This is a genomic window from Candidatus Tisiphia endosymbiont of Empis tessellata (genome assembly GCF_964031035.1).
GTDB lineage: Bacteria > Pseudomonadota > Alphaproteobacteria > Rickettsiales > Rickettsiaceae > Tisiphia.
Genome location: NZ_OZ034997.1, coordinates 173,014 through 288,356 on the forward strand (window position 1 = coordinate 173,014; position 115,343 = coordinate 288,356).

108 protein-coding genes, 5 tRNA genes and 2 pseudogenes (2 of these 115 only partly in view) are annotated in these 115,343 nt (G+C 32.5%); 57 read left to right on the forward strand and 58 right to left on the reverse strand.

The window, feature by feature from the left end:
* The 3 genes from petA to AAHM86_RS00950 all read left to right on the forward strand — a co-directional run.
* Window positions 1–230 carry the final stretch of a ubiquinol-cytochrome c reductase iron-sulfur subunit gene (gene petA, locus AAHM86_RS00940; protein ID WP_341752008.1) on the forward strand. The gene continues 298 nt to the left of window position 1, outside the view, so 230 of the gene's 528 nt are visible here — the last part of the coding sequence; its start codon lies off the left edge, out of view; it ends in the stop codon at window positions 228–230.
* 6 nt (window positions 231–236) lie between these two features.
* A complete protein-coding gene (locus AAHM86_RS00945; protein WP_342267955.1) occupies window positions 237–1,433 on the forward strand; it encodes a cytochrome b/b6 in 1,197 nt (398 codons plus the stop codon).
* Between the two features lie 134 nt (window positions 1,434–1,567).
* Window positions 1,568–2,338: a cytochrome c1 gene (locus AAHM86_RS00950; RefSeq protein WP_410521565.1), complete on the forward strand. Its 771-nt coding sequence runs from the start codon at window positions 1,568–1,570 to the stop codon at window positions 2,336–2,338.
* Between the two features lie 93 nt (window positions 2,339–2,431).
* Here AAHM86_RS00950 and AAHM86_RS00955 read toward each other — a convergent pair whose 3' ends face one another.
* From AAHM86_RS00955 to AAHM86_RS00965, 3 genes are all read right to left on the reverse strand, one after another.
* Entirely contained in the window at window positions 2,432–3,358 is a 927-nt protein-coding gene (locus AAHM86_RS00955) for a S49 family peptidase (RefSeq protein ID WP_342267956.1), read from the reverse strand.
* A 3-nt stretch (window positions 3,359–3,361) separates the two neighbouring features.
* Window positions 3,362–4,057, reverse strand: a complete 696-nt coding sequence (locus tag AAHM86_RS00960; RefSeq protein ID WP_341755976.1) for a TlpA disulfide reductase family protein — start codon at window positions 4,055–4,057, stop codon at window positions 3,362–3,364.
* Window positions 4,058–4,240: 183 nt separating this feature from the next.
* Entirely contained in the window at window positions 4,241–4,867 is a 627-nt protein-coding gene (locus AAHM86_RS00965) for a dioxygenase (protein ID WP_342267957.1), read from the reverse strand.
* A 517-nt stretch (window positions 4,868–5,384) separates the two neighbouring features.
* Between AAHM86_RS00965 and AAHM86_RS00970 the strand changes: the two genes are divergently transcribed.
* The 4 genes and pseudogenes from AAHM86_RS00970 to AAHM86_RS07130 all read left to right on the forward strand — a co-directional run.
* Window positions 5,385–5,909, forward strand: a complete 525-nt coding sequence (locus tag AAHM86_RS00970; RefSeq protein ID WP_410521469.1) for a DUF3576 domain-containing protein — start codon at window positions 5,385–5,387, stop codon at window positions 5,907–5,909.
* Window positions 5,910–5,947: 38 nt separating this feature from the next.
* A complete protein-coding gene (gene leuS / locus AAHM86_RS00975; RefSeq protein WP_342267958.1) occupies window positions 5,948–8,509 on the forward strand; it encodes a leucine--tRNA ligase in 2,562 nt (853 codons plus the stop codon).
* A gap of 16 nt (window positions 8,510–8,525) precedes the next feature.
* Window positions 8,526–9,272 (forward strand): DNA (cytosine-5-)-methyltransferase, encoded by a 747-nt coding sequence (locus tag AAHM86_RS00980; RefSeq protein WP_342267959.1) that lies wholly within the window; start codon window positions 8,526–8,528, stop codon window positions 9,270–9,272.
* Between the two features lie 12 nt (window positions 9,273–9,284).
* A pseudogene (locus tag AAHM86_RS07130) lies at window positions 9,285–9,452 on the forward strand (DNA cytosine methyltransferase); the annotation flags it as partial.
* Window positions 9,453–9,619: 167 nt separating this feature from the next.
* Here the strand turns inward: AAHM86_RS07130 and AAHM86_RS00985 are convergent.
* Window positions 9,620–10,816: an IS3 family transposase gene (locus AAHM86_RS00985; protein WP_342267960.1), complete on the reverse strand. Its 1,197-nt coding sequence runs from the start codon at window positions 10,814–10,816 to the stop codon at window positions 9,620–9,622.
* 136 nt (window positions 10,817–10,952) lie between these two features.
* Between AAHM86_RS00985 and AAHM86_RS00990 the strand changes: the two genes are divergently transcribed.
* The 13 genes from AAHM86_RS00990 to AAHM86_RS01045 all read left to right on the forward strand — a co-directional run bounded on the left by AAHM86_RS00990 (window position 10,953) and on the right by AAHM86_RS01045 (window position 24,491).
* Window positions 10,953–11,762 (forward strand): hypothetical protein, encoded by an 810-nt coding sequence (locus tag AAHM86_RS00990; protein ID WP_342267961.1) that lies wholly within the window; start codon window positions 10,953–10,955, stop codon window positions 11,760–11,762.
* Window positions 11,763–11,853: 91 nt separating this feature from the next.
* Window positions 11,854–12,171 carry a hypothetical protein gene (locus AAHM86_RS00995; RefSeq protein ID WP_342267962.1) on the forward strand — a complete coding sequence of 106 codons (318 nt, stop codon included), beginning with the start codon at window positions 11,854–11,856 and terminating at the stop codon, window positions 12,169–12,171.
* 456 nt (window positions 12,172–12,627) lie between these two features.
* The gene (locus AAHM86_RS01000) at window positions 12,628–13,230 is read left to right on the forward strand and encodes an AAA domain-containing protein (RefSeq protein ID WP_342267963.1); all 603 of its coding nucleotides are present in this window, start codon (window positions 12,628–12,630) and stop codon (window positions 13,228–13,230) included.
* A 48-nt stretch (window positions 13,231–13,278) separates the two neighbouring features.
* Window positions 13,279–13,488 (forward strand): AAA domain-containing protein, encoded by a 210-nt coding sequence (locus AAHM86_RS07135; protein WP_410521566.1) that lies wholly within the window; start codon window positions 13,279–13,281, stop codon window positions 13,486–13,488.
* 510 nt (window positions 13,489–13,998) lie between these two features.
* Window positions 13,999–15,912, forward strand: a complete 1,914-nt coding sequence (gene thrS, locus AAHM86_RS01005) for a threonine--tRNA ligase (RefSeq protein ID WP_342267964.1) — start codon at window positions 13,999–14,001, stop codon at window positions 15,910–15,912.
* Between the two features lie 139 nt (window positions 15,913–16,051).
* Window positions 16,052–16,585: a translation initiation factor IF-3 gene (gene infC / locus AAHM86_RS01010; RefSeq protein WP_342268332.1), complete on the forward strand. Its 534-nt coding sequence runs from the start codon at window positions 16,052–16,054 to the stop codon at window positions 16,583–16,585.
* A gap of 8 nt (window positions 16,586–16,593) precedes the next feature.
* On the forward strand, window positions 16,594–17,841 hold the full coding sequence (locus AAHM86_RS01015; RefSeq protein WP_342267965.1) for a pyruvate dehydrogenase complex dihydrolipoamide acetyltransferase: 1,248 nt from the start codon (window positions 16,594–16,596) through the stop codon (window positions 17,839–17,841).
* 57 nt (window positions 17,842–17,898) lie between these two features.
* A complete protein-coding gene (gene prfA, locus AAHM86_RS01020) occupies window positions 17,899–18,966 on the forward strand; it encodes a peptide chain release factor 1 (RefSeq protein WP_342267966.1) in 1,068 nt (355 codons plus the stop codon).
* 735 nt (window positions 18,967–19,701) lie between these two features.
* Window positions 19,702–19,778, forward strand: a tRNA-Ile gene (locus AAHM86_RS01025).
* A 464-nt stretch (window positions 19,779–20,242) separates the two neighbouring features.
* On the forward strand, window positions 20,243–20,977 hold the full coding sequence (locus AAHM86_RS01030; protein ID WP_342267967.1) for a hypothetical protein: 735 nt from the start codon (window positions 20,243–20,245) through the stop codon (window positions 20,975–20,977).
* Window positions 20,978–21,261: 284 nt separating this feature from the next.
* Entirely contained in the window at window positions 21,262–22,761 is a 1,500-nt protein-coding gene (locus AAHM86_RS01035; protein WP_342267968.1) for an AAA family ATPase, read from the forward strand.
* 125 nt (window positions 22,762–22,886) lie between these two features.
* Entirely contained in the window at window positions 22,887–23,108 is a 222-nt protein-coding gene (locus AAHM86_RS01040) for a PD-(D/E)XK nuclease domain-containing protein (protein WP_342267969.1), read from the forward strand.
* A gap of 690 nt (window positions 23,109–23,798) precedes the next feature.
* On the forward strand, window positions 23,799–24,491 hold the full coding sequence (locus AAHM86_RS01045) for a transposase (protein WP_342267970.1): 693 nt from the start codon (window positions 23,799–23,801) through the stop codon (window positions 24,489–24,491).
* Here the strand turns inward: AAHM86_RS01045 and AAHM86_RS01050 are convergent.
* Window positions 24,478–25,241 (reverse strand): IS5 family transposase gene (locus tag AAHM86_RS01050; RefSeq protein ID WP_342268333.1). Its coding sequence is split into 2 segments (ribosomal slippage): window positions 24,478–24,884 and window positions 24,884–25,241, totalling 765 coding nucleotides; the frame shifts between segments, so codons are not numbered across the junction. The genes AAHM86_RS01045 and AAHM86_RS01050 overlap by 14 nt on opposite strands.
* A 103-nt stretch (window positions 25,242–25,344) precedes the next feature.
* On the opposite strand from AAHM86_RS01050, the pseudogene AAHM86_RS01055 reads away from it, so the two are divergent.
* Window positions 25,345–25,848 (forward strand): annotated as a pseudogene (locus AAHM86_RS01055) (IS3 family transposase); the annotation flags it as partial.
* A gap of 103 nt (window positions 25,849–25,951) precedes the next feature.
* Here the strand turns inward: AAHM86_RS01055 and AAHM86_RS01060 are convergent.
* The 4 genes from AAHM86_RS01060 to AAHM86_RS01070 form a co-directional block, all read right to left on the reverse strand.
* Window positions 25,952–26,335, reverse strand: coding sequence for a hypothetical protein (locus tag AAHM86_RS01060; RefSeq protein ID WP_342267971.1), 384 nt, complete (start codon window positions 26,333–26,335; stop codon window positions 25,952–25,954).
* A gap of 172 nt (window positions 26,336–26,507) precedes the next feature.
* Window positions 26,508–26,666, reverse strand: a complete 159-nt coding sequence (locus tag AAHM86_RS01065) for a hypothetical protein (protein ID WP_342267972.1) — start codon at window positions 26,664–26,666, stop codon at window positions 26,508–26,510.
* A complete protein-coding gene (locus tag AAHM86_RS07140; RefSeq protein WP_410521557.1) occupies window positions 26,611–26,790 on the reverse strand; it encodes a hypothetical protein in 180 nt (59 codons plus the stop codon). Before AAHM86_RS07140 ends, AAHM86_RS01065 begins: the two co-directional genes overlap by 56 nt.
* Window positions 26,791–26,986: 196 nt before the next feature.
* Window positions 26,987–27,412, reverse strand: coding sequence for a recombinase family protein (locus tag AAHM86_RS01070; RefSeq protein ID WP_342268334.1), 426 nt, complete (start codon window positions 27,410–27,412; stop codon window positions 26,987–26,989).
* Window positions 27,413–27,637: 225 nt separating this feature from the next.
* Between AAHM86_RS01070 and AAHM86_RS01075 the strand changes: the two genes are divergently transcribed.
* On the forward strand, window positions 27,638–28,834 hold the full coding sequence (locus tag AAHM86_RS01075; RefSeq protein ID WP_342267973.1) for an IS3 family transposase: 1,197 nt from the start codon (window positions 27,638–27,640) through the stop codon (window positions 28,832–28,834).
* 65 nt (window positions 28,835–28,899) lie between these two features.
* Entirely contained in the window at window positions 28,900–29,784 is an 885-nt protein-coding gene (locus AAHM86_RS01080; RefSeq protein ID WP_342267974.1) for an IS4 family transposase, read from the forward strand.
* On the opposite strand, the gene AAHM86_RS01085 is transcribed toward AAHM86_RS01080, so the two are convergent.
* Complete coding sequence (locus AAHM86_RS01085; RefSeq protein WP_342268335.1) at window positions 29,721–30,254, reverse strand: IS630 family transposase; 534 nt, start codon at window positions 30,252–30,254, stop codon at window positions 29,721–29,723. The two genes, AAHM86_RS01080 and AAHM86_RS01085, sit on opposite strands and share 64 nt — an antisense overlap.
* Window positions 30,164–30,556 (reverse strand): IS630 transposase-related protein, encoded by a 393-nt coding sequence (locus tag AAHM86_RS01090; RefSeq protein WP_341747473.1) that lies wholly within the window; start codon window positions 30,554–30,556, stop codon window positions 30,164–30,166. Before AAHM86_RS01090 ends, AAHM86_RS01085 begins: the two co-directional genes overlap by 91 nt.
* 71 nt (window positions 30,557–30,627) lie before the next feature.
* Between AAHM86_RS01090 and AAHM86_RS01095 the strand changes: the two genes are divergently transcribed.
* Window positions 30,628–30,921 (forward strand): PD-(D/E)XK nuclease domain-containing protein, encoded by a 294-nt coding sequence (locus AAHM86_RS01095; RefSeq protein WP_342267975.1) that lies wholly within the window; start codon window positions 30,628–30,630, stop codon window positions 30,919–30,921.
* Window positions 30,922–31,145: 224 nt separating this feature from the next.
* Here the strand turns inward: AAHM86_RS01095 and uvrA are convergent, their stop codons facing one another.
* A complete protein-coding gene (gene uvrA / locus AAHM86_RS01100) occupies window positions 31,146–34,013 on the reverse strand; it encodes an excinuclease ABC subunit UvrA (protein WP_342267976.1) in 2,868 nt (955 codons plus the stop codon).
* 101 nt (window positions 34,014–34,114) lie between these two features.
* On the opposite strand from uvrA, the gene ssb reads away from it, so the two are divergent.
* The 4 genes from ssb to AAHM86_RS01120 are packed head-to-tail and all read left to right on the forward strand — an operon-like array spanning window position 34,115 to window position 36,697.
* Window positions 34,115–34,564, forward strand: coding sequence for a single-stranded DNA-binding protein (gene ssb / locus AAHM86_RS01105; RefSeq protein WP_342267977.1), 450 nt, complete (start codon window positions 34,115–34,117; stop codon window positions 34,562–34,564).
* Window positions 34,545–35,396, forward strand: coding sequence for an alpha/beta hydrolase (locus AAHM86_RS01110; protein ID WP_342267978.1), 852 nt, complete (start codon window positions 34,545–34,547; stop codon window positions 35,394–35,396). Before ssb ends, AAHM86_RS01110 begins: the two co-directional genes overlap by 20 nt.
* A 52-nt stretch (window positions 35,397–35,448) precedes the next feature.
* A complete protein-coding gene (queC, locus tag AAHM86_RS01115; protein ID WP_342267979.1) occupies window positions 35,449–36,156 on the forward strand; it encodes a 7-cyano-7-deazaguanine synthase QueC in 708 nt (235 codons plus the stop codon).
* A complete protein-coding gene (locus AAHM86_RS01120) occupies window positions 36,149–36,697 on the forward strand; it encodes a GNAT family protein (RefSeq protein ID WP_342267980.1) in 549 nt (182 codons plus the stop codon). Before queC ends, AAHM86_RS01120 begins: the two co-directional genes overlap by 8 nt.
* 252 nt (window positions 36,698–36,949) lie before the next feature.
* Here AAHM86_RS01120 and cysQ read toward each other — a convergent pair whose 3' ends face one another.
* The 3 genes from cysQ to AAHM86_RS01135 are packed head-to-tail and all read right to left on the reverse strand — an operon-like array spanning window position 36,950 to window position 39,435.
* Complete coding sequence (gene cysQ / locus AAHM86_RS01125; RefSeq protein ID WP_342267981.1) at window positions 36,950–37,711, reverse strand: 3'(2'),5'-bisphosphate nucleotidase CysQ; 762 nt, start codon at window positions 37,709–37,711, stop codon at window positions 36,950–36,952.
* Window positions 37,712–37,721: 10 nt separating this feature from the next.
* Complete coding sequence (locus AAHM86_RS01130) at window positions 37,722–38,555, reverse strand: DUF2608 domain-containing protein (protein ID WP_342267982.1); 834 nt, start codon at window positions 38,553–38,555, stop codon at window positions 37,722–37,724.
* The gene (locus AAHM86_RS01135; protein WP_342267983.1) at window positions 38,539–39,435 is read right to left on the reverse strand and encodes a DUF2608 domain-containing protein; all 897 of its coding nucleotides are present in this window, start codon (window positions 39,433–39,435) and stop codon (window positions 38,539–38,541) included. The genes AAHM86_RS01130 and AAHM86_RS01135 overlap by 17 nt, the downstream gene beginning before the upstream one ends.
* Window positions 39,436–40,018: 583 nt before the next feature.
* Between AAHM86_RS01135 and AAHM86_RS01140 the strand changes: the two genes are divergently transcribed.
* Window positions 40,019–40,441, forward strand: a complete 423-nt coding sequence (locus AAHM86_RS01140) for a DNA cytosine methyltransferase (RefSeq protein ID WP_342267984.1) — start codon at window positions 40,019–40,021, stop codon at window positions 40,439–40,441.
* Window positions 40,442–40,515: 74 nt separating this feature from the next.
* Here AAHM86_RS01140 and AAHM86_RS01145 read toward each other — a convergent pair whose 3' ends face one another.
* From AAHM86_RS01145 to AAHM86_RS01155, 3 genes are all read right to left on the reverse strand, one after another.
* Complete coding sequence (locus tag AAHM86_RS01145; RefSeq protein ID WP_342267985.1) at window positions 40,516–42,462, reverse strand: hypothetical protein; 1,947 nt, start codon at window positions 42,460–42,462, stop codon at window positions 40,516–40,518.
* A gap of 331 nt (window positions 42,463–42,793) precedes the next feature.
* Entirely contained in the window at window positions 42,794–43,594 is an 801-nt protein-coding gene (locus tag AAHM86_RS01150; RefSeq protein WP_342267986.1) for a DNA polymerase III subunit delta', read from the reverse strand.
* A 469-nt stretch (window positions 43,595–44,063) separates the two neighbouring features.
* Window positions 44,064–44,339 (reverse strand): HU family DNA-binding protein, encoded by a 276-nt coding sequence (locus AAHM86_RS01155; protein WP_341752038.1) that lies wholly within the window; start codon window positions 44,337–44,339, stop codon window positions 44,064–44,066.
* Between the two features lie 445 nt (window positions 44,340–44,784).
* On the opposite strand from AAHM86_RS01155, the gene AAHM86_RS01160 reads away from it, so the two are divergent.
* Complete coding sequence (locus AAHM86_RS01160) at window positions 44,785–45,300, forward strand: hypothetical protein (RefSeq protein WP_342267987.1); 516 nt, start codon at window positions 44,785–44,787, stop codon at window positions 45,298–45,300.
* Here the strand turns inward: AAHM86_RS01160 and ruvC are convergent.
* The 7 genes from ruvC to acnA form a co-directional block, all read right to left on the reverse strand.
* Window positions 45,267–45,752 carry a crossover junction endodeoxyribonuclease RuvC gene (gene ruvC, locus AAHM86_RS01165; RefSeq protein WP_341755016.1) on the reverse strand — a complete coding sequence of 162 codons (486 nt, stop codon included), beginning with the start codon at window positions 45,750–45,752 and terminating at the stop codon, window positions 45,267–45,269. The genes AAHM86_RS01160 and ruvC overlap by 34 nt on opposite strands.
* A 39-nt stretch (window positions 45,753–45,791) precedes the next feature.
* The gene (locus AAHM86_RS01170; RefSeq protein WP_342267988.1) at window positions 45,792–48,851 is read right to left on the reverse strand and encodes an efflux RND transporter permease subunit; all 3,060 of its coding nucleotides are present in this window, start codon (window positions 48,849–48,851) and stop codon (window positions 45,792–45,794) included.
* Window positions 48,852–49,108: 257 nt separating this feature from the next.
* Window positions 49,109–49,768 (reverse strand): amino acid ABC transporter permease, encoded by a 660-nt coding sequence (locus tag AAHM86_RS01175; RefSeq protein WP_342267989.1) that lies wholly within the window; start codon window positions 49,766–49,768, stop codon window positions 49,109–49,111.
* A 49-nt stretch (window positions 49,769–49,817) separates the two neighbouring features.
* Entirely contained in the window at window positions 49,818–50,216 is a 399-nt protein-coding gene (locus AAHM86_RS01180) for a hypothetical protein (RefSeq protein WP_342267990.1), read from the reverse strand.
* A 55-nt stretch (window positions 50,217–50,271) separates the two neighbouring features.
* Window positions 50,272–51,102 (reverse strand): NADPH-dependent 7-cyano-7-deazaguanine reductase QueF, encoded by an 831-nt coding sequence (gene queF / locus AAHM86_RS01185; protein ID WP_342267991.1) that lies wholly within the window; start codon window positions 51,100–51,102, stop codon window positions 50,272–50,274.
* Window positions 51,102–51,458 (reverse strand): hypothetical protein, encoded by a 357-nt coding sequence (locus tag AAHM86_RS01190; protein ID WP_341748473.1) that lies wholly within the window; start codon window positions 51,456–51,458, stop codon window positions 51,102–51,104. Before AAHM86_RS01190 ends, queF begins: the two co-directional genes overlap by 1 nt.
* The gene (gene acnA, locus AAHM86_RS01195; RefSeq protein WP_342268336.1) at window positions 51,451–54,105 is read right to left on the reverse strand and encodes an aconitate hydratase AcnA; all 2,655 of its coding nucleotides are present in this window, start codon (window positions 54,103–54,105) and stop codon (window positions 51,451–51,453) included. The genes AAHM86_RS01190 and acnA overlap by 8 nt, the downstream gene beginning before the upstream one ends.
* 404 nt (window positions 54,106–54,509) lie before the next feature.
* On the opposite strand from acnA, the gene ccmA reads away from it, so the two are divergent.
* Window positions 54,510–55,112: a heme ABC exporter ATP-binding protein CcmA gene (gene ccmA / locus AAHM86_RS01200; RefSeq protein ID WP_341747448.1), complete on the forward strand. Its 603-nt coding sequence runs from the start codon at window positions 54,510–54,512 to the stop codon at window positions 55,110–55,112.
* Here ccmA and AAHM86_RS01205 read toward each other — a convergent pair.
* The gene (locus AAHM86_RS01205; RefSeq protein WP_342267992.1) at window positions 55,093–56,631 is read right to left on the reverse strand and encodes an NTP/NDP exchange transporter; all 1,539 of its coding nucleotides are present in this window, start codon (window positions 56,629–56,631) and stop codon (window positions 55,093–55,095) included. The genes ccmA and AAHM86_RS01205 overlap by 20 nt on opposite strands.
* Before the next feature lie 165 nt (window positions 56,632–56,796).
* On the opposite strand from AAHM86_RS01205, the gene AAHM86_RS01210 reads away from it, so the two are divergent.
* The 3 genes from AAHM86_RS01210 to AAHM86_RS01220 are packed head-to-tail and all read left to right on the forward strand — an operon-like array spanning window position 56,797 to window position 57,993.
* Complete coding sequence (locus AAHM86_RS01210; protein WP_342267993.1) at window positions 56,797–56,940, forward strand: transposase; 144 nt, start codon at window positions 56,797–56,799, stop codon at window positions 56,938–56,940.
* Between the two features lie 18 nt (window positions 56,941–56,958).
* Window positions 56,959–57,705, forward strand: a complete 747-nt coding sequence (locus AAHM86_RS01215) for a DDE-type integrase/transposase/recombinase (RefSeq protein ID WP_342267994.1) — start codon at window positions 56,959–56,961, stop codon at window positions 57,703–57,705.
* Window positions 57,706–57,747: 42 nt separating this feature from the next.
* Entirely contained in the window at window positions 57,748–57,993 is a 246-nt protein-coding gene (locus AAHM86_RS01220; protein WP_342268337.1) for an integrase core domain-containing protein, read from the forward strand.
* A 197-nt stretch (window positions 57,994–58,190) separates the two neighbouring features.
* Here the strand turns inward: AAHM86_RS01220 and AAHM86_RS01225 are convergent, their stop codons facing one another.
* The 6 genes from AAHM86_RS01225 to AAHM86_RS01250 all read right to left on the reverse strand — a co-directional run bounded on the left by AAHM86_RS01225 (window position 58,191) and on the right by AAHM86_RS01250 (window position 69,052).
* The gene (locus AAHM86_RS01225) at window positions 58,191–59,270 is read right to left on the reverse strand and encodes a hypothetical protein (protein WP_342267995.1); all 1,080 of its coding nucleotides are present in this window, start codon (window positions 59,268–59,270) and stop codon (window positions 58,191–58,193) included.
* Between the two features lie 26 nt (window positions 59,271–59,296).
* A complete protein-coding gene (locus tag AAHM86_RS01230; protein WP_342267996.1) occupies window positions 59,297–62,110 on the reverse strand; it encodes a hypothetical protein in 2,814 nt (937 codons plus the stop codon).
* A 273-nt stretch (window positions 62,111–62,383) separates the two neighbouring features.
* Complete coding sequence (locus AAHM86_RS01235) at window positions 62,384–63,982, reverse strand: transporter substrate-binding domain-containing protein (RefSeq protein WP_342267997.1); 1,599 nt, start codon at window positions 63,980–63,982, stop codon at window positions 62,384–62,386.
* 26 nt (window positions 63,983–64,008) lie between these two features.
* Window positions 64,009–65,358 carry an exodeoxyribonuclease VII large subunit gene (xseA, locus tag AAHM86_RS01240; protein WP_342267998.1) on the reverse strand — a complete coding sequence of 450 codons (1,350 nt, stop codon included), beginning with the start codon at window positions 65,356–65,358 and terminating at the stop codon, window positions 64,009–64,011.
* A 271-nt stretch (window positions 65,359–65,629) separates the two neighbouring features.
* Entirely contained in the window at window positions 65,630–68,623 is a 2,994-nt protein-coding gene (locus tag AAHM86_RS01245) for a PD-(D/E)XK nuclease family protein (protein WP_342267999.1), read from the reverse strand.
* Between the two features lie 12 nt (window positions 68,624–68,635).
* Entirely contained in the window at window positions 68,636–69,052 is a 417-nt protein-coding gene (locus AAHM86_RS01250) for a DedA family protein (protein WP_342268000.1), read from the reverse strand.
* Window positions 69,053–69,206: 154 nt separating this feature from the next.
* On the opposite strand from AAHM86_RS01250, the gene AAHM86_RS01255 reads away from it, so the two are divergent.
* Both AAHM86_RS01255 and polA read left to right on the forward strand, forming a co-directional pair.
* Window positions 69,207–70,424 carry an MFS transporter gene (locus AAHM86_RS01255; protein ID WP_342268338.1) on the forward strand — a complete coding sequence of 406 codons (1,218 nt, stop codon included), beginning with the start codon at window positions 69,207–69,209 and terminating at the stop codon, window positions 70,422–70,424.
* Window positions 70,425–70,535: 111 nt separating this feature from the next.
* Window positions 70,536–73,181, forward strand: a complete 2,646-nt coding sequence (gene polA / locus AAHM86_RS01260; protein ID WP_342268001.1) for a DNA polymerase I — start codon at window positions 70,536–70,538, stop codon at window positions 73,179–73,181.
* A 110-nt stretch (window positions 73,182–73,291) separates the two neighbouring features.
* Here the strand turns inward: polA and AAHM86_RS01265 are convergent, their stop codons facing one another.
* From AAHM86_RS01265 to AAHM86_RS01285, 5 genes are all read right to left on the reverse strand, one after another.
* Window positions 73,292–73,840, reverse strand: a complete 549-nt coding sequence (locus tag AAHM86_RS01265) for a DUF4410 domain-containing protein (RefSeq protein ID WP_342268002.1) — start codon at window positions 73,838–73,840, stop codon at window positions 73,292–73,294.
* Between the two features lie 128 nt (window positions 73,841–73,968).
* Window positions 73,969–75,630 carry a peptidoglycan D,D-transpeptidase FtsI family protein gene (locus AAHM86_RS01270; RefSeq protein ID WP_410521567.1) on the reverse strand — a complete coding sequence of 554 codons (1,662 nt, stop codon included), beginning with the start codon at window positions 75,628–75,630 and terminating at the stop codon, window positions 73,969–73,971.
* Window positions 75,631–75,813: 183 nt separating this feature from the next.
* Complete coding sequence (locus tag AAHM86_RS01275; RefSeq protein WP_342268003.1) at window positions 75,814–76,224, reverse strand: hypothetical protein; 411 nt, start codon at window positions 76,222–76,224, stop codon at window positions 75,814–75,816.
* Window positions 76,214–77,167, reverse strand: coding sequence for a 16S rRNA (cytosine(1402)-N(4))-methyltransferase RsmH (rsmH, locus tag AAHM86_RS01280; protein ID WP_342268004.1), 954 nt, complete (start codon window positions 77,165–77,167; stop codon window positions 76,214–76,216). The genes AAHM86_RS01275 and rsmH overlap by 11 nt, the downstream gene beginning before the upstream one ends.
* On the reverse strand, window positions 77,164–77,622 hold the full coding sequence (locus AAHM86_RS01285; RefSeq protein ID WP_342260277.1) for a cell division/cell wall cluster transcriptional repressor MraZ: 459 nt from the start codon (window positions 77,620–77,622) through the stop codon (window positions 77,164–77,166). The genes rsmH and AAHM86_RS01285 overlap by 4 nt, the downstream gene beginning before the upstream one ends.
* Window positions 77,623–78,126: 504 nt before the next feature.
* Between AAHM86_RS01285 and AAHM86_RS01290 the strand changes: the two genes are divergently transcribed.
* The 3 genes from AAHM86_RS01290 to AAHM86_RS01300 all read left to right on the forward strand — a co-directional run bounded on the left by AAHM86_RS01290 (window position 78,127) and on the right by AAHM86_RS01300 (window position 80,428).
* Entirely contained in the window at window positions 78,127–78,420 is a 294-nt protein-coding gene (locus tag AAHM86_RS01290) for a hypothetical protein (RefSeq protein WP_342268005.1), read from the forward strand.
* Between the two features lie 261 nt (window positions 78,421–78,681).
* Window positions 78,682–79,872 (forward strand): fatty acid desaturase, encoded by a 1,191-nt coding sequence (locus AAHM86_RS01295; protein WP_342268006.1) that lies wholly within the window; start codon window positions 78,682–78,684, stop codon window positions 79,870–79,872.
* A 316-nt stretch (window positions 79,873–80,188) separates the two neighbouring features.
* Window positions 80,189–80,428 carry an exodeoxyribonuclease VII small subunit gene (locus AAHM86_RS01300; protein WP_341762343.1) on the forward strand — a complete coding sequence of 80 codons (240 nt, stop codon included), beginning with the start codon at window positions 80,189–80,191 and terminating at the stop codon, window positions 80,426–80,428.
* A gap of 405 nt (window positions 80,429–80,833) precedes the next feature.
* Here the strand turns inward: AAHM86_RS01300 and AAHM86_RS01305 are convergent, their stop codons facing one another.
* The 6 genes from AAHM86_RS01305 to zapE all read right to left on the reverse strand — a co-directional run bounded on the left by AAHM86_RS01305 (window position 80,834) and on the right by zapE (window position 86,224).
* Window positions 80,834–81,133 (reverse strand): hypothetical protein, encoded by a 300-nt coding sequence (locus AAHM86_RS01305; protein ID WP_342268007.1) that lies wholly within the window; start codon window positions 81,131–81,133, stop codon window positions 80,834–80,836.
* Between the two features lie 21 nt (window positions 81,134–81,154).
* The gene (locus AAHM86_RS01310) at window positions 81,155–81,517 is read right to left on the reverse strand and encodes a hypothetical protein (protein WP_342268008.1); all 363 of its coding nucleotides are present in this window, start codon (window positions 81,515–81,517) and stop codon (window positions 81,155–81,157) included.
* An 878-nt stretch (window positions 81,518–82,395) separates the two neighbouring features.
* Entirely contained in the window at window positions 82,396–84,441 is a 2,046-nt protein-coding gene (locus tag AAHM86_RS01315; protein ID WP_342268340.1) for a 3-hydroxyacyl-CoA dehydrogenase/enoyl-CoA hydratase family protein, read from the reverse strand.
* A 13-nt stretch (window positions 84,442–84,454) separates the two neighbouring features.
* Window positions 84,455–84,580 carry a 3-hydroxyacyl-CoA dehydrogenase NAD-binding domain-containing protein gene (locus AAHM86_RS01320; protein WP_342268009.1) on the reverse strand — a complete coding sequence of 42 codons (126 nt, stop codon included), beginning with the start codon at window positions 84,578–84,580 and terminating at the stop codon, window positions 84,455–84,457.
* A 5-nt stretch (window positions 84,581–84,585) separates the two neighbouring features.
* Window positions 84,586–85,203, reverse strand: coding sequence for a dTMP kinase (gene tmk, locus AAHM86_RS01325; protein ID WP_341747428.1), 618 nt, complete (start codon window positions 85,201–85,203; stop codon window positions 84,586–84,588).
* Entirely contained in the window at window positions 85,193–86,224 is a 1,032-nt protein-coding gene (zapE, locus tag AAHM86_RS01330; RefSeq protein WP_342268010.1) for a cell division protein ZapE, read from the reverse strand. Before zapE ends, tmk begins: the two co-directional genes overlap by 11 nt.
* Window positions 86,225–86,753: 529 nt before the next feature.
* On the opposite strand from zapE, the gene AAHM86_RS01335 reads away from it, so the two are divergent.
* Window positions 86,754–87,395, forward strand: coding sequence for an HD domain-containing protein (locus AAHM86_RS01335; RefSeq protein ID WP_342268011.1), 642 nt, complete (start codon window positions 86,754–86,756; stop codon window positions 87,393–87,395).
* On the opposite strand, the gene AAHM86_RS01340 is transcribed toward AAHM86_RS01335, so the two are convergent.
* Entirely contained in the window at window positions 87,382–88,716 is a 1,335-nt protein-coding gene (locus AAHM86_RS01340) for an MFS transporter (protein ID WP_342268012.1), read from the reverse strand. The genes AAHM86_RS01335 and AAHM86_RS01340 overlap by 14 nt on opposite strands.
* A 1,237-nt stretch (window positions 88,717–89,953) precedes the next feature.
* Between AAHM86_RS01340 and AAHM86_RS01350 the strand changes: the two genes are divergently transcribed.
* The 5 genes from AAHM86_RS01350 (at window position 89,954) to yidD (ending at window position 93,316) form a co-directional block, all read left to right on the forward strand.
* Entirely contained in the window at window positions 89,954–90,247 is a 294-nt protein-coding gene (locus AAHM86_RS01350; RefSeq protein WP_342268341.1) for a transposase, read from the forward strand.
* Between the two features lie 177 nt (window positions 90,248–90,424).
* A tRNA-Leu gene (locus AAHM86_RS01355) sits at window positions 90,425–90,509 on the forward strand.
* A gap of 292 nt (window positions 90,510–90,801) precedes the next feature.
* Complete coding sequence (mgtE, locus tag AAHM86_RS01360; RefSeq protein ID WP_342268013.1) at window positions 90,802–92,172, forward strand: magnesium transporter; 1,371 nt, start codon at window positions 90,802–90,804, stop codon at window positions 92,170–92,172.
* Between the two features lie 469 nt (window positions 92,173–92,641).
* Window positions 92,642–92,947: an HU family DNA-binding protein gene (locus AAHM86_RS01365; RefSeq protein WP_341752074.1), complete on the forward strand. Its 306-nt coding sequence runs from the start codon at window positions 92,642–92,644 to the stop codon at window positions 92,945–92,947.
* A 129-nt stretch (window positions 92,948–93,076) separates the two neighbouring features.
* Window positions 93,077–93,316 carry a membrane protein insertion efficiency factor YidD gene (gene yidD / locus AAHM86_RS01370; RefSeq protein ID WP_342268342.1) on the forward strand — a complete coding sequence of 80 codons (240 nt, stop codon included), beginning with the start codon at window positions 93,077–93,079 and terminating at the stop codon, window positions 93,314–93,316.
* Window positions 93,317–93,510: 194 nt separating this feature from the next.
* On the opposite strand, the gene blaOXA is transcribed toward yidD, so the two are convergent.
* The 8 genes from blaOXA to AAHM86_RS01410 all read right to left on the reverse strand — a co-directional run bounded on the left by blaOXA (window position 93,511) and on the right by AAHM86_RS01410 (window position 99,973).
* The gene (gene blaOXA / locus AAHM86_RS01375; protein ID WP_342268014.1) at window positions 93,511–94,299 is read right to left on the reverse strand and encodes a class D beta-lactamase; all 789 of its coding nucleotides are present in this window, start codon (window positions 94,297–94,299) and stop codon (window positions 93,511–93,513) included.
* 8 nt (window positions 94,300–94,307) lie between these two features.
* Window positions 94,308–95,012 carry a cyclase family protein gene (locus AAHM86_RS01380; protein ID WP_342268015.1) on the reverse strand — a complete coding sequence of 235 codons (705 nt, stop codon included), beginning with the start codon at window positions 95,010–95,012 and terminating at the stop codon, window positions 94,308–94,310.
* A gap of 19 nt (window positions 95,013–95,031) precedes the next feature.
* Window positions 95,032–96,927 carry an NADH-quinone oxidoreductase subunit L gene (nuoL, locus tag AAHM86_RS01385; RefSeq protein ID WP_410521568.1) on the reverse strand — a complete coding sequence of 632 codons (1,896 nt, stop codon included), beginning with the start codon at window positions 96,925–96,927 and terminating at the stop codon, window positions 95,032–95,034.
* 35 nt (window positions 96,928–96,962) lie between these two features.
* Window positions 96,963–97,277, reverse strand: coding sequence for an NADH-quinone oxidoreductase subunit NuoK (nuoK, locus tag AAHM86_RS01390; RefSeq protein WP_342268017.1), 315 nt, complete (start codon window positions 97,275–97,277; stop codon window positions 96,963–96,965).
* Window positions 97,270–97,884, reverse strand: coding sequence for an NADH-quinone oxidoreductase subunit J (locus tag AAHM86_RS01395; RefSeq protein ID WP_342268018.1), 615 nt, complete (start codon window positions 97,882–97,884; stop codon window positions 97,270–97,272). Before AAHM86_RS01395 ends, nuoK begins: the two co-directional genes overlap by 8 nt.
* 2 nt (window positions 97,885–97,886) lie before the next feature.
* A complete protein-coding gene (gene nuoI / locus AAHM86_RS01400) occupies window positions 97,887–98,366 on the reverse strand; it encodes an NADH-quinone oxidoreductase subunit NuoI (protein ID WP_341754835.1) in 480 nt (159 codons plus the stop codon).
* 189 nt (window positions 98,367–98,555) lie between these two features.
* Window positions 98,556–99,272, reverse strand: a complete 717-nt coding sequence (locus AAHM86_RS01405; protein ID WP_341747414.1) for a phosphoribosylaminoimidazolesuccinocarboxamide synthase — start codon at window positions 99,270–99,272, stop codon at window positions 98,556–98,558.
* A gap of 59 nt (window positions 99,273–99,331) precedes the next feature.
* Window positions 99,332–99,973 carry an exopolysaccharide biosynthesis protein gene (locus AAHM86_RS01410; protein ID WP_342268019.1) on the reverse strand — a complete coding sequence of 214 codons (642 nt, stop codon included), beginning with the start codon at window positions 99,971–99,973 and terminating at the stop codon, window positions 99,332–99,334.
* A gap of 328 nt (window positions 99,974–100,301) precedes the next feature.
* On the opposite strand from AAHM86_RS01410, the gene AAHM86_RS01415 reads away from it, so the two are divergent.
* Window positions 100,302–101,065 (forward strand): IS5 family transposase gene (locus AAHM86_RS01415; RefSeq protein ID WP_342268343.1). Its coding sequence is split into 2 segments (ribosomal slippage): window positions 100,302–100,659 and window positions 100,659–101,065, totalling 765 coding nucleotides; the frame shifts between segments, so codons are not numbered across the junction.
* Between the two features lie 109 nt (window positions 101,066–101,174).
* Window positions 101,175–102,482: a nitrate/sulfonate/bicarbonate ABC transporter ATP-binding protein gene (locus tag AAHM86_RS01420; protein ID WP_342268020.1), complete on the forward strand. Its 1,308-nt coding sequence runs from the start codon at window positions 101,175–101,177 to the stop codon at window positions 102,480–102,482.
* Between the two features lie 415 nt (window positions 102,483–102,897).
* Here the strand turns inward: AAHM86_RS01420 and AAHM86_RS01425 are convergent.
* Window positions 102,898–102,973, reverse strand: a tRNA-Thr gene (locus tag AAHM86_RS01425).
* 297 nt (window positions 102,974–103,270) lie between these two features.
* On the opposite strand from AAHM86_RS01425, the gene AAHM86_RS01430 reads away from it, so the two are divergent.
* Window positions 103,271–103,474, forward strand: coding sequence for a hypothetical protein (locus AAHM86_RS01430; RefSeq protein WP_342268021.1), 204 nt, complete (start codon window positions 103,271–103,273; stop codon window positions 103,472–103,474).
* Window positions 103,475–103,699: 225 nt separating this feature from the next.
* On the opposite strand, the gene tolB is transcribed toward AAHM86_RS01430, so the two are convergent.
* Entirely contained in the window at window positions 103,700–105,028 is a 1,329-nt protein-coding gene (gene tolB, locus AAHM86_RS01440; RefSeq protein WP_410521558.1) for a Tol-Pal system beta propeller repeat protein TolB, read from the reverse strand.
* Window positions 105,029–105,132: 104 nt separating this feature from the next.
* Window positions 105,133–105,209 (reverse strand) — tRNA-Val (locus AAHM86_RS01445).
* A gap of 278 nt (window positions 105,210–105,487) precedes the next feature.
* Here AAHM86_RS01445 and cmk point away from each other — a divergent pair.
* From cmk to murA, 3 genes are all read left to right on the forward strand, one after another.
* The gene (gene cmk / locus AAHM86_RS01450) at window positions 105,488–106,138 is read left to right on the forward strand and encodes a (d)CMP kinase (protein ID WP_341755056.1); all 651 of its coding nucleotides are present in this window, start codon (window positions 105,488–105,490) and stop codon (window positions 106,136–106,138) included.
* Between the two features lie 171 nt (window positions 106,139–106,309).
* Window positions 106,310–108,040: a 30S ribosomal protein S1 gene (locus tag AAHM86_RS01455; protein ID WP_342268022.1), complete on the forward strand. Its 1,731-nt coding sequence runs from the start codon at window positions 106,310–106,312 to the stop codon at window positions 108,038–108,040.
* Between the two features lie 335 nt (window positions 108,041–108,375).
* Complete coding sequence (murA, locus tag AAHM86_RS01460) at window positions 108,376–109,650, forward strand: UDP-N-acetylglucosamine 1-carboxyvinyltransferase (protein WP_342268023.1); 1,275 nt, start codon at window positions 108,376–108,378, stop codon at window positions 109,648–109,650.
* Window positions 109,651–109,969: 319 nt separating this feature from the next.
* Here the strand turns inward: murA and AAHM86_RS01465 are convergent, their stop codons facing one another.
* Window positions 109,970–110,473, reverse strand: a complete 504-nt coding sequence (locus AAHM86_RS01465; protein ID WP_341747377.1) for a CarD family transcriptional regulator — start codon at window positions 110,471–110,473, stop codon at window positions 109,970–109,972.
* Between the two features lie 399 nt (window positions 110,474–110,872).
* On the opposite strand from AAHM86_RS01465, the gene AAHM86_RS01470 reads away from it, so the two are divergent.
* A tRNA-Cys gene (locus AAHM86_RS01470) sits at window positions 110,873–110,947 on the forward strand.
* 21 nt (window positions 110,948–110,968) lie between these two features.
* Entirely contained in the window at window positions 110,969–111,898 is a 930-nt protein-coding gene (locus AAHM86_RS01475; protein ID WP_342268024.1) for a site-specific tyrosine recombinase XerD, read from the forward strand.
* 268 nt (window positions 111,899–112,166) lie between these two features.
* On the opposite strand, the gene AAHM86_RS01480 is transcribed toward AAHM86_RS01475, so the two are convergent.
* On the reverse strand, window positions 112,167–112,391 hold the full coding sequence (locus tag AAHM86_RS01480) for an ankyrin repeat domain-containing protein (RefSeq protein ID WP_342268025.1): 225 nt from the start codon (window positions 112,389–112,391) through the stop codon (window positions 112,167–112,169).
* A gap of 194 nt (window positions 112,392–112,585) precedes the next feature.
* On the opposite strand from AAHM86_RS01480, the gene AAHM86_RS07145 reads away from it, so the two are divergent.
* From AAHM86_RS07145 to AAHM86_RS01495, 4 genes are all read left to right on the forward strand, one after another.
* Window positions 112,586–112,894, forward strand: a complete 309-nt coding sequence (locus AAHM86_RS07145; RefSeq protein WP_410521559.1) for a bifunctional (p)ppGpp synthetase/guanosine-3',5'-bis(diphosphate) 3'-pyrophosphohydrolase — start codon at window positions 112,586–112,588, stop codon at window positions 112,892–112,894.
* Window positions 112,895–112,956: 62 nt separating this feature from the next.
* Window positions 112,957–113,379: a hypothetical protein gene (locus tag AAHM86_RS07150; RefSeq protein ID WP_410521560.1), complete on the forward strand. Its 423-nt coding sequence runs from the start codon at window positions 112,957–112,959 to the stop codon at window positions 113,377–113,379.
* A 252-nt stretch (window positions 113,380–113,631) separates the two neighbouring features.
* On the forward strand, window positions 113,632–113,775 hold the full coding sequence (locus tag AAHM86_RS01490) for a transposase (RefSeq protein ID WP_342267695.1): 144 nt from the start codon (window positions 113,632–113,634) through the stop codon (window positions 113,773–113,775).
* Between the two features lie 18 nt (window positions 113,776–113,793).
* Window positions 113,794–114,828 carry an IS3 family transposase gene (locus AAHM86_RS01495; protein ID WP_342268026.1) on the forward strand — a complete coding sequence of 345 codons (1,035 nt, stop codon included), beginning with the start codon at window positions 113,794–113,796 and terminating at the stop codon, window positions 114,826–114,828.
* Here AAHM86_RS01495 and AAHM86_RS01500 read toward each other — a convergent pair.
* Window positions 114,807–115,343 carry the 3' portion of an MFS transporter gene (locus AAHM86_RS01500; RefSeq protein WP_342268027.1) on the reverse strand. It continues 612 nt past the right edge of the window, so the window shows 537 of its 1,149 coding nt (coding positions 613–1,149); the start codon falls outside the window, past its right edge; the stop codon is at window positions 114,807–114,809. The genes AAHM86_RS01495 and AAHM86_RS01500 overlap by 22 nt on opposite strands.

The following is a 115,343-nucleotide window of genomic DNA, read 5'->3' on the forward strand; positions in this document are numbered from 1 at the left end:
ATCAAGTACGAGTTAAAGCTGGACATGATAAATGGTTAGTAACTATCGGCATTTGTACACATTTAGGTTGTGTACCACTTGCAAACCAAGGAGATTATGATGGTTGGTTTTGTCCATGCCACGGCTCTCAATACGACTCATCTGGTCGTGTTCGTAAAGGACCAGCTCCTTTAAATTTGGCTGTCCCACCATATGAGTTTATTTCCGATACAAAAATTAAAATCGGATAGTTATTTATGAATGAAACTAATGATCCTAAAAAATCAAATCCCGTTATAGAATGGATAGACTATAGACTACCTGTTTTCTCGTTCCTTAAACATTTAGGCGAATACCAAACACCCAAAAATTTAAGTTACCTATGGAACTTAGGGTCAATAGCTGGTATCGCTTTAGTAATTCAGATAATCACTGGCATTATTTTAGCTATGCATTACACTCCTCATGTCGATTACGCCTTTGAGAGTGTTGAAAAAATTATGCGTAATGTCAATTATGGCTGGTTAATACGTTATATACATTCAGTTGGAGCATCAATGTTTTTTGCTGCAGTTTATCTACATATCTGTAGAGGGTTATATTATGGGTCATACAAAAAACCTAGAGAGTTATTGTGGCATATAGGTATAATAATTTTTCTTACCATGGTGGCTACTGCATTCATGGGATATGTACTACCTTGGGGACAAATGAGCTACTGGGGAGCAACTGTAATCACCAATTTATTTTCAGCTATACCTATTATTGGCAAATCGATAGTTACTTGGCTTTGGGGAGGATTTTCAGTTGATAACCCTACACTTAACAGATTCTTTGCTTTACATTATTTATTGCCGTTTATCATAGTGGCTCTAGTACTACTCCATTTAGTAGCACTACATATTCATGGATCAAATAACCCTAAAGGGATCGATGTTAAGTCATCTAAAGATACTATTCCTTTTCATCCGTATTATACGGTAAAGGACTTCGTTGGATTCGGTGTTTACTTTTTAATATTTGCCTTTTTTGTCTTTTACCAACCAAATTATCTAGGGCATCCTGACAATTACATACCAGCTAACCCTTTAGTTACTCCGGCTCATATAGTTCCAGAATGGTATTTTCTGCCATTTTATGCCATTTTACGGGCAGTACCATCAAAGCTAGGCGGGGTAATATTGATGTTTTCTAGTATTTTGTTATTATTTGTTTTACCTTGGCTTGACAGTTCAAAAGTTAGGAGTAGCAATTATAGACCAATGTTCCGCATAGCTTTTTGGCTGTTCATATTTGACTGCTTGACACTTGGGTATCTTGGGGGACAACCAGCGGAAGAACCTTACATTACCTTAAGCAGGTTCGCTGCTACTTACTATTTCTTTCATTTTCTCATTGCAGTGCCACTAATTAGCAAGTATGAAAAAACTCTGCCATTACCGGATTCTATATGAAAGATCAGAAAATTATGGCTAACCCAATTAACATTACTCCGTCATTGCGAGGAGCTACTTTAGTAGCGATGAAGCAATCCAAAGGAATGATTAGGAATGGATTGCTTCGTTGGCTTATGCCTACTCGCAATGACATTAGTATCAAATTTTTCCTGTGTTTGTTAATTTTGTTAATATCAAATATTGTCACTGCCAATAACGATGCATTACCTACAAAAAAGATTGCTTGGCCATTTGATGGAGTTTTTGCTAGCGTTGATAGGAAAGCTGCACAGCGTGGCTTCCAAGTATATAAAGAAGTATGTAGCGTGTGTCATGGTCTTTATAATTTATATTACCGTAATCTTAAAGAGCTAGGATTTTCAGATGAAGAAATTAAAGAAATAGCCAAAAATTATACTGTACAAGATGGTCCAAATGATACAGGAGAAATGTTTGAAAGACCTGCCCTACCCTCCGATCCATTTGTTCGTCCCTACCCTAATGAACAAGCAGCAAGAGCTGCTAACAATGGAGCAGACCCACCTGATTTATCGTTGATTATCAAAGCAAGACCTGATGGAGCAAATTATTTATATTCTATACTTACTGGTTATAGTGATCCTCCTGAAAATTTTAAACTAATGCCAGGATTAAATTACAACCCATATTTTCCACATAGTCAGATTGCCATGCCAGCTCCTTTGTCAGATGGACAAGTAAAGTATATAGACGGGACAAACTCATCAGTCGAACAAATGGCTATGGATGTTACGATATTTTTACAATGGGCTGCTGAACCTGAAATGGAAAACCGTAAATCCATGGGTTTGAAAGTGACGATGTTCTTAGTAATTTTTATAATTTTCTTCTATATCTCTAAAAATAGAATTTGGAAGAATCTAGAAACAGAAGAGTATAAATAACAAATCTTTAGGTTCTTATATCTTAAAACATGTTATAACTACTTATAACATGTTTTAAGATATAAGAACCTAGTTATCCTGAATTCGCGTAAATTACCGCATATTAAACCTATCATAAGTAATCTTATTCTCTACCGATTCAATCAATGTATCAGAGAATTCTTGCACGAAATCTTGCCTTACCATACCCAACCTCTTCTTAAGCCACGATTGTTTAGCAGATATATATTTAATAGTTACATCACCATATTTCTGTTTTATGAAACTATACATATCATCTATACCATCAATTAAACCAAAATCAACAGCAGTTTCCCCAGACCAAAATGCTCCATTAAATAAAATATCATCTTCTTGCGTTAACTTACCAATACGACGCTCTTTAACATAATCTATAAAATGCCCGTGAATCTGTTTTTGTATATGCTTAATAATTGCAATATCCTCCTCTTGCACTGGTTGAAATGGATCGAGAATAGATTTATTTTTACCTTCTGCATAAACCCTCCTTTCTACTCCAAGCTTATTGATAGCCACAGGAAAACCAAAACCAGCCGAAACCACCCCTATACTACCAATAATTGAACTCTTAGATGCATATATTTGGTCACCAATACAAGCAAGCCAATATCCACCAGATGCTGCTACATCTTCTACAAAACTATAAATTGGTATTTTCTTTTCCCCAGCTAATGATCTTATACGTTTACTAATCAGTTCAGATTGTACAGGTGAACCACCTGGAGAATTGATAGTTAAACACAAAGCTTTAAGATTTTTGATCTCAAAAGCTTTGTCAATTAACTCATGTAGCGATTCTATGCTAAGCCCTGATTTTACTGGGCTTACTTTACCTATAACCCCACTAAGGCGAAGAACAGCAATTACCGGCTTTGATGCCTTAGAACCTATTCTAGGTAGTAATGAAAGTAATTGCTCTAACTTACCTATTTGACGTTTAGCAATTACCTGATCAAATTTTGCCTCAGCAATTAAACTTTTATTATGTTCTATGTACATTAGTTACTCCTTATTATCGTTTTTAGAAGCATTATTTTCCTCATTATTCTGTTGTATTTTTGGTTTTTCATCTTTGTTTTCCTGCTCTTCAGCCTTTAACTGTTTATTAACCGGTTGATTAAGCGTTTGTTCCCGGTAACTATTTTTAGGTTCTGGGTGGTTTCCAGGAATATTTGACAAAATAATATTGCGAATTTCTTCATCATACCAATTAATAGTACCAACAAAACTTACTAACATTTTTCCATCTGGATTAATTAGAATAGCAGTTGGTAGACCAACTATTGAAAAAGCTTTAAATAGTTGATTCTTAAAATCATGGTAAATTGGCAGATATCTTATATCATAATCTTTATAATATTTTTGGATAATTTCTATTCCTTGATAGTCTTGTGATACAGGGATTATTGCAAATGGCAACTTTCTAAAATCTTTTTGCAATACATCTAAATCCGGCATTTCTTTAATACAAGATGCACACCATGTTGCCCAAAATACCAATAATATCGTTTTTCCTTCAAAATTATCAAGAGAATATTTTTCTCCTTTATCATCAAAGAAAACCACCGTATCAGGAACACTAGATAAATCAAGCATTTTAACACCTGATTTGATCTGATCTAATGCAAAACTATTAGTGCTGATCAACAAATATGTTACAATCAAAAAAAATCGTTTACTATATTTTCTAATATGCATATAAATAACAAATATATTTCCAATTAATTTATTGATCATCATGAAAAACAATATTTTTTTACCTCTAATATTATTAAGCTGCTTAATCTTAACTTCTTGTGGATTAAAAAAACCATTAGAAAACCCACCTTCAGAAAATCCAGTTGCAGAAGATTGTTGCGGAGGGTGTGAAAACTCAAAACATTAATATCTTTTGAAAGTTCGTCCCGACATTACTACGTCAAATTCATACGTTTTAATGCCATCTAGTGCAGTAGACAAAGCATGACTAACTTCTCCGCAATTTTCTAAATTAACCCTTGAATTAGATAAATATAGCTTTGTTTGTAGCTGTCCAAGAACTAGGTGGTCAACTCTAATGTTTACATTAGGCGTTTCACGCAAAATTCCACTAGGATATATAGTAATAAAATAAAATTCTCCTTTATTATTAGTAGTAGCAATGCCAGATCCGGTAAAACTTGATTTACTTACAAGGTTTAGCATTTTTTTATTGATACGAGTACGAAGTGGTATGTATGGATATTTTCCGTCACTTCCAACCTGCCATAAATATATTTTTGCATCTGCTACTGGAACGCAATCTTGGTCTAATAATCTACCCTTTACTATAATTTTTGTACCACGATAGACTGCTTGTTGTCCTGTCTTTCTAAGTAAGTTATTGGATAATTGGAATTCTTCCGGTTCGTAATCATTCATTGCACTCTTACTGATCTTACAACAATTAAGCTTATTAGGGTAAAACTTAGATTCACTGGCTATAGCAATAGTGGAATACAAACAGATTAAAAATAACAAATTTTTCATTTTTTACCATTTATGTTTAATAACTTACCCCATTTGGGATAAGAATTAGTTAATTCTTATCCCAAATTCACGTAACTTCTATTAGAAGATGGATATTCTACATTTTCTTATAGAGATTTAAATTATCGTATCCTTTATTCTTTTACAACTATATTAACCTCAGTTTTGGATTAAAATTTTTAATTTTAATCCAAAACTGGCTATAATATCAGAAAAATACATTCTTGAAGCACTTCTATAAATACATTTTAATCTATTATCGCTAATAATCTTATTTTTATACCAATAAAAATAAGATTATTAGCAAATGAAATATTTAACAATCAGGCGTCAAACCGCTTTAAGCCTGATTGTTTACATTCTCATTCCAATTTCGGATTAATTTCATTAATCCGAAATTGAGGTTACATTATATTTATTTTGTTAATTTAAAGAACAGGGCTATCCTTTACATCACGTGGTTCTTATGGTACACTAAAGCTAAACTACTTGAAATAGTAAAAAAATAAAATTATTTATGAAAACACACTTAAAACAAACTATTATTGGCACAATGTTAGCTTTATTTCTTTTTCCAACTGCCACAATTGCAAGGAATGGAGACTATCCCAAAACTGTGCAAGAAAGAAAGATGGATGAAATGGGGTCGATAGTTGGAGGAGAAGGCTTGGTATTTAGACCAAGTAGAATCAAAAATGAATCTACCAAAACTGTAGGCTGTAACGTTAATAAATATTTATGGCAAGCTTCTATAGAAACTTTAAGTTTTGTGCCTCTTGCTTCAACCGATTCAGTCGGTGGAGTCATTATTACTGAATGGTATAGTCCAAAAGGACAAACAAATTTTCGATTTAAAATAAATATTTTTATTAAAGATAACGTTATTAGTCCGGATGCCATCCAAGTAAAAATATTTGAACAAACACTTAAAAATGGTAATTGGCTAGACAATCATACTACTTCGGACCTAGCTAATAGCATAGAAGATAAAATTTTAAGAAAATCTAGAGAATTATATATTAGTGCTGAAAGAAAAGAATGATATACTTGCTACAATAAGGATAGTTTACGATACAAATTATGAGAGATATTGAAAAGAAATGGCAAAGAATTTGGCTTGAGGAAAAAGCTTTTGCTGCAACAAACGATATCGACAAGCCTAAATATTACGTACTTGAAATGTTACCCTACCCTTCTGGAAAGATTCATGTCGGGCATTTACGTAACTATTCTATCGGAGATTGCATAGCTCGTTTTATGAAATCACAAGGCTATAACGTATTACACCCTATGGGTTGGGATGCTTTCGGCTTGCCAGCAGAGAATGCTGCCATCAATAATAACTCTAATCCTAAAGATTGGACTTATTCAAACATCGCAACTATGCGAGATCAGCTAAAATCCATTGGCTTTTCATATGATTGGTCACGAGAAATAACAACTTGTGATCCAGATTATTATAAGCATGAACAAAAATTCTTTTTAGAACTCTATGAGAGAGGTTTAGCCTATCAAAAAAAATCTTTAGTCAATTGGGATCCTGTAGATAATACTGTTTTAGCTAACGAACAAGTAGTAGATGGTCGTGGATGGCGTTCGGGTGCTTTAGTTGAGAAGAAATATTTAAAACAATGGTTTTTAAAAATTACTAATTATGCTGAGGAGCTATTAAATGAAATTTCGAAATTGGATTTTTGGCCTGATTCTGTTAAATCTATGCAGGAAAAATGGATAGGCAAATCGGAAGGAGTAAATTTTAGTTTTAAAATACGCTCCTCCTTATGTCATCCTCGCGAAGGTGAAGAGCTAGATTCCCGCGTAGGCGGGAATGACAGTGTAATAGAAGTGTTTTCTACCCGACCAGAAACTATCTTTGGAGCTAGTTTTGTTGCAATAGCCTATAACCATCCAATAATAGAGCAATTAGTTGATAAAACCAAAGATATGCTATCTTTTATTGAAAAATGTTCACAATTACACACTAATGCTGCAATAGATAAAGCTGAAAAAGAAGGGGTATTTACTGACCTTTTTGCTATTCACCTATTTGATCCTACAATTATTATTCCTGTAGTAATAACAAATTTTGTACTAATGGATTATGGTACTGGAGCGGTTTTTGGATGCCCAGCCCATGATGAAAGAGATCATGCATTAGCAAAGAAAATGGGATTACCAATAAAGCAAGTAGTAATTAATAAGGATGTTCCAATAGACGTACACTCGGAATCTTACACTGGCGATGGTATCATGATCAACTCAGATTTTTTGAATAATCTTGCCATCCAAAATGCTAAACAAAAATCTATAGAAGAACTTGAGAAGCGTGGTTTGGGCAAACGTACTATTAACTATCGCCTGAAAGATTGGGGCGTGTCTAGACAAAGATACTGGGGTTGCCCTATTCCAATAATCTATTGCTCGGATTGTGGAGCTGTGCCAGTAGCTGAAAAAGACTTGCCAATAACTTTACCAAGCGATGTTACATTCTCTGGACATGGCAACCCTCTTGATTGGTATCCTACTTGGAAACATACTAATTGCCCAAAATGCCAAAAACAAGCTATTCGTGAGACCGATACATTAGATACATTCTTTGAATCTTCTTGGTATTTCACCCGTTATTGTAGCGTGGCAGCAAAAGATATTACTGACAAACAAGCTTGTGATTATTGGTTACCTGTTGATCAGTATATTGGTGGAATTGAACATGCAGTAATGCACCTTCTTTATTCTAGGTTTTTTACGAAAGTAATGAACGAACAAGGTTATCTCAGCATTCGTGAACCTTTTACTAATTTACTAACTCAAGGCATGGTTTTACATGCTACCTATAGAGATGCGAATAATAATTGGCTTTATCCAAATGAGGTAATAAAACAATCTGATAAGTGGGTTAATAAGAATAATGGAGAAGAAGTATTTCAAGGGCGAATAGAAAAAATGAGTAAATCCAAAAAGAATGTCGTGGATTTAGAGTCAATATTGACCAACCATAGTGCTGATGCTATTAGGTTATTTGTTCTCTCCGATAGTCCGCCAGAGAAAGATTTTGAATGGTCGGCAAATGGTCTTGAAGGTTGTTCTCGTTTTGTTAGTAAGTTAGAAAATATGGCAGAAATACTAATTAATAGTGAAATAACGGGGGGTGCTAATAATAAACTAACAAAGCTTACTCATCACACTATCAAACATGTTACCAGCGAGATAAGGGAGTTTAAGCTAAATAAAGCCATAGCAAGGATGCGGGAACTATTTAATGCGTTGTCAGATGAAATATCTAAGGGTAAGGAAGCTGATATTGATAGCGTTAAAGAGGGTTTTAGTATCTTGATTAAGTTACTTAACCCATTTATTCCACATATTACAGAGGAAATTTGGCAAGAATTAGGCAATAAGGAAAGATTATATCAAACCCCTTGGCCTTCTTTCAAAGAATCATTCTTAGAACTAGAATCTTATACTATGGCCATTCAAGTTAATGGTAAACTGAGGGCTACGCACGAATTTGCTAATGTAACGAGTAATATTGAGATTCAGAATATGGTAATGCAATTACCCGAGATACAAAAACATTTAAGTGGCAAAGAACCTAAAAAATTTATCATAATACCCTCGAAAATAGTAAATATCGTGGTGTGAATAAGGATGAAAGAAAATGTTAATAAAAGATGCTACTGTTAAAACACCGAAACAAAAAGAATCTGCGTTAGACAGTACGCTTGTTTCGTTATTTGCCGGTGCAGGTGGTATGGATATTGGTTTTGCAAAAGCTGGGTTCAAGATAATTTGGGCAAATGAATATGACAAAACAATTGCTCCTTCTTATCAAAACTACTTTCCTGAATCAAAGTTTGATGGGCGTTCTATTTTGGATATTCCAAATAAAGATATTCCATTTGGTGCAACTGGTGTCATTGGTGGACCGCCATGTCAATCATGGTCAGAAGCTGGGGCTAAGCGTGGAATTGACGATTTAAGAGGTCAATTATTTCATGAATATATAAGGATTATTAGACATGTACAACCAAAGTTTTTTGTTGCAGAAAATGTTCATGGAATAATCCATTCAAGAAATTTTATAATTGGCTATCACAAATCTTTGAACAAAAAATTTGAGTTTCCTAAACCTTTGGGAAACAAAGTTACTTTAAAACAGGTGATAGGTGACCTAGCTGATCTAAAAGTTGGAACAACCAAAAAAGTTAAAAATCATGAGCTAATTAATTCTGGTTATTCCCCAATTTTTATGTCGAGAAATCGAGTGCGAGGTTGGGATGAGCAATCATTTACTATTTTAGCAACAGATAGGCACATTCCATTTCATCCGCAAGCTCCTAAAATGATAAAAGTTGACGGACAAGAGTTGAGAAAGTTCGCTCTTGGTTATGAAAACAAATATTGAAGATTAACCGTTCGAGAATGTGCACGAATTCAGACATTTCCAGATGATTATGAGTTCATTTATACCAATATCAGAAATGGCTATAAAATGGTTGGTAATGCTGTACCAGTAAATTTAGCATATTGGGTAGCCAAATCAATTAGAGAAGATTTGGGGGGTAATGGCTACGCAGACAAATAATGGCAAAGCTTTTGAGTAGGCAGTGGGTTTAGTACTTAAATTACAAACCAATATGCCAATTGCAGAAAATGCCTATTCAGAAATTAATGAGAAAGCATTTTATGAAGATACTGGACTGAAAAATCAAGACAAAAAAATAATAATGTTGTTTCCCATTTTTGCATTTTTCAAGCTGCAATTTGTTCATAATTTTGTATAGAATTTAGATAGACATTCATAGGCTTTTTGTAACCAATACTTGAATGGAATCTTCTATAATTATAGTGATTGATGTAATCATCAATACCACTCTTTAGCTCTTTAACATCTTTAAAATCATTAATAAATATACAATTATATTTTAAAGTTCGGAAAAATCTCTCCATAATTATATTATCAATACTTCTTCCTTTACTATTCATCGAAACTTTAATGTTATGCTCTTGTAAAATTTCAATGTGTTCATGACTAGTATATTGACTGCCCTGATCACTATTAAATATCTGCGGTGCAGGATATTTGTTAAGTGCATCATGCAATACTTCAGTTACCAAACTTACATCCATACTATTTGACAATTTATAACTCAACACAGCTCTACTATGCCAATCTATAATTGCCGCCATGTACATAAATCCCGAATTAGTTCTAACATAAGTGATATCTCTGCTCCAAACCTCGTTAGCGTTAGGTACATCTACAGTTTTACTTGTACCTAGATTAGACCAATATTTATCAAGCAAATAACTATAAATTTTATGCTGTTTATCTTTTCCAGATGTTAACTTTTTCCTCTTTGGATAAATAGCCTCTATGCCAATCATGTTCATATATTTTAGAACCCGATCCTTACCAATAACCAAGCCATCTTCTAATAATTGTCTATGGATATAACGATAACCAAATTCAGGATTATCAGTATATATTTCATCTATTTTATTTAAAATATTTAAGTTATACCCACTAAATGGTTTTGCTTTATAGTACATTGAAGAACGATTAATCTTTAATAATTCATATTTCCTTGTCTTTGGTAACATTGCTAGCTTGGAATCGACAAGTTCTTTTCTATTTGATAAGTCCAAGCTTTGTAGCTTTCCCACAGCCCAATCTCTCTCTACTATTGTTTTTCCAAGAGTTTTCGCTAATTCATCATTTTGTTCTTTCAGCATATTAATTTGTTCCTGATATTTACTTACTAGTTTTGCTGGTTCAAACGCCAATGCCGTATTTGATATAAATTGTTTCTTCCAATTACTAATTGTCTTGGAGTTTATCTCATATTTTGATGCTATCACTGATAATGGACTCTCTTCTTTCAGCACTTCTAATACTATCCTAGTTTTTTCTTCAGCACTAAAAACTCTTGCTTTTTCTTTTGTCATTTTTTCTCCTAATTTTTTCTTATTATTTTATCTTAATTAGGAAACTTTTAACTCTATTTTTTTGTCCATTTTCTTCAGTCCATTATAGTATGGTGACACAAATGTAGAAGCAAAATATGTATCAGGGGAAGCCATTATGGGTGTAATTATTGTAGATCAATATGGCCATCTTATTAAAAACGACAGTTCTGTTAATATTTCAAGTTTTGCATGGGGTGCTCCTCAAGCTTTAAAAGGAAATCTTAAAAACTTAGGTAAATGGTCATCAACTGAAAAAGATACCGAAATAGCTCTTGAAACAATCTTGTGTAAAAGAGATAAAAATGGTCAAAAGCTTCCCTTGAATAAAATAGTAATAGATGAGGCTCTTAATTACCTTACTAATACTTTTGAGATACCAGCAGAAATACTAGTAAATAAACAATTTGCTATCAAAACTTATGAATCAAGTAAAAAAGATACCCCTACTAAAACTTTACTACTTAACAGCTTTTACCTAAATGATCTAATTAAAGCTAGTAGTTTAATTCAAAAGCCAAATGTTCAAACAAACCTCTTGCAGTATTTAGGTGTGAATATCCCATTAAAGCGTTATAATATCCTAGATACTTCTGTTTTACAAAATATTCTTTCTCCCAAAAACATTCCTACAGCAAGATGGCCTGGATTAGGACGATATCCTTTATTATTACTTCAACAGGCTGTAGTTAATTTATCCATGACTGAACTAAAAGACAGTGGAATTCTTGCAATTAGTGGACCACCAGAAACAGGAAAAACAACTTTATTACGTGATATTGTTGCAAAATTAGTTACAGAGCGAGCAGAAGCGTTACTGAAGTTTGCTGATCCTGAAAAAGCTTTTACCGATTCAGGACACAAAATAAAAACGGGACAGAGTTGGTTAAATCTTTATAAATTAGATATAGAGTCTAAAAGGTTTTGAAATATTAATTGCATCCTCTAACAATAAGGCTGTTGAAAATATTAGTGCTGAATTACCTAGTTTAAAAGCTATTGCAAACGATGCGAATGATTTGCGTTATTTTACAGTTCTATCTGATTTAGTATTTGGATGCAAAAGTTGGGGTTTGATTTCAGCAGTACTTGGAAATATTGCTAATTGTAATAATTTTAGTAAAAATTTTTTGTGGAATAATGATCTTGGGCTTTTAACATATTTAGCAGAAGCAAGCGGAATACCACAGATATTTGAAATTACAGATCCAAAAACCGGCAAAATCCTTGAACGTAGAAAACCGAGAATTATTGAAGAAAGTGATCCCACACATAATCACAGTGATGCTTTAAGACGTTGGAGACAAGCTAGTACAGATTTTAAACATGTATTATAAGCAAGCCGAACTAGACTTGCTTAATTATAGGAAATAAAAAATCTAGTTCAAGATTTAGCAAATCTAGAAAGCGGATCAGAACAGGGGCAAACGTTAGAAGAACTTTTATTAGAACATTATAAATCAAAACCACATGTTATTTGGTGTATTCTAAATACTCCTTCATTTCGTGCTTGGCAAAAAGAAGGGCAAAGGATCGCCCATAAAGAAAGCCAAAAGCTTGTTCATTTTGATTATGTAAAAAGAATTGTACCTAGATTTTCTAACAAACTTGGATCTCATTTTATTGATAATAATTTATTTTCAAAATCCCATGAAGAAAGGCATATAGTTTCCCCATGGTGTGACACGCAAACACAATCCTTACGCGATGAGGTATTTATTTCTGCTATAAAGCTGCATAAAGCTTTTATAGATGCAGCAGCAAAACCTTTACGTCACAATCTTGGAGTTCTGATGAGAAATTTTGGTGGCTCTTCTAGTGAAATAGATAAAAAAACCGTGGAACTTTTGCCAGATTTATGGTCATCTTTTTTCCTTGTAGTACCTAGTGTATCAACAACTTTTGCATCTGTAGGAAGAATGTTAAAGGATCTTCCTACAAATTCTCTTTTTGGATGGCTTCTTATTGACGAAGCTGGGCAGGCTTTACCGCAAGCCGCTGTAGGAGCTATAATGAGAACAAAACATGCTATAGTTACAGGTGATCCTTTACAGATAGAACCAGTGGTTACGTTGCCTAACAATTTAACAAAAAGTATCTGTGAACAATTTTTGGTAGACCCAAATCGTTTTAATGCACCAAAAGCATCAGTTCAAACCCTATCAGATACTGTAACTTCATATTTTTCGGAATTTAATACCAAAGACGGAAGTCGTTTAGTCAGTGTACCTTTATTGGTTCATAGGCGTTGTGCAGATTCTATGTTTAGTATTTCCAATGCAATTGCCTACGGAAATTCAATGGTACAAGCAAAGAGTCCCAACAATTCTCCAATACGTAACTGTCTTGGTCCTTCTATGTGGTTTGATATTCAAGGTCAAGCACTAGATACATAGTGTCTAGAAGAAGGAAAAAAGGTAGTTGAACTATTATATAAATTAAAGATTGTACAAGGACGAGAAGCTGAAGCAGTAATTCTAGTATTAGGGGCTCAAGCACCAAACCAAAATAAAACTCGGATATGGGCAGGTAAATCTCCTAATATCTTAAATGTAGCAGTTACACGTGCTAAAGAAGTTATCTATGTTATAGGAAATAAGAGCTTATGGAAAGAAACAGGAGTATTCAGAGAACTAGACTGCAGAATACATTGATGTGTTCAGCCCATCAGCTTCAACTTGTTGCTAATTGATAGTTGTTTTTAACGTTTGACTTTAGATTTTTAGATTTAAATGTTGTATAACTTTATGCAAAATCCGTTTGAAACGGTTCTATATTAATTTATAATAACCTCAAGTATCTATGTAATAAATTAATAGTAGGCTCAAGTAATCACCACCATTAGGGGTGATATCACCCCTGCTTTCGCAGGAAGAGTATCGCGGATTCAAATTTCACCACTCTTATCAGATACTTATCAGGGATTTAGAACATTCTGTGACTCTGCACAAAAACTTTTCTGTTACTTTTCTGTTACTCTTACACCAAAGTTGCCGAAATACGACCACAAAAAAACTATCAATTCTTTAAACAAAAAAATAGGCAAGACGAAATCGATCATTAATATAGAAACCTTCACAACCTAAAAATTAAGTTGAATATAAACTATTAACAAGCTAATATGCAAGGTACTAAAAATTAGATACAATATTAGATAAAATAAAATGATTACTATTACTTTTCCAGATAGAACGCAAAAACAATTTGAAAAAAATATTACGGGATTGGAGATAGCTAGTCAAATTTCTACTTCTCTAGCAAAGAATGCTTTGGTTGTTGAAGTAAATAACGAGCTAAAGGACTTAAGTTTACCTATAGAATCTGATTGTAATTTGAGAATTCTTACCAGCAAAGATTCAGAGTGTTTGGAAATATTACGCCATGATGCTGCTCATATAACGGCAGAAGCAGTTAAAGAATTATTTCCAAATGTCCAAGTGACCATAGGTCCAGCTATCGAAAATGGCTTTTTTTATGATTTTGCTAAAGATAAACCGTTTGCCCCGGAAGATTTAGTGATGATAGAAGCAAAAATGCATGAAATCGTTAAAAGAAATAAGAAAATCACTAGAGAAGTATGGAATCGCGATCAAGCCATAGAATTCTTTAAGTCAATAGGTGAGCATTATAAAGCCGAGATAATTTCAGAGATTCCAGCAAGTGAGGATATTACCTTATACCGCCAAGGTAACTTTGTTGATCTTTGCCGTGGTCCGCATAGCCCGTCAACTGGCTTCATTAAACATTTTAAACTAATGAAAGTGGCAGGGGCATATTGGCGAGGCGATAGCAAGAATCCTATGCTACAAAGAATCTATGGTATCGCTTGGGCAACAAAAGAGCAGTTAGACAGTTATCTTTACATGCTTGAAGAGGCAGAAAAGCGTGATCACAGAAAACTAGGTCGAGAGCTTGGATTATTTCACTTTCAGGAGGAAGCTCAAGGTATGGTATTTTGGCATGATAAGGGCTGGAGTATATATCGTACTATTGAACAATATGTCAGAAATAAAATCAGAAAAATGGGATATATGGAAGTAAAAACTCCTGTGCTTGTTGATAAAAGTCTGTGGGAAGCTTCTGGTCACTGGGAAAAATTTAGGGAGGACATGTTTGCTCTAAATCTTGCTGATGATAAAACATTAGCCATGAAACCAATGAATTGCCCATGTCATGTGCAGATTTTTAAGCAGGGTATCAAAAGTTATCGAGACTTACCACTACGTATGTCTGAATTTGGCTTGTGTCATAGACATGAAGCATCTGGTGCATTGCATGGTTTGATGAGAGTAAGAGCCTTCCAGCAAGATGATGCCCATATTTTCTGCACTGAAGACCAAATTAACAGTGAGACAGTGAAATTTTGTGGTCTCTTAACCGAGATTTATAAAGATTTTGGTTTTTCTAATATTAAAATTAAATTCTCAGATCGTCCTAAAGTACGGGCTGGCAGCGATGAAGTTTGGGATAAAGCAGAAAATGCTCTAAAAAATGCCGTAAAAGAAGCTGGTTATTCTTATATATTAAATCCCGGTGATGGTGCGTTTTATGGACCAAAACTAGATTTTTGTCTTAAAGATTCAATAGGTAGAGAATGGCAATGCGGCACTCTGCAAGTTGATTTTGTCTTACCAGAACGTCTTGATGCTTACTATATTGCAGCGAACGGTGAGAAAAAAAGACCCGTAATGTTGCATAGAGCTGCACTTGGTTCTTTTGAACGGTTTATAGGCATATTAATTGAAGAATATGCTGGACGCTTTCCTTTATGGTTAGCCCCTGTACAAGTAGCTATTGCCACCATTACAAGTGACTTAAATGACTATGCATTGGAAGTACACAAATTGTTGATTAGTGAAGGAATACGGTCAGATGTCGATATTTCGCCTGAAAAGATTAATTATAAAATACGCTATTTTTCTAATAATAAAGTACCTATAATAGCCGTTGTTGGTAAACAAGAAATGCTAAATAATACTGTGACTATAAGACAACTAGGATCAGATCAGCAGGAAATTATTTCTCTACAAAATCTAGTAAAGCTTGTAAAAGATCAGAATATTCGCTATTTAACATAAATACGCGAATTTGGGATAAGAATTTGTCAATTCTTATCCCGGGGGTATAATGGAAGCAACTGTGTCGTACGTGTAAAAAGTACACAAAAACACAACAATAACTAATAATAATTTTTATGGAGAAAATATCATTTCTGGAATTAAGAATAGTAATTTTCCGAAGGCTAATAGGGAAATTAGGGCTAGTCAAGTTCGTTTAGTCGATGAGAATGGTGAGATGCTTGGCATCGTTAGCATCAAGAATGCTCTAGAACAAGCTGAAAAAGCTGGTTTAGATTTGGTAGAAATTTCACCAAATGCCGAACCACCTGTTTGTAAGATTTTGGATTTTGGTAAATTTAAATATGAGAGTAAAAAGCGTGTCCAAGACAGTAGGAAAAAACAAAGGGTTGTTGTCCTTAAAGAAATGAAGTTTAAGCCAAACATTAGTCAAGGTGATTTTAATGTGAAACTTCGCAAGATCAAAGATTTTTTGAAGGAAGGTGACAAAGTAAAAATTTCTCTATGGTTTAAAGGCAGAGAGATTATCCATAACGATATTGGTATGAAGTTATTTGACCGCATATCGTTAGAACTAGAGGGCTTAGCTAAGATTGATTCCGCTCCTAAAATGGAAGGTAAACAGATAATTATGTTAGTCAGCCCTGATCCAAGCAAAATACCAACTAATTAGAACTATTTATGCCAATTAAAATTCTAATGCCTGCTTTATCTCCAACTATGACTGAAGGAAATATTGCAAAATGGCTTAAAAAAGAAGGGGATAAAGTTGTTCCAGGAGATGTTATAGCAGAAATAGAAACAGATAAAGCTACTATGGAAGTGGAAGCTGTAGAAGAGGGAATTTTTGCTAAAATAATTGTGCTGCAAGGTACAGACAATGTGCCGGTGGGTTCGCTTATCGCTGTATTACTTGAAGATGGTGAAGATGCAAACTTATTGGATAGTTTTATAGCAAGTAGTGATAATTCTGCTAAACCATCTACAGAACCAGTAATATCTATAGAAGAAACTAAGCCGGTTAAGTACGATCAGCAACCGCAAACAATGAATGTGAAAGCTTTAGGCAGGATATATGCTTCGCCTTTGGCTAAAAGACTAGCTGCTATTGATAATATCGATCTGTCAAATATTCAAGGTAGTGGACCTCATGGAAGAATAATAAAAAAAGATGTGTTATCATACTTAGTGCTACCCACAAATAGTGGTAAGATTAGGGCGGTGAACAGAAATAAAGAAGAGTACAAGTGCGTCCTCAATAATAATATTCGTAAAATTATTGCTAAACGTTTGCTTGAATCTAAACAAACCATACCGCATTTCTATCTCTCAATAGAATGTAACATGGATAAGTTATTGGATATTAGAGAAGATATAAATAAATCACTTGTAGAAGAGAGTAAAATTAAAATTACAGTTAATGATTTTGTTATTTTAGCAGTGGCAAAAGCTTTAAAAGCTGTACCGGAAGCAAATGTTAGCTGGGATGAGTCTGCTATTCGGTATTATAATAATGTTGATGTATCGGTTGCTGTGGCAATTGATAATGGTCTTATAACGCCTATAGTCAGAAATGCCGATCAAAAAGATATAATTACATTATCGCAAGAATTACAAACTCTTATAAAAAAGGCTCGAGATAATAAACTAACTCCTGAAGAATTTCAGGGTGGAAGTTTTTCTGTCTCTAACTTAGGTATGTACGGTGTTAAGAACTTCAGTGCTATAATAAATCCGCCACAAAGCTGTATCTTAGCAATAGGAGCAAGCTCAAAACGTGCAATAGTTGAAAATAATCAGATAAAAGTCGCTACTATCATGGATGTTACTCTTTCTTCTGATCACAGAGTTGTTGATGGTGCTGTTGGAGCTAAATTTTTAGCTTCATTTAAAAAATTTATCGAGAGTCCTGCGTTAATGCTCATATAACGTTTGATTGACACCCTACCCTCACCATAACTTAAAACTTAAATCATAGAATAAATTATGAGTTTTTCCGATAATCTAGCAAAAATCTTGAATAAACATGAAGAATTATCGAAAAAGTTGGCCACTGGTATAGTCGGAGATGAGTTTATAAAAGCATCGAAGGAATATGCCGAGCTAGAGCCAATTGTTCAAACAATTAATGAATATAATAAATCTGTATCCGAGTTACGCGATATCAAGGAAATGGCACAAGAATCGAATTTAGACCCTGATACACAATCGATGATATATGATGAAATACATCGTTTAGAAGCCCTGATGCCTAAACTAGAAAGGGCAGTAAAACTTTCTTTGTTACCAAAAGACGAAGCTGATACAAAAAATGCTATTATTGAGGTAAGGGCTGGTAGTGGTGGAGAAGAAGCAGCGTTATTTGCTACAACTTTATTTAATATGTATCACAGATACGCCGAATTAAAAAGCTGGCGTTTTGAAATATTATCAATCTCAGATACTGGTATTGGTGGATATAAAGAAGCGTCAGCACTAATTCAAGGACGAGATGTGTTTTCCAAACTTAAATTCGAATCAGGTGTACACCGAGTGCAAAGAGTTCCTGAGACTGAGTCAAGTGGGAGGATACATACTTCTGCGGCTACCGTTGCCGTCTTGGCTGAAGCAGAAGATGTAGATGTTAAGATCGATGACAAAGATTTACGAATTGATACATATCGTGCATCGGGAGCCGGCGGACAACACGTAAATACCACAGAATCAGCGGTAAGGATTACCCATTTACCAACTGGTATTGTCGTTGCATTACAAGATGAAAAATCACAGCATAAAAATAAAGCTAAGGCTATGAAAATTCTTCGTTCTAGAATCTATGAAGCAGAGCGATATAAAAAGGATATGGAAAGAGCCGAGGTACGCAAAGGGCAAGTTGGTTCTGGTGATAGATCAGAAAGAATTCGCACCTATAACTTTCCACAAGGTCGAGTTTCTGACCATAGAATTAATCTAACCCTCTATAAAATAGAGGATATCGTAAAAAACGGGCAATTAGATGACTTTATTGAAGCTTTGATATCGGCTGATGAAGCAAGAAAACTTTCAGAAGTTTAAATTATAGCTTACTCATCATTGCTAGGAGGCGTAAGCCAACTAAGCAATCCAATCTAATAAATAATGGATTGCCACTACACTCACGTGGTCTCGTAATGACGGAGTAATACTAATCGGGTTAGCTATATGTTAACCATTTGAATTTATAAGGGACAAACATACAAATCTTATATTTTTTAAAGGCTACACCATTTTGGGTATACTTATTATTTGGTTACTTAATTTTTAGAGGGATTAGAGCAACTAAGCAAACAGTTATATTGCCATCAAGATTATTTATTGCTCCTGTTATTTTCTTGTTACTTTATATAAAAGGATTTTCTAATAATGTACAAGACTTAATATTATTTTGTATATTGCTAATTATCTCAATTATTATTAATTGGCGATTTTGTGACAAACCTCTTATACAGGTTAATAATTATTCCAGGTTCATGGCAACCTCTTATATTGATACTTATCATTTTTTCAATAAAATATTTTTTTGGATATATGAGAGCTGTAAATCTAGAACTAGCCCCAAAATATAAAATAATGGAATTAATAATATCAAGTTGGGTGCTGGGAATCATGTTTTTTAAAGCAATATATTGTTATAGCTATGCAAACAAAATAAATAATCAGAAAAATTGGACCAAAAAGTCCTAAATTAATTAAAACTTTTTCAAGTGTTATAAAATTTTTACTAGACTTAGAAAGCTAATAATTATATAAACCTTAACGACCATTATAAAAGGGCCTGTAGTTCAGTTGGTTAGAACCCACCGCTCATAACGGTGTTGTCGCAGGTTCAAGTCCTGCCAGGCCCACCATTCTTCGATTTTAGTGCATTTCACGAATGTATCAAATGGTGAACGTAGCATAAAGTCTAGCTTTCCGTCTTTTAATTCTAGGTTACCAAACACTAAATTTATCAATTTACGTTTTCTCTCAATAGTAGCACCTTTGAAGGCTACGAACGCTCCAGAAGCCAGTTCTACTAGGTTAATCAAGAGTTCTGAAAATTTATCATCTTGTCAAAGATTGGATACCATCATCAATTCATTACAATAATCTCCTGCCAAGGCATGATAAAGATGAATATTTTCTAGATCTGGACTTATTATCAAAGTTACAGAAAGTACTTAACTGTAAGCAAATAGGAAGCATACCAGATGCCATAATAATCTTGCAGCAAGCATTAGAGATTTTTGCTGAATATGCTGAACCGGGTAATGTTCAGCTTCAGCATCAGATACAAGAGTATGGTTATTGTTTACAGCAGTAATATGACTATGTGCAATTCTTTTCTGATGTATGTAAAGCTGAATTGCCTGATCATGCAAAGATTGCAGAACTAATAACAGCTTGCTATACTAAAGTAACAGAAAATCTTGAGTACCAAGTTAGTAGTTTGCATATTGATGAAGATAGGCTTGACCAAGTTTATTATCATAAAGCTATAAAGTATCTAGAGGATTATCCGGACTCTCCTGCCTGCAAGAACCTCAAGGCTATAGCCTATAGTTGCTTAGCTAGTATCGCAGAGAAGGATGGTGGTAATGAAGCTGCATCGGTTTATTATGCAAAAGCTATCGAAGCCAATAGCCATTTACCAGAGATATATGAAAAATTGGGACAGCTATTTTTTAACAAGGGAGAATATGCTAAGGCAATTGACTGTTATAAAGTCGTTAATAATGAATTTGAGATAAAGGCATGTTTTAAAGCATGGTTAAAACAAGATAAAAGAAATCCAGATATAATGTTACAGCAGGCTGAGTATCTTGAGTCTATAGGTTTATTTGAGCAAGCCAAGAAATATTATCATCATGCATTCAGCCTCAGTCATGATGAAAATTTTAAGGCTGCGGCTTACAAGAAAATTAGTAAGATTATAGTTAATGCTGCTGCTCAAGGGCAAGATTTTGCCACTAGAGCAGATGAGCATGATTTTTACAATTATGACCTAGTAGATGCAGCATTTACCAGAAAATTACTTGGCGACTCAAGTTCAGAATGTGATTTATAATGCTAAAAGATTGCAAAGCAGTTTTGCTGCAAATATACGTTTTACCAAGTCCGTTGGGTTTTTTAATTAATATCTGTTAAAACCCTAGTTTAAAAAAAGACCTTAATTAGTTATCCAATATTTTTTTTAAATGAACACAATTATGATAATTAGGCGATGTTGTTACGAGATATAATTCTATATTGAATCAAACTGATCTATACTATATCATATTTTTATCGAAACAGCATATTACCGCATTTTATTAAAACTTAATCGGTAAAATATAAATATAATTGAATAATATGATAGTTGAACTTTCAAACACTAACACATATCTCAAGGGAGCTGACACTGTTAAGGAGAGTAATAAGCTGCCTAAAATGCTAGTAGGTACGGATGAATTCTATGACTTAGTAGTTAATAGTGATGTATTTGTTGATAAAAGTCTAATGATCAAAGAATTATTAGAAGATGGCGGTAAGGTTATTCTAATCACTCGACCAAGACGTTGGGGTAAGAGCTTGAACATGGATATGATTAGGAGGTTCTTTGAAATTGAAGTAGATGAAAAAGGCAAGCCTTTACCACTAGAACAAAAGATAAATAACAAACTATTCCTTGGAGGTACAGTAGATTTAGGCTTTGATGAAACTAAAGAGTTAAAGTCCTTAAAAATTGCAGACATAGCAAGTAGCATGAAACGCCAAGGGCAATATCCGATTATTTCTATAAGTTTTAAGGATGTTAAGGGTAGTAATTACCAAGACATTGAGAACGGGATAAAAGAACAGGTTATAAGATTGTTCTCTAACCATCGCTATTTAAAGCATTATATAGCAGAAGATGCAAATTTGTTAGATGATGTACAAAAGGAAAAGCTAAACCGATGTTTCACAGGGAATCTTGATCAAGAAGACATAAAGATTAGTTTACGTTTTTTAAGCGAACTACTGTTTAAACATTTTAACCAAAAAGTCTACATATTGATCGATGAATATGATACTTCTATCAATAGTTCCTATATTAAATTTGGCAAAAAATCAGAAGAATTTGAACAAGTACTTGAACTATTTCGCGGGATGTTTGGCAGCAGCCTAAAAGGTAATAGTTGTGTAGAAAAAGGAGTAATAACTGGCATATTAAGAATTGCTAAAGCTAATTTATTTTCCGATTTGAATAATGTTACTGAATATACCTTACTTGATGATGATTTTTCTAAGTCTTATGGCTTTACCCAAGCAGAAGTTGATGATTTATTGACTAAAGTACCTACAAAAACGAGTCATGAAGAGATTAAAGACTGGTATAATGGTTATACATTTGGTGGAGAGGTAATTTATAATCCATGGTCAATCATGCAATGTTTAGCACACAAAGGTAAGCTCGATCACTATTGGCTAGATAGTGGTGGAACAGCTTTAATAGATAAAATACTGCTATCCGATGAAATGCAAGAAGATTTACAGAGCTTAGCTGCCGGAAGAAGTATTATCTCACCTATTACCAAACAAATAAGTTTTGCTGATATCAATGAACCAATAGGATTACTCAGTTTATTATTGTTCAGCGGTTATTTAAACCCTACTGCCAAAATACCGGAAAAGAATGTTTATGAGCTATCTATCCCTAATTATGAAGTAAAATATATTTATGAAACAAGAGTTCTACAATGGGTAACTGATCAGCTAAAAATTGATAGTTCTAGATATTACTCTTTTATCAGTTTATTGCCAGCAGGTAAAGTAGAGGAATTTAAAGAGCGTTTACAAGAGTTGTTGGTAAATTCTACCAGTTTTTATTAAACAGGGAAGAAAAAGGCAGAATTATTTTATAGTGGCTTTATGCTAGGGCTTGTTAACATGTTAGCCCCTAGTTACATAATAGCAAGCGAACACAAGAGTCAGGTCGTGGTAGAGCTGATATTATCATGATCCCCAAAGCTGGTAGAGAAGATAAAGCAATTATTATTGAGTACAAGATTGCTAAAAATGCAGAAGATTTGCTTTCAGTAGCCAAAATGGGCTTAAAGCAAATTATAGATAAACAATATGACACTAAGATAAGAGAACACAAACACGTTAAAAAGATCATTAAAATCTCTATGACCTTTTGTGGCAAAAAAGTAGTACTAGAATACCAAATTGATTAAGAAAAATATTACATACATAAATTCTTTACCCCTATGATTAAAATTTACTCTTTAGTTAGGTTATTTGGGGCTAACTATAAAAGCCCTGTTAAAGGCAGAGCTTTGTTATAATTAGGCTTTAAAGGGATTTGCAAAAGTTCTAACCTAAAATGGTTAAAAGTTTGCAACGTATACTCTTTTGCTTTGAAGAATTGTTTTTTAAAAATATCAGGAACTCGAGTACTCATGTACTAAATGTACACCTAGTTCGCTCGCCCCTCATTTTTAAATTCAATTCGTAGGATCATTCGAGTATACACCATGTGGCATCCTGTTGTAAAATTAACCCCATGAGAATTGAAAATTAAAACTCTAAAAGCTTATATCTTAATTAGGTTTTAGTGTGACTAGGTTAGGACTCTAGTCACATTACAATTTTTTTCAAAAGGGGTCAAAAGCATATTGCAATCTACACTTTAAAATTATTCAGGCAAGATTCTCCCAAAGATTATTAAATTGATACATCTATAAAAATGTATGATATGGATTGGTTTATAACAATTCTTATGTCACTTTTGGTTCTAAAATCATCCACTAAGCCCCGCCATTTTTGTACAAGTCATCTATAATGGACTGAAGAAAATGGACAAAAAAATAGAGTTAAAAGTTTCCTAATTAAGATAAAATAATAAGAAAAAATTAGGAGAAAAAATGACAAAAGAAAAAGCAAGAGTTTTTAGTGCTGAAGAAAAAACTAGGATAGTATTAGAAGTGCTGAAAGAAGAGAGTCCATTATCAGTGATAGCATCAAAATATGAGATAAACTCCAAGACAATTAGTAATTGGAAGAAACAATTTATATCAAATACGGCATTGGCGTTTGAACCAGCAAAACTAGTAAGTAAATATCAGGAACAAATTAATATGCTGAAAGAACAAAATGATGAATTAGCGAAAACTCTTGGAAAAACAATAGTAGAGAGAGATTGGGCTGTGGGAAAGCTACAAAGCTTGGACTTATCAAATAGAAAAGAACTTGTCGATTCCAAGCTAGCAATGTTACCAAAGACAAGGAAATATGAATTATTAAAGATTAATCGTTCTTCAATGTACTATAAAGCAAAACCATTTAGTGGGTATAACTTAAATATTTTAAATAAAATAGATGAAATATATACTGATAATCCTGAATTTGGTTATCGTTATATCCATAGACAATTATTAGAAGATGGCTTGGTTATTGGTAAGGATCGGGTTCTAAAATATATGAACATGATTGGCATAGAGGCTATTTATCCAAAGAGGAAAAAGTTAACATCTGGAAAAGATAAACAGCATAAAATTTATAGTTATTTGCTTGATAAATATTGGTCTAATCTAGGGTATATCGTCACGAGATTTTAGCCCACATTAGTAATCCCCTTAGACAAAGACCTGCCATGTATAATTTTGTATTTTTAGCATATCTTGTTGCTATACCACGCCATTCTTTAAATTTTTGAAATGTATTTTCAATAATGTGCCTTAACTTATATAAATCCTTATCTATCTCTCTTTGAATCTTTCTGTTTCTTTTTGATGGTATTACAGGAATTATATTTGCTTGCTCAGCAAATTCTACGATGCTATTTGTGTCATAAGCTTTATCTGCTATAAGGTACTCTGCCTCTATATTTTGGGTTAATTCACAAGCTTGAGTACAATCGTTTCTGGAACCTTCTGTAACAATAATTCTGACCGGCATACCATGCGCATCCACGGCCATATGTATCTTTGTATTGAGCCCCCTTTTGTACGGCTAATCGTTTGATTCCCGCCTTTTGCCCCAAGTCCTGCTTTATGAACTTTTACAAATGTTGAATCTATCATTAACCATTCGAAATCAGGAGCATTTATAAAAATATTTAGTACATGCTCCCATACTCCATTATCGCACCATCTACAGAATCTTCTGTGTACATTCTTCCAATTCCTATAATCAGGTGGCAAATCTCTCCAAGGAGCTCCTGTCCTAAATATCCACATTACTGCATTTACAAAGGTTCTATTATCTTTTGCAACCCCTCCCCAACAACCTTCCCTGCCAGGCAAATGCCTTTGTATCTTATTCCAAAGTTCATCATTTATATCATGTCTTCTATGTGCTAGCCCCATAACTATTATCCCTATTACTATAATTAGTATAACCAACTTCACAAATTATTCAACTATAATCTCGTGACGATATGCCCTAGGTACAAGTAAAACTGTAGATGTACCTAACGCTAACGAGGTTTGGAGCGGAGATATCACTTATGTTAGAACTAATTCGGGATTTATGTACATGGCGGCAATTATAGATTGGCATAGTAGAGCTGTGTTGAGTTATAAATTGTCAAATAGTATGGATGTAAGTTTGGTAACTGAAGTATTGCATGATGCACTTAACAAATATCCTGCACCGCAGATATTTAATAGTGATCAGGGCAGTCAATATACTAGTCATGAACACATTGAAATTTTACAAGAGCATAACATTAAAGTTTCGATGAATGGTAAAGGAAGAAGTATTGATAATATAATTATGGAGAAATTTTTCCGAACTTTAAAATATAATTGTATATTTATTAATGATTTTAAAGATGTTAAAGAGCTAAAGAGTGGTATTGATGATTACATCAATCACTATAATTATAGAAGATTCCATTCAAGTATTGGTTACAAAAAGCCTATGAATGTCTATCTAAATTCTATACAAAATTATGAACAAATTGCAGCTTGAAAAATGCAAAAATGGGAAACAAAATTATTATTTTTTTGTCTTGATTTTTCAGTCCAGTATCATCGTTTTTTTTAAAATATCGAAAGGGAAACGTAGAGAGGTCTCAAGTTTTTTGCTCCTGACGTTTAAGGTTCTGAAATACGAAATTTATCATTTTGCGTTTTTGAGAACTTTCAGAACCTTTAAAAGTTTCATAGGCTTCAGATGCTAGAGTTATTAGCGTTGTAGCGGTATCAGTAAATTTATCGTCTGCTTCATCATAAGTTTTCAGTAAACGATCAATTTCATATTGGCGATATTTTAATTGTTGTTTTTTTCTTTGAAATTCTTCTGTGCTAAGTTCTCCATTGAGTCGCAAATCTATTAATGAATTTAATCTATTCTCATTTTCGGTATGTTCTTTCTTTAAAGCAGCTGTTGCTTGGTCATGCTCAGTTTTTTTTAGCTCATTAGTGTTTCTTAGGTATGCAAGGGTCTCTTTTAGCATTTCCGAGTCTCCCCCCTTATACCTATTCTTTTAAAAACCTCTTCTATTTGCTTTAAAACCTCATCTTCCCTTATATATATTTTCTTGTCTAGGTTCTGCGAATCCCAGGTAGCTAAATAAGTCCATTCGTCCACTTTGCCATCTGAATATGTTTTGCTGTGAGTTTCAGCTGTTACAACTTTTTACCAGTTACTGCACAGGTGATTAATCCTCTAAAAAGAAAATCCTTACCACCATATTTAAAAGGCTTCTTCTTCCAACCTAAACGTACATCTTTACATGCCATAAAAGTCTCTCTTGTTATAATAGGTTGATAACCATGTGACCACATACTCTCCTTTTACTCTCATTTCACCATAATAAAATGGTTGTTGTATTAAACGATGTATAACAGTTTTATTTAGGTGACAATTCTTTTTACTTCTTAAACCTAATTCTTTATCCATGTTTACCATAGACCTAAGAGTATAGACCCCGCTCGCATATTCTTCAAATAGTTTTTTGATAATAAAAGCTCTAGACTGATCAAGAATTATTATGCTATTGCCACTTGTGTCCCTGCTATTTAGATAACCAAGGGGGGCTGGACCTATCCATTGTCTTTTACGTAATTTATGATCTAGACTCCTTTTAACGTTATCACTTAAACTATCAACGTAAGATTTGTGCCATTAATACGTTCATACCCCACATTAGCCTTGCATGGGATTGAGAATCTTTATTTATTACATAACCTTCTGTTCTAAAGTGTAATTCTATCTTACCAGCTTTTATTGGTTCTTCTAGTAATGAAATTTCTGAGATTCTCCTTTGAACACGATCTACTTTATCAGCAACTATAGCAATTGTTTCTCTATGGCTTTTAGCAAACTTGATCATCTCTTTAAATTGTTTGCGATCACCTCTGCTGGAAGATTCGATAATTTCAAAAGTTTCGATAACTTCAAGATTTTTACGTTGGCAATATTCCAACAATCTGTGTTTTTGTGCTTCGATAGAGTGTCCTTTTTCTTGTTCTTTTGTTGAAACAGGAAACGTCGATTCGGGATAAGGGATAAGAAAGAATAGTGTAGATATAAGAGTTGCAAGGAGTTAATGCCTGTGATAAATGTTTTTGTAGAAAAAGAAATAAACACAGGCATGAAAAAAGATATCACAGAATTATATAGTTTTATAGACGATTTTTGTAAAATTTACTATGAATACGAAAAAAAGTATAATGGACTGAAGAAAATGGACAAAAAAATAGAGTTAAAAGTTTCCTAATTAAGATAAAATAATAAGAAAAAATTAGGAGAAAAAATGACAAAAGAAAAAGTAAGAGTTTTTAGTGCTGAAGAAAAAACTAGGATAGTATTAGAAGTGCTGAAAGAAGAGAGTCCATTATCAGTGATAGCATCAAAATATGAGATAAACTCCAAGACAATTAGTAATTGGAAAAAACAATTTATATCAAATGCAGCATTGGCTTTTGAACCAGCAAAACTGGTAAGTAAATATCAGGAACAAATTAATATGCTGAAAGAACAAAATGATGAATTAGCGAAAACTCTTGAAAAAACAATAGTAGAGAGAGATTGGGCTGTGGGAAAGCTACAAAGCTTGGACTTATCAAATAGAAAAGAACTTGTCGATTCCAAGCTAGCAATGTTACCAAAGACAAGGAAATATGAATTATTAAAGATTAATCGTTCTTCAATGTACTATAAAGCAAAACCATTTAGTGGGTATAACTTAAATATTTTAAATAAAATAGATGAAATATATACTGATAATCCTGAATTTGGTTATCGTTATATCCATAGACAATTATTAGAAGATGGCTTGGTTATTGGTAAGGATCGGGTTCTAAAATATATGAACATGATTGGCATAGAGGCTATTTATCCAAAGAGGAAAAAGTTAACATCTGGAAAAGATAAACAGCATAAAATTTATAGTTATTTGCTTGATAAATATTGGTCTAATCTAGGTACAAGTAAAACTGTAGATGTACCTAACGCTAACGAGGTTTGGAGCGGAGATATCACTTATGTTAGAACTAATTCGGGATTTATGTACATGGCGGCAATTATAGATTGGCATAGTAGAGCTGTGTTGAGTTATAAATTATCAAATAGTATGGATGTAAGTTTGGTAACTGAAGTATTGCATGATGCACTTAACAAATATCCTGCACCGCAGATATTTAATAGTGATCAGGGCAGTCAATATACTAGTCATGAACACATTGAAATTTTACAAGAGCATAACATTAAAGTTTCGATGAATGGTAAAGGAAGAAGTATTGATAATATAATTATGGAGAGATTTTTCCGAACTTTAAAATATAATTGTATATTTATTAATGATTTTAAAGATGTTAAAGAGCTAAAGAGTGGTATTGATGATTACATCAATCACTATAATTATAGAAGATTCCATTCAAGTATTGGTTACAAAAAGCCTATGAATGTCTATCTAAATTCTATACAAAATTATGAACAAATTGCAGCTTGAAAAATGCAAAAATGGGAAACAAAATTATTATTTTTTTGTCTTGATTTTTCAGTCCAGTATCCACTATGCATATTATACCTAAAGACACTAAAGTTATAACTATTGGTGACAGAGAAGCAGATATCTTTGAACTATTATGGTCGTGTCAAGAAAAGGGTAGTTTGTTTATTGTTCGTAATAGACAAAATAGAAAATTTATTTCTACAGAGGGAAGAAAAACAAATTTGCAAACCCATATAAATCAGATATCAACAAAGAAAGAAATAGTAATTCAAGTTGCAAAAAAGAATAATGAAGCAGCAAGAATGGCAAATATTGAAATAAAATATATGTCTGGTTTAATACCAATTAGAATCCCTTCATTATATGGTTCAAAAAATACTGATCACAAAATCAGTGATAAAGTAGTACTCTATGTTGTAAGAGCTAAAGAAATTGCACCCCCTAAAGGAGTAGAAGCGATTGATTGGCTCTTGCTAACTAATGTTCCTGTTACTAATTTTGAAGATGCGATTGAAAGGATAAATTGGTATAAGTTAAGATGGAAAATTGAAGAATATTTTAGAGTTCTAAAATCTGGATATAAAATAGAAAATTCTCGTTTAGCGACAAAAGAAAGATTAGAAAAATTAATTGCCATAAAAAGCATCATTGCATTTAAAATTTTATATTTATCAAAAGTAGCGATATCTCATCCGCAAGAAGTGTGTACTAAGATTTTAACTTCACAAGAATGGCAAACTCTTTATATTCGAGAGCATAAAACTATTTTTATACCTGAAGAACCTCCAACTATGAAACAAGCTATTATTTGGCTTGGTAAATTAGGAGGATTTATGAATAGAAAAAATGATAAATTACCAGGAACTATGACATTATGGAGGGGCTACGAAAATCTTACAGAAAGTATCGAAATATTATCTATATTTCTTTCCCAAAATTGTGGGTAAAAGTAAGGATTTAAATCAGGGGAATAAGACGGTAAGAATTTTAGTTTACAGCCAGCTTTTTCGATTAATTCTTTAGCCCTTTTGGATTTGTGAAAGCTTGCATTATCAGCAATGATAACCTGTCCAGGCTTTAGCTCCGGCACAAGACAATTTTCTATATAACTTTCAAACACCTTACTATCACAGCTCCCTGTAAAGACTAGTGATGCGATTAAACTATTCCGATTTAACGCACCAATAAAACTTGTTCTTTCACTACGTCTCCCAGATTTACTTCCATTACAACGACTTCCTTTCATTGACCATCCATATTCATATGATTCATTATCATTCATGCCAGCTTCATCAAGATAAACTCGTTTCTCTATCGGCACTTTTTCTAATTCACTGAGAAAATCTTGTCGCTTTCCTTCATCTCTTTCTTTATACGCATATGTCTTTTTTTTCGAGTAATATTGAGTTTCTTTAATGCACGACTGATAGTCATTATACTTACAGTATTATCTAGTTTTTTTGCTATCTCTGTAAGCGTTAAAGAGTTATCTTCTTTTATTAAATTACCAAACGCTAATAAATCAGGGATTTTATGACCATACCCTTTCTGGTATCCTTCTTTTGCCTTTATATCTCCAGTTTGTTTCTTTAATCTAATCCATACATAGAGCATTGACCGACTAATTTTAAAGGTCTCGCATGTAAATGCTATTTTTTTATGTTTTTCATAATGTTCTATAACTCTAGAACGTAAATCATAACTGTATGGTAACGGCATATTTCTATTATATAATTTTTTTATTATCTATTATTATAACTAATATCTAACTATATGTTAACTGCTATAACATGTTATCTTTTGGCTACATCATAACCAGTGAACAAGAGTCCGGCAGTGGACGAGCTGATATTATGATGATCCCAAAAACAGGCAAAGAAAATAATGCCATTATTATTGAGTATAAGATCGCTAAAAATAAAAAAGATTTAGCATCCGTTGCTAAAATAGGATTGAATCAAATTATAGATAAACAATATGACACTAAGATAAAAGAACATTCTCATGTCAAAAAAATCATTAAACTTTCTATAGCTTTTTGCGGTAAGAATATGGAGTTACAATACCAAGTTACAGAGCTTTAGTAATAGACTGTAAGCGTTTGAATAACTAATAATTTTACGTCTATCGTGGTTCTGAAATTGTCCACTACGCCCCACCATTCTCAATTGTAGTGCATTTTACGAATGCGTTAAAACTGACTAGAATATCAAAAAAATGCATTCTTGAAGCGACTGGCACGAATGCATTTTAATCTATTATGGCTAATAATCTTAGCTAATGAAAGTGGCAGCTCATCGTAGATACCTTAACACTGGTCTAGATAATGCTTTAAATATTGTCCAGTATAGCTCTCACTACAAGCAGCGATATCCTTTGGAGTGCCGGTAGCTACTATTCTACCGCCTTTATCTCCACCTTCAGGACCAACATCTATAATATAATCTGCTGTTTTGATAACATCTAGGTTATGCTCAATAACTATAACAGTATTACCCATATCAACTAACTTATGCAGCACTTTAAGCAATTTATTAATATCATCTATGTGCAACCCTGTTGTTGGTTCATCAAGTATATATAAAGTTTTACCGGTTGAGCGTTTTGATAACTCTTTAGCTAACTTTATTCTTTGTGCTTCGCCTCCAGACAAAGTGGTAGCAGATTGTCCAATTTTTATATAACCAAGTCCTACCTCATTTAAAGTAACAAGTTTTTCGTAAATTAGGGGTACTTTAGCAAAGAAACTCATTGCATCCTCAACTGTCATCCTAAGAACATCAGCTATAGATTTATCCTTATATTTAACTTCAAGGGTTTCTCTATTATACCTGTCTCCATTACAAACATCACATTTTACATAAATATCAGGTAAAAAATGCATTTCTATTTTAATCAGACCATCACCTTGGCATAATTCACATCTTCCACCTTTAACATTGAATGAAAACCTACCAACTTTATAACCCCGTGCTTTTGCAGTTGGTAGTTCAGCAAACCAGTCTCTAATATGGGTAAACGCACCAGTATAAGTTGCTGGATTTGATCTTGGTGTGCGACCTATTGGTGATTGGTTTATATCAATAACCTTATCAATATATTCAAGACCTTTAATTGACTTATATTCTCCTGGAGAGTTTTTTGAAGAGGGTTCTAAAAATTTTAAAGCTGCTTTATATAAAGTGTGAATTATTAAACTTGATTTACCGCTACCTGATACCCCTGTTATTGCTGTAAAACTGCTCAGAGGAATTGTAATGTTAACATCCTGTAAATTATTAGAAATAGCCCCAGTTAATGCTATTACCTTACCCGCAGGTGATACTCTAGTATTTGTTGGTACTTCAATAGATTGTTTACCGCTTAAATAGCTACCCGTTATACTATTAGGACATTGTTTAATTTCCTCAATTGTTCCTTGTGCTATTATATGTCCACCGTGAATACCAGCACCTGGTCCGACATCTATGATGTGATCCGATTCGTACATTGTTTCTTCATCATGCTCAACAACAAGCACTGTATTACCAAGGTCTCGAAGATTCTTTAGAGTTTCTATTAATCTAGCATTATCACGTTGATGCAAACCAATTGAGGGTTCATCAAGTACATACAACACACCACTAAGACCTGAACCAATTTGTGATGCCAAGCGAATACGCTGACTTTCTCCACCAGACAGAGTTCCTGATTCTCTAGACAAGGCAAGATAATCAAGACCAACATTCATAAGAAATTGTAATCTTTCTTTGATTTCCTTTAATATACGTTCAGCAATAGTCATTTGTCTTTTATTGAGCTGTTTGTCTAATTGATTAAACCATTTCTGTAGTTGTAAAATACTCATGGTAGATACTTGTCCAATATGCATATCAGCAATTTTAATACAAAGAGACTCCATTTTTAGTCTATAACCTTCACAAGATGTGCATTTGTACTCTGATTTATATTTTAATAATTCTTCTTTTACTAAGGAAGAATCAGCCTTACGCTCCTTTTCTTGTAAACTAGGTATTATTCCAGCAAAAGGTTGCTGTACCACCTGAGATTTAGAACCATCATGATATTGAAATTTTATAACATCGTCACCTGATCCATGGAATAATACTTGCTGTACAATATTTGGTAGTTCTACAAAAGGAGTGTCTAATGAAAATTCGTAATGACTCGCTAAAGCTTTTAATGTTTCTAAAAAAAACTTTGAGGATATTTTCCCCCAAGGTGCTATAGCTCCATCTTTAATACTAATTCTTTTATCTGGAACAATTAATTCTTTATCAAGACACAATTCTGTGCCGATACCCTCACATTTAGGACAAGCACCAAATGGGCTATTAAAGGAAAAAATTCTTGGTTCTATTTCAGTAATTTGAAAACCAGAAACTGGACAAGAATATTTTTCTGAGAAAATGATTTTTGAACCTTTAGTAAGGTTGGTTTCTAATCCATTTGGCAAGTTAACAATTTCAATATATACTATACCATCTGCTAGTTTAAGAGCTATTTCTAAACTATCTGCCAGCCTGTTACCTAAATCATCTTCTAGAGAAATCCTATCAACAATTACTTCAATATTATGTTTTTTATTCTTATCAAATTTTGGAAGATTATCGATCTCATAAATTTCATTGTTAATAAATAATCGCCCAAAACCCTGTTTTTTAAGATCAAGCATTTCACGTCTGAATTCACCTTTCTGCCCTCTTATAATGGGTGCTAAAATGTATAATTTACTTCCCTTAGGAAGGTCACGAATAGCATCTATCATCTCCGATATAGTCTGATTCTTTATTGGTAAACCCGTTGCTGGCGAATATGGCACTCCTACCCGTGCATATAGTAATCTCAAATAATCATAAATCTCAGTTATAGTACCAATTGTAGAGCGTGGATTTTTAGATGTAGTTTTTTGATCAATAGCTATTGCCGGCGACAACCCAGAGACTGACTCAACATCAGGCTTATCCTGAAGATGCAAGAACTGCCTAGCATAGGAAGATAGACTTTCAACATATCTACGTTGTCCTTCAGCATAAATAGTATCAAAAGCTAGTGAAGATTTACCAGAACCACTAAGCCCTGTAATTACTACAAACTTATTTCTTGGAATATCAACATTTACATTTTTTAAATTATGCTCCTTAGCACCACGAACTTTAATATATTCTTGTATCATAATTTGTTATAAATTTTTAAGGAACTTATCAAAAAACTTGTAGCATTATAGGTTGTTTTGAATTACTATTGCAATAGTAATTTTTAAATAGGTAATGATCTGTGGCTGGTAGTTTAAATAAGGCAGTATTAATAGGTAATTTAGGGCGTGATCCAGAAATTAGGCACACGGCTGATGGTAAAGAGATAGCAAATTTCAGTATCGCTACTTCTGAGACATGGAAAGATCGTGCTACTGGAGAAAAGAAAGAAAAAACCGAATGGCATAGAATAGTAGTATTTAACGAAGGTTTGGTATCTGTTGTAAAGAATTATGCCAAGAAAGGCACTAAAGTTTATTTAGAAGGTAATTTACAAACTAGAAAATGGGTGGATAACCTTGGTCAAGAAAAATATACAACAGAAATAGTGCTACAGAATTTTAACTCACAATTTATATTGTTGGATTCTAAAGGGGGTGGGACTAACTCCCTAGATTCTATTGTACCAAAAAGCACAGTTGGTAATAGTAACTTTGACCATAGTGATCTAGATGATGAGATACCTTTTTAAAATTGTTCTACTTTCTATATCCCTGTTGTTTTCTTCGTGTGTTTCATCTATAGATACTAGGATTAAGGAGGCAGATAAGGTAGCCTCAATGAACAAGTTTGAGAAGAAACTTGTTAAGGCTGGTGATTTTGTCATTACAACTTACCAACGTGTTTCAGATAAAGATAGTCCTTATGTATTTTATATCGAGGGGGATGGAAGTATTAGTATAGGATGCTATGCCATTGCAGACAATCCAACTCCTTCCAGGGTTATGTTATTTAAGCTTGCTACCCTTGATACTAGACCTAATATAGTTTATATAGCTCGTGTCCATGCCAAATATACACCAATGGAGCTTAATCCCAACTGTAATCAAGCCTATTGGACAGACAAAAGAATGGCTGAAGACATGATAGAATCAACAAATATAGTAATAAATAGTATAAATAATGGTAATCCAGCTAGTTTGGTTGGTTTTTCTGGTGGTGGTGGGGTTGCTATCTTGGTGGCAGCAAGAAATAAGCATATTAAGGATATAATAACTGTAGCGGGTAATCTTGATATTGAGAATTTCAGTAAACATCATGGAATATATGCATTAAAAAAATCATTAAATCCCATAAATTATGCAATAAAAATTAGCAATATTCCGCAATTACATCTTTCTGGAGCTAAGGATGCAATAGTACCGAGTAAAATTATGCATGGCTATGTAAAAGCTAGTTCTTCAAATTGTGTACAGCAAAAGATTTTCCCCAATATTACTCATACCAAAGGCTGGGATAAGGTGTGGCAGGATGTGTTAAAAATTAATCTTACCTGTGGGTATAACAAGAAAATTGGGACGTAAAATAACAAAGCCAATTCGATATAAGAATTAAGCTTACTCATAGGAGATTTTTATGCAGAAGGCAGTAGTTTTAGTTAGTGGCGGTGCAGATTCAGCTACAGTACTAGCAATGATAGAAAAAATGAATTACGAAATTCATGCCATAAGTTTTAACTATTCTCAACATAATAATATTGAACTTGAGAAAGTTAAAGAGTTAGTTAAGAACTATAATATCAAACAACATAAAATTGTAAATATTGATTTACGTAGCTTTGGCGGATCAGCTCTTACTGATGATGCCATAGAAGTACCAAAATATAAAGATCATAGTGATTTAGGGGATAATATACCAATCACTTATGTACCAGCACGTAATACTATATTTTTAAGTTATGCTTTGGGATTTAGTGAAATAATAGGAGCCTTTGATATTTTTATGGGGGTACACGCAACTGATTATGCTAATTACCCAGATTGCCGTCCAGAGTACCTAGACGCTTTTGAGAAGCTTGCTAATCTTGCAACTGCGGTAGGAGTATTGGGTACACGAATTACCATTCATGCTCCCTTAATAAATATGACAAAAGGGCAAATTATCAAAACTGGTCTAGAATTAGGAGTAGATTACTCTAAAACAATTTCTTGTTATGATCCATTAGATAATTGGTTATCTTGTGGAACATGTCATGCCTGCTTACTTAGACTTAAGGCCTTTGAAGAAAATAATACAATTGACCCGATTAATTATAGAAGTAAATTCGCTTCTACACATGCTTAATAGTTTTATATATCATCAATTTCCTATGTTAGACCTAGACAACATAGTACTGAAAGAATTAACTAGTGATGATTCAGAAGACTATTTTGGTTATATGAATAAATTAGAGATGCGTCCTTTCTTGACAGATAACAATGTTCCATCAACTATTCCACAAGCTGCTGATGAACTAAAATATTGGTCTAGCTTATTTCATCAACAAAGAGGGTTTTACTGGGGTATTTCCCTTAAAGATAATAATAAACTTATAGGTACGGCTGGGTTTAATACTGTTTCTACAATGCACCTCAAAGCAGAAATAAGCTACGATCTTGATCCTGCATTTTGGGGTAAAGGAATTATGCTAAAATCAATCAAAGCTATTTTAAGATTTATAGAATATGCTGGTATTGTTCGAACCCAAGCTACTGTAATAAATGACAATATACGTTCAATTAATGTTTTAGAACGATGTAATTTTGTCAAAGAGGGTTTGCTTAAGAAATATGAAATTGTTCAAGGAGTGCATAGGGATTATTATATTTACGCTAGAGTGCTTTAGATTTCTGTAAAGATTTTCAACCTAAAACAAATCAGTTTGATGTAAGACATCGGTTTAATAGCCTACGGTGTCGTCCTTGCAAGCGTTATGTCATTCCTGCGTAGGGCAGGAATCTAGAAAAATGACCAAGATAGCTTGTGTTGAGTTATTTTAGCCCCCTGCCTACGTAGGGGTGACATCACCCCTAATGGCGATGATTACTTGAGCCTACTATTAATTTATTACATCAATACTTGAGGTTATAAATCAATATCAAAACGAAGTAAAGATAGGGAAATATCGACTATAAGCATAGAAATGAGGATTTTGGAAGTTCTTCTTTTGATAAACTAATTCATTTCCATCTATATCCACAATATTTCCACCACTAGCTTTAATTAATGCATGTCCCGCTGCAATATCCCATTCCATAGTTGGACCAAACTTGGGATAAATATCCGCCTTCCCTTCTGCTACTAAACAGAATTTAATTGAACTTGGTATAGTAGCTATTTCAGTAATTAGATGTTGCTTTAGGAATTTCTTGATATCTAAATTTGACGAACGTGAGCTAACAACAGCCCTATAATGAGTTTTAGGTAGGGCATCAAAGCTTGTTTCTACGCCATTTTGTTCAATTCTTAAAGCATTATTAGCATCTGTATAATATAATTTCTGCACGGATGGTTGATAGATAAAACCAATAATAGGCATACCATTTTTTATCAATGCAATATTTACTGTATACGTATCCTCACCTTTGATATAACTTTTTGTACCATCAATCGGATCAATCAACCAAAATTGATTGCTATTCAAAGCAATTATATCTCTTTCTTCACAAACTACAGGAATATTAGGTGCTAGGTTCTTTAAACCATTATATATAAAGCTACTAATTTCCTTATCAGCATTTGTCACGGGAGAATTATCATCTTTATAAGAAACTATTAACCCTAAATCTCTTCTAATTAGAGCAATCCCACCAGCTTCAGTAATTAAACTTTTTAAAGACTTAATTAAATTAAGCATCATTTATTATTCATCATTTGCTATTTGTTATAAACTGTTTAGCCTCATCATCTTCTAACCACTTTCCTGTTTTTAATAATATTTCCTGTTGAAATTTCACTATATCCTCCTGTGGAGTACCTTGTAATTCTGTAACGGATAAATATTCTACCCCATAACAATCTAGATCAATTGTTCTTAGAAAATTATCTATGTTATCTAATTCACTTTTTTTATTCTCAAAGATTATAATGTTATTAGGTAAAATACTTGTGATACTCATAAACTCACGTAGTGCCTGAGCTTTATTTAGATAGTCAGTAAATATTATACCTTTATAAAAAATTGGTGACCTTTTATCAGTTTCATCAAATTTTAATATTTCTTTATTATTAACTTTATCAGTAAATTTAATGCCGAGTCTACTTAGCTGCTCATATTGCCATTCCTCATAATTTTTAATCAGTCTACATGCAGGGTTAATTTTAGTAAACCCAAAAACTAAAGCCCCTGAACTTTTCAATTTATCGATAAATTTTGGCCAACTAGCTTCTACTAACATAACTTGTCTTTGCAATAGCAACTTAGCAATTATCTCATCCACATTAGGATGATATTTTGCCAAACTTGCCAGCTCTTCAACAAACCCTCTATAAGGATTAGCATAACGAAACATCTTAGACTTAGGCGTAACTATTGTATCATCAATATTGATTAGTACTAAGCTAGATGCATCAATTTTTTCAAGTAAATTTTTTACCGTAACAGAATCTATAGAATAAGTGGGAATAATTATTGCATAAGCTGTATATGGTAACATGATAAAAATTAACAATAATTTTAATAAAAAGTTATTTTTTATTATCATACGGATTTACACTCTCTTGATTCTTAACTGTGATTTTGCCATTGCTTCTCTTTACTGCATTTACCTTATTAACCAATTCATTAAGTGATTTTTTTAAATCACGAGAATTGAATATTGATTCTTTTTGGTCAGATAATTTATAATTATAACCAATAAACATCACATTATCGTCATAATTTCTTAGTTGACTTTCCATTGCAGTCAACTCACTGGAATTTCCATCAACCATTATTAAAACTTTTGGCATAAACTTCACTTCTATTAAAAAATTTAATATCAACTGAAATGAAGCATTATTATTACTACTCAATATACCCTGATAAAACGTCGGATAAGTATTATCAAAAGGCTTCATATTATTAAAAATAAGATAATTATGTTGTGGGAAACTGTTGGACAAATCAATATTAAATTTCTTTAAATACTCAGCCTCCCATATTTCTAGCTTCTTTATATTGTTAAAGTTACCAGTTAAACCATGATCACTCACAATTACTGGGCTACCTTTATCCATTATATTCTTTATAAAATTAGGCAAATTGACATATAATAACTCATTTTTATACTCTGTAAGCAGTATTGTATCAAAATAAGCATCCTTTGAGGGTCTAACTGCTTTGAATATTTCATGTAGCTTAGATAATTCATTTTTATTTAATTGGATAATTGGAGGGAGAAATGATTTGAATATAACTTTTTCTCTACCCAAAACCACTAAGATATCTTTAGGGGAATAATTATTGCATAATTCTTCGTAGTCCTTATTTATTTGGTCTAAACTATTAACATCAATAATCTTGCCATTTGCTATTAAAGGTAATAGTAATATTATGTAAGAGAGGAGTTTATATGTTTTAAATTTAATTCTTCTAATTAGCATAGAAATTGCTCTTATTTTTTGTTTATAACAAAAGTAGTTGGTCTACATCGTTTTATGTCATACGCAGGTCATCTAACTCAATGTCATTCCCGCTTAGGTAGAGGAAATCCATATTATCTAACGACCTTTGCAGGTTATTTTTTGGATTATATCTTGAATATTAGCTCTTTATGGAGTTAATATGGTCAGGAAAGAGTGACACAGTTTAAATTAGATAGGTCCTTAAAGACCGAAGGTATCTTGATGGTCTCCTCCCTTGAATCACAAAGTATGATATACTCTTCTGCTTTGAAGAATTGATTCTGCAAATACTTGCGGGGTATTCGCATACTCACGTACTTCATGTACGTTTCGTTCACTCACCCCTTGTTTGTTGTCCTCATTCTCCAAATCATTTGAGTATACAAACGGTAGCAGAATCTTAGAGATCGAATTTACAATCATGTATCAAAACTTTGCAAAACAACCACTAATTATAGGTAAAGCAAATGACTAAAAAAAGCAAGATATTTATGGGAATAGATGTTTCAAAAAATACGCTTGATATATCTATGAACAATAGATATCTTTGGCAAACTCGCTTATGCTGAGGAATTTAAAGAAACCACGAAATGACCCACAGCGGACAATGATGTACGTGAGAAGCAGAGTACCAGCAGAAGTAGAATTTCAAAAGATATCTATTGAATATATTTGCAATATTGTGGTTAATTGCATTATAATGAGGTTTATGTATAATAACTTTACTTTTATTGACTTATTTGCTGGGATTGGTGGTGTAAGAAGATCATTTGAGTCTGTTGGTGGTAACTGCGTTTACACTAGCGAGATTGATACATCGGCATTAAAAACATATAGAGCTAATTTTAGCTGTGATCATAAAATTGATGGTGATATAACACAAGTACACGAACAAAATGTACCCCCTCACGATATTTTATGTGCAGGATTCCTGTGTCAACCATTTAGTATAGCTGGGGTTTCAAAGCGTTTAATAGTCTTTTAGGCTATTTTTTTTAGATTCCCGCCATTGCTTAGAATGACAGCTCTGTGTAGTAACTACAGTTAGCTATATAGTCTTTAAATTACAAGATTGCTGAAATATTTAACACTTTCTAATAAGGCTGGATTCTCCCCTATTAGACTTGGCTCTTCTCCTAGACCATGACTTTTATAAGTATGACCTAAGTCATAACTTCCATAGTGATGATGATCCCACTGCTTTATAGAAGTTAGTACGGTATCACTAATTTCATGTAATGTACTACTAATATATGATTTAAGTGCAGTCCACATAGCCCATATATTCCAACTAGAAATGTGACTTATAACCATGGAGCTTTCTACTAATTCTGTATTATTAGCTTCTAAAGACTCAATCTCAGATTTAGTGCTATCAATCACTGTAGTAGCTTCCATACTATTTAGATAAGATGCTTCTGTAGCTACATCACAACCTCTATCATTTGGTGATATATCAGATTGATTACTATCAACAGTATGTTGTTCATTTAAAACTGTTACCTCTGTATTATCAAGATTATCGCTTGCTATATTAATAGAGCTAGTTTTTTCTTGTTGATCATTACAATCTTGAAACTCAGTTAGGGATTCTTGCATAGGGCTAGATTGCTGTTCTACATCATGTTGGTCTACCGCTTCTACATCACAACTTAATTGATCAGTAGCTATGTCTATTTGAAACTCTCTTGTTTCAGGATAAGTTATTGTTATATTTTTTAGCTCCACAACATCAGTAATAGACTCTATCTTTTCTTCTTCTATCGTTTCTTCATAATTTTCTACTACATGAAATATCTCAGTAGGCACAGGTTGCTGTTCTATATCATAATCTAGTTGATTTATTGGCTCATCAAGATATGTAATATGGTCTTCATCTTGAGACTCTATTGCTTCAAGGAAAGTTATTGATATATCACTTGACTCATCATTAATATCTATAGAATCCGTATTTTCTTCTTTAATATAAATCCCTTTTTCCTTATTATATGATTCAGTTATTCCTTTAGATATCTTTTCTAACTTTTTAGTAGAAGTATTGACCCATTTACTATACTTCCTAGTAAGATTTGCAGTAAGTTGTACTACAATTTTATCTTTATTGTTCTCTAAATATGTATCATTAAAATCAGCTAATACTGGCAATAATTTAGCTATCAGTTTTTTACTTTGTGTTGTTTTAGTTATTTTTAACTTCTGAATTGATAATAATATTATTTCCATAGAGGTAACAATACTATTCACAGAATCAGCAAATTTATGAATATTCTTTGAAGTGAACTTCTCCTGATCAAAATAACCCCACTCTCCCCCCTTTTTGCCTTGGTTTATTTCTACTGCAAAATGCTTAAGTCCGGTTCTATTAATGACTGTCTTAAAAGATGGAGACACACCATAACCATTTTTTAACATATAAGTTTGCACTTTATCGGGGATTGTTATATATTTCGTAACTTCCGAAGCAATATCTTTTGTACTAAATCTAGCCTCTTCATTCGAGTCTCTTAAAACTATCATACTAACAAGATCATCTTGTAAACGTCCAGTAACAATATCTGCGATTCCTTCATTAGTTGATAATTTTTTAATTACATCTGCTCTATATTGCTCTATTTCCTCTTTAAACTTATTAATTTTTTTTGCACCCTCTGATGTTGTCTCTATTTCATCAAGTCTTTTCTTTATATCTTTTATCGTCATAAATAGACTTAGTGCACCTTTCTGCTCATTATATAATAATGAGTGACACATTATCTGAAAAATATCCTTTGTTATATCAACTTCACCTTGATTGCCAGCTACTGTGCTAAAAAACTCTTTACGTAAATATTTCTCAAAAACATGTAGACTATTTTCCCTCAGCTTACTAATAATATCATCCACTTGTTGTGGCGTTTTAGATACACCTAATTCGCTTGAAGATTCTGTGTTATCTACTTCCTTTGTTAAAGGAAAAGCTTCCTGAACAAGTGTAACTGTATTTACTGTTAAAACATCTTGGGACATGTTCTTATATTTTTCTATAAAATTAAAAAAACTTACCACCGTATCAAACGGATATTACGATTGCGACGGATTATAACATACTCATTCAAACAATGCAAGATAAAAATATATCTTCTGCTTCTCAGGGCAGTTTCAAAGCCACAATCAAGAGTTGGTATATGTAGTAGCATTAACTATTAAAGATGTCATCACCCCCTGCGAAAGTAGCTTACTATAGGCTATTTTTTTAGATTCCTCACCGAAGCGGGAATGACATACTAGTGATCCACGCGGGCAAAACCTTCACGGGAATGACATTGAATAGGAACGGAAGCAAATTTTGACGACAAAATTACCATAACTCTTCTATTAATGCTATGGTATTAGCCCTTAGATCTAGGTCATAATCTATGGTATTATTTATTATTCGTTTGATATTTGCAAATTTTGTTATCAAATAATCAGGGGAATTAGAACGCAATTGATTAAATATTTTATTCTCTAATTCATTGAATTCAATATTGATATTGAGAGATTTTTTAGTAATTCTATTAACTAGATATAGCATGCTACAAGCAAAATCTCCCCATAATTCCTTGTTTTTACTGGTAAACTCTTCGATAAGATATAACTTCACTTTAGGATTTGCATAGTTAGCAATATACGTCGTAAATTTAACATATATATCGCTTCCCACTAAGCGATTTTGTGATTTTATGTTAATTTTAGCACATCTAGATCTTATAGTACTTATTATTCCGGCAGCCCTTGAGGTAATCAAGAAAATAAAACTATCCTTTGGCGTATCTTCTAAAAGTTTAAGACAGGAATTTGCTGCATTGAGATTCATTAGATCTGCTTGATAAATAACAGCTACTCTATATTTAGAGATTGATGATGTTCTATAAAAAAATTGCTGTAAATCTCTAATTTGGTCAATAGATATGTCTTTGACACTGCTCGTCACAGAATTATCCCTAGCTACTAAACGATAATCTGGATGATTTGTTAATTGAATTTTATCTACAATCAAACTGCTTTCTATAAATACAAGCAAATCTTCTAAAGCTTTTGCGGTATCATCAACATCAATCAGCCAACTATTATAAAGCCTAGCCTGTTTGAATCTACATTCAAGATATTCTTTGATCATTCTGCTAATGGCATAATAAAAAATAGGTTTCTAGGCTTTGCCAACATGGGGCAGAAACCACAGCTGTCGAAAGTTAGAAGAGGAAGCGGTTTTAGAAGTCATAATGGCAGTTTAAAAGTTGTAGAAAAATAACCAAGGTCATTGCGAGGAGGTATAAGCCGAAGAAGCAATCCATTTTTGGTTACTTTTATGGATTGCTTCGTCGACCTACGGTCTTCTCGCAATGACGTTGACCATATACAACTTTTAAACTGCCCTGCCTAAAACCTGCTCTACCTTCGAACTTTCGACAGTTGTGGGTCAGAAATGCCAACGTAAGTAATGATACTTGTATGGCAAAAGCGATGGCAATCCCTACGTAGGCAGGGATGACACTAGCTTTGTTGTATTGAACTCAGGTTACTTAAACTTGCACCCTTGGTAAAAACTATAATATTTTACAGAAGCAGGTTCTAAGTAAAATACGAACTTACGAATTATTACAAGCTTCCTTCATTTTCTTACCGGCTCTAAATACTGGTTGTTTATAGGCAGCAATATGCATTTTCTCACCAGTTTTTGGATTACGACCTTCACGTGCAGCTCTACTTTGTATATGGAAAGAACCAAACCCCACTAGGTTAACGTCCTCACCACGACTAAGTGCTTTAAGTACACTGTCTACAACCCAAGTAAGGGCCTTTTCTGCATCACTTTTTGAATGACCTGCTTCAGCCATTAATGCTACTAATTCTCCTTTATTCATATGCTCAACTCTCCAAATAAATTGTTAACATTTCAGACATTAATGTATTTAGTATACTCAAATGATTTAGAGAATTGGATTTGAAAATGAAGGACAAGCGGGGCGTACATAAGATACGTTGTTACGTTCGTCCTTGATATTAAAAAAAACAATTCTTCAAAGCAGAAGAATATATACTAACATACCAGCAAGATTTGTTATATCTCGTTGGCTAGATTATAGCAAACACTAAATTGACTGCAACTGAGACTTCTTTAGAACTTTTGAATATATTATTTTATAATCTAATTTCAATAAAATTGTATCTATTTTACATCAAGTTAGTTTCTTATCCTGTAGTTAGGAGGATAGTATATTATTTTTGCTTAAATGAAATAATTAGTTGAAAATCATAATAGTTTATATATTATAACTTTCTTATTTAATATATAAAAAGGGAACTTTTATGATCACTAGACTATTCTACATATTATTTATTTTAATTTTTAGTTTAAATACTAGTGCTAATCCAGCTCCATTGGGTTTTGAATTAAATAAAGCAAGTATAGCAGATGTAGAGCGAGTATATCAGATTACTAAAAAAGAGAGGAATCATTGGGATGGATATAATTATTATGTTAATGTTAGAGATGTCAAATTAGATGGACTGACTGAATTATTAGTAATATGTAATGATGATAATATTATCCAAGCAATCATCTTAACGATAAATAACGATAAATTTACAGAGTTTTATGAGTTACTTGCAGAAAAATACAAACTCACCCATAGCCAAAACCCTAATTTAGGTAATAAGGAGATTAGATTTGCCGATGGTAGTTGTACTATTATATTAGATTCTCCATTCCTTAGCTTTAGTATGAGTCTTATATACATAACAGATGAGTTTCTGACAAAATTTAAAGGTAAGCAAAAGGTAAAGAATTGCTATAATTCAATTATAGGAGGTTTTGAGGTATAAGCCCAACAAACATAAGCCACTGCAAGGGCATCTGCTTCATCAAAATTACTGATTGCAATTGCTCCTGGTAGTAAAAGTTTAATCATTTGCAGAACCTGATTTTTTTCAGCATGACCATAACCCACTACAGATTTTTTGATAACATTAGGTTTAAATTCTTGAAAAGCAATATCATATCCTCCTATAAGTGACATGACTGCTCCTCTAGCATATCCCAATTTTAAAGATGAAACACTATTCATATTAACAAATGTCTCCTCCATAGCAACAATAGCAGGTTTATATTGTACTATTATCTTTTGCAAGGACGAGCTAATGAAAGCTAGCCTTTTATGCATTGCTTCGCTTGATTTAGTCTTTATGACCCCACTATCTAAATATTTCAGAGGATCGGTATCGATTACCCCCCATCCCATACCAGCTAAAGATGGGTCAATTCCTAGTATAATCAAAATTATTCCCCCACTAATAGATTTTTTGTAAAAAATTATCTAATTCTTCAATTCATTTATTTGAATATATTCCTTTTTAAAACTTTGATATAAAACTGGAATAACAAATATAGTGAAAAGAGTTCCTATACTCATTCCACCAACTATTACTAAACCAATAGAATTTTGAGCGGCTGCTCCTGCTCCAGAACTAATCACTAATGACATTGCCCCAAAAATAGTTGCTAGAGTAGTCATTAGAATAGGTCTAAGTCTTAAGCTAGAGGCTCTAGTTACAGCTTCTCTAACACTTAGTCCTTGGTCTCTTAAGTTATTAGCAAATTCTACTATCATAATAGAATTTTTTATTATCAAACCAATTAAAGTGATCAAACCAATATTACTATACATATTAAGCGTATTACCACATATTAAGAGCATTAATACCCCTCCAGTAATTGAGAATGGTACAGCAATAAGTATTAATATAGGATCAGTAAAACTTTCAAATTGGGCCGAAAGCACTAAATAAATAAACAACAAAGCAAATAAGAAAGTAACAATAAGATTACTTTGTGATTCTGTCATTCTTTTAATCTCTCCAATATATTCTAATATAGTTGTGCTACTATCCAATAATTCATCAGCTATAGTATTTATCGAATTTATGGCATCGGTAATTTTTTGGTTTGGAGCTAAACCTGACGAAATCGTTACCGATCTAGAATTATTATAGTGGTTATAAGACTCAATAGACACTTTCTCAACCATATTAGCAACTACACTTAATGGCAGCAAATTATTAGTTGGTTTATTGGTTGGTATCAGTATCTTACTAAAATGATCGGTACTATTACGGTATTTTAGGTTATATTGCATAGTTATATCATACAGATTATTGCCCATTCTGAAATCACCAATTTTTCTTCCTGCTAGCAAATATTGCAATGTTACCCCTATATTTTCTAAACTCACACCAAACAGATAAGCTTTATCCCGGTTAACAATTACATCAATTGTCGGCATAGAAGAATTTAAATCACTACCTACATTGATAAAAACTGGATATTTCTTCATTCTATTAACAAATTTCTGTGATATTTGATCTAACTCGTCATATTCAAGTGAGGTCTGTAAAGTAAATTCGACAGCATTTCCAGCATCACCACTAACCAATGAAGGTGGATTTTGAACAAAAATCGACATTCCTGCTATTTGTTGAAATTGCTTATTAAGCATATTTTTTATAGCTTCTTGTGACTTTGATCTTTCTTTCCAATCTTTAAGAGGTACGAAAGCGAAAGCACTGTTACTACCTCCAGAGCCAATTATTGTCAAATAACCGGCTATATCTTTATGAGAACTAAGTATTTTTTCAGCTTCCACTACTGTTTTCTCTGATTGTTTAATACTAGAACCTTGAAGACCAGTGAAGAAAACTTGTAAAAACCCATCATCTTCCTGGGGAATAAAAACTTTTTTGACAAAGATCAAACTAACAACTAGTACAACTAAAGATAGTGCAATAATAAGTGAGAATTTCTTTTTATGATCAAGAGCAAGATTTAAATAGTACAAATACTTGCTTTGTACTATTTTAATGAACTGATCAAATTTAACTAAAAACCCTAAAGGAGGTCGATCATTTTTACCAATCATGCGACTTGCCATCATTGGCGTTAAAGTAATCGCCACAAAACCGGAAAATAAAACGCAGAATGCTAAGGTCCAAGCAAATTCAATGAATAACTTACCAATAAATCCATCTATCAAACCTATTGGTAAGAATACTGAAACAAGTGTTATAGTCATCGCTACAATGGCAAAACCAATTTCCTTAGATGCAAGAAAGGCAGCTTCTATAGGAGAATGCCCCATCTCATTGTACCTAAAAATGTTTTCTAACATTACTATTGCATCATCTACTACCAAGCCAATAGCTAATATCATTGCTAAAAGGGTAAATATATTGATAGAAAATCCTAAATAATACATAACAATAAATGTACCAATTAATGATATCGGAACAGTTACAAATGGTATGAGGGTGATTTTTACTGATGCCAAGAACAGATATATTACTACCATAACCAAAACTAATGCTTCCATGATAGTGAAGAATACTGATCTGATTGAAGCCCTAACTGGAATTGATGAATCATGGGCTATATCAATTGTTATACCTTTAGATAGATTTTTTTTTATTTTATCTAGTGAATATCTAACCTCTTTGGATAAATCAAGTATGTTTGCCTTCGATTGTTTTATAAGACCAAGTGCTATCGAGTTTTTTCCGTTATATCTAAAAATTACCTCAGTATCTGGAGGGGCTAAATATATTTTAGCAATATCTCGTAACTTTAATATATTAGCATCTTTCACTTTTAGTATAATTTTTTCAAACTCTTCCGGTTTACTTAAAGAGCCATCTAATCTTACAGTAAAATCACGTACAGCTGTTTTAATAGTTCCTGCTAGATAATAGATATTTTGTTTTTTTACAGCACTCTCCATTTCTAACACTGACATTTTATGCTGATATAATTTTACCGGATCTGGTTCTATACGCATAGAGTACTCTTTAGCACCATATATCTTAACCTGACCTATTGTTTCAAGTTTTTCTAAAATGGTTTTTACGCTATCTTGAACAATTTGGGTTAATTGTAAATCATCATATACATCACTACTGATACTTAAATACAAACTAGGGAAATTATCTGCATCCATCTTAGCAACATAAGGCATGCTCATACCTTGGGGGAATATGGAACTTATATTAGAAATTTTAGACCTAACATCGTTTAAGGCTGTTTCTATATCAGCCGATGATAGAAATATTAAAGTAATATGGCTGCTACCTGTAGAGCTTTGTGAAGTGATAGTATCAAGGTTCTTGACAGTTTTTAGTGCTTTCTCAATACGAGTTGTTATCTCTTTCTCCATATAAAGAGCATCTGCCCCAGGGTAATTTGCATATACTGTTATTACAGGAGAAGAAATATCGGGAATACCCCTAATTTGCAGTTTAGTAAGAAATACCGCCCCTAAAATAACAACCACTAGACTCAACACTGTTGCAAATACTGGACGTTTTATACATATTTCACTTAAGTACATATTATCAATAAATCCTACTTATGCAAATTTGGGATAAGAATTGACAAATTCTTATCCCAAATTCGGTGAAATTATCGAAACAATCAGATTTGAGACGGCTATACATCTGATTGTTAAATTAATATTTTGCTAAAAACATGATTTTAGCTTTAGAAAGGTTTAAAATGCATTCGCGTTAGCCGCTTTAAGAATACATTTTTCCTTATATTAAAGCCAATTCAGGATAAGAATTAGTTAATTCTTATCCCGAATTGGGGTTACTCCACTCCAATTACTAGTCTTTTTTCAATAATTTTAGCTAATTTACTGATAATTATTACCATAACATAGTAACAAAGTCCTGCTATTAACATAGGGGTAAAATAAGTATAACTTTCAAGCGATACTAATTGAGCTCTACGCATTAAATCCATTTCACCGATCATTGATATAATCGATGATTCTTTGATTAAATTAATAAGCTCATTAACCAGTGAAGGTAAAATATTTCTTATAGCTTGAGGCAAGATAATATCTTTCATCATTAATCTCTCGGGTATAGCTAATGCTTTAGCTGCCTCAATCTGTCCTTTATCAACACTATTAATTCCAGCTCTAATTATTTCCGAAACATATGCCCCGGAGTTTAATGAGAAAGCTATGCTACCAGCAACGAAGACACCAAGCTTAATGCCAATTACACTAGGTAAACCAAAATAAATTATGCTAAGTTGTATAAGTAACGGAGTACCACGAAAAACAGATGTATAGAAATTAGCAAACAGTCTTAACACACAACTTTTACCTACCTTACAAATTGCTAGTAAGATACCAATAATCAACCCTAATAACACTGAAACTATACTGTATTTCAGTGTTACTACCATCCCTTGCATAATAAAATATATAGAAGAAAAATCAAGTAATTGCTCAAACATCTAACACTCTTAAATAACCTCAATTTTGGAATTGTTCCAAACTTACTACCTATTCAAATTTTCGTATATTACGAGCAACCTCAATGGAAGAATTCATCATATTAGTACAATATATTTCAAACATTTTCCGCTGTAACAAAGCTAAATCTGGTAATCCCTTACATTTTAACAAATCTTTAGTAAGTACAACATTCTCCTGCATTCCTTTACTCATCGATGATAAGAGTTGATTAAATATATCTTCGGTTACTCTAATACGACTATTAACAACTGCTAAATTTTTAGAAATTGCAGAATTTACTATATCAGTATACTCTTTTGATAATCTCGATAATTGACTAACCAAATTGTCTATTGTTTCAGATTTCATTTCAGAACTATCTGAATTGTCCTTTAATTGAATATCCAGGGGTAGTTTTTTATTTGAGTTTAACTTATTTTTGCCCATATTTTCTCCACTTTAATATAAATATACTCTAAATTGATACTACCACTAAGCATTATTATTGACGAATATGCCTTAAATTGCTAAGCTTTGTAATATCTAAACTACAACTAGACCGTATAGGGTTAATATCTATACCACCACGTCTTGTATATCTTGCATAAACAGTTAATTGATCGGGAGTACAAAACTTATTAATATCACAAAAAATACGCTCAACGCATTGTTCATGAAATTCATTATGATTACGGAATGATACTAAATATTTTAACAAAGAACTATGATCAATTTTCTTGCCTCTATAACTAATTTGTACTGATGCCCAATCTGGATGGTTAGTAACTAAACAATTCGATTTTAGCAAATTAGAATATAGCACCTCATCTACTACTTGCGTATTGTCTTCAGACAATTTTGGCAAATTTTGGCTAGTCTCAAAATTAATAATTGTTACTTCCAACTTATCCAAATTTATGCCTGAAAAGGACTGCAGCTTTGTTCCATCATATGATTCTAAATCTTTTATAGAAACAGTTACAGGTGCTTGAAATACCAAACTTAAGTCCTTTGCAATTAATTCTTTTACTTGGTCTCTATTATCAAACTTAGTATTATTAAAAGAATTTAAATAAAGCTTTAGTGATTTTGATTCTACAATATTAGGCGACTCACAACTTACCATGAACTCCAATATTTTTACTTCAGGTTTACCACTTGGGCTTAGCCAAGAAACTTCATAACAATTCCAAATGTCAAATCCATTAAACGGCAAAGAACCTACTATCTGTAAGCTATCTCTAGCAAATTTACGACTGATTGGGTGTAGTAAACTATTGTCATACAAATCTGCATATTTAGTTTGCTTTCCAAGTACGGTTTCAAGAAACATTATTTTATCCAGTAAGTCATATAGTTTGGATGTCCTGTATCATTCAACAAATATTTGAGACCTATAGCGATTCTTAATATAAACCAAACAAACAAGCATGCGTATAACACCGGACCAATTAGTATTATAGTGGTTATCATAGATATTATAATACCAATAAATCCTATGCAAAAAGTACGTAATATAAAAGTGTAATGGCTAGCTAAAAGTCCATCTTTAATATCCTTATTAATATATGCAAAAACTGCTCCAATAATAGGTAATAACGGTGCAACTACTCCGCACAGAAATAATATATAAATTACTATAAGGTTTGTTTTCCCTGCATTTATATATTTCTTAATCTCCTTATCCATGTTCATCTCTTAAATTTTTAACTACTAGATGCATTATACTACCATGTTTTATATAGTCTATCTCATTATCTGTAAAAACTTGTAATATTACTTTGATAGTCTCAACTATACCACTTTTTCTCTTTATGATACAATTAAGTTGCTCATAAGGCGTTATTTCATTACTCAAGCCGGTAATGGTGACATACTCAGAACCATCAAGTTTTAAGTCATTTACAGTAGAAGAAGCAAGAGCAAGCGGTAAAACACCCATACCCACTAAATTTGATCTATGAATTCTTTCAAAACTTTCAGCAATTACTGCTTTTACTCCAAGTAAACTAGTACCTTTTGCTGCCCAGTCTCTTGATGAACCAGAGCCATATTCTTTACCTGCAAAAATTACTAAAGGCACAGAATGAGCTTTATAATCCATTGCAGCATCATAGATACTCTCTTGATTACCTAGTTGGTTTATAGTTACCCCTCCTTCAATTCCGGGACACATGGCATTTTTTATCCTATTATTGGCAAAAGTACCTCGCATCATTACTTCATGATTGCCACGCCGTGATCCATAAGAATTGAAATCGATAGGTAGAATGCCATGCTCAGTTAAATACTTAGCAGCAGGACTTGTTTTACTAATATTGCCGGCTGGAGATATATGATCAGTCGTAATAGAATTGCCAAAAATAGCTAATATTCTAGCAGATTCTATATTGTGCAAGTTACTAGATATATGTTCAATACCTTCAAAATAAGGAGGATTGTTGATATAAGTACTATCTTTGCTCCAATTATAAGTATCAGTTTTAGTTACTTTAATATCTCGCCACTCTTTATCACCTAAAAATACCTCACTATATTTGTCTTTAAACATTTTAGAGTTAATAGATTGCTCTATTAACTCTTTTATCTCTTGGTGGGTTGGCCAAATATCCTTAAGATATATATCCTTACCATTATGACCTTTACCTATCACGTCAGTTTCAAGATCAATGTTCATAGTACCTGCTAGGGCATAAGCAACGACTAAGGGAGGAGAAGCCAAATAACTAGCTATTGTTAAAGGGTGTACCCTTCCTTCAAAATTCCTGTTACCAGATAACACCGAAGCAACAACAAGATTGTTCCCGGCAATAGTCTCTTCTATTTCCTGCATAAGCGAACCAGAATTGCCTATACAAGTAGTACAACCATAGCCGACAAGATTAAAACCTAAATGATTTAGGTACTGGTCAAGTCCACTTTTTTTCAGATATTCCGTTACTACTTTTGAACCAGGGGCTAACGAAGTTTTAACCCATGGTTTTTTCATCAACCCAAGTTCTACTGCTTTCTTAGCAAGCAAGCCTGCTCCAATCATCACAGTAGGATTCGAAGTATTTGTACAGCTTGTGATTGCAGCTATTACGACATCACCATGCCCTATACTATATTGTTCATCAACAGGGTACTTTTTATCAATATCAACATCACCTCTAGTTAGAGAAGGTAGTTCAGTTTTAAAATTACTAGCAGCATTTTTTAGGTTAACCCTATCTTGCGGACGTCTTGGTCCAGCTAAGGAAGGTTCTAAAGTAGATAAATCCAGTTCTAATATATCAGTATATTCCGGAGTAATTATTGGATCAAACCATAATGACTGTAGCTTAGCATATTGCTCTACTAGCTTTATTCTATTTTGATCTCTAGCTGTAAAATTAAGGTATTTTATAGTCTCATTATCAATTGGGAAGAACCCACAAGTAGCACCATACTCAGGAGCCATATTTGATATAGTCGCCCTATCTGCCAATGTAAGGCAGGAAAGCCCATCTCCATAAAATTCAACAAATTTGCCGACTACATTTTTCTTTCTTAGCATTTGAGTAACTGTTAGCACCAAATCTGTAGCAGTAATCATTCCCTTTAAAGAGCCAGTTAACTTAAAGCCAATTACCTCTGGTAAAATCATTGATAAAGGTTGACCGAGCATTGCCGCCTCAGCCTCAATTCCCCCAACTCCCCAACCAAGAACTGCTAAACCATTAATCATCGTAGTATGACTATCTGTGCCAACTAATGTATCCGGATAAGCGAAAGTTACACCATTTTGTTGTTTGCTCCACACAACATTGGCTAAATATTCCAAATTAACTTGATGACAGATTCCTGTTCCTGGAGGTACTACTCTAAAATTATCAAATGCTTCTTGCCCCCATTTCAAAAATTCATAACGCTCTAGATTCCGTGCTACTTCCATTTTGACATTCTTAGCAAACGCATCACTTGTTCCATAATAATCAACTTGTACAGAATGATCTATGACAAGGTCAACCGGGATCAGAGGATTAATCTTTAATGGATTACCCCCTAGTTTTTTTATAGCATCACGCATAGCAGCCAAATCAACAATAGCAGGAACTCCAGTAAAATCCTGCATTAGTACCCTAGCCGGCATAAACGGTATCTCAGCGTCAGATTTTCTAGCCTTAAGCCATTCTTTAAATAGTAACAAGTTTTCTTTACTACCAGTTAGACGAAGGACATTTTCAAATAATATCCTTAAGCTATAAGGTAGATGCTTTAACTCAAGATTAATATCACTTGCCGCTTTATTTATATCAAAAATTTTATAAAGATTATCTCCTACAGATATTTCTTTAAGATAATCAGGATTCATTCCTGTTCCTCCAATTTTTTTAATCATTAGGGTTTACGCGAATTTGGTATAAGAATTTGTCAATTCTTATACCAAATTCGGTGAAATTATCGAAACAATCAGATTTGAGACGGCTCTGCATCTGATTGTTAAATTAGTATTTTGCTAAAAACATGATTTTAATTTTTTAAAATCATGTTTTTAGCTTTAGAAAGGTTTAAAATGCATTTGCAAAACCACTTTAAGAATGCATTTTTCCTTATATTAAAGGCAATTCGGGATAAGGATTAACTAATTCTTATCCCGAATTGGCATACTTTGAGTATACACTTAAAAATACCTACCACTAAGCCTTTCATTTAACTTAACTTGAAAAAATAAATATTTGAAGTAAATTATATAAAAAATTTCTTAGAATCGTATAAATGCTGTCATTTGAACAACTCACTCTTATTATAGACGAAAAAACTATCTTCACTAATATTAGTATGACTTTTTTACCATCATCTATAGTTTATTTACAGGGAGCAAATGGTTGCGGGAAGACTTCACTACTTAGAATTGTAGCTAATATACAAAATCCAACAAGTGGCAATGTTTTGTATAGATCATTGAACTGTAAATATTTAAAGAAACCTTATTGTAATTATATTGGACATAATCTTGGATTAAAATCCCAAATAACTGTATTAGAGCATCTAAAATTTTGGTCTACAATTTATGATTCCCTTGAAGCTTTAGAATCTTCGATATACTATTTCAAGTTACATAATATTTTGCATGAGAAATGTTACAAGCTGTCTGCTGGTAACCAAAAGAAAGTTGCCTTAGCAAAACTCATTGCTTGCCAGTCAAATTTATGGCTATTAGATGAAGTAGAAGCAAACCTAGATCAAGAAAACAAAGAATTACTATATAACTTGATCATTTTGAAAGCAAATAATGGTGGAGTTATTGTGGCTACCTCCCACTCTAATATAGATATTAAGACAGCACAAATAATCAATTTTAAGGATTATAATTGTTAGACCTTAGTAAGTTTTTGTAATATCGATTTAAGACTTTTACACCCAAAATCCAAGCTACACAAACAACAAGAAAAACAACCATCAAAAAACCAGCTAGATCATTATGTACAGCATTTGGGAAAATACTGAAAGAGACAAATTGAATAATTGCTCCAGAAGATTTTCCTACTTTGTATCCAAGTACATCTACTGCTGCCTTTCCCTTAGTTTTCATTTCATTATCAAGAGGTATATATACCATTTCTTTAGTAGAATCAAACAATGAATATTTTACGCTTTTCCCTAAAACATGCCACAAACCACCTACAAAAACAATTATCATTAATGGAGAAAAATAACTAAGACCAGTCATAATTGCCAATAAAGGTTTTTCTAGTACAACAAAGGTAAAAAACATCATACCTGATAACAGTGTTACGATAGGGGTGATCACTGCTCCCCAAAACCAACCACAAACCCTAACTAAACTACTACCTAGAAAAGCACAAATTAAAGTAAGTACTCCTGTCCAAAAAAACACCTCACCAGTGTAAGATATAAATGCTTGGGTACTAGGGTATAATTGCTTGGTTTTAGACATCCATAATCCTTCAATTAGGTTGATTGTCATGGAATATGAAATCATTAATACACAAATAATTCCTAAATATTTAGATGTAAAAATTATTTTGCTGCTGTCAACTAACCCCAATTTTAGTATATCGGTTCTTTTATTTTTGAATCTAATATTTTTAGTAGTTTCTATAATTTTCAATTCAACAAATCTATGCAAGATTAAACAAATTAGACCGGAAATTATAATGATTAGCATAAACGATTTAAGGAGAATTTCTGTTTTGTCGTTAAGATGGGAAAATAGAGGTAACAAAAAATGTTCACCTTTGGCAAAATATATAATTATACTGCCAGATATTAGTAAGTTAGTTTGACCAAATAAGGAAAAAAACGTATAAAATCTTGGAGCTTCTTCAATACTGGTAATCTTATTAGCAAGTTGCCAGTATAATAGTGTAAATACAATTACTGGCCACAACTCCCCCATTATATAAAATAACACAATACTCCATTTTCCCCAAATGATGATAAACCATTTTAAATGTGGAAGTACGGTAACATAATATTCTATTACTTCAGGATCTGGATGAAGATATTCCCGGTATGGAAACAACACAAAACCAAATAATATGAAGAATCCCAAGAAAAAAGATACTACTATCCTAAACACTTGCTCAGTTGTCATAATATTACAAAGTTTGGAGTAAAGAATGACAAATAAGACACCCATAGGCATCTCACCCCAAAGTTTTATAAAGCTTAAAACTTCCGTACTAATTAATGTCACTACCAAGCTATCTTTGATACTACGTACTAGATTTTGGTTAAGGAGAATACAAAACATTAGTAAAGCCATAGGTATAAACTTTACTAACTCGTTAGATCTAATAGGCCAAACAACGTGTCTAAATTTACTATTTCTAGCCCTATTCCACATATTGCAAGAAGAATTTACTGCATCCATTTAATACCCATGCTCATTTCCAAGCAACCTAAACTATAAAAAAAACCATGTCAAGTAGTTTTATAATTTAATATACTCTATAATGGACTGAAGAAAATGGACAAAAAAATAGAGTTAAAAGTTTCCTAATTAAGATAAAATAATAAGAAAAAATTAGGAGAAAAAATGACAAAAGAAAAAGTAAAAGTTTTTAGTGCTGAAGAAAAAACTAGGATAGTATTAGAAGTGCTGAAAGAAGAGAGTCCATTATCAGTGATAGCATCAAAATATGAGATAAACTCCAAGACAATTAGTAATTGGAAAAAATAATTTATATCAAATGCAGCATTGGCTTTTGAACCAGCAAAACTGGTAAGTAAATATCAGGAACAAATTAATATGCTGAAAGAACAAAATGATGAATTAGCGAAAACTCTTGGAAAAACAATAGTAGAGAGAGATTGGGCTGTGGGAAAGCTACAAAGCTTGGACTTATCAAATAGAAAAGAACTTGTCGATTCCAAGCTAGCAATGTTACCAAAGACAAGGAAATATGAATTATTAAAGATTAATCGTTCTTCAATGTACTATAAAGCAAAACCATTTAGTGGGTATAACTTAAATATTTTAAATAAAATAGATGAAATATATACTGATAATCCTGAATTTGGTTATCGTTATATCCATAGACAATTATTAGAAGATGGCTTGGTTATTGGTAAGGATCGGGTTCTAAAATATATGAACATGATTGGCATAGAGGCTATTTATCCAAAGAGGAAAAAGTTAATATCTGGAAAAGATAAACAGCATAAAATTTATAGTTATTTGCTTGATAAATATTGGTCTAATCTAGGTACAAGTAAAACTGTAGATGTACCTAACGCTAACGAGGTTTGGAGCGGAGATATCACTTATGTTAGAACTAATTCGGGATTTATGTACATGGCGGCAATTATAGATTGGCATAGTAGAGCTGTGTTGAGTTATAAATTGTCAAATAGTATGGATGTAAGTTTGGTAACTGAAGTATTGCATGATGCACTTAACAAATATCCTGCACCGCAGATATTTAATAGTGATCAGGGCAGTTAATATACTAGTCATGAACACATTGAAATTTTACAAGAGCATAACATTAAAGTTTCGATGAATAGTAAAGGAAGAAGTATTGATAATATAATTATAGAGAGATTTTTCCGAACTTTAAAATATAATTGTATATTTATTAATGATTTTAAAGATGTTAAAGAGCTAAAGAGTGGTATTGATGATTACATCAATCACTATAATTATAGAAGATTCCATTCAAGTATTGGTTATAAAAAGCCTATGAATATCTATCTAAATTCTATACAAAATTATGAACAAATTGCAGCTTGAAAAATGCAAAAATGGGAAACAACATTATTATTTTTTTGTCTTGATTTTTCAGTCCAGTATCCTCGGTAAACTTCAAGAATTAAGATTCCCTCAACCAAAGATATGTACTGCTCCGTTACTCACATACGCTACGCTGCTCAACTTGGTAATTCCCGCTACTATCATGATTTTAATTCTATCGTCTATCAACTCTTCATTTACGAGCAGTATATATATATTACGTTTCCAACAATTGCTGTTTGTTTAGACTTGGGATATGGCAAATGTTTTATATCGCTGTTAGATGTTCCATTTGGCACAACATGTTTAGATACACTATCCTTTATATCATTAATGACCATTTCACTATTCTTGCTTTTAGTACTCTTTGCCACATAACTGGTTGCTTCTTGACCTATTTTTCTAGCCTCACTTTGAACATCTTTTTTATGTTCAGGTAATTTCGTCCTATCGTCAAAACTAACCTGATCAAACGTAGCTTTAGTAATTGCCTTCCTCTTAGAGTCTTCTGAAGTAAATTGTGCCTCAGTCAAATCCGTGCCTTTCATAGAAATATCTTTAAATGTTAGCCCACTTATATCGCTAACAATTTTAACATCATCTAAAGTTATTTTATTATTTGCATGATTTTTATTATATTGATTAATTGCAGGCAAAAGAGTTTTTAAAGATTTTGCATCAATAGTTGTCCCTTCGAAACTAATTTTATCTTTAAAAATAGCTCCTTTAAAAGAGCAATTGCTAATTTCACTATTTTGAAAAGAACGTTCTTTAAATATCGCCTTATCAAAATTAAACCCATTAACTATAACATTTTTAGTAGGTATCGGATTTTCTTTGTCAAAAACAAAACCTCTGAAATCTTTACTTATTAGAGAATATTCTACAGCTTTTGAAATTGTACCAATATCAGTGGCATCAGCTTGTTGTTGCAGTAACTCACTTAAATCAAGTTTCTGTCCATCTATTTGCTGAGAACTCTGTTGAGAATCTTTCTCAGAAAAAGCAAAATGAATTTTGCCTAAAGATTTACTCCATTTTTGTCTACGTGTTCTCAGTGAGGTAAAACTTCTTTGTATTAGGAATCTAGCCCCTTCAACTAATGTGTTTGATACTATTCCTATTAATTTCTTGTCAGATAACAATTTGAATATCCCGAACATAACCATGTTATAATTACCAATCTTAAATTGTTCGGCTATCTTTGTTAAATCTGGTATCTTGTTGCTAGCTAATTCAATAATTTCCTGACCTTTTACTTTTAAATTCCTACCCACAACTGTTGTATTGAGAAATTCATCAACTACAGCACCAAATCGCTCAGCATTCTTGCCAAGAAACTTTGGAATATCTTTATCATAATTATTTTCCTCACATATGCATTTTTTGGTTTATTTATAAAATCTAAAATAGAATCTGCTACTGTAACAGCTTGAGCAATTTTCTCTTCTTCAGGACTATTTACCAGGTCTTGAATTTTAGTAATAATAGTTGTTACCCCCTCTTTATCTTTTAAAGTAGCATTAACCAAATCAGTTGCTATTGGTAATATTTGTGGAACAGTATCAATAGCTAACTCAGCCATCTTTAATACCAGCTCAGGTTTAACTCCAGCGGGATATAGGACATTTTTAATCTCTTCTTGCTCAGTTACATTCTTTGTAACTGCTAAAATAGTAGCTTTATTTTGTTGTAAATAAGCAGGGATGCTCTTAGTTAATAGAGGAGTAATATTTTGAGCAACCCTACCTACATCATCAATTATATTAGACAAAATTCCTAGCGAAGCCTCATTACTAGCTTCATTTTGGTACTTAGCTAAATTACTATTAATTCCAACTAGCTCTGGCACTGTACTAAGACCAGCTGATACTATATCAACCATTAATGGTACTGTAGCATCTATCAATTCTTGTGGTACAGCATATCTTGCAATTTGGGGATTATTATTACTAATATTATTAACTATAGCCTTGATAGTTTCTGTATTTTCTCTAAGTAAATTTGGCAAATCCTCCTTTATATTTTGCTGGATATCTGCATTTTCAAGTAGTCCTATAAATTGTTTAATTACTCTTTCTGTAGCTTGATCTTTTAACTCAATATCAGCAGTTTCCTGAGTTATTGTTTGTATATCTTGATAAAGTTCCTTTATTTGTTCTAGACTTACCGCTTTCATGGTATTTTGTAGCACATCAATAGCTATAGGAATTACCTTCCCATAAAATTCAGGGCTCACATTAGCTAAAATTGGGACAATAGGTGATGCTACTACTTTATAAATATCCTCCTTTTCTAAATTTTGAGTATTGCTTTGAGCCAAAGATTTAGCATTACTCTTTAGTGTTTCAAGTAATTTTGGCAGAACTTGAACAGCAATATTGGCAATCTCTGTTTTATTTTTTGCTAAAACATCTGGCAATTTCTCCTTTAATGTTGTTAAGGTTGCATCTTGTAACAAAATATTAGGTAACTGTTTAATAATAGCAAGTTTTTTAGCTCCACCTTGTTTATCTAGGTGACTTACTTCCGAAATAGTTTTAGCCTCTTGCACTTTATCATCAGTATCATTCAATATAACTGGCTTTAAATCTTCATATATATTACTAACCCCTTCATGGTCTGCTAAAACGTTACCAATAAGTTCTGAAAGTACAGGTACTATTTTTGGTAATAATTCTTTTCCTATTCCCAAGCTACTAAGCGTTCCCTGCAATTCTGTATTGGATTCAATAATTATTTGCGATGCTTTTGCTATATTTTCTCCATCATTAATTAAGAATTTAGATAGTATATCATTTTTTATAAGTACACTAATATCTATTTTATCTAATATTGTACCAAGTAAATCTTTTTTTACTTGAGGGTCGTCAGATAAAGCTCTGTCAGCAGTTAGCTGCACAATTTCTATAATATTTTCAGGGGTTTTAAGTATCTCAACAACGGTATTTTTGACAATAGGTAATAATTGACTGTTTATATATTTTTCATCAAAACCAGCTTTCTTTAATTCTTGTAATAAAATAGCCCTATCATACTTGGCTTGTAGAGATTTTAAAGAATCAATTTTTTCTTCTAATTCTTTAATTTTAGATTCTTTTCTTGTTGCAAACGATTTTAGCTCTTGTAATTCTTTGTCTAGTTCCGGTAATTTCTGTATATAATCTTTTTTAGAGTTAAAATCTTTTTGTATCTCATCTATTTTCCCCAACTCTTTTAATGCAATCTTGGTAAGAATTGGAGCAAGATTTTCTACTAATCCATTAATTATTTCGACATTCTGAGTAAGAAATATTTTTGTATCAGGATCTTGTAATAATTTTATAAAGAAAGGAAGGTTAGATGGATCGTATTTTTCTTCACCATTTAATATTTTCTGTAATTTCTCTATTTCCTTAGCATAAAACCCTCCTGAAGTTATAACACCAACAGTTGTTTTAGCATGACTTACTGCGAATTGTATACCCTCTATGGCAGCTTTAAATGCCTGCCCTTTACCAATACCTTTTTCTTTTGTTCTAGGCTCTGCTAAAGGAGATAATATTTTCTCTAAACGAGTTTGATCTTTTAAAATATCGCTACATATTTTAAAAAATTTTTCTTTTTCTTCTTGATAGGAAAGTACTCGCTTTTGCTGCTGCTTTATCTCCTTTTTTTCTTGCTTTTGCTGTTGTTCTTGCTGCTTTTGTTCCTGTTTTGTCTCCTTTACTGCTTGCTGTTTGTCATGTGAGTTAACTAACTTGTTATAATCCTCTATCTCTTTGTTGCATGCATTAAGTTTTTCTTCCCATGACTTCAGTTGTTCTCTTGTCTTTTTTTCTTGAGGTTTTTGCCTTGCTAATGCAATTAACTCTTTATACTTAGTAATTTCTGCTAATAAATCCGCTTGCCTTTGCTCAACTAATTTTTTATATTCCTCTATTTTTTTTATCTTTTTTTCTATTTTTGCTGATTGTTTGGCAATTTTTTCTTTATCTTTGAGGTTCTTTATATCTAATACTTCTTTTTCTTTTTTATAAATATTTTCTTGTAGATTTTTTAAAGTATGATTAGCCGATTTAAAAACTTGCTTAACGGCTTTAGTAAAAATTGATACCTTATCATTTGTTTTACTCATATCTAATTCTCCTTTATTTATAGTTAACCTAAGAAGGTTTTAGCCATATGTTAATCTTAGCTTAACCTGAATTTGATATAACAAGTTACATCGAATCAAGTTATTTTAGACCCCACTACCCTAGGCAATGCACACAAAATTAGTAAGATGTATACAACTTTTAGTTAAACGTCATTGCGAGAAACCGCTTTAGTGGCGACGCAGCAATCCAAATTACTTATTATATTTTTGTGGATTGCTGCGTCGGCTCATGCCTCCTCGCAATGATGGTTTTTAACTTTCAACAGTTGTACTTCCATTATCCGAACGAAAAGTTAAGTTTGGAATATTATAGTAGTGAACTAAAAACCTACTGACAAAAGCACCTGCAATTACTGTAATCATAGAATATTTTATTGTATTATAATTAGGATTATAAGCATAAACATCTAATAATATACTAAAAATTCCACCCCATAATATGAATATTTCAAAATTAACTTCTCTAGGTATATACTCCATATTCTTGTCATGCTTACAAATTAAATTCCGCAATATTATACCAGCACTAGAAGTCAAACACGCAAAACATGGTCCCCAAAACTCTAACGGTTCAATTCTTTGTACAATTACGGTTACAACGCCAATTATCATAAAGGATGCCTGCCCTAAAGAATCACAAATAACAAGAGTATTACTCCATATTTTTTGGATAAAACTATCCTCATATAACTGATTATTATAATAAGCTAGGAGTTTAACGGTAAAGAAGCCAATAAGTACCGTTATAAAAACACGAAAAGTATAATATGGAGTCAAAACAAGATTTATATTATAACCATGGTGCACTATTATAATATCGAGTAAAATACATCCTAATAGAGATGGTAACATTGCTAATACAAAAGTACCAAACAACGTGGCATTTGTTTTAGAGGATATAGTGATAGCAGAAATCGCGAATGCTATACTCCCGATAACTCCAATAATATAACACCATTCTGAATCAATAGATTTTGGCAATAAAATATGATATATATAGCTTTTAACGATTTTTTTATATTCATCGCTATCGACAAATTCTTTTATTGAATCGTTAAACCGTGCAACTATGTTAGGAGTTACAGTTTTCTTACTGAACATTAAATGTACAGGGGTTTTAATACCAGTAGGGATTTCTTCTATTTGATCTTTTTTAATATAGTTTAATGAAAGAGCTACCCCTGAAATTCTGTCAGCAAGAAACCCATCAATTTCATTACGTAGCAACCCATGAAATAACTCTAGATTACTTCCATATTTAATGATAATATCGTTATTACTCATCTGATTTAGGTAGTCAGTCGTTCTTGCATCACCATAAACAGCTTTTTTAATTATACCAAGACGGAAATTTAGTAAACGTATCTGAGCTAAAAATTCATTTATATTACTAAAACTCAAATGTTTTTTTGTTGAACGTAAAGTAAATAAGGAAATTTCTTCAAATCGATATGGAAGAGAAAAATTGGCAAAGTCTGCTCTCTCAGCAGTATAAGTAGCTCCCGCCACCATATCACTGTCACCATGCCCTATATTTGATATTGCTCGCTCCCACACAGAATCAGTATATTGTACGCCAATGCTAATTTTACTACTAATACTATTAATTAATTCAATATCTAAGCCAGTAACACAATAGTGACCATTTTTAGCTATATGACTAAATTGGTAGGGTTCTAGTGGATACCAATCAACAAGCAGATTATCTTTATCAGACATTTCTTCAGTACATTGAGTAAAATATTTGTCCTGAATATTAGATAGTTGATTACTACTATCCTCAGGATTAGCAAAGGTAAAAAAGTTTTGCACAATAATAATAATCGGGATGATACTTTTAAGTACTTGCATTTTGCATTAGTTCTCCTAATTAAGGTCTATTCCAAGTTTTTGCAGCATACATTAATATCACCGTCAAAGAACTTAATATTAAATTCTTGTTTTTTGCTTGCAACAACTTTTGATATTATAAATTCTCCATTTTCTGATTTAATTACCGCAAAGCCACGTTTTAGTACAGTTTTATAATCTAGACTTGTAAGTAGCAAATTATTTAAATTTAATTGATGCTCATAATTTTTTAACTTAGTGCTAATAGATTTTAGCATATAATTAGATTGATGCACTAATTCCAACGACTGATAATTAACTATTTTTAGAGGATTTAATATTTCTATATTAAGTGAGTCAAGTTTTGCCACTTTAAATCTGAGTAGGTTAGGCAAAGAATCTGTTAATCTAAAACTTAGTTCATCAAGAAGTTGTTGATTATAGTCTATATAAGTAGTTATACTCCTAAAAATGTCAGTATTAGAGTTAACTGCTTGCTGTTCATATTTAACTAGCTGATTAATACGACTGCATAATGCATCATAATACGAACTGATTGTATAATGTAAATTAGAAAGCACAGGTACAGCAAATTCAGCTGCAGCAGTTGGTGTGGGGGCTCGCCTGTCAGCTACCAAATCGATTAAAGTATTATCCACTTCATGTCCAACTGCAGAAATAATAGGAATAGCTGAATTAAATACGCTCCGTACTACTACCTCTTCATTGAAAGCCCACAGATCTTCTATAGACCCCCCTCCCCTTGCAACAATTATAATATCGGGTTTTATATCTTTATCTAATTCATTAAATCCTGAAATAGCACTAGCAATTTCACTTGCAGCATTTTCGCCTTGAACAGCAACTGGCCATACTAATATATGAGATGGACAGCGGTCATTAATACGGTGTATTATGTCCTTAATTACCGCCCCAGTCATTGATGTAACCACCCCAATCTTATTAGGCAGAAAAGGTAGTGGCTTTTTTTGTTTATTGAATATACCTTCTTTTTCTAATCTCTCTTGCCGCTCCTTGAGAATTTGCATGATAGCACCAAGACCTGCAGGTTCAAGGACTTCTACCGATAGCTGATATCGTGAATTTCCTGCATACCCAGAAAGCTTACCTCTAGCTACCACTTCCATACCATCAATTGGTACAAACTTAATTTTTGCAAGTACAGGACGCCAACAAGTACAGGCTAGAATAGCTGTATTTTCTTTAAGATTAAAGTAACCATGACCAGAAGTTGCTATCTTAAGACCAGAAATTTCACCCTTTACTCTAATATAACCAAAATTATTCTCTAGCAACTCCTTGATCTTACTAGAAATTTCAGTAACTGAAAATTCCTGATCTACTAGATTAGTAATAAAACTATCTTCTTCTAACATAATGATACACTGATTTGGATAGTGGGTTTTGAAAATGATTTTATATAAGCATTTTAAACTAATAAATTCAAGAACAAATAGACAATTAGTGTATTATAACCTCAAATATTGATGTAAGACATCGGTTTAATAGCCTAGGGTGTTATGCCATAACTGCGAAAGTTAAAACCCGTCATTGCGAGACCACGTGAGCATAGTGGCAATCCACATTAATTAGATTGCTTAGTCGCTACTAAAAGTAGCTTCTTGCAATGACTCCGAGCTATTTTCTTCATAAATCTCTCCTTGCCAAATGTGCATAGTCGTCATACTTTAGTAAATCAATATCATATGGAAAGTTTTTATTCATTACATAATATTCTAGTACTCGCATCATCCCCTGTTTATGACGATCTAAGTCTTCTTTCGTTAAGTCTATTTCCAAAGTTTGGATTATTGGCTTCGAGCTAGAAATTTTTACATAAGTAACCTGTTTAACGCTATGAACTTTCATAGCAAAACCACCTTCCTGTAACATTAAGCCTTCAATGATTAACTGCGGAGATAATCCAGCTTCTACATCTTTTTTACTCGGTAAGCTACCAGTCTTATAATCGATAATGACAGCTGCTCCAAGCTCATCTACCTCAATTCTATCAGCAACTCCAATTATTGTTAATTCTTGCCCTCCAATATTTAACAAAATTTCTCCTCTACATTCTGAATAAACATATTGGAAATCACTTCTGCGTTTTTCATCAAACTCAATAAAAGACTCAGCAATAGGAATAAATTTTATTTGCCAAATTTTTTGTGTATAGGCTGGCAGAATAGTATTCTGTAAAATATTATTACTAATTTCCAATATTAATCCAACTTTGTTATTTTCTAACTTATCATAATTTTTAGAATATTGTTCTAAGACCTTATGAACAAAACTACCAAATTCAGATATTTTAGGCTCCTGCCCTATCATATCCTTGCTTCTCAAATTCAAAATCTTCTTAGCATAGAAACTATAAGGATTCCGTACCAACATTTCTATATCAGTAACTGAGATTATCTCAGGAAAAATTGGACTACTAACGTAACTAAGTAAATTAACGTCATTGCGAGGAACTGTTTTAGCAGCAAATAAGCAATCTAGATTAGTATAAGTTTTCTTGGATTGCTTTGTCGATTCTACGACCTCCTCGCAATGAGGATTAGAGTTTATTTCCCCTATGATTTTTAAATCATCCTGTAAATTGGAACTAATATTAATAGGATTAGTTATAATTGACTCAACCATATTAACATTATTTGGTACATCCACTAAGTTATTTTCTGATAAATATGTTAAATAATTTTCTGAAATCAAACTTTTCTGTAAAATAAATTGCAATTTTAATAATAAATTTGATGGTAACAAACCAGCTTTACTATCTTGTCTTTTTGCTCTAGTAATTATCACTTGAGCATTATACAAAAATAAATAGAAATAATATTGATGTATGGTATATCCAGTAGCAATATGTAATTTTTTAAGCGTCTGCTCATTAATCCACTGATTCACAGCTGATGACGAAGCTAAGCTCCCTTGATTAAAGTCGGCTAAAATTACTAGGTCAAATTTAAGTAACATTAAATCTTCAGCTTTACCAATAATTATATTTTTAGAATAATTATTATGTGCAAAATACTTACAACTAAACATTAAAGATTTAAGTAACTCTGGAAAGCATTTTTTATTACTTAATGTTAGATCACAATTATCTTTGATTAAGCTAGATAAAAAAGTTGATAGTTCAGTAGCCGGCTGTTCATACCAAATATTTGGATAAAGTTTTTCAGCAATCTTAATCGAGGATTTTAATATTTTAACAAAACTACTACCACTATTTATATAAAGTAAGTCTATTAGTTTCTTACACCACTTTATTAATGCATCATCATTGGTTTTTTCTACTAAAGACAGCATATGACTAGGTTGCCGTATAAAACGGTTCTTACCGCTCATTAATAGTTCTAATTTTGGTACTAATTTACAATTAATAAAAGGATTCTTTAATAGTAAGAATAACTTTTTTATATCAAAATCATTACATAATATTTCACTAACAGAAATTATTAGAGAACTAACTAGCGTTTTTGTTAAATTATCACCTAGTAAATCTTGGAATTCCAAAGAATATTTGGTCAAAAAATTACAGTAAAAACTTTTGCTTGTTTGATTATTAACAATAATAGCTATCTTCTTATCACTATACTGTTTGCAGATCAGGCTTATTTGTTCTGCTTCTTGAAAAATATCCTCAAGCTCAAAATATTTTATGCAATCTATAGACTCGCTAGTTTTTAAATCTTTATAGTCAATTGATGAGAATTTTGTGACATCGTCTTCGATCGCTCGCCTATTATTATCTATAGGCTTCGCTCCATCGTGCCTACTATCTAATTCTCCTGAATTAACTATATCCTCAAAAATTATCTGATCTAAAATAGAATGATGTTGCTGCTCATTACCTAAAGGCTGAAAATCTGATAAATCTTTATTTAGAATTGTCAGTAATTTTTTTAGGCTATATAAATAATCTTCTTCTGGATTATCATATTCTAATAGAGGTCTATTACTAATAGGCGGTAAAATTATAAAACCACATGGTAAATTAGCAACATTCTTTAAGAAATTCCATGATATAAGATTGTGACCCATGATACCCGCTACTATTAAATTGGTATCAGCTCTTTTCAACCGTGCTATCTCTGCTTCCATCATAGTTATTTGATAATTTACACGATCTAGCAATCCTATCTGTTTTTTCCATTGCTGATGAGTATATTTAAGAAATTCATAAATAACATTCCAATGTTTTGATGGATTCATTTTTTCTATTTCATTTACAGAATCTATTGATAAATCATTACAAGCTAGCTGATAAAATAACTCTGCTATTGTTGAACAAAACTGTAAAGATTGTGTTATACTGAATTGTAGCTTAGGGTAATTATGGATGATTTCTGCTAATATAATTCTCTCTTGCAAAAAGGTTATAGGCTCTAGATTTTCTGATGTAATACCAAATATTTCCTCACCTTCAGCCATAATATTGGAAAAAGGGATAATATTCGGTAAAATCGCAATATTTTGCTTCTTAATCAAAATATTTTGTAAATTTAAACAAGCAAAGCCACTCGGCAATATAATTTTAAGATTGCTAATAGATTCTTTAGCAAAATTATCTAGAATAAAATCAGCTACTATATCCAAAAACGATGAAGAAGGATTGACTCTATAAAGGTTCATTAAATTCCCTAATTATATCATACAAATATAATAACATAACTTGACAGCACCACTAATAACTAAAACTCTTAAAAATTTTGTTTTAGTAAAACCGGCAATTAAAGGAATAAATTTGCCCCATAACGGTATTATCATAAACCAAAGTATAAATATGTTATATTTTAAAAAAAATTGGGAAAATGATTGGTGGTTAGTATGAACCTGTTCATTTTTAGAATAATAAAAAATTTTTAATAAGATCAAACCAAAGAAATAATTTATACTAGTAGCAAATAATGAAGCAATGGTAGCGACAGTAACTATTATTAAATTATTATAAACACCAAATATCCTCATAGAGTGAACGATTAATTCACTATCTAAACTTACAACTAAATTACCTACTAAACTATCAATAAATAATAACGAATATGCCTCAAACTGACCCATAATTCAAACTGGTTTATAAAAATAATAGGTTTGACAAAATATTATCGATACTATAATTTGCTACCTTAAAATACAACATAATTATAATTTAAATTTTCCTGTGAATAAAGCTTTATCCTTAAAAAAACCACTTTTGCTATAGTCTCTTGCCACCCTGTTTTTTGCTTTTCAATTTATATTAAGACTCTCAACTGGAATTCTTAGAGAAGAAATTATACAAAAATTTGCCATTGATACCATAGCATTTGGCACGTTTGCTGGATATTATTATCTAGGTTATGCAGGAATGCAATTACTAATTGGTATAATGCTAGATAATTTTAGGATTGTCACATTCTTATCTATCTTAGTTACCTCTCTTGGTACTCTAACTTTTGTTGCTAGCACTGATTTTAATTACTTACTCATTGGTAGATTTATGATTGGAGCTGGTTCTGCTGTAGGTTTTTTATCAGTAGCTAAGATTACTAGAAGCTCTTTCCCAACTAAATATCATTCCTTAATGCTTGGCTTCTCCTTTACCTTTGGCTTACTTGGAGCAGTATTTGGCATTACTCCAATGAAGCTATTATTTACACATTTTGGTTATGACGTAACTTTTAATAGTCTAGCTCTAGTTGGATTTATCATTGGACTAATGATTTTATTAGTAAAAACTGATGATATAAGAAGTAATTCTAATACTAGCGATCCTGAATCTTCAATATTGAAACTATTATTAAACCCTACTATTTTATTTATTGGAGTTTGTGGTGGTCTAATGGTAGGAGCATTAGAAGGTTTTGCTGACGTATGGGCTATTCCATTCTTCAAACAAGTTTATCAAATGAATGCTATGGAAAGTAACTTGGTTACCTCATTCGTTTATATAGGCATGTGTTTTGGTGGTCCAATACTTGCACTTATTGCTAATTTATCAAAATCATCTAATTTTATAATTATAATAACTGGATTGCTAACGATAGCAATTTTTAGTATCCTATTATATTGTCCTTCATTAAATTTCTTTATTAGTAGTTCTTTAATGTTTTTATTAGGAATTTTTTGTTGTTATCAAGTTCTAATTTTTACTGTTGTAGCTAACCTTGTTACAGATAAATCTGCTGGACTTGCTATTGCGATAGTCAATTGCATTAATATGTCATTCGGACATTTCTTCCATAAAATTATGAGTAATTTAATATCTTACAACTGGGATGGGCTACTAAGTGAATCAGCTGTACCTATTTATAGTCGCTTTGATTTTATTATGGCAATTTCTATAGTTCCAATTTGTTGCCTTGTCGGAATCATCGGCTTTTACTGTTTGTCCAAAAAGTCAAAAACTCAAATATCAATCTATAGACCTGTGGAAAAGACTGTTTCAGCTTAAATAATAATTTTTATAAAATATTACTAATAAAGCTTAGTGCAAATTATAATTGTTGTATACTACATAAACATAACCATTTGTCCTAATAACAACATTTGTCCTAATAACAAAATGACCAACGAAACAATTAACAAAAATACTTTATTAATAATTGATGGTTATGGATTTGTCTTCAGAGCATACTATGTTCAGCCACCATTAACTTCTCCGAGTGGCTTAGCTGTTGGAGCATTGTATGGTTTTACCTCCATGTTGTTAAAGCTATTGAACGATTTTAAGCCAAAGCATGCTGTCATTATTCTTGATTCCGGTGGTAAGAATTTTCGTCACCAAATTTATGAGCAATATAAAGCAAATAGACCTCCTACACCAAAGGACTTGAATGATCAATTACCACTTATCCGTCTAGCAGCAAGTAGCCTAAATTTTCCAATAATTGAAAAAGCTGGTTGTGAGGCAGATGATATAATTGCCACTCTAGCCAATAAAGCAACTACATTACAAGAAAATACTATTATTATATCTTCTGATAAAGATTTAATGCAATTAATTAATTCGCATACTAAAATGTATGACCCTATAAAAGCAAAATACATATCTGAAGATGACGTGATAGAAAAATTTGGTGTAGAACCAAATAATCTCAGGGAAGTAATGGCTTTGATTGGGGATAAGTCAGATAATATACCAGGTGTTCCAAGCATTGGTCCTAAAACTGCTGCAACACTTATAAAACAGTTTGGTTCATTAGCAGAACTTTTAAATTCTCTTGATCAAATCAGTAACGATCGTCAAAGGGAAATCATTAACTCCTCAAAGGATCTAGCATTAATTTCCTGGCAACTAGTTGGTTTAAATTATAATGTTGATATAGACTTGGATTTTAGTTTATTGCAATATAGTCCACCTGATAGTAGGCAAATCTCTAACTTTCTAGCAGAGTATGGTTTTAAATCTCTAAACAAACGAGTGGAAAATTTATTTCAAATACAAATTACCAATGAATCCTTGCCTATTAAGCAAATTATAGTTCAGGAGATATCTTCTAAACAACAGCTTGATTCTGTGATGATTAAAGCTGAAGAGCATGGGGTCATCAGTATTTATCTATCAGATCATCTAGGACAAAATCCTTCCATAATTTTATCTATTGATGATAAGTGCTACAACATTAAGTTTACAGCTAGAACCCCTAGCGATATATCTGATTTACTTTCTGATGATTCTTGCCAAAATTATCTGCATCAATGGTTTATACCTGATATTCTCAAATTGCTAAAAAATAAGTCTATTAAGAAAATCACTTATAAACTAAAATCATTATTAAAATTCTTTGTAGATAGTGAAATAGCATCGATTGAAGATCTAGAACTAATGCAATATCTGATATCTGCTGGCAAACCTCAAAAAGACCCGTTTGATTCGGTGAAAAAGGATAATTTAGAAGCCATGGCAGAAATAATTACTTGCTTTAGTACTGATTATCAAAAACTATTGTTAGAGTTAAAGGATAATCATGCCTTAGCACTATACAAAGAAATTGATTTACCTTTATGCTATATAATAGATAAAATGGAGAAAGCTGGGATTAAAATCGATTCACAGTATCTTAAACAGCTATCAAGTGAATTTGGTAATGAAATTACTAAATTAGAGCAGGAAATTTTTACCATTACTGGGATAAAGTTTAACATTGCCTCGCCAAAGCAACTGGGAGAAATTTTGTTTGAGAAAATGCAACTACCCTTTGGTAAATTGTCATCAAAAGCTAAGTCTTATTCTACTAGTGCAGAAATACTTGAAAAAATTAGCGAGAGTGGTTTTGCTATTGCCGATTTATTATTAAAATGGCGTCATTTAACTAAATTAAAAAATACTTATACAGATAGCTTACCCCTGCAAGCAAATCCAATAACTAATAGGGTACATACCACATTCTTACAAACTTCAACTAGCACTGGTAGGCTTAGTTCTCAAGATCCGAACTTACAGAATGTGCCAGTTCGCTCGAAAGAAGGCAACAGAATCAGAGCAGCTTTTATTGCAGAATATGGGCATAAATTAATTTCAGCTGACTATTCACAAATTGAACTCCGAATCTTAAGTAGCATGGCAGATATACCATCCTTAAAGCAAGCTTTTGTTAATGGTGAGGATATACATAGTAAAACGGCTTGTAATATATTTAAAATTACTGAAAAAGATTTAACACTAGAACATAGGCGTAAAGCAAAAGCCATAAATTTTGGTATTATTTATGGTATCAGTAGCTTTGGACTGGCAAAACAGTTAAATATTAGCTCTTCACAAGCAGCAGAATATATAAAAAAATATTTTGAAGAATATCCAGAAATTCAAAAATATATGGAATATATAAAAAACTATGCCAAGGAACATGGTTATGTCCTAAACCTATTCGGACGGAAATGTTTTATTCCCTTAATCCATGATAAGAAACACTCCCTACAGCAATTTGCTGAAAGGGCAGCAATCAATGCTCCAATTCAAGGAACTAGTGCAGACATTATAAAAGTGGCAATGATTGATCTTGACCGTAAGATACGGAAATTAAAATTGAGAACCAAGCTAATTCTACAAATCCATGACGAGTTACTTTTTGAGTCTCCTATTGATGAAATAGAAGTAGTTACTCACCTAATCAAAACCACTATGGAGAACTCACCTAAATTAGCCATTCCACTTATTGTTGAAACCAAGGTAGGAGATGATTGGCTAAATACATATATCCTCAACTAACTGCACAAATTATTAAAACAACTTTTGAATTTGAAGAAGACTAAGGAAACACACGAAATATGGAAGGTCAAGTAGCCTAGGATTAATCCTAGACTACCATTTTTTTTGCCTTATTTCTTCTTTTTCTTAGCAATTTCACACTCACAAGCGATGTTAGAAGCAACAGAATTCATATGTGATTTAACATCTTGAGAACCAGCGATTACCCCTCCTAGTGCCCAACTCATTTTATTAGCATCTATGCTACCTAACAATTTTTTTGTCTCGTTATCTTTTATATTAATTTTTGCGTTAAAGTGAGAACTACCAACACCAACACCAATTAGTGTACGCATAACAGCATTACCCTCAGAATACTTAGTTATTTTCCTATCAATAAGTATAGCCCTATCTGTAGAGTCAACATTCCGTTGAACTTTGTCGAATAATTTTTTAGATTTAATTGAACTTGCTATCATATCGGCAAATCTCTTACCTTCTGATATAACATGTGGATTATTAGAAGATTTGCTAGTACCATCCTTAAAATCATTAATAATTATGTAATCATAATTACTAATATCCACCCGACTCTCTGATGGTTGTGCGTTACGTATACTTGATGTACTACCACAAGATGATAGAATTATTGTTAAAATTAAAAAGATAATATTTTTCATAATTCCTCAATATAATTTAATATATAAAGTATATATTAACAAAAGATATTTAGCAAAGAAAAAATATCATCAGTTGGAATATGGTTTGGACAGTTGATGCTATTGTAGGAAAAATATCATAACCCCTCTCATTTTTCAACTGGCTCTATTCCATATAGTGCTACCATTCGCTCAAGAACTCTTCCAACAGCAGGAGCTGCAGTCCAGCCAGCAGTAGCAAAGCCAAAGGATTCTTTTGTTCCTTTGGGTTCATCAAACATTATAAAAATAATATATTGGGGATCAATGGCTGGTAATAAACCTAAAAATGATGACATTCTGCTATTCTTAAGATATTTTTTCTTGCTATGCCCATCTGAAGTTAATTTTTCAGCAGTACCAGTTTTACCACCGACAAGATATCCTTTAACATCGGCTCTACGTCCTGTCCCTTCTTTTACCACCAAACGAAATAACTCACTCATTTGTTTAGAGGTTTTCTCACTAAAAACACGCGTGCCAACAAGACGCTCATCGTGCCTTTTGATTAAAGTCAGATCATATAATATCCCTCCATTTACTATTGGCAATACTGCTTGCATAAAGTGTAAAGGGCTAATTGAAATGCCATAACCATAGGCCATGACAGCAGTAGTAAGATCACTCCACCTCTTGTCAGATGGAAACAAAGGAGTACCTCTCTCTGGTAACTCAATTTTAAGCTGATCTAGTAAACCTAATTTCTTTAAATAATTTTTAAAATCATTCTTTCCAACTTCAAGCATAATTTGACTAACACCAATATTTGATGAATGCAAGAAAATTTCTGGAACACTGTGCCACCCTTGCCTTGGATGATAATCTTTGATATTAACCCCCCCTACCTTCATATAGCTAATATCATAAGCATCATTCATTGCTATAGCATCAGTATCAAAAGCTACGGCCATAGTCAATATTTTAAATACAGACCCCATTTCATAGATACCAAGACTTGCCATATTAAATAGCTCTTCTGGCTTTGCTCTACTCGGATAATGTGGGTTAAAATCCGGCTTACTAACAATAGCTAAAATCTCACCATTATTAGGGTTGACAATTATTCCTACTGCTCCTATTGCACTAAACTCCTTTAACGTCCTATCTATTTCTTCACTTAGAATATTTTGTAATCTTACGTCTATAGATAGTTCAAGAGGTTTTTTAAGTTGATCCGGCTGTATAAAGTCAGAATTAGTTAGAAACTTATCATAGGTTTTTTCTAACCCAGCAAGACCAACCAAATCCCTACCCACATATCCTATAATATGTGACAATAAATTGGAAAAAGTATAGATTCTTTTTTGTTCTTGTTCAAAACTAAAACCTGGCATTCCCAAATTTGATATCGCTTCTTGCTCTTTTGGCAATAAATCCCTTTTGATCCATACAAAACTTTTGTTACTTTGTAACTCTGCAAGTAACTTCATTTTATCAATCTCAGGCAAGATATTGGATAATCTTTCTAAACATTGCGAAGGATTAATTACTTTCTGTGGATTAGCAAACAATGAGGAGGAAGGTAAATTGACTGCTAATAAGTTACCATTACGATCTACTATCTCTTTCCTAAAGTCACTATTTTTTACTTGATATTCTAGTTTAACATAGCCATTGGTCGCAACAATTATTAAGCGATATAATAAACCACAAAAAAATATAGCAAAACAACAGCTAACTATTAATAATCTGATTTTGGTATTGTTAGCACCTACATCCCATAAAATAATACTACTAAAATTTCTTTTCATTTTAGTTAGAATATTTTTTATAAATGCTAATAAAAATATATTATTATCCATCTACATACTGCTGCTAATTACTTATTAATATGTCATTCTGCAAAAGTAGCGGATATATAATACTGAATAGTCTTTCAAGGTATTTTTTCAGATTCCGCACCGAAACAAGATAACATCTTTTTTGCCATGTAAGTACTATACTAATGTTGATTTTCATCGAATATACTCTGATTTTCTAGTTGAAACGGTTTTTATGTATTTATTATTAGCAATTGTTTTATAACGCCACTTAACATTGGTTTTACTAAAATATGAACCACCTACCTCGTTAGACTTTGCATATTTCTTACTCTCAGGTAGCAAAGGATCACTAATCATTTGCTTAACTTTAACAGTATCTAATTGCAAATAAAGTGATGCTAATTTTCTTAGTCTAGCATGAGAAGTAAGGTATGATTGTTCGACTTTTAACACGTGAATTCTATCACTCTCACCAGTCAACTGTTTTGAAACCTCTCCAAGCTGATAATGCAAGGCAATAACCTGATCTTTAACTCTAAATAATCCATAAATAGAAAAAATTATAGTACATACAGTTATACAACTAAATATTCTAACTACCATATGTAGTACCATCTATTTTTTGTCCAGCCCTTAATTTTGCAGATCTTGCTCTTGGATTAAGTGCAACTTCCCTAGACGATAGACATAATGGTTTTTTTGTAAGAATTTTAAGCCATTCCTTAGAATTTTCTTCAGCTAGAATTTTTGCCGCATATTTAGACCTAGCAACTAATTTAGCAGAATTTGCTTTAAAAAAATTTTTAACAATTCGATCTTCTAATGAATGAAATGAGACAATTACTAGGCGACCATTTGGTGCTAAAATATTCTTGCTATTACTTAGAAACCTTTCTAATTGCCCCAATTCATCATTGATATGAATACGAATTGCTTGAAAAGTCTTAGTAGCGGAATCAATTTTACCTTTTCTAAAACCTATACTACTACGAACAATATGGGCAAATTTTGCTGTATTGGTAATAGGCTCTAATAACCTGTGTTCTATAATATTTTTAGCGATTCTTCGAGAATAAGATTCATCGCCATATTTATAAATCACATCTGCTATTTCTTGTTCATCAGCCTCATTTATAAAATCTGCAGCACTATATCCCGTACTGCTCATCCTCATATCAAGTGGACCATCATGGGTAAATGAAAAACCCCTATCTCCAGAATCAATCTGCATAGAAGAAACCCCTAAATCCATAACTATCCCATCAAATTTCAACGAACCTAATTTTGAAAAACTTTCAGCAAAACCTGTCTGAATAAATCTCACTTTACCAGGATAATCATTTATCAATTGATTGGCGTAGGTTATAACATTTGGATCACGATCAATTGCCACTAATTGACAATTACAACAATCAAGTATCATCCGACTATAACCACCAAAACCAAAAGTACAGTCCAGATAATTCCCCCCATCTTTAGGACACAAGACTTCCTTAACTTCATTTAACATAACAGCTGTATGAGATGATGCGGATTCTTGTATCATATATCCTTATTGATATTCTTAAGAGTTAAACGGTTATCTTGAGCAATTTGCCGAGCTGAAGAAAGATAAGTTTCAAAATTTTGTGGCTGCCAAATTTCAAAGACCAATCCCTTCCCTACAAAACAAGCTTGATCTGATATACCAGCGTGATCTATTAAAGATTTAGGTAGAATCACCCTTCCCTCACTATCAAAACTAAGCTGGATAGCTTCACCAAGAATGATCGTTTCGAAAGCATCTCGCTCCTCAGAATAGGGATCTAAGGTTTGGATTATTTGACTTAGCTCCTCAAGCCTCTTCAAACTACAGCCTTCAATGCACTTATTTCTAAAAGACGGATAGGCAATAATCCCATTAAATGACTGACTAGACAAAGCTAATCTATAGCTGGCAGGTATCGAAACCCGACCTTTCTTATCAAGATTGTTTATATATTTTGATAAAAAAATATTCATTTACCCTTTACCTTTCAATAATTACCACATGGGGTATCAGATCCCAGCCTACACTGAGATGACAGCAAAATTGCTTAAATATTATCCCATAATTAAGTTATAACTAATTTTTGGTTATAATTGGGATAATTTGGGATTATATGGAATTTTTAGGATATTGTACTATAATTATAGAGTCAAGAAGGTTTTAAACAGTTGATAAACAAATTACAAATTTTTATCTATTGTGACTTATTTGACGTATATATGTGATTTAAAGAATTAATAAAAAAATATTTAAAAAAAGTGGATGACGAGTATTAGTGCAGAGAAAAACTTTACTATAATTATATTAGACCTCTTTCGAAACTCGCTTGTGCTAAGGGATTTGAAGGAGACGCTTCACCTCGAACTGCAGCGTACTGTAATTCCGTTACGGATTCGAGTACCGCATCGACGTGCAAATCACCAGCAGAAGTAGAGTTTCGAAAGAGGTCTATTATACTAAAACTTAATGAGCATTTTATGATTACACTACTTGCTTCAATAACGGGCTTTATTAGCTCAATTATTCCGGAGATTTTAAAAATTCTAAAGGATCAAAATGATAAAAAACATGCACTTAATCTTTTAGATCGACAAATTGAAATCAATAAACTAGGACATACAAAGCTACTGACAGAGCTTGATGCTTCAAAAGACATTGCTGAAAATAATACTTTATATTCAACATATAAATCAGGCGTTAATTGGGTTGACGCGTTGAATGGGTCAGTTCGCCCTGTCCTTGCCTATAGTTTTTTTATTATGTATTCCTAAAATATGTACAATATAGAACCATACAGAGTACAGCGATCCTTGTAGAATATCTTGATGTTTTATGGAATATAGACGATCAGGCTATTTTTGCCGGTATTATTAGTTTCTATTTCGGACAACGGATGTTTAACAAATTATGGAAACATAAAATGTAATATTGCATATGTTCCATATTGCAATATGTTGCAATATGTTATATTGTAACTATGGAGTTAAGGACATTTAATTTATTTAAATTTAATTTATTTAAAGATTAGATATATGCTAAAAAGAATTTCGTGGCTTACTTTTTTTGTGCTTATCATATACCCAATTTTACTTGCATTTTTGGTTATAAAATATCACATTAGCCACAAGATAGGTATATTCGAAATAGGTTTGCTGATAGCCGGTTATTATGGTTCTAATATTACTGTTGGTGTTGGGTTGCATAGGCTGTGGTCACATCATGCCTTTAAAACAAATACAGCGGTGGAGTTTATTCTTGTTATAATGTCAGCCGCCACTTTACAAGGACCAGTATTGTCCTGGGCATCTAATCATTTCAAGCACCATGTTCATACTGATAAAGAGCAAGACCCGCATAGCCCACTAAAGTTTGAGAATAGAATTTTAGGGTTTTTATGGTCACATATTGGATGGATGATAATTGATGGAAGTTATAAGTCAATTGACCGGATTACTATGGTTAAACTTGGTAGAAACAAATTGCTAAGATGGCAATTAAAATATTATTGGCAAATTGCTGCGTTTATGAATATTGTATTTCCAGCATTAATAGGTTACTTAATAGGTGGTACTATCAATTCTGCATATGCTGGTTTCCTGTTTATTGGTATGGGGAGAGCATTGCAACAACAGGCAACTTTTTGTGTCAATTCTCTATGTCATTTCGTTGGTAGTAAACAATATTATAAAGGTACTGCAGGAGATATTTGGTGGATGGCTTTGTTCTTATTAGGTGAAAATTGGCATAATTTCCATCATGCATTCCCATCAGATTATCGTAATGGTGCTAAGTGGTATCATTTTGATGTCCATAAATGGATAATATACGTAATGAGCAAACTTGGACTAGCTTGGAATTTAGAAGTTACTTCCAAAATCAGAATACAAGCCAAGATAAATGAGACTAGTAAATACCTAATAGAGGGACGCAAACAACAATTAAATTTACTGCAAGATAAAATTAATCAACTGGTAGAACATGTGTATATAAAGCTTAATGAGCTTGATAATTCTTCTGTATCTATTAAAGTTCATTTACAAAAATCTTTTATGGAAATTCAGGAATCACTGAAGAAGCTTGCTGAACAACTACATTCATCAATTCAGTTAACTGAAAAGTCATCAGAAAGATTACTAAAAATTGCTAGTAAAAAGATTAAAGATCGAGAAATTGCAATTTATAGACTATATAACGAGCTAGATAGAAAGTATATTAGGAACTAATATATATACTCAAATGATTTGGAGAATGGGAACAACAAACAAGAGGTGAGCAGAGTATATGAAGTACGTGAGTACCGCTAAAATCTTGGATAATGACAACGCAATTCTTGATTTTCTATTCTAGAGTATATAAAAAATTATAGCAATTTTGGGTATCCAACCCACAACTGTTGAAAGTTAAAAATTTAATAGTAGACGAAGCAGCCATTCATTTTGGAAATACGATAAAAATACTTAAGGGTACTTATGCTGCATAATTAGGCAAGGCTGAGGACATACTTCGCAGCATAAGTAAATTTAAAAGAGGTAAATTATTATGCTAGACTTAAAATCTATTGAAAATATGAGCTTTGAAGCTGCCTTAGCTGAACTAAAAGAAATTGTAAAAAAAATTGATACGGGAGAGGAAAGTTTAGATTCATCAATTAATAGTTTTGAAAGAGGGGTCTTACTAAAAGATCACTGTGAAAAGAAACTACAAGCCGCTCGCTTAAAGATTGAAAAAATCACTAAGCTACCAGATTCAACCATTGCTATAGAAAAGGTAGAGTCCTAATTTATAGTCAATTCAGGAGAATTGGATAGCAGGAACGATGGAGCAAAGCCTATAGATAATAGGCGAGCGAACTAGGCATACATTTAGTACGTGGCTACCTACGGAACCATAGTTGTCGAAAGTTAGAAGAGGAAACGGTTTTAGAAGTCATAATGGCAGTTTAAAATTGTGGGCTTATAAGCTCTGTCATTGCGAGCAGGTGCGAAGCCCAAACGAAGCAATCCACTTATGGTTACTTTTTTGGATTGCTTAGTCGGCTTATGGTCTTTTCCGCAATGACGTTACTCTATTTAAAACCCCTTCCTCTTCTAACTTTCAACAATTGTGACCTACAAACCCTGAAGACGACAACGCAATTCTTGATTTTCATCGAGTATATTAAAGCCAATTCGGGATAAGAATTAGTTAATTCTTATCCCGAATTGGGGTAGTTATTAATAAAGGTACAGTCTCTAATATCTTTACCTTATCTTCTAGTTCTACTAATCCACCTATTACTTCACCCAATTTTGCATCAAACTCATCTATTTCATCTTGTAAAAATTTAATGTGTTTTTCTATACTATCTTTATCTATACCATCAATGCTATGATGTAATCTCTCTTTTTCATTGTTAAGTATTAGTAATAAATCTTCTAGCCTTTGTTGATATCTCTTCAAAGTTTCTGATTCAGTTTGATATAGATAATTTGCTGTAATCTGCATCTTAATATAATTGCCTTCATCTTATTTGTGCAAGACTGTTTTTTCCAGTATCTTCTGTAATGCACTATTCTCTTTGGGTATGCTAATTCTCCTAAACTCATCAAGTAACATTTTTACGCCCATTTCTACTTCATCTAAATGAATGGTCATGTGCAAAATATGCTGTTCTTTCTTGGTAGTTAGAGTAGTTATCTCTTTTAATTCTTTATGTAACAAAATTACTTCTTCTTTGGCTGTAATGAAACTATTTGAGAAATCCTGACTCATAAGCCAAATATTGGTACATGCCAGCCTAATACTATATAACCACTTAATACAAATTACTATCAATAGCATTTCAATAATGATTAAAATACTTAAAGAAATTGCTAATAGTTGAATCATTTCATTCCTCCTTTTATTGCCTTCCACGAGATAAGCTATACATTCGAATGCTCGATTGGTATATACCCTTCGCCTTTCAAGTGTTGGCGGTTGTGGCACGATGGGACTTCGCGTAGGAACAACGGTTTGACTATGCCTAATCCGCTCAGCACTCGTACGCCTAGCCAACTCTTGAAATTCATCAGATATACTCAAATGCTTTGGAGAATGGAGACAACAAACAAGGGGTGAACGAACGCAAGCAGTACGTGAATTACCCGATAGTATTTGCAAGAACTAATTCTTCAAAGCAGAAGAGCATATTCAAGTATACTTTTTTGATTGTTTATTACTTAGTAATGCCACTTTTACCTCTAATGTCTTTATACTTTCTCTTTGCTGTAATAAAATTTTTATCTTTTTTATTATTGTTATTTTATCCTACTATTCTTGGATATAACATTCTCTTGGTCTAATTTTATGGGTACATAGGAATTCTCTTTAATTTTAGAGATGTGTATTTTTATATAATACAATAGATATTATAATATGCAAAGTGTTTTTAATAAAAAAATTTGTGATTATATTAAGTTTATTGAGAATTTTGCTAGGTGCTGTGAACCTAGTTTGCCGCCATAGTACCATACATTTTTATTTCACTACTGTTAAGGGGTCTTCCGAGCGTCATTGCGAGAAGGCACTGAAAGCGGCGACGCGGCAATACAGGATACGCGAAGCGTTACTCTAAAAAAACAGCTTCGCTGTTTACTTGGATCGCCACGGCATCTAAAGAGCCTTGCTATGACGATTATAGAAAAATGTAGGGTACTATGCACCTTCTAGCAGAGATAATTTTTGGAATTCATTGGAAGATATAGTATTGTATAGTAAACTTTGTTCTAAAAACCAAAAATCTTTCTAGGGTTTTTGGCAAGTTCTAAAAACATCTCTCGTTCAAATTGCAATAATTTTTGCTCATCAATTTGTTGCATGGAAATGATATCTTGAAACTTTGACAATAGCCATCCTTGAAAATTATCATACTCAACTATACTCTTCTGCTTTGAAAAATTGGTTTCTGCAAATTCTTCAGCTAAAGTAACTTTAGATAAAATAACTTGCTTGCTTACTTTCTTTATTTTTTTTGGCAAATCCAAGGCAAAAGCCTCTTGCAGTATTAAATGTTTATTCATATTTACTTGCACGTTAGTAATATCATAATCAGCTATAAAATAATCAGCAGAACTTGATTTATTTGGTAATAGGATATTTCTTAAATTTTTTACCAACTTACTTTTATCGCTACTTGCACGATAAAACATTTCCTTAATGCCTCCCCAACTTGGAACTAAGCCAACCGATACCTCAACAAGACCAGCATTTAATTCCTGATTAGCTACAATAAAATCAGAATGTAACAATACTTCACAGCCCCCACCTAACGCAGCACCTAAAGCACAGCTAACAATATTAATATGCGAGTATTTTAACCTTATCATGGTTTTCTGACCAAGTTTTAAGAAATCTTCTAATTTAGCAAAATCTTGATTTTTTATACAGGAAGCAATGAATTTTAAGTCAGCACCAGCTGAAAAATTATTGGTTAATGGCATAATATATAGTGTTTGCTTCTCATTTTCTGTAATATCAACAGATTCTAACAAAAGTTTAAAAACATTTTCATTGAGGCAATTCATTTTAGTGTTAATAGTAAAAACTAACCTATTTTTATACAGAACTAGTTGAGCCGAATCATTCTTCAATAAAATCTTACTTTCTTCTAATCTGACTCTAGTCAAATGAAATTGACTCAGTTCAATAGTTTCATAGGAACTATTAGCGATATATTCCGGTAATGTTAAATTCATTAGCATTGCTTGTTTTTTAAGCCACTCAAATCCTCCTCCTATGTGATTAATTAACAACTCAAAAGGACCAATTTTCCAACTATAACCAAGCCTCATAGCTGTATCTATATCGTAAATATTATCATTAACCGATGGAATTAAAGATGTTATATATAAGTAAAACTTCACTAGTATCTCATGAAAAAATTTACCATAGCTAGAGTTGCTATTTAACAACTGATCAATAGAATTATACTCAATCTTTGGCTCTTCAAATGCCGCATAAGTTAAAGTTGTAAAATCTATGACTTCTTTAGTTTTTATGCCATTTATCTTTGATATACGGTAAAAACCTCCTAAAGCTTTACGACCAATCAAGTTATTCTCTATCATCTTATCAAGGATAGAAGATGCTAAGTAAACTTGGTGATAATCATCATTATTCGGTAGGGAATTAACTAGTGATGTAGAAATTAATCTCATTACGTCGTGACCTATCAAATTATATAAGCCAAAGATTCCTGTACTTGGTAATTTAAATAAATCAGTAAAAATTTTATCGATAATTACTGAACTTAAATTTTCATCTATGCTACTACGAACAATCAGCTCAAGTAGATAACAACCAACTCGATTTGCTATAAAACCTGGAGTATCGTGACATTTAATAATAGTTCTCCCTAAATCTCGTGTTAGAAAATCTGATATCCTCTCTATAACCCCTGAGCTAACCTCTGAATCCACGACAAGTTCAAGTAATTCCATATATCTTGGAGGATTAAAAAAATGACTAATGACAAATCTAGACCTGATGGTAGATTTTATAGAATCAGGCATTTGCTCTTTTAATTTCCTTAAAGGTAAGGTTGAAGTATTAGAAGCTAAAATAGCATCTTCTTTTAGGTAGGGTAGAATTTTCTCATATAGAAGATGTTTTATTGCAATTTTTTCAATAATAACTTCAATGATCAAATCACATTCTGTAATCAGCTTTAGATCATCTTCTAAATTACCAATGGTAATAAACGCTAATTTACTTGGATGCGATAAAGGAGCTGGTTGTTGTTTCTCTATATTTTCTAGAGCCTTTGTAAGGATTGCATTCCTGTCATTAGGGTCGTTTGCTTACTACATCTAGTAAAACAACTTGGTGAGAGGAATTAGCTATCAAGGAAGCTATTGCTAGCCCCATTACTCCAGAACCAATAACACATATTTTCTCTATTTTATTTTCCATCTTATTCACCAAACCTTTGTAACGAGCATCGCAACTATTATATCATGAATTTCTTGTACACTAAGAGTTGAGGCATTTATTTTTACTATTCTATTTGGAAATTTAGCTGATATATATTGAAATCCGTCATAGACTTTTTGATGAAATTCAATATTTTTGCTTTCAAATTTGTTATTATTCCCTCGTACTAATGCCCTTGGTAAAGCAATATTTGGATCTATATCAATAAAAAATGTAATATCAGGCATCACATCAGATATTAAAGACTTATGAAGATCATAAACTAAATCAATCCCTATATCTTGCCCTTGATAACAAGCAGTAGAATCTACAAACCTATCACAAATAACTGATATCCCACAATCTAGTTTAGGAATAATCCTTTTATGAACATGTTCATAACGTGCTGCCATGATTTGCAGCAATTCTGACATAGGTAGCAAATCTTGATTAACTAAAATGTCACGCATCTTCTCCGCAGAAATAGTCCCCCCTACTTCACGTGTTAAATCTGCTGAAATATTTTGTGATAGTAAATACTGGTATAACATATTACTTTGGGTGGATTTACCGCACCCTTCTCCACCCTCAAACGTAATAAATTTACCCTTTTTAATTGACATAGCTATCACTATTCATCTCATATAACCTTGAAATAGTTCTGTTAAATTCACCTTTGCGAAAACCATTCTGATATATTTTTATAGGTTCATCTTGCAATGTCATGAATAATACAACCTTATAAAAATAAGCATTATCAACAAAATTAATAAACCTAACCGCTAAGTCTGTGTTATCAGAACTTATTATATGAATATTTTCTACTATTATGATAGAAAATTTTTGGCAAATATTTACATAATCAACATAACCTAATTCTCTTACAAATAGCTCTTCAAAATCTGTTACTAATACTTTTTCACTAGCCATTTTAAAAGATATTTTACGTCCAAAAACTAGAATATCCTTAGACACTAATCGGTTATTACTATTTAACTTGCTAATAATATTCTGTATCTCAAGCTTATTATCTTCATTAATTGGGTATATTATACGTCTATTAGTCGTGTGTATAATTTTATCTAATCTATAATCATGATCACTATCCAAATGCATAACTTCAAACTTTTGATAAATCTCTTTAATTATTGGCAAAAAAGAATTTCTTTGTAAACCATCTTTATACAAATCTTTTGGCTCTATATTACTAGTAATGAAGATAAACACCTTATATCTTATGAGTTCAAGGAGCAGCGCCCCTATTATCATAGCATCAGTTATGTCTTTAATTTCAAACTCATCTATGCATATTACTTCCGCCTGCTTTGCATAATTTGCAGCAATTCTTTTGATAATATTATTTTTAGATTGTGATTTATCTTGCAACTGATAAATATCTTTATGTACCGATTGCATAAAGTTTTGGTAATGTACCATTAATTTCTTAATTTGCAATATTTGGAAAAAATGTTGCATTAATACAGTTTTACCATTACCTACATTACCATATAAATATATAGCTTTTTTTGCTAATAAACTGCTATTAAAGAATCTAAAAAACGACTTATCTTCAATTTGTTTAGCAAACTCTTTAATTCTGCTGAGCAAAAGCAACTGCTTTTCGTCAAATTTTAATTCAGGCAATATATTACATTCTCATTTTAGATTTAGTATAACCTGAGTTCGATATAAGAATAATTATTCCCCCTGCAAAAGTGATGTCATTCCTAACTAAAAGCAGGAATCCATGATACTTAATAGCCTTTCAGGCTATTTTTAGTCCCCGCCGTAGCAACACCGAGACTATTAAACTAATCTTCTATATCGAACTCAGGTGTATAGGTAAAATTAGAAAATAAACTAAAAATACTCTGAAATAAATAATAAATATATAACAATTTACACCAAGGCAACCTCATTAAAATATTACTCTAGTTTTTTCTAGCAAGAGTTCTATAACAATATAAATTTTACTGGTACTTTTTTGTCTAGTCATTTACAGTTTACATAACGATTTATAGGATATGTGAATATAAAGGAAGTAGCTGTCTATTTATACAACAACAAAATGCAAAAATATTCATCTTTTGTAAAAATAGATAAAAAATCTTTAGTAATAATTTATATTTTAGTTTAACCTATAAATTGAATATAAAAATATTTAGGGTTTTTTATGGAAGAAGAAAAGATTAATTATTGGAATAACTCAAAGTATGCACCTTGTCAATATGCTACTAGGTTACTGGACAAATTACGTAAGATGAATGAGGAAGTAAATCGACCAATAGATATTAACGAAGTCAAAAAAGCAATATATTACGCCAAGAAATATCATGGTAGCCAAATGCGGCAGTCAGGCGAGCCTTATTACTCTCACCCAATAGAGGTAGCATATATGATTTCTGATTATCTTTACCGCACTGACATTATTGTTACCAGCATATTGCATGACACCATTGAGGATACAAAACTTACCAAAAAGATGATTGCCTATATCTTTGGAGAGCAGGTTGCTAGTCAAGTAGAAGACTTAAGCAGGAACAAGCCTCACGGAAAGATTAGCTCGGCGGAAACATTAGATATATTACTTCAACAAGAAAAATATGATGTGGCATTGATTAAATTATTTGATCGAACTCATAATATACAAACTCTAGAAACTAAATCACCGGAGAAAGCAAAAAAAATTATAATAGAAACCCTTAGTAGGTTTATGAGCCTTAGTATGTATTTTAATACACCAACAATTGAACAAAATTTTGCAGAATTATGTTCTAAAGTAATACATAATTATTATAAAACTAATAACTATTAGTTACAGTTATATTCTCCAACTTTGCAAAGTAAAATATCCCAAATCCATAACTTATTACTATAGGCAACATAATACATAGTATTCCTATCTGCCCCATATATTTTGTACAATATATAAAACCAAAAGATGTAACAATAGAAATTGTGGCATGTGCTAAGGCGTATACAATACTACTATAAGTAAAGCGTTTAAAAATAGGGAAATATTTATAAAAAATTGCACTAGCTGGAGCTGAGTCAGGTGCAAATAACACGATCAATAGTTGTATTATAAATAAATGTATAGGAGTGCTGACCCTATAAAGAAAATAAGGGCAAAATATTATAAAAGTAGAGAAAATTACCCACCTGACTTTAATAATCTTTAAAGGGTATATTCTATAACTTAAATACGCTAATAATAGCGTAGTGAATAGCTGTATTATCGAAATAAGAAAGTTATGATAAATAATATCTTCAATGCCATAACCAAAAGAATTCCTGAGTATATTACCACAATAAAAATACACAAAGTATGTTGGTACTGGACCAGCACATTGAATTAAAAAATAATAGAATACTGTTTTTTTCTGCACTTTTTCTTTTAAAATCGGATCACCTTTTAATATTTTTCTATCAATAAAGTGGTTATCAAAAAATGTTTTTAATCGCAATTTTGCATTAGCAAATTCTTGTGCTTCTCTTAAGTTAGTTCTAGCAACTGTACCTATAGTGGCAATTATCATCCCAAACCAAAAAAGATAGCGCCAATTAAATCCATAGTTAGTAATCAAAAAACCAAAACTTAATGCAACCATTGACCCCAAGGAGGCACAAACCGTAATCAACGTTACAACTGGATATTGTATTGGTGGTTTTGTTATTTCCATTAAATATAACTCTGCTCCCACCCTCTCACCTAAGGAAGATATACCTTGTACTGCACGACATATACTAATAATCCACGAAGCCGTAATTCCAATTTGTTCATAAGTTGGTAAGGTAGCCATAACAAAACACGAGGCTGCCATCATAAAGGTTGTAACAATGATAGTTATTTTTCGACCAATAGTGTCTCCTATCCATCCAAACAGCAATGCTCCAAATGGTCTAAAAACAAAAGTGATACTATATGCAATTGCAGTAAAAAAAGAGGCAGAATCTGGATCATTTTTGGGAAAAAACAGACTATTGAGTAAAACAGCCATATGTACATAAAGCATTAGGTCAAAATACTCTAAGAACGTGCCAATTGAGAGTAATCCAATAGCTTCTTTTTGTTGTTTAGTTAGATTGGTTTGAGTATATATAACTCTACCATCTGCTTGTACAAATTTGCTCATAGTTGTTTAAATCTTACTTATATATTATCTAGAATTATAATTATATATAACTGTTTTAAAAACCCCACATGTCAATTTGACATATGGGGCTATAATTTTAGGGTTTGATGCTACATAATTTCATAACACATATGGAGTTTCCAGCTAGTACGGTATCTGCTTCCGAGTCAGACGTATCAGGACAAGTTTCGTACGAAGCATTATGCTGGGAAGAAGATGCTCCCTGATATGAGTGAAATTGTTGACAATGCTATTCTAATTGTCTATCAGCCCAACTTGAAGCAGACACAGAAATTTCTTCATCCTTGTTAGGATATTTTGTGGTGATTGCCTTAATAGCATTAACCCATTGCCCTACCTCTGAAGAAACATCAGTATAGACTCGTGTAGCATCCTTCTTAAATATTCCTAAACTGCACTCTTAAACAGATCGAGACTTACCTTGTCTTCTTCTTTCCCGTTACCTTTATCCCCATCATCAAAATCATCAACCATTTTATATTTTGCCATGCTATTAGGTTGATTTATGTTGCCATATTTTAATTAGAATCAATTCTAAAATAATAGTCAACTTATTTTAATAAAAAAATTAATTATTTTTCATAATATAAACAATATTCTACTCGTATGCGATACAACTTTGATAATCAACATCTCTTTGATCTCAGGCTATATTTTTACCAAATATCTCTTTTCTCCCTTCTAATTCTAATTTGTTTATGAACCGTGATATTGTTACAACCAAGATTTTTTCAATTTTCGATATTATAATTTTCTTGCTATCGTTCAACCAAATCTTCAATACTTATAAACACTATAATAAATATAAGGTTAATAAATGATAGGATATCAGCAGGAATAAAGAAGCCTAAAGAATAAATCTCCTACATTAATTAAACCGAGCTCATACAATAAAAAAGCCATGATAAATATAACATGATCCGTTATATTAGTAGTAGGAATAATGAGGCTCTATATGGCAACAACTTAATATTGGTGTGGAGTTAAAAAAACTTTAAATATCTATCTACCAGATACCAACAAGGCTTTTGAAGTTACCAATAGACCTCTTTCGAAACTCGCTTGTGCTGAGGGATTTGAAAAGGAGACGCGGAACGCAGAACCGCAGCGTACTCTAATGTACGTGAGTATCCGAGTACCGCATCGACGTGCAAATCACCAGCAGAAGTAGAGTTTCGAAAGAGGTCTAATATGTGAAGCACCGGAGCTTGGCAATATTACTTTTAGGCAGTTAACATCTTTAGTAGATCTTGCTCCTTTTGCTAGAGAAAGCGGTAGTTATAAAGGTAGAAGAAGTATTTTTGCAGGTAGAGGTAATCTTCGAAGAGTTCTTTATATGGCTGCAGTAGCTGCCTTACGATGTAATAAGCGTTTACGTAATTTTTATGACCACTTAATTGCTAAACATAAACCAGCAGAAATTGCTCTTGTTGCTGTTATGCGTAAATTACTAGCTTTTATGCACTCTATTGTAAAAAATAATTCTTCTTGCAATGAAAATTTATGTTAAGTTATTATTTTCTTATTGACTTCCATTACGAATGCTCGTGTATTTTCAAATCCAATTCGTAGGATCATTCGAGTATATATATTGATATTAGTAGAATAATTTGTTATATATACTATTTGGATTAACCAAAATTATTTAGGCTACAGGAATAATTTTATTAAAAACTTATTATTAATTGCGGTCGTGGCGAAATTGGTAGACGCACAGCTTTGAGGGGGCTGTTCTTAACAGAGTGGAAGTTCAAGTCTTCTCGACCGCACCAGTTTTCTATATACTCTCAACTTAGTTGTCTTATAAAACCTAACATGTTAGAATACAAGTGACTCATCCTTCTTGGCTATTGAGGGTACTTTTAGAAAATTCAGTATATATACTCAAATCATTTGAGTATACTCGGTGAACTTCAAGAATTAAGGTCGTCGTATATAAAAATCGAAGCTGCTCCGTTACTCATGTATGCTCTGCTGCTCGACTTTGCTACCTGCCTAGCTCTTCTTGAAGTTGACCTTCGTACTAACTCTTGAAATCATAGCAGTATACTCAAACGAGGAGTTATGCAAAATCAATTAAAAAATATGTTGTCGGTTCATCAAAACCAATTTGACGAAACATTTGAGCACATTAATAATCTTCTGAATAATGATGAATTTGGCAAAGCAATAGAGATTATGAGTAATTTTCACTATGCAGATCTTGCAGATGTTTTAGATAATATAAATCAGAAAACATATAAAATAATTCTTCCTTTGTTACAGGATACACTAAAGCCTGAAACTTTAGTACAGCTTAGCGTGAACAGTAAACCACTTATAATGCAAATTTTAGGTGTACAGAAAAGTGTACAGCTAATTAATCAACTTGCTATAGAAGATGCTGTTGAAGTTATCGAGGATCTTGATGATCTAACAAAAGAAATGATCTTAAATAATCTCAAAGCAGAAAAAAGACAGCAAATTATAGAAGGCTGTACTTACCCAGAAGATACTGTTGGTAGGGTAATCGAAAGAAATTTTGTGTCATTTCAAGAAGATTGGACAGTAGCCACGGCTATAGATTTTATTAGACACAAACATATAGCACAAGATTTTCATGCTGCTATTGTACTCGACAGTAAATACCGACCTATAGGTAGTATACTTCTAAGCACTTTACTGAAGCATAAAGGGGATAAGTTAGTAAAAGATATTATGAATCCTGAATTTAAAATTACCGATGTATTCACTAATTTAAGTGAGTTAAGTTTTATTTTTAAACAATATGCTCTAACAATTGTACCAGTGGTGAATAAAAGCGGCAAGTTAATAGGTACCGTTTCAATAGATAGTATGCTTTACATCATTGAACAACAAACCGAAAAAGATATAATGTCACTCGGTGGCGTTCATACTCAAGATACATTTTACAATCTATTTTATACTGTGAGACACAGATTTCCTTGGTTATTTGTCAATTTAATTACTGCTTGTATGACATCGATAATTATTAACCAGTTTAGTATTACAATCTCAAAACTTATAACACTAGCAGCTATTATGCCTATTGTTGCTTCTATGGGAGGAAATGCCGGCACACAAGCCATGACAGTGACAGTTAGAGCACTTGCCAACAAAGATATTCACCATAATAACGTGCTGAGAGTGATTCTTAAAGAAATAGCTGTATGCGGATTTAACGGCTCTATATTGGCCTTAGTTGGGGCACTATTAAGCTTAGCAATGCTTTCTGATCCAAATCTTAGCTTGATTTTCTCCATAGCCGTTATCCTAACGTTTCTCATAGCTGGTCTTTTTGGCTCAGTAATACCAATTACTCTACATTATTTAAATATTGATCCCGCCACTGGCTCAGGTGTATTCTTAACCACCATAACTGATTCATTTGCATTTTTTACCTTTCTTACTTTAGCTTATACCTTTTTGGTGTAAACTTGCCTTGAGATTATCGAGTTTAAAGTGCTACAAGAAGTATTGAAGTATTAGTTACTCACACCTCACGCATAACCCCTATGGCAATTTAAAAATTGCAGAAAAGTACAAGACACCATTGCGAGACCACGTAGTGGTCGTGGCAATCCACATTTATTGGATTGCCGCGTCGCCGCTCTTCGCAATGACATTTATGCATTTTTAAAAACAAACTTTTCTATCATTAGTTGTGACTTTTAAACTGCCCTGCTTGAATGCTTATATGATGATGCTTGACAGCCAGTAATAACAAATAGAGATATGTGTTAATAATATCAAAAAGAAACGTAAAGTGAAAATATTTTATAATATAGATAACTTTAATAGCTAATAATTATTGATTTACAACATCTATATCTATATCTTTACCTGATAGACAAGCTATCATTAGCTGAATTAAATTAAACTAACTCACTTAAAGGAAAAATTTATGCACAAAGGTGAATTCATTGATTATATAGCAAACCAACAAAATTGTACTAAAGTTGAAGCTGAAAAGATTATAAATACATTTACCAATGCAGTTACTTCTATTCTTGCTGAAGGTAAAGACGTAATACTGATTGGCTTTGGTAAGTTTTACTCTAGTAAAGTAGCAGCTAGAGCTGGCAAAAATCCTAGAACTGGTCAGCCTCTTAAAATTGAAGCTTACGTTCAACCTAAGTTCTCTGCTGGTGAAAAACTAAAATCTGCCTGCAATGGACGTAAAGACTCAAAACCAAAAACTGCAAAGTAAGTAATATACTCAAATGATTTGAAGAATTGGATTTGAAAATGAATGGTGAGCATGCAAACCCATGATATTTTTAAAAAACAATTCTTTAAATTATTTGATTATACTCTTTTTGAGCTAACCATGATCAAAATGAAACATCGCTTTAATTTGTTACTCATACTTATTAGATTTTATCAATTCTTTATTTCCCCCCTACTTGGTGATAATTGTCGTTTTAATCCATCATGTTCAGAATATGCTAGATCAGCAATAATAATGCATAGTAATATTAAAGGATTATGGTTATTTATTAAGAGAATAATTAGGTGTAATCCTTTCTGTCAAGGTGGATATGATCCTGTGCCTAATACTACCCAACCTAAAAATTAATTGGAAGAGTATACTCGAATGCTTTAAAGAATTGTTTTTTGAAAATATCAGGAACTCGCGTACTCATATACTAAATGTACACCTAGTTCGCTTGCTCCTCATTTTCAACTCCAATTTGTAGGATCATTCGAGTATATAGAGCTACTCATAAAAACAAAATCTTCACGAAGCCTAATTTTTCAAATCATTTTTGCTCAGTCTTTAATCAAATGTAGTAATTTTTCTTTTGCTTCTGCTTTAGCACGTAGGCTTGCATAAGTGTCTTGCTTACTGTCATCTATAATATGGTTTACAAATACAATAGTCCTATTATCTCTTTGAATCCAACCAACAAACCATCCTTGCTGGAGGTCTAACTTCTTAGTTCTATTTTTATTAAGCTGAGAACCGTTGCCTGTTTTCCCATAAAGTTTCCAACCACTTGGTAGTTCCTCCACAAAGAGTATATTTTTTGTCATTTCATGAGATTTAAGACTTATTGGTAATTTGTTATCAATAAGATTCTGTAAGAACACGACTTGCTCTTCAGGTGAAATTTCCAACGAACTGGATAGCCATGAATTCGTTAATCCATTGTTTTTACCTTTATCACCTGAAACATTTTGATTCCCATAGTTAAATTTTATAACATAGTCTTTGAATTTACTCATCCCAAGCTTTTGCGTCAAAACTTGAGAATACCAAACACAACTATTTTGTATCCATGTTGTTGGATTGTGGGGCTGTTTCCACCTGTCAAGCCAATCTACATAACCTTCTTTAAATGATAACTCAGGATGAGTTTCATCAACTAACAATCCTTCTTCATATCCCATCAAACTAATGGCAATTTTGAACGTTGAGCAAGGTGCATAGCGTGATGCACAATCACCTTCTTGTTTGATAATTTTATCATTTTCTTTAGCCAAAAAGCATTTGGTATCTGCCAGTGAGGATGTGTTAAACAATAACCCAATGCTTAAATATAAAATAAGTTTTTTCATTATACCTTCTAAAAATTTAAGTTTGTTTCTTCTTTTATTAAACCAATAAGCCTTATCGGAGCTTCTGTTGCCCCTCTTACCTTAATTGGCAGAGCTAAGATACAGCTTCCTGTTATAGGTAGATTTGCCAAATTAGCAACATTTTCAACAATATATTTGCCATTGCCCAAAAACAATTTATGAACAGGAAATCCATCTACTGGCCTGTCTGGTGACAAAGTGTCAATACCAAGTCCGCACACACCTCGTTTTGTCAGTATCTCCGCTGCTTCAATTGATATAGAAGGAAAAATGTGATTATTGCTATACTTTCCCGGATCACCCCAAAACTTTTCCCATCCTGTTTTGATCATCACAAAACTTCCCTCATTGATCATTCCGTATTGTTCTTCAAAATGTTCAATGTCCGTTAGGCTTAGACTATAACGCTCATGACAAAAGCTTGATACATCAATAACAACACAAGGAGCAACCAGCTGCAATAATGGTATTTGGTCAATGGTAGTACTACCTGGAATACAGTGTGCTGGTGCATCCATATGTGTACCAATCCCGGCATGCATTTTGAACTGCTGCACGCGAAATTCTTCATTTTGTAGACAGTCAGAATAATCCAATTTAATCTCAATATTAAACCCACAGCCTCCACTCCATGAAGGAATTTGTTCATCAAGAGTGTGTGTGAGATCAATAATTTTGTATGGAAAAATCATGGCTATCCCTCCTTCAAACTTACCAAAAAGAATCAGTTCGCAATATTCCTATTATAAAGAAAGTAATATAAACAACTATACATAAAACTATATATAAAGTGTAATTAAATACGTAACCTGTCTGCGATCTACTCACCAAAAAACCAAAGTAATTTACCGTTTTGGCAAAGCTATTTGGACCAAATCTATCTATCACTCTTTGATCTATCAAATTGCATAACTTACTTAAGTTAGTTACTAATCTTACTATCACAAAGTCATAAACCTCATCAAAATAATATTTATGTACCAACAGCTTTTCTATAAATCCTATTTTTATTTTTTCTTTGATTCTTCTATAAAAATAAATCCCCAAAACAATACCTATTAGTCCCGAAACCATTGGTAATAATTTTATATAAAGAGGAGGATGAATTGCTAGTATTTGGTAAATATGAATGTTAAATATACTATCAAGGAAATAACCATTTGGTTTGTCAAAAAACAATATATAATAACCTATCATTCCTGCAAGAAAACTACCTGCCACTAAAAGACTAAGTGGTCCATTCATGATATGGGGTGATTCATGGACATGATTGATGTCAATAGTTAGTCTAGTTTTTCCATGAAATACTAATAAGATAATTTTCATAGAATAAATGGCAGTCAGGACTGCAGCAAGAATTCCAAGAATAAACACGATAGTACCGATACCACCGCTACTATATGCTAGCTCTAAAATAGCATCTTTTGAATAAAATCCTGCTAAAGGATAAATACCTATGAGTGCCAGTGATCCAATTAAAAAATTACAATAAGTAATTGGCATCTTATCTTTCAAACCACCAATCTTAAAAATATTTTGCTCATGACAAGCGTGAATTACACTACCAGCTGATAAAAATAATAAAGCTTTAAAAAATGCATGGGTGACTAAATGAAAAATACCAGCATTATAAGCTGACACACCACAAGCAAGAAACATATAACCAAGTTGGCTACAAGTAGAATAGGCAATAATTTTTTTTATATCATATTGAACTATGGCAATAGTTGCGGCAAATATACATGTAATACCACCAATAATGGCAATAAAGTGCAATACCCCTATACTATATTCAAATAAATAAGAACATCTAGCTACTAAAAAGACCCCGGCTGTTACCATAGTTGCAGCGTGAATAAGTGCCGAGACAGGCGTTGGTCCTTCCATAGCATCTGGTAGCCATATATGCAAGCCAATTTGAGCCGACTTGCCCATGCATCCCAAGAATAATAGTAAACATACCACGTCAATTACTGTTGCTTTAAAACCCAATATACTCAATTGCATCTTAGATAATGACTCTGCTTTATCAAATACACTAGCAAAATCAACTACACCAAAATAAACAATAATGGTAATAATCCCAAGTATAAAAGCAAAATCTCCTACCCTATTTACTATAAAGGCTTTAATTGCTGCTTTATTCGCTAATTCTTTTTGATACCAAAAGCCAATTAATAAGTACGAACATAGACCAACACCTTCCCAACCAAAAAATAATTGTACAAAATTATCTGCTGATACCAAAGCTAGCATAAAGAAAGTGAATAATGATAGAAATGATAGAAATTTAGGCAATCCATCATCATCCCCCATATAGCCAAGAGAATAAATATGTACTACAGCTGAAATCCAAGTAACCACTATGAACATAATAGCAGTCAGCTGATCAAGATAAATTGCCCAATTTATGTTTATCTCACCAACCACTAGCCATTTTGCTAAAATTAGATGAATAACGACTTTGTGTACTGCTACATTATAAAATATCAAGCTAGCTAATATTGCCGATAAACTTATTGCAATAGTGGCAATAAAAGCTGCTTGCTTCTTGCTAAAACACTGACAAAACAAACCATTGATAATACCAGAGATTAAAGGTAACATTACTGTAAGTGTTGCTGCCGAAGCTATCATATCAATTAGCCCTTCATCTGATTTATATCACCCACTTCTATTGAGCCTTTATTTCTAAAATAAACTAGTAATATTGCAAGTCCTATTGTGGTTTCAGCAGCTGCTATTGTTAAAATTATTATACTAAAAATTTGTCCAGACATCTCATGTGTATAAGTAGAGAATGCCACAAAATTGATGTTTACAGCCAGCAGCATTAATTCAATTGACATAAGAATTGTTATGACATTCTTACGATGCATAAACAAACCAACCATCCCTATACTAAAAATGAGGACCGATAAAGTTAAATAATGTTCCAAAGTAATAGTACTAATCATATTTGAGTCCTTCTATTCCCTTATTTAAATGTGGTTTGACCATTAATATGGAGTTATCTTTATTTTTAGCATACTGCTTAGCAATATCCTGTCTTTTAACTTCGCTGCGATGTCGAATAGTTAAGGTAATACAAGATATCATTGCCACAAATAGAATAATACCCGAAACTTGAAAAGGTAAGATATAATCGGTATATAGTATTTCCCCAATAGCATGAGTATTAGTTACACCTGATGTTATCTCAAATTGGTTATTATCTAAAATTATATCTTTAGTCCCTAAGCAAATTATCAGGACAAGATCAGCAAACATAATGAGTGCTACAGCAATACTAATAAGCAAGTTTCTTTTGAATTGCACAATAACATCGGTAAAACGAATATTCAACATCATTATAACAAACAAAAATAATACTGCTACTGCCCCAACATATATAACAATCAATATCATTGCTAAAAATTCTGCCCCTAGCAAAACCATTAGCCCCGAACCGTTACAGAAAGTAAAGATCAACCATAAGACAGAATAAACAGGGTTTTTACTGATGACTACCAAACAACTACTTATAACAATTAACCCCGCAAATAAATAAAAAAATATCTCCATAATTATCTATATTTATAATCATCATGTAGCTTAATTGCTAGTTCTTGTTCCCACATATCACCATTTTTCAGCAATTTTTCTTTGTCATAAAGCAATTCTTCATGGGTAATAGTAGCAAATTCAAAATTAGGACCTTCCACTATAGCATCAACTGGACACGCCTCCTGACATAAACCACAATAAATGCATTTAGTCATATCAATATCGTACCTAGTGGTACGCCTACTACCATCTTCTCTTTCTTCTGCTTCAATAATAATAGCTTGAGCCGGACAAATTGCTTCACAAAGCTTACAAGCAATACAACGTTCCTCACCATTAGCGTAACGCCTTAATGCATGCTCACCTTTAAATCTTGGGCTTATCCTTCCCTTCTCATAGGGATAATTTATAGTTACTTTAGGTTTGAAGAAATACTTCAAAGTTAGACTAAGCCCTGAGATTATTTCAAATAAAAAAAAAGACTTCAGGTAACTAATTATTTTCATTTTATTATACACCAAAAATTTGTAGCACTAAGCATGTTTACAATTTATTTTTTCTTCCTAGAGAAGGTTTTAGGTATACTATATACACTCTTCTGCTCCTACAAATTGTTTTTTGAAAATATTATGGATTTGCATGCTCACCATTCATTTTCAAATCCAATTCTTCAAAGCATTTGAGTGTACTTAAAAAGTTCTATCTTTTAATAAATCAGCTATTGCCTGATAAGATTTCAGAGCTTTTTCTGGATCACTGGCAATCATTTCTGCTCCAAGTTTCTCATTATTATTCATATTCCATAAACGACAATTATCCGGGCTAATTTCATCAGCCAACATTACCATAAATTCCTCACCATTAAACACTCTGCCAAATTCTAGTTTGCATTCAACAAGCCTTATACCAATACCTGTAAATAATCCACTTAAAAAATCGTATGTTCTTATGGCTTTATGTTTTACTTCATCAATTTCTTGTTTACTTAACCAACCAAAATTTAGTATTTGGTGTTCATTAATTATAGGATGCTTTAACTCACTACTTCTAACTCTAAAATCGATAATTGGATGATCAAATACGTATCCTTCTTCCATAGAGAATTCTTTTACAAACCTACCGCAAGCTACTGTAGAAACTAATATTTGAACGGGGAAAATATCTACAGATTGTATTAATTGCTCACGCATGTTAATTTTTTCAATTAGGTGGTTATCTATTCCTACCATATCAAGTCTGCTCATTATGAAGGACGAAATATTATTATTCAGCACCCCTTTGCCCGAAATATCAAAAATCTCTCCGTTTTCCAAAGTAATTTTGTCAGTAAACGCCATAATAAAAGCAAAATCTTCTTGTGACTGATAAAGAGCTTTACTTGATCCTTGATATAACTTTTGTTTCATTTGAAAAAGATTCTATAGTAGCGGCTTTCACCTTTTGTACAAATTTAATATTTATTATATCAGAAGAATAGATTAAATAAATATTTAATACTAATCCAGCTAGCAGAGATTGCTATAAAAGCTATAATAAGTCCAACTATAGAGGTAATAAATCCAAGAACTATAGTTAATCCATCTCGGTTTAAAAGACCTAATGCCATTATTGTAATGCCCAGTGCAGGTACAGCGTTAGTTAGAGGTAAAGGTATTGATATAGCAATAGAGCAAATCAGCGATATTAAACCAATAAATTGTTCACAATATATAGAGGCTGCGAAACTAAATCTTGGTCGTATATATTTTTCTATAAATTTAATCTTTGGTACAATCTTGTCACTTATATTAATAATTATATCATTGCTAATTTGATAGTTATTAATTTTGGATGGTAAAGAAACTTGTCTAAAGCCAAGCAACATCTGCATAGATAGAATCATCAAAGGAATACCTACTATAGTAGTAAAACCTGGAGGATACGGCAGCGGAATTGCAACTGGTATTGCAAAAAAAAGTATCGTTAATAGAAGACCATTTTCATGAAAATCAACTAATAACTCACTAATTCTAGTCTTTTCTTTTTTTTCTTTTTGTCCTAATTTATAAAAAACACTAGATACTGTAGTTCTATCTAGTTGTTTATCTTTTGATGCAATGTTAAACATTTTTACTTAATTTTCTTGTAAATTATACTATATTTTAGATTATTAGAAAATAATTAATAATCAAAGAAATTAATTCCATCAATAATTTTCTTACGTTAGGTTATCTCAAAACTATGATTTTATAGTAATTGAGAAATGCACTACGGAATGTAGCACAATTGTAATGGATTTAGCAAAGAATATTTACTTTATTATCATTAGTTAACTTCAGTTTTGGATTAAAATTAAAAATTTTAATCCAAAACTGGCTAGGGCATATCGTCACGAGATTATAGTTGAATAATTTGTGAAGTTGGTTATACTAATTATAGTAATAGGGATAATAGTTATGGGGCTAGCACATAGAAGACATGATATAAATGATGAACTTTGGAATAAGATACAAAGGCATTTGCCTGGCAGGGAAGGTTGTTGGGGAGGGGTTGCAAAAGATAATAGAACCTTTGTAAATGCAGTAATGTGGATATTTAGGACAGGAGCTCCTTGGAGAGATTTGCCACCTGATTATGGGAATTGGAAGAATGTACACAGAAGATTCTATAGATGGCGCGATAATGGAGTATGGGAGCATGTACTAAATATTTTTATAAATGCTCCTGATTTCGAATGGTTAATGATAGATTCAACATTTGTAAAAGTTCATAAAGCAGGACTTGGGGCAAAAGGCGGGAATCAAACGATTAGCCGTACAAAAGGGGGCTCAATACAAAGATACATATGGCCGTGGATGCGCATGGTATGCCGGTCAGAATTATTGTTACAGAAGGTTCCAGAAACGATTGTACTCAAGCTTGTGAATTAACCCAAAATATAGAGGCAGAGTACCTTATAGCAGATAAAGCTTATGACACAAATAGCATCGTAGAATTTGCTGAGCAAGCAAATATAATTCCTGTAATACCATCAAAAAGAAACAGAAAGATTCAAAGAGAGATAGATAAGGATTTATATAAGTTAAGGCACATTATTGAAAATACATTTCAAAAATTTAAAGAATGGCGTGGTATAGCAACAAGATATGCTAAAAATACAAAATTATACATGGCAGGTCTTTGTCTAAGGGGATTACTAATGTGGGCTAAAATCTCGTGACGATATACCCTAGAATATTCAGAAAAATGCATTCTTGAAGCGGCTGACGAGAGTGCATTTAACTTTTTTTATTATTCAAGTTGACCATTTTACAAAAAGAGTAAGACCTATGAATAATAATTTACTTGAATTAATATCAATTACACAAAGTTTTACAAAAGATGATCATAGTACGCAAAAGATACTAGATAATGTTACTCTAAAACTAAAACCTAATGAGATAGTTGCGATACTGGGAAAATCTGGATCTGGAAAATCAACATTACTAAGAATTATCGCAGGTTTTACAAAACCAGTTAAAGGTAAAGTAATACTAAATAAAAAACCTGCTTTTCGTGATCGTTGTGATATTAGTATGATTTTCCAAACATTTGCACTTTTTCCATGGTTGACTGTTTTTGAGAATGTTGAGCTAGGTTTAAAAAGTTTCAATATTTCTGAGTATGAAAGTCGCAAACGTGCATTAGAGGCCATAGATATGATAGGACTTGATGGTTTTGAGTCAGCATACCCAAAAGAATTATCAGGTGGCATGAAGCAACGAGTAGGTTTTGCTAGAGCATTAGTTCTCAGACCAGAAATTTTACTTATGGATGAAGCTTTTTCCGCTCTTGATGTTCTAACTGCTAATACCTTAAAGAATGATTTTCTTGATCTGTGGAGTAGTGGAAAAACTCAAATGCAGTCGGTGGTATTGGTAACTCATTCGATTGAAGAAGCAGTAACTATGGCTGACAAAGTGTTAATACTTTCATCTAATCCTGGGCGTATTGTATCAGAATTAGCAATTACCCTCCCTCGTTTACGTGATGTTCAAAGTATAGAATTTCGTACTATGGTAGATAAAATTTATGCTCTCATGGTATCAGCCTATGAAAAACCACCTTTGCCTGTTAGTAATAAACAGAAAGCTATTGTTGGCAACATCGATCAAAAAATTCATTTGTCGGTAAATGAACTGATCGGTAGCATTGAGGCACTTTCTGCATCGCCATACAAAGGTTCTGCAAATTTATCAGAATTATCTAAGATTTTTCACATTAACAATATGGGGGAAATTTTACATATTGTTGGAGCTTTGCAAATATTAAATTTTGCTAATGTTACTTCTGAGAGTATAAAATTAAATAAACATGGCAAGCTTTTTTTCACAAGTAGTTTAGAAGATAGAAAAAAAATGCTTGCTCAGCATTTACTTGACAATATTCCCCTTGCATCCTACATTTGTGAAATTTTACATCAACGTTTAGATCATAAAGCACCTCTTTCGCGTTTTAAGACACAGCTTGAGGATACATTATCTAGTGAAGATGCCACTATAACTTTAAAGTCTATAATAGGTTTAGGAAGATATGCAGAAATCTTCTCCTATGATGATAATAAAAAGATTTTTAGCTTAGATAATCCAACAGCTTGAAAGTCGAATTGTATATATCGTATAAGGTGATGTTATTGTATTACAATAGATATCTTCGGCAAACTCTACTTCTGTCGGTAATTTCATAGTACCCTACATTTTTTATGTAACCACTATTAAGAAGGGCTCTGACCGTCATTGCGAGGAGACGATGAAATCGCCGACGTGACAATCTAGGATACGCGAAGCGTTACTCTAAAAAAACAGCTTCGCTGTTTACCTGGATCGCCACGGCATCTAAAGATGCCTCGCGATGACGATTATAGAAAAATGTAAGGTACTATGAGGTAATTTGTACGTGATACCGGCTACTGCTGCTCCTCACGTACATCATCGTTCGCTGCGGGTCGAGATATTCCGTGGCTTCTTTAAATTCCTCAGCATAAGCGAGTTTGCCAAAAAGATATAATATTTATGGTGCCGATAGAGGGAATTGAACCCCCGACCTACGCGTTACGAATGCGTCGCTCTGCCAGCTGAGCTATACCGGCAATAGGTTAGCCCTAGGTTCTTATAATACCATTTCCGAAAACTAATCATCATATCGTCGTACTTCATGATCTCCGCTCCTCACGTACTAGTTGTCCACACTACTGGACAAAAGAGATGGCGTGATTGCAAGAGCTAGTAAATAGAGTATTTTAGATTGAACACAAAAAAATCTGTGGTACTCTATGTTACTAGCCGAATTACTATATAATCATTTTGAGATGAAAGATACAAGACTAAATACGTTCAAGGGCATAATAAAATCATTAATGTTGTGTCGAGGAAGCAAATATAAAAATATGGCAGAAGAAATAGAAGGAGATAAATTATTAGATTCAAAAATAAAAGCGGTATATAGATTTCTTCAAGAAGACAATATCAATATTGATGATTATTATAAGTTTATGAAAAATTATATTCCTCAGGGGAAAGTGGTTTTATCAATAGATAGAACCACTTGGGAATTAGGACAGGAGCAATTGGAGAGCAAGAGCAACCGATAAAAATAGACCTCTTTCGAAACTCGCTTGTGCTGAGGGATTTGAAGGAGACGCTTCACCTCGAACCGCAGCGTACTCTAATGTACGTGAGGATTCGAGTACCGCATCGACGTACAAATCACCAGCAGAAGTAGAGTTTCGAAAGAAGTCTATTAAGTTATTATTTTCTTATTGACTTCCATTACGGATGCTGAGGTTATAATATGTTTTTAAGATATAAGAATCTAGTCAATTTAACATTCTTGACCACTCAGGATCAGAAGCATCTTGAGGTGTGAGAATCTCTCTTTCATTATAACCAGTCAAATCAATGGAATATATACGATTTTTACCTGCTGTTTTGTTTCTAGGAGGCCAGCCTTTAGCAAACATAATTATCCTACCATTGGGTGACCAGCATGGACTTTCAACTAGATATCCACTAGTTATAATTCTTTCAGTATTCTCATCACCATAAGCAAGGGCTTTCATGACCCCAATTGTAAAACCTTCACCTTGAGATATTTTTGTAAACGCTATGTAATCTCCTCTAGGCGACCAACTTGGTGCAGCATAAACTCCTCCACCAAAACTTATACGTTCAATATTTGAACCATCAGAATTCATAATATATAATTGTCTTGTTCCACTTCGATCAGAATTAAAAACTATTTTACTGCCATCAGGTGAATAGCTAGGAGAGGTATTAATACCAACACCATGGGTCAACTGCTTAGTCGCCATATTATTCAGATCAATTTCAAAAATATGCGTAGCTCCCTTTCTTGCTATCGACATTATAGCTTTGTTTCCTTGGGGTGAGAATCTTGGAGCAAAGGACATACCAGGAAAATTACCAACCAATCTTTCCTTACCTGTTTTAAGATCACGAACATAAACATGTGGTTTCTGCTTGTGAACATAGGATAGATACATGATTTTATCTGCTTGTGGTGAAAATCTTGGAGTAAGAACCAAATTTTTACCATCTGACAGATATTTATGATTAGCACCATCATGATCCATCATAGCTATTTTCTTTACTCGTTTTAGATAAGGTCCACTCTCTGACACATATACTATTTTTGTATCAAAATAACCTAAATCTCCAGTAATTTTCTCATAAATTTTATCAGCTATTTTATGTGCTACTCTACGCCATAAATGTGTTGGTATTTCAAAAACCTCACCTATAAGATCTTTTTCTAAGCTTGCATCCCATAATATAAAACTAACCTTTAGCTTACCAGAAGAGAGCTTTATAACTTCACCATTAATCAGAAGATTAGCATTAATGTGTCGCCAAGCAGCAAAAAGAGGCTTATGTTTTATCCCCACAATTTGTTCTATAAAAGAAGCAGTAGAAATTGGGTGGAACATGCCGGAAATCTTTAGATCATTAGATATTACACTAATTATATCAGCACCAATTACACTATTCGCACTATCATCTGCATCAAATTTATTAATGGCTATCGGTATTGGATCAACATGTCCTCGCTCTATAACTATAGTTTCTATGGCATAACTATTGAAGTTAGCAACTAACAACAGTATAACACAAAAATACCTGACCACTAATACCACCTATATCTTTTTTTAACAATATTTAACATCAATTTGTATTTAGGTCCTGTCGCCAAAAATAACCTAAATACAAATTGATGTTAATAATAAAAGTTTGGTGGGCGATAGTGGGTTCGAACCACCGACCTTTACGATGTCAACGTAATGCTCTAACCAACTGAGCTAACCGCCCTTGCTTTTCTGATTTAATTTTATACTTAAAACAACAAAGTATACTCTTCTGCTTTAAAGAATTGCTTTTTCAAATACTTGCAGAGTCTACCGCGTACTCACGTAGCAAATGTACGCCTAGTCCGGTTACCCCTTGTTTGTTGTCCCAATTCTTCAAATCATTTGAAATATATATTAAGTTTTCATAGTAACATCTCTAATCTATAATAGCTTCAATTTCAAGTTTTATTTGCATTATTTTAAATATTCAGCTAGAATTCGGCATAAAATTATAAGTAAATGACCTTAAAATCTCAAGCTTTTAATATTAGCAATAATTTTGTAGTGGCACTGGATGGTCCAGCAGCATCGGGTAAGAGTACAATTGGTCAAATGTTAGCACAAAAACTTAAGCTTACTTACTTTCAATCAAGTATTGTATATAGAAGCCTTGCTATTTCTTGTATAAACCAAAAAATTGATCTTACTGACATAAATGGAATAATTGAATTATCCAAATCTACGGAATATGTACAAAATTCAGAACTTGATAGTGAGATTGTAGGTAATGTAGCATCAAAAATTGCTATTATACCGGAAGTAAGAAATAACCTAGGAAAATATCTAGGAAAATTAATAAAAACAACTCCTAGAATTATAATGGAAGGTAGAGATATTGGAACAGTAGTGACCCCAAATGCTGACTTAAAGATTTTTATCAGAGCAGATATTGTTATTAGAGCAAAGAGAAGATATAAAGAGTTGCAAGAAAAAGGAGGAGAATATATATTTGATACAGTTTTGGAACAACTAAAAATAAGAGACAAACGGGATATAGAGCGTGATATTGCTCCAACTCTTCCCCCACAAGGAGCTTTAGAAATTGATACTTCTTATCTATCACCAAAAGAAGTGATTGATAAGATCATGGAGTTTATTTCAGTTAGGTAACATCAACATATTTTATGTGCCATAGGTTGTTTTATCTACATTTTATTAACCATTCATAGTTAATTTAGTTGAATTTAATTACTTAAGGCAAAGAACAACTTGCTTATGTAAATTCAAGTCAATTAACTATAATTTTTATACTAGACGGCACAACTAGTATTAGAGAATAATATGCAAAAATTTAAGAAAAAATTTGTTTCTCAGCTTGCTGAAATTAGCATTCAATCTCACGAAGATTTTGCACAAATGCTTGAAGCCGTAAGTACTAGTCACGTAAAAGAAGGTACTGTTGTCAAAGGTCAAGTAGTAGGGATTGCTAAAGGCATTATCATAGTTGATGTTGGATTAAAGAATGAAGGCAGAGTTCCTATAGAAGAATTTGCTCTAGTTAGTAATCAACCTTTACCAGAAGTTGGCGAGATAGTTGATGTATATATTGAGAAAATTGAAGGACGTAACGGTAGAACTATATTAAGTCGTGAAAAGGCCATTAGAGAAGAATCATGGGGACATTTAGAAATTGCATGTGCCAATAAACAGTTTGTTGATGGTGTAATATTCGGACGTGTTAAAGGTGGATTTACTGTTGACGTATCAGGGGTTGTTGCCTTCTTACCTGGAAGTCAGGTAGATGTTAGACCAATAAAAGATATTGCTTCGTTAATGGGTATCAAGCAGCCATTCCAAATTTTAAAGATGGATAAGAAACTTGGGAATATCGTAGTTTCTAGAAGAGCTATACTTGAAGAATCAAGATCTGAGGCTAGAGACGAAATGTTATCGAAAATTAAGGAAGGAATAATATTAGATGGTACAGTAAAAAATATCACTGATTACGGTGCGTTTATTGCTTTAGGTAATTCAGGTAATGTAGACGGTCTATTGCACGTTACTGATATTTCATGGAGCAGAATAAATCACCCTTCTGAAGTTTTATCTCTAGATCAAAAGGTTAGGGTTATAGTTATAAAATTTAATGAAGAAACTAAGAGAATTTCACTTGGTATGAAGCAACTTGATCATAATCCATGGCAAAGTATAAAAGAAGAATTCCCCGTTGGCAAAATAATGACTGGCAAAGTAACAAATATTGCTGATTATGGGGTATTTATTGAATTAAAAGATGGTATTGAAGGACTCGTTCATTCAAGTGAAATTAGTTGGGTAAAATCAAATCAACATCCTAAGAAAATGCTTACTATTGGTCAAGAAGTTCAATTCACAATTCTAGAAGTTGATACCGATAAACATAGAATATCTCTAAGTATTAAACAGTGTCAAGATAACCCAATTATTGGGTTTGCGCATAGTCATGCAATAGGTAGTATAATTAAAGCACCAATACGAAATATCACTGACTTTGGTATGTTTGTAGCACTTGATGACAACATTGATGGTATGATTCATGAAACAGATATAAGTTGGGAAGGCAATGGTACTGAGCTGTTAAAAACATATAAAAAGAATGATCAAATAGAGTGTAAAGTCTTATCAATTGATATTGAAAAGGAACGTATAAGCTTAGGTATTAAACAACTAAGCTTTGACCCCCAGCAAGATGAATTTAACATGTACAAAAAAAATATGGTCGTTACTTGCTCAGTTACTGAAGTTAAAGATGATGGGATAGAAGTTATTTTAGACGACAAAATACCTGGCTTCATCAAAAAAGCTGATCTTTCTAGTGAAAAAGCTGATCAAAAAACTGAAAGATTTGTCCCTAATGACAGAATTGATGCAAAAATCATTACCATTGATAAGGCATCTCGTAAAGTTACTTTGTCAATAAAAGCACTTGAAATAGAAAAGAGAGAAAAAACTATCAAAGAATATGGTTCTGCTGATAGTGCTGCTAGTCTAGGAGACATACTTGGAACAGCTCTTGACGATAGTAAAAAATGATAAATTTTTTACTTAACTAATACAGCTACTATATCGCTTTAAACCTAATTGACTTATACCCGAATTTGATATAACAAGTTATATCAAATTCGGGTTATAGCACTTAACATATATGTTCATATTAGTGCTACAGTTGTAGATTGAATAAATTCTCTAACCGTCATTGCGAGAAGCCACTTTAGGCGACGAAGCAATCCAAAAGTTGTAACAGCACGCTGTTTATTTGGATCGCCACGCCACTTCGTGGCTCGCGATGACGGTTGTTCGTTCTTATAACCTAGCACTAATATGAACATATATGTTAAGTGCTATATTATATATATTGAGGAATTCCTATGGATAGTTTAATAATTCAGGGTGGTATCCCCCTTGAAGGTAGTATTAGTATTAGCGGAGCTAAAAATGCAGCATTACCGATTATGACAGCTGCACTACTTACAGATAAGCTTAGTATTAACAATATTCCAAAGCTTACTGATATTCTCACAATGAAAAAATTACTTGAGAATTTAGGTAGCGTTGTTACTGTAACTGATCATCAAGATCAATTGAGCATGGATATCGACAGCAGCAATATTAATAATTTTACTGCACCATATGATATAGTACGTAAAATGCGTGCTTCTATTTGGGTTCTAGGGCCTCTACTCTCTAGATTTTCTAAAGCTAAGGTTTCCTTACCTGGAGGATGTGCTATAGGTGCTCGACAAGTGGATATACATGTAGCAGTTCTACAAGCTATGGGGGCAAATATTGACGTCGATCATGGTTATATTAATGCTACAATTAGAGGTAGATTAAAAGCTGTACATTTTGTTTTTAATAAAATATCTGTTGGAGCAACAATTAACGCCATAATGGCTGCTACTTTGGCTGAAGGAGAAACAATATTATTTAACTGTGCTAGAGAACCAGAAATCATTGATCTGTGCCATTGTCTTAGCAAAATGGGTGCAGAAATAGATGGAATTGCTACAAACGAAATAAGAATAATTGGTAGATCTCATTTAAAAAATGTCAATTATTCAATTATGCCGGATCGTATTGAAGCCGGTACTTACATGATTGCTGCTGCTATTACTAAAGGCAATTTAAACATTTATGGAATCAGCAATAATATCGTTGAAAATATAGTATTAAAGCTTATTGAAGCTGGTATAGAAATTTTACCTATTGATAATGGTTTAAGAGTCTCTTATGTAGGTAAATTAAATCCTGTGGACATCCATACAAACCCATATCCAGGTTTTGCAACAGACTTACAAGCTCAGTTTATGAGCCTTATGACTCTTTGCAAAGGTTCTTCTATAATTACAGAAAATATTTTTGAGAATCGCTTTATGCATGTTCCTGAATTATGCAGAATGGGTGCAAATATAACAGTTAACGGAAAGAGTGCTATAATACGGGGTATACCTTTTTTGACAGGAGCAGAAGTAATGGCAAGCGACCTCAGAGCATCAGTATCCCTAGTATTAGCTGGACTTGCCGCCAACGATACAACAAGAATACACCGAATCTACCACTTAGACCGTGGATACCAAACATTGGAGAAAAAACTAACCAGTTGCGGGGCAAATATAGTACGAATTACTGGAGATAATGTTTAAATAAATTTATTCTACTTAGGTAGAACTTCAAGAATTAAGATTCCCGTGACCTAAAGATTGAAGCTGCCCCATTACTCATGTACGTTACGCTGCTCGACTTTGCTACTGCCTAGCTCTTCCTGAAGTTATATACTCTTCTGCTTTGAAGAATTGTTTTTTGAAAATATCATGGATTCGCATGCGTGACTATACTATATGTACGTTCCGCTTGCTCACCATTCATTTTCAAATCCAATTCTTCAAATCATTTGAGTATACTATCGTCTATCAACTCTTGAAATCATAGCAGTATATCACCTCAGGAAAATGAATTTTCAATTTACGCAGCGAGCTTATCTCTCAATACTTCAATTAATTTATTAATTGCTTCGTCAGGATTTATATTCTCAAGAATTGCAAGCTCCCCAGCTAGCCTATTTAAGGCTGATTCATAAATAGTCCTTTCACTATAAGATCGGTCACTATCAACATTCTTATAGAGATCTCGTACCACTTCTGCTACAGATACTACATTACCAGAATTTATTTTACCCTCATATTCTTGTGCTCTTCTACTCCACATCCTATTACCTTGCTTAGCTTTACCCTGAAGCGTTGAATATATTACAGCTAAATCAGTTTTACTAACAAGTTTTCTAAGACCCGAAATAGCAGCTCTGTTTACCGGTACTTTCAAAGTCATTTTGTCTTGAGGGAATGATATTACATAAACCTTAATATCAGTACCAGCTATGATTTGGTGTTCTACATTTACTATCTCTCCAACTCCATGAGATGGATATACAATTCTTTCTCCTACTTTAAATTCAGACGATGTTGACATGCTTACTCCTTTCCATTATAAAAACTTAGACCATGGTCAATTGATTTGAATTTGTGTCAGTGAGTTGCAAATAATTAAATCATAACTATAGATATTTTGCAAATCACAATACTAAAGATAACACTCCCTAAATATACTTGAATGTGACTCCAAATTAGATTTGAAAATGAGGAGAGAACACACTAGACGTACATACGGTACGGGAGTCCTTGATATTTTCAAATAACAATTCTTCGAAACAGAATTAGTATACAATACAGACTAATTTTACTCTGTGGTAGTATAGCATATTTTAGAAGGATAACAAAGTATAAGTTATAAAAAAATATTACCCTACCTAAAACAAAAGAAAAATAAGTTGCCTTTTGCTCTAATATTGGTTAGTATCTCAGCTCTTTAGGCTAGGTAGCAAAGTGGTAATGCCGTGGACTGCAAATCCTCAATGCGCCGGTTCGATTCCGGCCCTGGCCTCCATTAAAACAAACTGTACGTAATATGGTAGAGTTTATCGAACAATTCCTAGAAATGATGATAGCGGAGCGTGGTGTAGCTAATAATTCCGTACTTGGCTACAAAGGTGATCTGTTAGATTTCCAGAAATTTTTATCACAGAATAAATTGTTAGAGCTGAATATTAAAGCTGAAAATATTAGAGACTGGATAGAATATTTGGCGGGAAATGGCTTGCAGGCAAGATCAATCAACCGGAAGATATCCACTATAAAAAACTATTATGAATTTTTAATTAGCGAAAAGCATACCAATTATAATCCTGCTTTGATGGTAGATTTACCAAGATATCAAGCTAAACTTCCTTCTACATTATCAATTGATAAAATCAAAGATTTACTTTTCTATTGCAATCAAGACAAAAATCCTGATTCCATACGCCTAAAAGCAATGATTCATTTATTATATGCAAGTGGGTTACGTGTTTCTGAGCTTGTCAGTATAAGGTTAACTGATATTTTAGTAAATCAAATGTCCCAAAATATTAGAAAAATATTTTCAATAATTGGTAAAGGTAATAAAGAAAGAATGGTGATAATCAATGAACAGGCTACCATAAGTTTGTCTGATTATTTAACTATTCGTAGTAAATTTATAAGCAAAAAACACCCTAAAAGTCAAATTTATTTATTTTGCTCTTCTTCAACTAATGGTTATATGACTAGGCAGAATTTCGCAATTCTATTAAAACAAGCATCTATTAAAGCTGGGCTAGACCCAAGTAATATCTCCCCACATACTTTACGTCACAGTTTTGCAAGCCATTTGTTAGAAGGCGGTGCAGATCTTAGGGTAATTCAAGAACTACTTGGACATGCTGATATTAGTACTACCCAAATTTACACACATATACAAACAAAGCATCTAAAACAGGCTTTAGATCATCATCCGCTTAAATTATCTATACTCAAATGATGTAAAGAATTAGAGCGTAAAACAAGGGGTGAATGAGCATTTTCTAAAATAGCAATTTATAGTTTAATCCTCTTTGGGGATGATGATTGTCCCATTTTTTAACTTTTAAAGTCGTGCTTACCACGCCTCCTAGCAATAACGAAGTAGCTATGGTTAAAACATTTCCAAGTTAGCTATATAATAGACCTCTTTCGAAACTCGCTTGTGCTGAGGGATTTGAAGGAGACGCTTCACCTCGAACCGCATCGTACTCTAATTCCGTTACGGATTAGAGTACCGCATCGATGTACAAATCACCAGCAGAAGTAGAGTTTCGAAGGAGGTCTAATGGAGTTCTGCCATTTATATCTTTGGCATTAATATTAAAGTTAGGCGACTTTAACATTCTGCGTACTAACTCAATATTTTCCATCTTAACTATATCATGTTGTGGTGCAGTGCTAGTTACTGTTAGAACACTACAGTTATTACTCTCTGAAGTATCTTTACTCATCTTATCCTCTTTTATATAATCATTATAGTTGAATTATATCATATTTTTCCTACCCACTAAGCATATTTATAAAAAAATTTATACAACATAGGTTAGAAAATATGCATCTTTTTAAAAATAAAAAGCAATAAATGCTTTAAATAGTCAAAATTTTAGTTTATTATAACTTTATAATTAAAATATCATGGTTTCTTATGGAAGATGTTAATAACTATTGGGATAATTCAAAATACCAGTACTGTGCATATGCTGAGAGGTTGCTTAAGGAGTTAATTTTGCTAAATGAAAAAGTAAAGCAACCAATAGACATGTATGAAGTCAAAAAAGGCATCTACTATGCTAAAAAATATCATGGCAGCCAAATGAGGCAGTCCGGCGAGCCGTATTATTCCCATCCGATTGAAGTGGCGTATATGGTTGCCCAGTATACAGCCCTAGAAATTCCACGATTGTTTAGAACCGACATGATTGTGACTGCGTTACTACACGACACAATTGATTGAACCAAACTAATTTTTCCAGTAGCTTTTTCAATAACTATGAAGATACAAAACTGACTGAACCTATGATTACTTACATCTTTGGCAGTCAAGTAGCTAGTAAAGTGCAAGACTTGACTAGGGTCAAGCCTCATGGCAAGATTAGCTCGGCAGAAACACTAGATTTATTAATTCAACAAAAAAAATATGATGTAGCATTGATTAAACTTTTTGATCGGATTCATAATTTAGAAACTGTTGGTGTAAAATCTCCAGAAAAGATTAAGAAGATTATAGAGGAAACTTTTAAAAGTTTTATAACTGTCAGCATGTATTATAGAACAACACAACTAGAAAATATACTAACTGCTTTATGTTACAAATATTTATCAATTACTGCATGCCCCTTAGATTTTACAACAATTAACCGACATAAATACCGGCTTCCTTCTCTAACTTTTGAAAATGACACAAAGCAAAAGCAAATCCTAGATTTATTGGAATCATAATAATTAATAATCCCCAATGACCAAAATATTTTGTTAAAAAAATAATACCAAAAGAGGTAATAACATACATAAAAGCACGTGCTACAGCATATATCATACTATTGTAAGTATAACGCTTAAACACTGGAAAATGTCTGAGAAATATCGAAACAGCTAGTACACGATTATAATGGACTGAAGAAAATGGACAAAAAAATAGAGTTAAAAGTTTCCTAATTAAGATAAAATAATAAGAAAAAATTAGGAGAAAAAATGACAAAAGAAAAAGTAAGAGTTTTTAGTGCTGAAGAAAAAACTAGGATAGTATTAGAAGTGCTGAAAGAAGAGAGTCCATTATCAGTGATAGCATCAAAATATGAGATAAACTCCAAGACAATTAGTAATTGGAAAAAATAATTTATATCAAATGCAGCATTGGCTTTTGAACCAGCAAAACTGGTAAGTAAATATCAGGAACAAATTAATATGCTGAAAGAACAAAATGATGAATTAGCGAAAACTCTTGGAAAAACAATAGTAGAGAGAGATTGGGCTGTGGGAAAGCTACAAAGCTTGGACTTATCAAATAGAAAAGAACTTGTCGATTCCAAGCTAGCAATGTTACCAAAGACAAGGAAATATGAATTATTAAAGATTAATCGTTCTTCAATGTACTATAAAGCAAAACCATTTAGTGGGTATAACTTAAATATTTTAAATAAAATAGATGAAATATATACTGATAATCCTGAATTTGGTTATCGTTATATCCATAGACAATTATTAGAAGATGGCTTGGTTATTGGTAAGGATCGGGTTCTAAAATATATGAACATGATTGGCATAGAGGCTATTTATCCAAAGAGGAAAAAGTTAACATCTGGAAAAGATAAACAGCATAAAATTTATAGTTATTTGCTTGATAAATATTGGTCTAATCTAGGTACAAGTAAAACTGTAGATGTACCTAACGCTAACGAGGTTTGGAGCAGAGATATCACTTATGTTAGAACTAATTCGGGATTTATGTACATGGCGGCAATTATAGATTGGCATAGTAGAGCTGTGTTGAGTTATAAATTGTCAAATAGTATGGATGTAAGTTTGGTAACTGAAGTATTGCATGATGCACTTAACAAATATCCTGCACCGCAGATATTTAATAGTGATCAGGGCAGTCAATATACTAGTCATGAACACATTGAAATTTTACAAGAGCATAACATTAAAGTTTCGATGAATGGTAAAGGAAGAAGTATTGATAATATAATTATGGAGAGATTTTTCCGAACTTTAAAATATAATTGTATATTTATTAATGATTTTAAAGATGTTAAAGAGCTAAAGAGTGGTATTGATGATTACATCAATCACTATAATTATATAAGATTCCATTCAAGTATTGGTTACAAAAAGCCTATGAATACCTATCTAAATTCTATACAAAATTATGAACAAATTGCAGCTTGAAAAATGCAAAAATGGGAAACAACATTATTATTTTTTTGTCTTGATTTTTCAGTCCAGTATCGACCAAAATCGAATAGTACAAGAACAGCTTGAAGTAAAAATAGAAAAAATGGATTGGTTATATTGTTCAAAATATAAGGAGAACATAAAATAAAAATAGAGAATATTACAAATTTTACCTTTAGGATTTTCAGTGGATATATCCTATAACTTAAATAGCTTATAAATGACATACCAGCGAACTGTATCATTGAAACAATAAAATTTTGGTGTATTACTTGTTCCGCACTATAGCCAAAAGAACTTTTTAGGAGATTGCCACAATGTATATAAGCAAAATAAAAAGATACAGGACACGCACAGTTAATTATAAACAAATACAATACTGATTGTTTATTAACTTTTTCGTTAACAATTGGGTCATTGTCTAATTCTTTTATATCAATATTAGCTTTCTCATATTTCTTTTTTAATCGAAGTTTTGCATTGACAAACTCAGGTGTTTCTCTGAGAGT

Bases quoted from the DNA above. Each gene is read 5' to 3' on its own strand.
- AAHM86_RS00945 (WP_342267955.1), top strand. From the start codon at position 237: ATGAATGAAACTAATGATCCTAAAAAATCAAATCCCGTTATAGAATGG.
- AAHM86_RS00955 (WP_342267956.1), bottom strand. From the start codon at position 3,358: ATGTACATAGAACATAATAAAAGTTTAATTGCTGAGGCAAAATTTGAT.
- AAHM86_RS00960 (WP_341755976.1), bottom strand. From the start codon at position 4,057: ATGCATATTAGAAAATATAGTAAACGATTTTTTTTGATTGTAACATAT.
- AAHM86_RS00965 (WP_342267957.1), bottom strand. From the start codon at position 4,867: ATGAAAAATTTGTTATTTTTAATCTGTTTGTATTCCACTATTGCTATA.
- AAHM86_RS00970 (WP_410521469.1), top strand. From the start codon at position 5,385: ATGAAAACACACTTAAAACAAACTATTATTGGCACAATGTTAGCTTTA.
- leuS (WP_342267958.1), top strand. From the start codon at position 5,948: ATGAGAGATATTGAAAAGAAATGGCAAAGAATTTGGCTTGAGGAAAAA.
- AAHM86_RS00980 (WP_342267959.1), top strand. From the start codon at position 8,526: ATGTTAATAAAAGATGCTACTGTTAAAACACCGAAACAAAAAGAATCT.
- AAHM86_RS00985 (WP_342267960.1), bottom strand. From the start codon at position 10,816: ATGACAAAAGAAAAAGCAAGAGTTTTTAGTGCTGAAGAAAAAACTAGG.
- AAHM86_RS00990 (WP_342267961.1), top strand. From the start codon at position 10,953: ATGGGTGTAATTATTGTAGATCAATATGGCCATCTTATTAAAAACGAC.
- AAHM86_RS01000 (WP_342267963.1), top strand. From the start codon at position 12,628: ATGAGAAATTTTGGTGGCTCTTCTAGTGAAATAGATAAAAAAACCGTG.
- thrS (WP_342267964.1), top strand. From the start codon at position 13,999: ATGATTACTATTACTTTTCCAGATAGAACGCAAAAACAATTTGAAAAA.
- AAHM86_RS01015 (WP_342267965.1), top strand. From the start codon at position 16,594: ATGCCAATTAAAATTCTAATGCCTGCTTTATCTCCAACTATGACTGAA.
- prfA (WP_342267966.1), top strand. From the start codon at position 17,899: ATGAGTTTTTCCGATAATCTAGCAAAAATCTTGAATAAACATGAAGAA.
- AAHM86_RS01035 (WP_342267968.1), top strand. From the start codon at position 21,262: ATGATAGTTGAACTTTCAAACACTAACACATATCTCAAGGGAGCTGAC.
- AAHM86_RS01040 (WP_342267969.1), top strand. From the start codon at position 22,887: ATGATCCCCAAAGCTGGTAGAGAAGATAAAGCAATTATTATTGAGTAC.
- AAHM86_RS01045 (WP_342267970.1), top strand. From the start codon at position 23,799: ATGACAAAAGAAAAAGCAAGAGTTTTTAGTGCTGAAGAAAAAACTAGG.
- AAHM86_RS01060 (WP_342267971.1), bottom strand. From the start codon at position 26,335: ATGCTAAAAGAGACCCTTGCATACCTAAGAAACACTAATGAGCTAAAA.
- AAHM86_RS01065 (WP_342267972.1), bottom strand. From the start codon at position 26,666: ATGTGGTCACATGGTTATCAACCTATTATAACAAGAGAGACTTTTATG.
- AAHM86_RS07140 (WP_410521557.1), bottom strand. From the start codon at position 26,790: ATGGTAAACATGGATAAAGAATTAGGTTTAAGAAGTAAAAAGAATTGT.
- AAHM86_RS01075 (WP_342267973.1), top strand. From the start codon at position 27,638: ATGACAAAAGAAAAAGTAAGAGTTTTTAGTGCTGAAGAAAAAACTAGG.
- AAHM86_RS01080 (WP_342267974.1), top strand. From the start codon at position 28,900: ATGCATATTATACCTAAAGACACTAAAGTTATAACTATTGGTGACAGA.
- AAHM86_RS01090 (WP_341747473.1), bottom strand. From the start codon at position 30,556: ATGCCGTTACCATACAGTTATGATTTACGTTCTAGAGTTATAGAACAT.
- AAHM86_RS01095 (WP_342267975.1), top strand. From the start codon at position 30,628: ATGTTATCTTTTGGCTACATCATAACCAGTGAACAAGAGTCCGGCAGT.
- uvrA (WP_342267976.1), bottom strand. From the start codon at position 34,013: ATGATACAAGAATATATTAAAGTTCGTGGTGCTAAGGAGCATAATTTA.
- AAHM86_RS01110 (WP_342267978.1), top strand. From the start codon at position 34,545: ATGATGAGATACCTTTTTAAAATTGTTCTACTTTCTATATCCCTGTTG.
- queC (WP_342267979.1), top strand. From the start codon at position 35,449: ATGCAGAAGGCAGTAGTTTTAGTTAGTGGCGGTGCAGATTCAGCTACA.
- AAHM86_RS01120 (WP_342267980.1), top strand. From the start codon at position 36,149: ATGCTTAATAGTTTTATATATCATCAATTTCCTATGTTAGACCTAGAC.
- cysQ (WP_342267981.1), bottom strand. From the start codon at position 37,711: ATGATGCTTAATTTAATTAAGTCTTTAAAAAGTTTAATTACTGAAGCT.
- AAHM86_RS01130 (WP_342267982.1), bottom strand. From the start codon at position 38,555: ATGATAATAAAAAATAACTTTTTATTAAAATTATTGTTAATTTTTATC.
- AAHM86_RS01135 (WP_342267983.1), bottom strand. From the start codon at position 39,435: ATGCTAATTAGAAGAATTAAATTTAAAACATATAAACTCCTCTCTTAC.
- AAHM86_RS01140 (WP_342267984.1), top strand. From the start codon at position 40,019: ATGCTGAGGAATTTAAAGAAACCACGAAATGACCCACAGCGGACAATG.
- AAHM86_RS01145 (WP_342267985.1), bottom strand. From the start codon at position 42,462: ATGTCCCAAGATGTTTTAACAGTAAATACAGTTACACTTGTTCAGGAA.
- AAHM86_RS01150 (WP_342267986.1), bottom strand. From the start codon at position 43,594: ATGATCAAAGAATATCTTGAATGTAGATTCAAACAGGCTAGGCTTTAT.
- AAHM86_RS01155 (WP_341752038.1), bottom strand. From the start codon at position 44,339: ATGAATAAAGGAGAATTAGTAGCATTAATGGCTGAAGCAGGTCATTCA.
- AAHM86_RS01160 (WP_342267987.1), top strand. From the start codon at position 44,785: ATGATCACTAGACTATTCTACATATTATTTATTTTAATTTTTAGTTTA.
- AAHM86_RS01170 (WP_342267988.1), bottom strand. From the start codon at position 48,851: ATGTACTTAAGTGAAATATGTATAAAACGTCCAGTATTTGCAACAGTG.
- AAHM86_RS01175 (WP_342267989.1), bottom strand. From the start codon at position 49,768: ATGTTTGAGCAATTACTTGATTTTTCTTCTATATATTTTATTATGCAA.
- AAHM86_RS01180 (WP_342267990.1), bottom strand. From the start codon at position 50,216: ATGGGCAAAAATAAGTTAAACTCAAATAAAAAACTACCCCTGGATATT.
- queF (WP_342267991.1), bottom strand. From the start codon at position 51,102: ATGTTTCTTGAAACCGTACTTGGAAAGCAAACTAAATATGCAGATTTG.
- AAHM86_RS01190 (WP_341748473.1), bottom strand. From the start codon at position 51,458: ATGGATAAGGAGATTAAGAAATATATAAATGCAGGGAAAACAAACCTT.
- acnA (WP_342268336.1), bottom strand. From the start codon at position 54,105: ATGAATCCTGATTATCTTAAAGAAATATCTGTAGGAGATAATCTTTAT.
- ccmA (WP_341747448.1), top strand. From the start codon at position 54,510: ATGCTGTCATTTGAACAACTCACTCTTATTATAGACGAAAAAACTATC.
- AAHM86_RS01205 (WP_342267992.1), bottom strand. From the start codon at position 56,631: ATGGATGCAGTAAATTCTTCTTGCAATATGTGGAATAGGGCTAGAAAT.
- AAHM86_RS01210 (WP_342267993.1), top strand. From the start codon at position 56,797: ATGACAAAAGAAAAAGTAAAAGTTTTTAGTGCTGAAGAAAAAACTAGG.
- AAHM86_RS01230 (WP_342267996.1), bottom strand. From the start codon at position 62,110: ATGAGTAAAACAAATGATAAGGTATCAATTTTTACTAAAGCCGTTAAG.
- AAHM86_RS01235 (WP_342267997.1), bottom strand. From the start codon at position 63,982: ATGCAAGTACTTAAAAGTATCATCCCGATTATTATTATTGTGCAAAAC.
- xseA (WP_342267998.1), bottom strand. From the start codon at position 65,358: ATGTTAGAAGAAGATAGTTTTATTACTAATCTAGTAGATCAGGAATTT.
- AAHM86_RS01245 (WP_342267999.1), bottom strand. From the start codon at position 68,623: ATGAACCTTTATAGAGTCAATCCTTCTTCATCGTTTTTGGATATAGTA.
- AAHM86_RS01250 (WP_342268000.1), bottom strand. From the start codon at position 69,052: ATGGGTCAGTTTGAGGCATATTCGTTATTATTTATTGATAGTTTAGTA.
- polA (WP_342268001.1), top strand. From the start codon at position 70,536: ATGACCAACGAAACAATTAACAAAAATACTTTATTAATAATTGATGGT.
- AAHM86_RS01265 (WP_342268002.1), bottom strand. From the start codon at position 73,840: ATGAAAAATATTATCTTTTTAATTTTAACAATAATTCTATCATCTTGT.
- AAHM86_RS01275 (WP_342268003.1), bottom strand. From the start codon at position 76,224: ATGGTAGTTAGAATATTTAGTTGTATAACTGTATGTACTATAATTTTT.
- rsmH (WP_342268004.1), bottom strand. From the start codon at position 77,167: ATGATACAAGAATCCGCATCATCTCATACAGCTGTTATGTTAAATGAA.
- AAHM86_RS01285 (WP_342260277.1), bottom strand. From the start codon at position 77,622: ATGAATATTTTTTTATCAAAATATATAAACAATCTTGATAAGAAAGGT.
- AAHM86_RS01290 (WP_342268005.1), top strand. From the start codon at position 78,127: ATGATTACACTACTTGCTTCAATAACGGGCTTTATTAGCTCAATTATT.
- AAHM86_RS01295 (WP_342268006.1), top strand. From the start codon at position 78,682: ATGCTAAAAAGAATTTCGTGGCTTACTTTTTTTGTGCTTATCATATAC.
- AAHM86_RS01300 (WP_341762343.1), top strand. From the start codon at position 80,189: ATGCTAGACTTAAAATCTATTGAAAATATGAGCTTTGAAGCTGCCTTA.
- AAHM86_RS01305 (WP_342268007.1), bottom strand. From the start codon at position 81,133: ATGCAGATTACAGCAAATTATCTATATCAAACTGAATCAGAAACTTTG.
- AAHM86_RS01310 (WP_342268008.1), bottom strand. From the start codon at position 81,517: ATGATTCAACTATTAGCAATTTCTTTAAGTATTTTAATCATTATTGAA.
- AAHM86_RS01320 (WP_342268009.1), bottom strand. From the start codon at position 84,580: ATGGAAAATAAAATAGAGAAAATATGTGTTATTGGTTCTGGAGTAATG.
- tmk (WP_341747428.1), bottom strand. From the start codon at position 85,203: ATGTCAATTAAAAAGGGTAAATTTATTACGTTTGAGGGTGGAGAAGGG.
- AAHM86_RS01335 (WP_342268011.1), top strand. From the start codon at position 86,754: ATGGAAGAAGAAAAGATTAATTATTGGAATAACTCAAAGTATGCACCT.
- AAHM86_RS01340 (WP_342268012.1), bottom strand. From the start codon at position 88,716: ATGAGCAAATTTGTACAAGCAGATGGTAGAGTTATATATACTCAAACC.
- mgtE (WP_342268013.1), top strand. From the start codon at position 90,802: ATGCAAAATCAATTAAAAAATATGTTGTCGGTTCATCAAAACCAATTT.
- AAHM86_RS01365 (WP_341752074.1), top strand. From the start codon at position 92,642: ATGCACAAAGGTGAATTCATTGATTATATAGCAAACCAACAAAATTGT.
- yidD (WP_342268342.1), top strand. From the start codon at position 93,077: ATGAAACATCGCTTTAATTTGTTACTCATACTTATTAGATTTTATCAA.
- blaOXA (WP_342268014.1), bottom strand. From the start codon at position 94,299: ATGAAAAAACTTATTTTATATTTAAGCATTGGGTTATTGTTTAACACA.
- AAHM86_RS01380 (WP_342268015.1), bottom strand. From the start codon at position 95,012: ATGATTTTTCCATACAAAATTATTGATCTCACACACACTCTTGATGAA.
- nuoL (WP_410521568.1), bottom strand. From the start codon at position 96,927: ATGTTACCTTTAATCTCTGGTATTATCAATGGTTTGTTTTGTCAGTGT.
- nuoK (WP_342268017.1), bottom strand. From the start codon at position 97,277: ATGATTAGTACTATTACTTTGGAACATTATTTAACTTTATCGGTCCTC.
- AAHM86_RS01395 (WP_342268018.1), bottom strand. From the start codon at position 97,884: ATGGAGATATTTTTTTATTTATTTGCGGGGTTAATTGTTATAAGTAGT.
- AAHM86_RS01405 (WP_341747414.1), bottom strand. From the start codon at position 99,272: ATGAAACAAAAGTTATATCAAGGATCAAGTAAAGCTCTTTATCAGTCA.
- AAHM86_RS01410 (WP_342268019.1), bottom strand. From the start codon at position 99,973: ATGTTTAACATTGCATCAAAAGATAAACAACTAGATAGAACTACAGTA.
- AAHM86_RS01420 (WP_342268020.1), top strand. From the start codon at position 101,175: ATGAATAATAATTTACTTGAATTAATATCAATTACACAAAGTTTTACA.
- AAHM86_RS01430 (WP_342268021.1), top strand. From the start codon at position 103,271: ATGGCAGAAGAAATAGAAGGAGATAAATTATTAGATTCAAAAATAAAA.
- cmk (WP_341755056.1), top strand. From the start codon at position 105,488: ATGACCTTAAAATCTCAAGCTTTTAATATTAGCAATAATTTTGTAGTG.
- AAHM86_RS01455 (WP_342268022.1), top strand. From the start codon at position 106,310: ATGCAAAAATTTAAGAAAAAATTTGTTTCTCAGCTTGCTGAAATTAGC.
- murA (WP_342268023.1), top strand. From the start codon at position 108,376: ATGGATAGTTTAATAATTCAGGGTGGTATCCCCCTTGAAGGTAGTATT.
- AAHM86_RS01465 (WP_341747377.1), bottom strand. From the start codon at position 110,473: ATGTCAACATCGTCTGAATTTAAAGTAGGAGAAAGAATTGTATATCCA.
- AAHM86_RS01475 (WP_342268024.1), top strand. From the start codon at position 110,969: ATGGTAGAGTTTATCGAACAATTCCTAGAAATGATGATAGCGGAGCGT.
- AAHM86_RS01480 (WP_342268025.1), bottom strand. From the start codon at position 112,391: ATGAGTAAAGATACTTCAGAGAGTAATAACTGTAGTGTTCTAACAGTA.
- AAHM86_RS07145 (WP_410521559.1), top strand. From the start codon at position 112,586: ATGGAAGATGTTAATAACTATTGGGATAATTCAAAATACCAGTACTGT.
- AAHM86_RS07150 (WP_410521560.1), top strand. From the start codon at position 112,957: ATGATTACTTACATCTTTGGCAGTCAAGTAGCTAGTAAAGTGCAAGAC.
- AAHM86_RS01490 (WP_342267695.1), top strand. From the start codon at position 113,632: ATGACAAAAGAAAAAGTAAGAGTTTTTAGTGCTGAAGAAAAAACTAGG.